98 protein-coding genes (1 of these 98 cut by a window edge) are annotated in these 112459 nt (G+C 74.3%); 38 read left to right on the forward strand and 60 right to left on the reverse strand.

The features are described from left to right. The first annotated feature begins 387 nt into the window (after positions 1 to 387). A complete protein-coding gene (locus ACFV3E_RS30115) occupies positions 388 to 837 on the forward strand; it encodes a PTS sugar transporter subunit IIA (protein ID WP_500370771.1) in 450 nt (149 codons plus the stop codon). 80 nt (positions 838 to 917) lie between these two features. Continuing rightward, on the forward strand, positions 918 to 2588 hold the full coding sequence (ptsP, locus tag ACFV3E_RS30120; protein ID WP_500537534.1) for a phosphoenolpyruvate--protein phosphotransferase: 1671 nt from the start codon (positions 918 to 920) through the stop codon (positions 2586 to 2588). 73 nt (positions 2589 to 2661) lie between these two features. Here the strand turns inward: ptsP and ACFV3E_RS30125 are convergent, their stop codons facing one another. Together ACFV3E_RS30125 and ACFV3E_RS30130 are read right to left on the reverse strand one after the other, a co-directional pair. Beyond that, on the reverse strand, positions 2662 to 3594 hold the full coding sequence (locus ACFV3E_RS30125; RefSeq protein ID WP_500537535.1) for a DUF8829 domain-containing protein: 933 nt from the start codon (positions 3592 to 3594) through the stop codon (positions 2662 to 2664). Positions 3595 to 3625: 31 nt separating this feature from the next. Further along, entirely contained in the window at positions 3626 to 4975 is a 1350-nt protein-coding gene (locus ACFV3E_RS30130; protein WP_500537536.1) for an MFS transporter, read from the reverse strand. A 47-nt stretch (positions 4976 to 5022) separates the two neighbouring features. Between ACFV3E_RS30130 and ACFV3E_RS30135 the strand changes: the two genes are divergently transcribed. Next, positions 5023 to 6342: an aminotransferase class I/II-fold pyridoxal phosphate-dependent enzyme gene (locus ACFV3E_RS30135; protein WP_500537537.1), complete on the forward strand. Its 1320-nt coding sequence runs from the start codon at positions 5023 to 5025 to the stop codon at positions 6340 to 6342. 33 nt (positions 6343 to 6375) lie between these two features. Here the strand turns inward: ACFV3E_RS30135 and ACFV3E_RS30140 are convergent, their stop codons facing one another. Beyond that, positions 6376 to 8391 (reverse strand): acetoacetate--CoA ligase, encoded by a 2016-nt coding sequence (locus ACFV3E_RS30140; protein ID WP_500537538.1) that lies wholly within the window; start codon positions 8389 to 8391, stop codon positions 6376 to 6378. Positions 8392 to 8611: 220 nt separating this feature from the next. Between ACFV3E_RS30140 and ACFV3E_RS30145 the strand changes: the two genes are divergently transcribed. Beyond that, positions 8612 to 10966 carry a glycoside hydrolase family 31 protein gene (locus ACFV3E_RS30145; RefSeq protein WP_500537539.1) on the forward strand — a complete coding sequence of 785 codons (2355 nt, stop codon included), beginning with the start codon at positions 8612 to 8614 and terminating at the stop codon, positions 10964 to 10966. On the opposite strand, the gene ACFV3E_RS30150 is transcribed toward ACFV3E_RS30145, so the two are convergent. Then, on the reverse strand, positions 10960 to 11469 hold the full coding sequence (locus ACFV3E_RS30150; RefSeq protein ID WP_500537540.1) for an NUDIX domain-containing protein: 510 nt from the start codon (positions 11467 to 11469) through the stop codon (positions 10960 to 10962). The two genes, ACFV3E_RS30145 and ACFV3E_RS30150, sit on opposite strands and share 7 nt — an antisense overlap. Before the next feature lie 116 nt (positions 11470 to 11585). Between ACFV3E_RS30150 and ACFV3E_RS30155 the strand changes: the two genes are divergently transcribed. Then, entirely contained in the window at positions 11586 to 13031 is a 1446-nt protein-coding gene (locus tag ACFV3E_RS30155) for a VWA domain-containing protein (RefSeq protein WP_500537541.1), read from the forward strand. Here the strand turns inward: ACFV3E_RS30155 and ACFV3E_RS30160 are convergent. From ACFV3E_RS30160 to ACFV3E_RS30175, 4 genes are read right to left on the reverse strand one after another with little or no spacing between them, the layout of a single operon-like run. Further along, positions 12962 to 14269, reverse strand: coding sequence for an adenylosuccinate synthetase (locus ACFV3E_RS30160; RefSeq protein ID WP_500537542.1), 1308 nt, complete (start codon positions 14267 to 14269; stop codon positions 12962 to 12964). The two genes, ACFV3E_RS30155 and ACFV3E_RS30160, sit on opposite strands and share 70 nt — an antisense overlap. 29 nt (positions 14270 to 14298) lie before the next feature. Further along, positions 14299 to 15303 (reverse strand): hypothetical protein, encoded by a 1005-nt coding sequence (locus tag ACFV3E_RS30165; RefSeq protein ID WP_500537543.1) that lies wholly within the window; start codon positions 15301 to 15303, stop codon positions 14299 to 14301. A 28-nt stretch (positions 15304 to 15331) separates the two neighbouring features. Next, positions 15332 to 16357 (reverse strand): molecular chaperone DnaJ, encoded by a 1026-nt coding sequence (locus ACFV3E_RS30170; protein ID WP_500537544.1) that lies wholly within the window; start codon positions 16355 to 16357, stop codon positions 15332 to 15334. Then, entirely contained in the window at positions 16354 to 17232 is an 879-nt protein-coding gene (locus ACFV3E_RS30175) for an NUDIX hydrolase (RefSeq protein ID WP_500537545.1), read from the reverse strand. Before ACFV3E_RS30175 ends, ACFV3E_RS30170 begins: the two co-directional genes overlap by 4 nt. A 179-nt stretch (positions 17233 to 17411) precedes the next feature. On the opposite strand from ACFV3E_RS30175, the gene ACFV3E_RS30180 reads away from it, so the two are divergent. The 4 genes from ACFV3E_RS30180 (at position 17412) to glpK (ending at position 21494) form a co-directional block, all read left to right on the forward strand. Then, positions 17412 to 17852, forward strand: coding sequence for a Zn-ribbon domain-containing OB-fold protein (locus ACFV3E_RS30180; RefSeq protein WP_500537616.1), 441 nt, complete (start codon positions 17412 to 17414; stop codon positions 17850 to 17852). Then, on the forward strand, positions 17849 to 19045 hold the full coding sequence (locus tag ACFV3E_RS30185) for a lipid-transfer protein (protein ID WP_500537546.1): 1197 nt from the start codon (positions 17849 to 17851) through the stop codon (positions 19043 to 19045). Before ACFV3E_RS30180 ends, ACFV3E_RS30185 begins: the two co-directional genes overlap by 4 nt. Before the next feature lie 153 nt (positions 19046 to 19198). After that, positions 19199 to 19930, forward strand: a complete 732-nt coding sequence (locus ACFV3E_RS30190; protein WP_500537547.1) for an MIP/aquaporin family protein — start codon at positions 19199 to 19201, stop codon at positions 19928 to 19930. Positions 19931 to 19937: 7 nt separating this feature from the next. Next, a complete protein-coding gene (gene glpK / locus ACFV3E_RS30195; RefSeq protein WP_500537548.1) occupies positions 19938 to 21494 on the forward strand; it encodes a glycerol kinase GlpK in 1557 nt (518 codons plus the stop codon). A 33-nt stretch (positions 21495 to 21527) separates the two neighbouring features. Here glpK and ACFV3E_RS30200 read toward each other — a convergent pair whose 3' ends face one another. The 4 genes from ACFV3E_RS30200 to ACFV3E_RS30215 form a co-directional block, all read right to left on the reverse strand. Then, the gene (locus ACFV3E_RS30200) at positions 21528 to 22133 is read right to left on the reverse strand and encodes a GTP-binding protein (RefSeq protein ID WP_500370754.1); all 606 of its coding nucleotides are present in this window, start codon (positions 22131 to 22133) and stop codon (positions 21528 to 21530) included. A 254-nt stretch (positions 22134 to 22387) separates the two neighbouring features. Then, entirely contained in the window at positions 22388 to 22780 is a 393-nt protein-coding gene (locus tag ACFV3E_RS30205; RefSeq protein WP_500537549.1) for a DUF742 domain-containing protein, read from the reverse strand. Positions 22781 to 22790: 10 nt separating this feature from the next. Further along, positions 22791 to 23219 carry a roadblock/LC7 domain-containing protein gene (locus ACFV3E_RS30210; protein WP_499510589.1) on the reverse strand — a complete coding sequence of 143 codons (429 nt, stop codon included), beginning with the start codon at positions 23217 to 23219 and terminating at the stop codon, positions 22791 to 22793. Next, positions 23216 to 25783 (reverse strand): sensor histidine kinase, encoded by a 2568-nt coding sequence (locus tag ACFV3E_RS30215; protein ID WP_500537550.1) that lies wholly within the window; start codon positions 25781 to 25783, stop codon positions 23216 to 23218. Before ACFV3E_RS30215 ends, ACFV3E_RS30210 begins: the two co-directional genes overlap by 4 nt. Before the next feature lie 323 nt (positions 25784 to 26106). Between ACFV3E_RS30215 and ACFV3E_RS30220 the strand changes: the two genes are divergently transcribed. Next, positions 26107 to 26547, forward strand: coding sequence for a hypothetical protein (locus ACFV3E_RS30220; RefSeq protein ID WP_500370752.1), 441 nt, complete (start codon positions 26107 to 26109; stop codon positions 26545 to 26547). Positions 26548 to 26602: 55 nt separating this feature from the next. On the opposite strand, the gene ACFV3E_RS30225 is transcribed toward ACFV3E_RS30220, so the two are convergent. From ACFV3E_RS30225 to ACFV3E_RS30260, 8 genes are all read right to left on the reverse strand, one after another. After that, positions 26603 to 31321, reverse strand: a complete 4719-nt coding sequence (locus ACFV3E_RS30225; RefSeq protein ID WP_500537551.1) for a hypothetical protein — start codon at positions 31319 to 31321, stop codon at positions 26603 to 26605. An 88-nt stretch (positions 31322 to 31409) separates the two neighbouring features. After that, positions 31410 to 32291 (reverse strand): hypothetical protein, encoded by an 882-nt coding sequence (locus tag ACFV3E_RS30230; RefSeq protein ID WP_500537552.1) that lies wholly within the window; start codon positions 32289 to 32291, stop codon positions 31410 to 31412. 40 nt (positions 32292 to 32331) lie between these two features. Continuing rightward, the gene (locus ACFV3E_RS30235; RefSeq protein ID WP_500537617.1) at positions 32332 to 33882 is read right to left on the reverse strand and encodes a hypothetical protein; all 1551 of its coding nucleotides are present in this window, start codon (positions 33880 to 33882) and stop codon (positions 32332 to 32334) included. Continuing rightward, positions 33863 to 37528: a hydantoinase B/oxoprolinase family protein gene (locus ACFV3E_RS30240; RefSeq protein ID WP_500537553.1), complete on the reverse strand. Its 3666-nt coding sequence runs from the start codon at positions 37526 to 37528 to the stop codon at positions 33863 to 33865. Before ACFV3E_RS30240 ends, ACFV3E_RS30235 begins: the two co-directional genes overlap by 20 nt. A gap of 4 nt (positions 37529 to 37532) precedes the next feature. Next, positions 37533 to 38555 (reverse strand): SGNH/GDSL hydrolase family protein, encoded by a 1023-nt coding sequence (locus ACFV3E_RS30245; RefSeq protein ID WP_500537554.1) that lies wholly within the window; start codon positions 38553 to 38555, stop codon positions 37533 to 37535. Continuing rightward, positions 38552 to 39706, reverse strand: coding sequence for a glycosyltransferase (locus ACFV3E_RS30250; RefSeq protein WP_500537555.1), 1155 nt, complete (start codon positions 39704 to 39706; stop codon positions 38552 to 38554). The genes ACFV3E_RS30245 and ACFV3E_RS30250 overlap by 4 nt, the downstream gene beginning before the upstream one ends. Next, entirely contained in the window at positions 39703 to 40824 is a 1122-nt protein-coding gene (locus ACFV3E_RS30255) for a glycosyltransferase family 4 protein (RefSeq protein WP_500372810.1), read from the reverse strand. Before ACFV3E_RS30255 ends, ACFV3E_RS30250 begins: the two co-directional genes overlap by 4 nt. Positions 40825 to 41429: 605 nt before the next feature. After that, a complete protein-coding gene (locus ACFV3E_RS30260; protein ID WP_500537556.1) occupies positions 41430 to 42854 on the reverse strand; it encodes a HEAT repeat domain-containing protein in 1425 nt (474 codons plus the stop codon). 347 nt (positions 42855 to 43201) lie between these two features. On the opposite strand from ACFV3E_RS30260, the gene ACFV3E_RS30265 reads away from it, so the two are divergent. Further along, positions 43202 to 44689, forward strand: a complete 1488-nt coding sequence (locus ACFV3E_RS30265; protein WP_500537557.1) for a PP2C family protein-serine/threonine phosphatase — start codon at positions 43202 to 43204, stop codon at positions 44687 to 44689. Between the two features lie 177 nt (positions 44690 to 44866). Here the strand turns inward: ACFV3E_RS30265 and ACFV3E_RS30270 are convergent, their stop codons facing one another. Beyond that, the gene (locus tag ACFV3E_RS30270) at positions 44867 to 46342 is read right to left on the reverse strand and encodes a DNA-binding protein NsdB (protein ID WP_500537558.1); all 1476 of its coding nucleotides are present in this window, start codon (positions 46340 to 46342) and stop codon (positions 44867 to 44869) included. 395 nt (positions 46343 to 46737) lie between these two features. Here ACFV3E_RS30270 and ACFV3E_RS30275 point away from each other — a divergent pair, with 395 nt between their 5' ends. Together ACFV3E_RS30275 and ACFV3E_RS30280 are read left to right on the forward strand one after the other, a co-directional pair. Beyond that, positions 46738 to 47832: an aminoglycoside phosphotransferase family protein gene (locus ACFV3E_RS30275; protein WP_500537559.1), complete on the forward strand. Its 1095-nt coding sequence runs from the start codon at positions 46738 to 46740 to the stop codon at positions 47830 to 47832. Between the two features lie 319 nt (positions 47833 to 48151). After that, positions 48152 to 50161 (forward strand): N-acetylmuramoyl-L-alanine amidase, encoded by a 2010-nt coding sequence (locus tag ACFV3E_RS30280; RefSeq protein ID WP_500537560.1) that lies wholly within the window; start codon positions 48152 to 48154, stop codon positions 50159 to 50161. On the opposite strand, the gene ACFV3E_RS30285 is transcribed toward ACFV3E_RS30280, so the two are convergent. From ACFV3E_RS30285 to ACFV3E_RS30315, 7 genes are all read right to left on the reverse strand, one after another. Then, positions 50124 to 50624, reverse strand: a complete 501-nt coding sequence (locus tag ACFV3E_RS30285) for a hypothetical protein (RefSeq protein WP_500370741.1) — start codon at positions 50622 to 50624, stop codon at positions 50124 to 50126. The genes ACFV3E_RS30280 and ACFV3E_RS30285 overlap by 38 nt on opposite strands. Positions 50625 to 50673: 49 nt before the next feature. Further along, positions 50674 to 53556, reverse strand: a complete 2883-nt coding sequence (locus ACFV3E_RS30290; protein ID WP_500537561.1) for an ATP-binding protein — start codon at positions 53554 to 53556, stop codon at positions 50674 to 50676. A gap of 382 nt (positions 53557 to 53938) precedes the next feature. Continuing rightward, on the reverse strand, positions 53939 to 54178 hold the full coding sequence (locus tag ACFV3E_RS30295; protein WP_018561140.1) for a DUF397 domain-containing protein: 240 nt from the start codon (positions 54176 to 54178) through the stop codon (positions 53939 to 53941). A gap of 108 nt (positions 54179 to 54286) precedes the next feature. Beyond that, entirely contained in the window at positions 54287 to 55465 is a 1179-nt protein-coding gene (locus ACFV3E_RS30300; RefSeq protein WP_500370739.1) for a thiolase family protein, read from the reverse strand. Then, a complete protein-coding gene (locus tag ACFV3E_RS30305; protein WP_500537562.1) occupies positions 55462 to 56535 on the reverse strand; it encodes a thiolase family protein in 1074 nt (357 codons plus the stop codon). Before ACFV3E_RS30305 ends, ACFV3E_RS30300 begins: the two co-directional genes overlap by 4 nt. Continuing rightward, positions 56532 to 57485 carry an OB-fold nucleic acid binding domain-containing protein gene (locus ACFV3E_RS30310; protein WP_500537563.1) on the reverse strand — a complete coding sequence of 318 codons (954 nt, stop codon included), beginning with the start codon at positions 57483 to 57485 and terminating at the stop codon, positions 56532 to 56534. The genes ACFV3E_RS30305 and ACFV3E_RS30310 overlap by 4 nt, the downstream gene beginning before the upstream one ends. A 20-nt stretch (positions 57486 to 57505) precedes the next feature. Further along, complete coding sequence (locus tag ACFV3E_RS30315) at positions 57506 to 58309, reverse strand: crotonase/enoyl-CoA hydratase family protein (protein ID WP_500537564.1); 804 nt, start codon at positions 58307 to 58309, stop codon at positions 57506 to 57508. A 189-nt stretch (positions 58310 to 58498) separates the two neighbouring features. On the opposite strand from ACFV3E_RS30315, the gene ACFV3E_RS30320 reads away from it, so the two are divergent. The 6 genes from ACFV3E_RS30320 (at position 58499) to ACFV3E_RS30345 (ending at position 63396) form a co-directional block, all read left to right on the forward strand. Further along, positions 58499 to 60130 carry an acyl-CoA synthetase gene (locus tag ACFV3E_RS30320; RefSeq protein WP_500537565.1) on the forward strand — a complete coding sequence of 544 codons (1632 nt, stop codon included), beginning with the start codon at positions 58499 to 58501 and terminating at the stop codon, positions 60128 to 60130. Between the two features lie 81 nt (positions 60131 to 60211). Further along, the gene (locus ACFV3E_RS30325) at positions 60212 to 60733 is read left to right on the forward strand and encodes an isochorismatase family protein (RefSeq protein ID WP_500537566.1); all 522 of its coding nucleotides are present in this window, start codon (positions 60212 to 60214) and stop codon (positions 60731 to 60733) included. Further along, positions 60724 to 61389, forward strand: a complete 666-nt coding sequence (locus tag ACFV3E_RS30330) for a phosphotransferase (protein WP_500537567.1) — start codon at positions 60724 to 60726, stop codon at positions 61387 to 61389. The genes ACFV3E_RS30325 and ACFV3E_RS30330 overlap by 10 nt, the downstream gene beginning before the upstream one ends. A gap of 237 nt (positions 61390 to 61626) precedes the next feature. Further along, the gene (gene cpt / locus ACFV3E_RS30335; RefSeq protein WP_500537568.1) at positions 61627 to 62175 is read left to right on the forward strand and encodes a chloramphenicol phosphotransferase CPT; all 549 of its coding nucleotides are present in this window, start codon (positions 61627 to 61629) and stop codon (positions 62173 to 62175) included. Positions 62176 to 62389: 214 nt separating this feature from the next. Beyond that, complete coding sequence (locus tag ACFV3E_RS30340) at positions 62390 to 62977, forward strand: cysteine dioxygenase (RefSeq protein WP_500537569.1); 588 nt, start codon at positions 62390 to 62392, stop codon at positions 62975 to 62977. Further along, positions 62974 to 63396, forward strand: coding sequence for a rhodanese-like domain-containing protein (locus tag ACFV3E_RS30345; protein ID WP_500537570.1), 423 nt, complete (start codon positions 62974 to 62976; stop codon positions 63394 to 63396). The genes ACFV3E_RS30340 and ACFV3E_RS30345 overlap by 4 nt, the downstream gene beginning before the upstream one ends. Here ACFV3E_RS30345 and ACFV3E_RS30350 read toward each other — a convergent pair. The 6 genes from ACFV3E_RS30350 to ACFV3E_RS30375 form a co-directional block, all read right to left on the reverse strand. After that, positions 63365 to 64063, reverse strand: a complete 699-nt coding sequence (locus tag ACFV3E_RS30350) for an alpha/beta fold hydrolase (RefSeq protein ID WP_500537571.1) — start codon at positions 64061 to 64063, stop codon at positions 63365 to 63367. The genes ACFV3E_RS30345 and ACFV3E_RS30350 overlap by 32 nt on opposite strands. 92 nt (positions 64064 to 64155) lie before the next feature. Beyond that, on the reverse strand, positions 64156 to 64977 hold the full coding sequence (locus ACFV3E_RS30355; protein WP_500370729.1) for a universal stress protein: 822 nt from the start codon (positions 64975 to 64977) through the stop codon (positions 64156 to 64158). A 100-nt stretch (positions 64978 to 65077) separates the two neighbouring features. Beyond that, positions 65078 to 66646, reverse strand: a complete 1569-nt coding sequence (locus ACFV3E_RS30360; RefSeq protein WP_500537572.1) for an acyl-CoA synthetase — start codon at positions 66644 to 66646, stop codon at positions 65078 to 65080. A 12-nt stretch (positions 66647 to 66658) separates the two neighbouring features. After that, positions 66659 to 67762 carry an NAD(P)H-dependent flavin oxidoreductase gene (locus tag ACFV3E_RS30365; RefSeq protein WP_500537573.1) on the reverse strand — a complete coding sequence of 368 codons (1104 nt, stop codon included), beginning with the start codon at positions 67760 to 67762 and terminating at the stop codon, positions 66659 to 66661. Continuing rightward, the gene (locus ACFV3E_RS30370; protein WP_500537574.1) at positions 67747 to 68445 is read right to left on the reverse strand and encodes a hypothetical protein; all 699 of its coding nucleotides are present in this window, start codon (positions 68443 to 68445) and stop codon (positions 67747 to 67749) included. The genes ACFV3E_RS30365 and ACFV3E_RS30370 overlap by 16 nt, the downstream gene beginning before the upstream one ends. Positions 68446 to 68478: 33 nt before the next feature. Beyond that, the gene (locus ACFV3E_RS30375) at positions 68479 to 69387 is read right to left on the reverse strand and encodes an SDR family oxidoreductase (RefSeq protein WP_500537575.1); all 909 of its coding nucleotides are present in this window, start codon (positions 69385 to 69387) and stop codon (positions 68479 to 68481) included. A 182-nt stretch (positions 69388 to 69569) separates the two neighbouring features. Between ACFV3E_RS30375 and ACFV3E_RS30380 the strand changes: the two genes are divergently transcribed. Further along, on the forward strand, positions 69570 to 70466 hold the full coding sequence (locus ACFV3E_RS30380; RefSeq protein ID WP_500537576.1) for a LysR family transcriptional regulator: 897 nt from the start codon (positions 69570 to 69572) through the stop codon (positions 70464 to 70466). Positions 70467 to 70842: 376 nt separating this feature from the next. On the opposite strand, the gene ACFV3E_RS30385 is transcribed toward ACFV3E_RS30380, so the two are convergent. From ACFV3E_RS30385 to ACFV3E_RS30410, 6 genes are all read right to left on the reverse strand, one after another. Further along, positions 70843 to 72891: a serine/threonine-protein kinase gene (locus ACFV3E_RS30385; protein WP_500537577.1), complete on the reverse strand. Its 2049-nt coding sequence runs from the start codon at positions 72889 to 72891 to the stop codon at positions 70843 to 70845. A gap of 76 nt (positions 72892 to 72967) precedes the next feature. Then, the gene (locus ACFV3E_RS30390; protein ID WP_500370722.1) at positions 72968 to 73834 is read right to left on the reverse strand and encodes an oxygenase MpaB family protein; all 867 of its coding nucleotides are present in this window, start codon (positions 73832 to 73834) and stop codon (positions 72968 to 72970) included. A 140-nt stretch (positions 73835 to 73974) separates the two neighbouring features. Further along, a complete protein-coding gene (locus ACFV3E_RS30395; RefSeq protein ID WP_500537578.1) occupies positions 73975 to 74427 on the reverse strand; it encodes an SPW repeat domain-containing protein in 453 nt (150 codons plus the stop codon). Positions 74428 to 74604: 177 nt separating this feature from the next. Then, positions 74605 to 74979 carry a fluoride efflux transporter CrcB gene (gene crcB, locus ACFV3E_RS30400; RefSeq protein ID WP_500324281.1) on the reverse strand — a complete coding sequence of 125 codons (375 nt, stop codon included), beginning with the start codon at positions 74977 to 74979 and terminating at the stop codon, positions 74605 to 74607. After that, positions 74976 to 75323, reverse strand: coding sequence for a DUF190 domain-containing protein (locus ACFV3E_RS30405; protein ID WP_499510625.1), 348 nt, complete (start codon positions 75321 to 75323; stop codon positions 74976 to 74978). Before ACFV3E_RS30405 ends, crcB begins: the two co-directional genes overlap by 4 nt. Beyond that, positions 75320 to 75808, reverse strand: a complete 489-nt coding sequence (locus ACFV3E_RS30410; RefSeq protein ID WP_500537579.1) for a fluoride efflux transporter FluC — start codon at positions 75806 to 75808, stop codon at positions 75320 to 75322. Before ACFV3E_RS30410 ends, ACFV3E_RS30405 begins: the two co-directional genes overlap by 4 nt. A 219-nt stretch (positions 75809 to 76027) precedes the next feature. Here ACFV3E_RS30410 and ACFV3E_RS30415 point away from each other — a divergent pair, with 219 nt between their 5' ends. Then, positions 76028 to 76522, forward strand: a complete 495-nt coding sequence (locus tag ACFV3E_RS30415; protein WP_500537580.1) for a nucleotidyltransferase domain-containing protein — start codon at positions 76028 to 76030, stop codon at positions 76520 to 76522. A 2-nt stretch (positions 76523 to 76524) separates the two neighbouring features. Here the strand turns inward: ACFV3E_RS30415 and ACFV3E_RS30420 are convergent, their stop codons facing one another. The 5 genes from ACFV3E_RS30420 to ACFV3E_RS30440 form a co-directional block, all read right to left on the reverse strand. Then, positions 76525 to 76926, reverse strand: a complete 402-nt coding sequence (locus ACFV3E_RS30420) for a VOC family protein (RefSeq protein WP_500537581.1) — start codon at positions 76924 to 76926, stop codon at positions 76525 to 76527. Between the two features lie 109 nt (positions 76927 to 77035). Then, positions 77036 to 78214: an acyl-CoA dehydrogenase family protein gene (locus tag ACFV3E_RS30425; RefSeq protein ID WP_500537582.1), complete on the reverse strand. Its 1179-nt coding sequence runs from the start codon at positions 78212 to 78214 to the stop codon at positions 77036 to 77038. 89 nt (positions 78215 to 78303) lie between these two features. After that, positions 78304 to 79167, reverse strand: coding sequence for a 5-oxoprolinase subunit C family protein (locus ACFV3E_RS30430; RefSeq protein WP_500537583.1), 864 nt, complete (start codon positions 79165 to 79167; stop codon positions 78304 to 78306). Next, positions 79164 to 79793: a 5-oxoprolinase subunit B family protein gene (locus ACFV3E_RS30435; RefSeq protein ID WP_500537584.1), complete on the reverse strand. Its 630-nt coding sequence runs from the start codon at positions 79791 to 79793 to the stop codon at positions 79164 to 79166. The genes ACFV3E_RS30430 and ACFV3E_RS30435 overlap by 4 nt, the downstream gene beginning before the upstream one ends. Further along, positions 79790 to 80554: a LamB/YcsF family protein gene (locus ACFV3E_RS30440; RefSeq protein WP_500537585.1), complete on the reverse strand. Its 765-nt coding sequence runs from the start codon at positions 80552 to 80554 to the stop codon at positions 79790 to 79792. Before ACFV3E_RS30440 ends, ACFV3E_RS30435 begins: the two co-directional genes overlap by 4 nt. Before the next feature lie 212 nt (positions 80555 to 80766). On the opposite strand from ACFV3E_RS30440, the gene ACFV3E_RS30445 reads away from it, so the two are divergent. The 4 genes from ACFV3E_RS30445 (at position 80767) to ACFV3E_RS30460 (ending at position 83682) form a co-directional block, all read left to right on the forward strand. Next, positions 80767 to 81477, forward strand: a complete 711-nt coding sequence (locus ACFV3E_RS30445; RefSeq protein ID WP_500537586.1) for a GntR family transcriptional regulator — start codon at positions 80767 to 80769, stop codon at positions 81475 to 81477. A 121-nt stretch (positions 81478 to 81598) separates the two neighbouring features. Further along, positions 81599 to 82591 carry a dihydroxyacetone kinase subunit DhaK gene (dhaK, locus tag ACFV3E_RS30450; RefSeq protein WP_500370712.1) on the forward strand — a complete coding sequence of 331 codons (993 nt, stop codon included), beginning with the start codon at positions 81599 to 81601 and terminating at the stop codon, positions 82589 to 82591. Positions 82592 to 82615: 24 nt separating this feature from the next. Continuing rightward, complete coding sequence (gene dhaL / locus ACFV3E_RS30455; RefSeq protein WP_500537587.1) at positions 82616 to 83287, forward strand: dihydroxyacetone kinase subunit DhaL; 672 nt, start codon at positions 82616 to 82618, stop codon at positions 83285 to 83287. After that, positions 83284 to 83682 (forward strand): PTS sugar transporter subunit IIA domain-containing protein, encoded by a 399-nt coding sequence (locus ACFV3E_RS30460; RefSeq protein ID WP_500324292.1) that lies wholly within the window; start codon positions 83284 to 83286, stop codon positions 83680 to 83682. Before dhaL ends, ACFV3E_RS30460 begins: the two co-directional genes overlap by 4 nt. 24 nt (positions 83683 to 83706) lie before the next feature. Here the strand turns inward: ACFV3E_RS30460 and ACFV3E_RS30465 are convergent, their stop codons facing one another. Further along, entirely contained in the window at positions 83707 to 83964 is a 258-nt protein-coding gene (locus tag ACFV3E_RS30465) for a type B 50S ribosomal protein L31 (protein ID WP_500537588.1), read from the reverse strand. Between the two features lie 52 nt (positions 83965 to 84016). Further along, a complete protein-coding gene (rpmG, locus tag ACFV3E_RS30470) occupies positions 84017 to 84181 on the reverse strand; it encodes a 50S ribosomal protein L33 (protein ID WP_499510637.1) in 165 nt (54 codons plus the stop codon). A 149-nt stretch (positions 84182 to 84330) separates the two neighbouring features. Here rpmG and ACFV3E_RS30475 point away from each other — a divergent pair, with 149 nt between their 5' ends. After that, on the forward strand, positions 84331 to 85422 hold the full coding sequence (locus tag ACFV3E_RS30475; RefSeq protein WP_500537589.1) for a PP2C family protein-serine/threonine phosphatase: 1092 nt from the start codon (positions 84331 to 84333) through the stop codon (positions 85420 to 85422). A gap of 93 nt (positions 85423 to 85515) precedes the next feature. After that, positions 85516 to 87312 carry a 3-oxosteroid 1-dehydrogenase gene (gene kstD / locus ACFV3E_RS30480; protein WP_500537590.1) on the forward strand — a complete coding sequence of 599 codons (1797 nt, stop codon included), beginning with the start codon at positions 85516 to 85518 and terminating at the stop codon, positions 87310 to 87312. Between the two features lie 13 nt (positions 87313 to 87325). Here kstD and ACFV3E_RS30485 read toward each other — a convergent pair whose 3' ends face one another. The 3 genes from ACFV3E_RS30485 to ACFV3E_RS30495 all read right to left on the reverse strand — a co-directional run bounded on the left by ACFV3E_RS30485 (position 87326) and on the right by ACFV3E_RS30495 (position 90616). After that, positions 87326 to 87868 carry a PadR family transcriptional regulator gene (locus ACFV3E_RS30485; RefSeq protein WP_500537591.1) on the reverse strand — a complete coding sequence of 181 codons (543 nt, stop codon included), beginning with the start codon at positions 87866 to 87868 and terminating at the stop codon, positions 87326 to 87328. A gap of 26 nt (positions 87869 to 87894) precedes the next feature. Then, positions 87895 to 89916: an FAD-dependent oxidoreductase gene (locus ACFV3E_RS30490; RefSeq protein WP_500537592.1), complete on the reverse strand. Its 2022-nt coding sequence runs from the start codon at positions 89914 to 89916 to the stop codon at positions 87895 to 87897. Between the two features lie 115 nt (positions 89917 to 90031). Beyond that, positions 90032 to 90616 carry a TIGR03086 family metal-binding protein gene (locus ACFV3E_RS30495; protein ID WP_500537593.1) on the reverse strand — a complete coding sequence of 195 codons (585 nt, stop codon included), beginning with the start codon at positions 90614 to 90616 and terminating at the stop codon, positions 90032 to 90034. A 74-nt stretch (positions 90617 to 90690) separates the two neighbouring features. Here ACFV3E_RS30495 and ACFV3E_RS30500 point away from each other — a divergent pair, with 74 nt between their 5' ends. Then, positions 90691 to 91500, forward strand: coding sequence for a DUF6597 domain-containing transcriptional factor (locus tag ACFV3E_RS30500; protein WP_500537594.1), 810 nt, complete (start codon positions 90691 to 90693; stop codon positions 91498 to 91500). A 375-nt stretch (positions 91501 to 91875) separates the two neighbouring features. Here ACFV3E_RS30500 and ACFV3E_RS30505 read toward each other — a convergent pair whose 3' ends face one another. Beyond that, entirely contained in the window at positions 91876 to 92331 is a 456-nt protein-coding gene (locus ACFV3E_RS30505; RefSeq protein WP_500537595.1) for a PH domain-containing protein, read from the reverse strand. Between the two features lie 177 nt (positions 92332 to 92508). On the opposite strand from ACFV3E_RS30505, the gene ACFV3E_RS30510 reads away from it, so the two are divergent. After that, entirely contained in the window at positions 92509 to 92796 is a 288-nt protein-coding gene (locus ACFV3E_RS30510) for a hypothetical protein (protein WP_500370699.1), read from the forward strand. A gap of 18 nt (positions 92797 to 92814) precedes the next feature. On the opposite strand, the gene meaB is transcribed toward ACFV3E_RS30510, so the two are convergent. The 4 genes from meaB to ACFV3E_RS30530 form a co-directional block, all read right to left on the reverse strand. Then, positions 92815 to 93798: a methylmalonyl Co-A mutase-associated GTPase MeaB gene (gene meaB / locus ACFV3E_RS30515; protein ID WP_499510646.1), complete on the reverse strand. Its 984-nt coding sequence runs from the start codon at positions 93796 to 93798 to the stop codon at positions 92815 to 92817. 4 nt (positions 93799 to 93802) lie between these two features. Continuing rightward, complete coding sequence (gene scpA, locus ACFV3E_RS30520) at positions 93803 to 96004, reverse strand: methylmalonyl-CoA mutase (RefSeq protein ID WP_500537596.1); 2202 nt, start codon at positions 96002 to 96004, stop codon at positions 93803 to 93805. Continuing rightward, positions 96004 to 97899: a methylmalonyl-CoA mutase small subunit gene (gene mutA / locus ACFV3E_RS30525; RefSeq protein WP_500537597.1), complete on the reverse strand. Its 1896-nt coding sequence runs from the start codon at positions 97897 to 97899 to the stop codon at positions 96004 to 96006. Before mutA ends, scpA begins: the two co-directional genes overlap by 1 nt. Before the next feature lie 97 nt (positions 97900 to 97996). Then, positions 97997 to 98779, reverse strand: a complete 783-nt coding sequence (locus ACFV3E_RS30530; RefSeq protein ID WP_500537598.1) for a potassium channel family protein — start codon at positions 98777 to 98779, stop codon at positions 97997 to 97999. Between the two features lie 198 nt (positions 98780 to 98977). Here ACFV3E_RS30530 and ACFV3E_RS30535 point away from each other — a divergent pair, with 198 nt between their 5' ends. Continuing rightward, entirely contained in the window at positions 98978 to 101035 is a 2058-nt protein-coding gene (locus tag ACFV3E_RS30535) for a phosphocholine-specific phospholipase C (protein ID WP_500537599.1), read from the forward strand. Between the two features lie 31 nt (positions 101036 to 101066). Here ACFV3E_RS30535 and ACFV3E_RS30540 read toward each other — a convergent pair whose 3' ends face one another. Together ACFV3E_RS30540 and ACFV3E_RS30545 are read right to left on the reverse strand one after the other, a co-directional pair. Then, entirely contained in the window at positions 101067 to 101444 is a 378-nt protein-coding gene (locus ACFV3E_RS30540) for a nuclear transport factor 2 family protein (protein WP_500537600.1), read from the reverse strand. Between the two features lie 2 nt (positions 101445 to 101446). Next, complete coding sequence (locus ACFV3E_RS30545) at positions 101447 to 101908, reverse strand: Lrp/AsnC family transcriptional regulator (protein ID WP_500537601.1); 462 nt, start codon at positions 101906 to 101908, stop codon at positions 101447 to 101449. Positions 101909 to 102001: 93 nt separating this feature from the next. On the opposite strand from ACFV3E_RS30545, the gene ACFV3E_RS30550 reads away from it, so the two are divergent. Further along, positions 102002 to 102847, forward strand: coding sequence for a TIGR03619 family F420-dependent LLM class oxidoreductase (locus tag ACFV3E_RS30550; protein WP_500537602.1), 846 nt, complete (start codon positions 102002 to 102004; stop codon positions 102845 to 102847). Between the two features lie 2 nt (positions 102848 to 102849). Beyond that, positions 102850 to 103284, forward strand: a complete 435-nt coding sequence (locus ACFV3E_RS30555; RefSeq protein ID WP_499510654.1) for a nucleoside deaminase — start codon at positions 102850 to 102852, stop codon at positions 103282 to 103284. A gap of 25 nt (positions 103285 to 103309) precedes the next feature. On the opposite strand, the gene ACFV3E_RS30560 is transcribed toward ACFV3E_RS30555, so the two are convergent. The 3 genes from ACFV3E_RS30560 to ACFV3E_RS30570 are packed head-to-tail and all read right to left on the reverse strand — an operon-like array spanning position 103310 to position 107017. After that, the gene (locus ACFV3E_RS30560) at positions 103310 to 104356 is read right to left on the reverse strand and encodes an ABC transporter permease (protein ID WP_500537603.1); all 1047 of its coding nucleotides are present in this window, start codon (positions 104354 to 104356) and stop codon (positions 103310 to 103312) included. A gap of 2 nt (positions 104357 to 104358) precedes the next feature. Continuing rightward, a complete protein-coding gene (locus ACFV3E_RS30565) occupies positions 104359 to 105930 on the reverse strand; it encodes a sugar ABC transporter ATP-binding protein (protein WP_500537604.1) in 1572 nt (523 codons plus the stop codon). Positions 105931 to 105964: 34 nt separating this feature from the next. Beyond that, positions 105965 to 107017 (reverse strand): sugar ABC transporter substrate-binding protein, encoded by a 1053-nt coding sequence (locus tag ACFV3E_RS30570; protein ID WP_500537605.1) that lies wholly within the window; start codon positions 107015 to 107017, stop codon positions 105965 to 105967. A 232-nt stretch (positions 107018 to 107249) separates the two neighbouring features. On the opposite strand from ACFV3E_RS30570, the gene ACFV3E_RS30575 reads away from it, so the two are divergent. The 6 genes from ACFV3E_RS30575 to ACFV3E_RS30600 all read left to right on the forward strand — a co-directional run. Continuing rightward, positions 107250 to 108590: an enolase C-terminal domain-like protein gene (locus tag ACFV3E_RS30575; RefSeq protein ID WP_500537606.1), complete on the forward strand. Its 1341-nt coding sequence runs from the start codon at positions 107250 to 107252 to the stop codon at positions 108588 to 108590. Further along, the gene (locus ACFV3E_RS30580; protein ID WP_500537607.1) at positions 108587 to 109354 is read left to right on the forward strand and encodes an SDR family NAD(P)-dependent oxidoreductase; all 768 of its coding nucleotides are present in this window, start codon (positions 108587 to 108589) and stop codon (positions 109352 to 109354) included. Before ACFV3E_RS30575 ends, ACFV3E_RS30580 begins: the two co-directional genes overlap by 4 nt. Positions 109355 to 109368: 14 nt before the next feature. Beyond that, complete coding sequence (locus ACFV3E_RS30585; protein ID WP_500537608.1) at positions 109369 to 110361, forward strand: aldo/keto reductase; 993 nt, start codon at positions 109369 to 109371, stop codon at positions 110359 to 110361. Continuing rightward, positions 110358 to 110669: an L-rhamnose mutarotase gene (locus ACFV3E_RS30590; protein WP_500537609.1), complete on the forward strand. Its 312-nt coding sequence runs from the start codon at positions 110358 to 110360 to the stop codon at positions 110667 to 110669. The genes ACFV3E_RS30585 and ACFV3E_RS30590 overlap by 4 nt, the downstream gene beginning before the upstream one ends. Next, positions 110666 to 111520 (forward strand): amidohydrolase family protein, encoded by an 855-nt coding sequence (locus ACFV3E_RS30595; RefSeq protein ID WP_500537610.1) that lies wholly within the window; start codon positions 110666 to 110668, stop codon positions 111518 to 111520. Before ACFV3E_RS30590 ends, ACFV3E_RS30595 begins: the two co-directional genes overlap by 4 nt. An 80-nt stretch (positions 111521 to 111600) precedes the next feature. After that, positions 111601 to 112459, forward strand: partial view of a PucR family transcriptional regulator gene (locus ACFV3E_RS30600; protein ID WP_500537611.1) — the 5' portion only. The gene runs 869 nt beyond the window's last position; 859 of the gene's 1728 nt are visible here — the first part of the coding sequence; its start codon is at positions 111601 to 111603; its stop codon lies off the right edge, out of view.

Raw genomic sequence — 112459 nt, forward strand, 5'->3', positions numbered from 1 at the left:
TGGCGTTGACTTTTGGCACGCTGTTGAGTTCTCAAGGAACGGAAGCTTCCTTCGAGACCGTTTCACCGACCCCTCCGGGCTTTCCCTTCGTTGTCACCAGCTTATCAGACTCTTTCGGGCCCGATTCCCGCCGGCGGGGAATTCCTGCTTTTGCGTTTCTGCCTTTCGGCTTTCGCGCTCCCCGACTTTAGCAGATGCTTTCCGTCGGATTTACCGCACCGATCTGAGCACGCACGTCTCCGTGGCGTTCTCGTCGCGGGGGTTGACCCAACGTACTGGAGGCGCCCGGTCGGAGCAAATCGAGGTGGCGCGCGGTGGCGTGGTGTGCCGGGCCTCGAGGGGGTGGCAGACTTGAGTGGTCTGGACCACTTGCTTGGAGGCTTCATCATGACGACTGTCTCGTCGCCCCTGACCGGGCGCGTCATCGGTCTGGCCGCGGTGCCCGACCCCGTGTTCTCCGGTGCCATGGTGGGGCCCGGCACGGCGATCGATCCCGTGCGCGAGCCGTCGGTGGCCGTGTCGCCGGTGGACGGTGTGGTCGTGTCCCTGCACGCGCACGCGTTCGTCGTGGTGGACGCGGACGGGCACGGGGTGCTGACCCATCTCGGCATCGACACGGTGCAGCTGAACGGCGAGGGCTTCGAGGTGCTCGTCAACAAGGGCGACACCGTGGTGCGCGGCCAGGAGATGGTGCGCTGGGACCCCGCGGCGGTCGAGGCCGCCGGCAAGTCCCCGGTGTGCCCGGTGGTGGCGCTGGAGGCGGCGGCCGAGGCGCTGACCGGTCTGGTCGGGGACGGAGAGGTGACCGCCGGGGCCACGCTCTTCTCTTGGACGTAGCCTTTTCGGCAAGGCCACTCCCGACGCATACACACAGGCAACGCGGTCGCGAGCGTCCGCGACAACCGGAGACGGGTGAGATGGAGACAACGCTGCGAGGCGTCGGTGTCAGCCACGGCGTGGCGATCGGCGAGGTACGGCACATGGGGACCGCGGTTCTCGAGCCTCCGGCCAAGCAGATTCCGGCCGACGAGGCGCCGCGGGAGCAGGCCCGGGCGCGTCAGGCGGTCGAGGCGGTGGCCAACGACCTGATCGCGCGCGGCAATCTGGCCGGCGGCGAGGCGCAGGCGGTGCTGGAGGCACAGGCGCTGATGGCGCAGGACCCCGAGCTGATGGCCGACGTGGAGCGCCGTATCGCGGTGGGCAGCTCGGCGGAGCGCGCGGTGTACGACGCGTTCGCCTCCTACCGTGCGCTGCTCGCCAACGCGGGCGAGTACCTGGCGGGACGCGTCGCGGACCTGGACGACGTCCGCAACCGGATCGTGGCGCGGCTGCTCGGGGTGCCGATGCCCGGCGTCCCGGACAGCGACGAGCCGTACGTGCTGATCGCGCGGGACCTGGCGCCGGCCGACACCGCGCTGCTGGACCCGTCGCTGGTGCTCGGCTTCGTGACCGAGGAGGGCGGGCCGACCAGCCACAGCGCGATCCTCGCGCGTGCGCTGGGGGTGCCCGCCGTGGTGGCGCTGCCGGGTGCCACGGAGCTGGCGGAGGGCACGGTCATCGCCGTGGACGGCAGCACCGGCGACATCTACGTCGACCCGGACAAGGACCGGCGGGCCGAGCTGGCGAAGGCCGCGGAGGAGCGCAGGGCGGCGCTGGCCGCGACCTCGGGGCCGGGTGCCACGTCGGACGGGCACAAGGTGCCGCTGCTGGCGAACGTCGGCGGTCCCGCGGACGTCGAGGCGGCCGTGAAGGCGGGCGCGGAGGGCGTGGGTCTGTTCCGCACGGAGTTCCTCTTCCTGGACGACTCCCGGAAGGCGCCGTCGGAGGAGAAGCAGGTCGAGGCGTACCGGCAGGTGCTGGAGGCCTTCCCCGAGGGCCGGGTCGTGGTCCGGGTGCTGGACGCGGGTGCCGACAAGCCGCTGGAGTTCCTGACGCCCGCGGACGAGCCGAACCCGGCGCTGGGCGTGCGGGGCCTGCGGACGCTGCTCGCCCACCCCGATGTGCTGCACACGCAGCTGCGGGCGCTCGCCAAGGCCGCCGAGGGCCTGCCGGTGTACCTCGAGGTGATGGCACCGATGGTGGCGGACCGCATCGACGCCAAGGCGTTCGCGGACGCGTGCCGGGAGGCCGGACTGCACGCGAAGTTCGGCGCGATGGTGGAGATCCCGTCGGCGGCCCTGCGGGCACGGTCGATCCTGCAGGAGGTCGAGTTCCTCTCGCTGGGGACGAACGACCTGGCGCAGTACACCTTCGCGGCGGACCGGCAGGTCGGTTCGGTCTCGCGGCTGCAGGATCCGTGGCAGCCGGCGCTGCTGGACCTGGTGTCCGCGGCGGCCGAGGCCGCGCGGGCCGAGGGCAAGAGCTGCGGTGTGTGCGGTGAGGCGGCCTCCGATCCGCTGCTGGCGTGCGTGCTGACGGGTCTGGGTGTGACGAGCCTGTCGATGGGCGCGGCGTCGATCCCCTACGTGCGGGCGACGCTGGCGAAGTACACCCTGGCGCAGTGCGAGCGGGCGGCGGCGGCCGCCCGGGCGACCGACACGGCCGACGAGGCGCGGCGCGCGGCGCAGGCGGTGCTGTCCGGGGAGTGATGGCTTCCCGTCCTCCCGAGGGGCGTCCCACCGGTGGTGGGGCGCCCCTCGGCGTTCCCGGGCTCCGCCGTGCTCAGCCGTCCTCCGGCGGCGGGAGGACGAATCCCGGGCGGTGGACGACGCCGGGCTCCGGGGGTACGGGGTCGCCGGACTCGGCGTCGGTGCAGTAGGCGTTGAAGACCTGTGCCTCCGTGAGGGGTTGGAGCCAGCCGTCGCGCAGCGTCCAGCCGCGGACTTCGTCCGGGCGGTCGGGCGGGGGCTGGCCGGTGCCCGTGCCGCTGCGCAGGACGAGGCCGCCGGGGCTGTCCTCGGCGAGCCCGGCGGCGATGACGGTGCAGCAGACCAGGGCCTCGGCCTCGACGAGGTGGACCATGCCCTGCTCGTCGCAGCGGGCGTGCATGGCGGCGAGCAGTGTGGTGCCCTCGGCGGGCACGCTGCACACGAGGTGGTGGTGGCCGGGCCCCGCGGCTTCGAGGAGGCGCATCAGGGCCTGGGAGGCGCGGTCGAAGGAGGTGCGGGCGAGGTCGTCGCCGCAGCCGGCGCAGTCCCCCGCGCGGGCCAGGATGCCGGAGGCCCGTTCCCAGGTGGCCTGGCGGCCCGCCTCGTACTCGAGCTCGGTGACGAGGTGTTCCAGGGGCTGTCCCGTGTAGGGGACGGTGGGGCCGGCCGTGGTGACGTCGGCGGCGTATCGCGTGCGGGAGCGTGAGGTGTCGGGGTCGTGGCCGGTGTCGGCGCAGTACTCGGCGTACTCGGCCGGGTCGAAGGGCCCGACGCGGACGTGGATGCCTCGGGAGGCGAGCGACCGCAGCAGGCCCTCGATCTGCCGCAGGTAGCTCGTGTGGTCGTCGAAGGTGAAACTGCGGTAGCCGCGCATGGCGTCGAAGTCGGCGCGGTCGGTGAGGACGGCGACGGTGGTCGGTGACTCGCGGCGCAGGGTGCGCCGGCCGGTCCTCGCGTTGCGGCGGGCGGGGCGGCTGCTCTGCTTGCGGTGCTTGGTGTGTGCCATGACGGCTCCCCCTCGGTACGGCGGTCAACTGTCACTCACCGTAATCGCCGCCACTGACAGTGAGCGTCCCGCTGGGGACGGCGAGGGTCTTCGGGGCCGCGGCCCCGGGGCGTTCGGCGGCGTCCAGCCGGTCCAGGCGGCGGCGTACGAGGGTGCGCTGGCCGACGGAGACGGCGGCGAGTCCGGCGCCGAGGCCGAGCCAGCCGAGCGGGCCGGCGGCCATGACGGCGGAGGTGAGCAGCACCGGGCCGGCCGAGCGCTGGGCCGACTGCGCGAGTCCGTGGACGCCGAGGTAGGCGCCCTGGGACCGGCCGGGGGCGAGGGCGAGGGACAACTCCCAGGAGATCGCGGCGTGGACGATCTCCGCGGCGGTGAAGGCCGTGGCGGCGACGACGAGGGCGACGACGGCGGTCCCCGTCGAGTCCACGGCCGAGACGGCCATGGCGCCGCCCGCGACGAGGAAGGCGACGCCGAGCAGCGGCAGGGAGGCGGCGGCCCTGCGCGGCTCGTCCCCGAGGCGGCTGAGGCGGACCTGGAAGATCACGACGAGGACGTTGTTGAGCACGAAGAGCAGGGCGACGAGGCTGTGCGGGGCGACGGTCGCGGTGGCGATCCACAGGGGCAGGCCGATGTTGAGCGCCGTGTCGTCGAGGAACAGCAGGGTCTCGGTGGCGGTGTAGGCGAGGTAGCCACGGTCGCGCCAGGGGCTGGCGGCCGCTGTCTTCGTCCGGGGCGGTTCCCCGCCGGTGGCGGCGGGCGCGCCGGCCACCACGCGTGCGGGGGACGGCGGTTCGGCGCAGCGCAGGACGAGCAGGGCGGCGCCGGCGAAGGAGAGTGCGTCCCCGATGAGCATGGTGCGGTAGGCGGTGTCGGTGCCGATGGCCAGGGCGACGGCGGCGGCGAGGCCGCCGATGCCGAACCCGATGTTGACCACGGTGCGCTGGAGGGCCTGGTAGCGGACGCGGTCCGGGCCGGCGACGCGTGCGGCGTACAGCTTGGTGAGGACCGAGGCGGCGCGGTCGCCGAGGCTGCCGAGCGCGGCGATGGGCAGCAGGAGCCAGAGGGTGCCGGTGAGCAGGATGCCGACGGCGGCCGCGGCGCGCAGGGCGTGGACGGCCGGGAGCAGCCGGGTGAGCGGCACGCGGTCCGCGACCCGGCCCGCGACGGGGGTGCCCGCGATGCCCACGGCACCGGCGACGCCGAGCAGGAGGCCGATCTCGTGCGGGGCGAGTCCGGCGACGTAGGTGTAGTAGAGCGCCGAAGTGCCGTACCAGAGGCCGGATCCGGCCTTGTCGGTGAGGCTCACCCAGAGCATGCGGCGGCCGTCGCGGCCGCCCGGTACGAGGTCCTCGATGTCGCTGCGGCTGCGAGGGAATCGCATGCACTGCCCCCTTGACCCAAAGTTTGTATTGATACATACTTACGAATGTGGCAGCACAATATGCGATCAGCGGTACCAGCGCCAAGGGCATTGCCGCGTCCGTCGAACGGGGCGTGGCCGACGGGGCGTTGTCGCCCGGGGCCGCGCTCCCGCCGGTACGGACGCTGGCCGATCGCCTGGGAGTCAGTCCCGGCACGGTGGCGACCGCCTACAAGGAGCTCCGGCAGCGCGGGATCGTCGTCACGCGCGGACGCGGCGGCACCGTCGTCGCACAGGCGCCGGCCGTGGCGTCCAGGAGGCCGCCGAAGGTGCCCGCCGGACTGCGGGACCTGGCGGGCGGCCACCCGGACCCGGCGTTCCTGCCGGAGCTGCCGCCGTCGGTGCAGGTGACGCCCGGGGTGCGCTCGCACCGGTCGGCTCCGCGCCTTCGCGAGCTGGAGGAGCTGACCCGCGCGTGGTTCGACCGCGACGGGGTGCCGGCGGACGACGTGACGTTCGCGCACAGCGCGCTCGACTGCGTCGGGCGGCTGCTCTCCGTCGAACTGCGGCCCGGCGACGCGGTGGCGATGGAGGATCCGGGCTACCACCATCTGCTCGACCTGGTGCCCGCGCTGGGACTGCGCATGGTGCCGGTCGCGGTCGACGACGAGGGCATGCGGCCCGAGGCGGTGCGCGACGCGCTGCGGGCCGGGGCGCGGGCGGTGGTGTGCAGTCCGCGCTCCCAGAACCCGTACGGCGGGTGCTTCTCGCCGGAGCGGCGGGACGCGCTGCTCGGCGTGCTGCGGGAGGCGCCCGACGTCCTCGTGGTCGAGAACGACCACGCCGCGGAGATCGCGGGCGTGCCGCTGCACAGCCTGACCTCAGGGGGGCTGCCGCGCTGGGCGCAGGTGCGCACGGTCACCAAGTACCTGGGCACGGACCTGCGGTGGGCGGCCCTCGCCTGCGACCCGACGACGCTGGCGCGGCACGACGGGCGGCTGCTGCTGACCTCGGGGTGGATCAGTCATGTGCTGCAGGGGATGGCCGCGCGGCTGATGACGGACGCGGCGGCGCGGCTGCTGGTGGAGGCCGCACGGGACGCGTACGCGGAGCGGCGGGAGGCGCTGGTCGCGGAGCTGGGGGAGCGCGGGATCGCGGCGCACGGGGCGAGCGGGCTGAACGTGTGGGTGCCGGTGCGGGACGAGGCGGCGGTGGTGAACGGCCTGCGGTCGCGCGGGTGGTGGGTGGCGGCGGGGGCGAGGTTCCGGCTCGCGGCGGGGCCCGGGGTGCGCATCACGACCGCGGGGCTGCGGCCCGCGGAGGCGGCTGCCCTGGCCGCCGACTTCGCCGGCGTCCTGGGCGAGTTCGGCACGACGTACGGGGGGTGAGGGCGGGCCGGGCCCGCCTCACCCCCGCGGCGCTCAGCTGCGGGTGCGGGCCAGGTCCGCGTAGAACCTGAGCAGCCCCAGGTCGTCGACGGAGCCCGGGTTGACGGCCTTGTCCAGCGGCGTGCCCTGCAGCAGCTTCTTCACCGGGACCTCGATGCGCTTGCCGGTGAGGGTGTGCGGGATGCCGGGGACCGGGATGATCTCGTCGGGGACGTGGCGGGGGGAGAGCTGTTCGCGGATGGTGCGCTTGACCTTGTCGCGGAGGGCGTCGTCGAGCACCGCGCCCTCGGCGAGCTGGACGAACAGCGGCATCCAGTAACCGCCGTCGGGCTGCTCGACGCCGATGACGAGCGACTCGCGGATCTCCGGGAGCCGTTCGACGGCCTCGTAGATGTCGGCGGAGCCCATGCGGACGCCCTGGCGGTTGAGGGTGGAGTCGGAACGGCCGTGGATGACCACCGTGCCGCGCGAGGTCAGGGTGATCCAGTCGCCGTGCCGCCAGACGCCCGGGAACATCTCGAAGTAACTGTCGTGGTAGCGGCTGCCGTCGGGGTCGTTCCAGAAGTGGATGGGCATCGACGGCATCGGGTTGGTGACGACCAGCTCGCCGACCTCGTCGGTGACCGGCTTGCCGTACGGGTCCCAGGCCTGCAGGTCGGTGCCGAGGCAGGGGGCCTGGAGCTCACCGATGTACACCGGCAGGGTGGGGACGCCGCCCGCGAAGCAGCTGCACACGTCGGTGCCGCCGCTGACGGAGGCGATCCACAGGTCCTCCTTGACCTCGTCGTGGATCCAGCGGAAGCCGTCCGGCGGGAGCGGGGAGCCGGTGGTGGCCACGCACGTGACGGCCGACAGGTCGTGGTCGCGGCCTGGGTGGACGCCGGCCTTGCGGCAGGCGATGACGTACGCGGCGGAGGTGCCGAAGACGGTGGTTCCGGTGCGCTCGGCCACGCCCCACTGGGCGCCGGTGTCGGGGAAGCCGGGGCTGCCGTCGTACAGGACGATCGTGGAGCCCGCGAGCAGGCCGCCGACGAGGAAGTTCCACATCATCCAGCCGGTGGAGGTGTACCAGAAGAACCGGTCCCGCGGCCCGAGGTCGAGGTGGAGGCCGGTCTGCTTGAGGTGCTCCAGCAGGATGCCGCCCTGGGACTGGACGATGGCCTTGGGCAGGCCGGTGGTGCCGGAGGAGTAGAGCACCCACAGCGGGTGGTCGAAGGGGACCTGTTCGTACGCCGGCTCGGGGTCGCCGGAGACCAGGGACTCCCACTCCAGTGCGCCCTCGGGGACGGGCGTGCCCAGCAGCGGGATGTGCACGACGGCGCGCAGCGAGGGCAGTTCGGCACGCAGCTCGGCGACGACGCCGGTGCGGTCGTGCTCCTTTCCGCCGTAGCGGTAGCCGTCGACGGTGAACAGGACGACGGGCTCGACCTGCTGGAAGCGGTCCAGCACGCTGCGGGCGCCGAAGTCCGGCGCGCAGGAGGTCCACACGCCGCCGACGGCGGCGGTGGCCAGCAGGGCGACGACGGCCTGGGGGACGTTGGGCAGGTAGCCGCTGACCCGGTCGCCGGGGCGGACGCCGAGGGCGCGCAGCTCGTGGGCGAGGGAGGCGACCTGGCGGCGCAGCTCGGCCCAGCTGGTGGCGCCGATCTCGTGCCGCTCGTCGAGGTGGAGCAGGGCGGGCTCACCGGCCCGGGCGGCGTCGCCGGCGGGACGCAGGGCGTGCTCGGCGTAGTTGAGCGTGGCCCCGGGGAACCACTTCGCTCCGGGCATGGCGGCGTCGGCGAGGACGGTCTCGTACGGGGAGGAGAAGCGCACGTCGAACCACTCGACGACCGACCGCCAGAAGGTCCCGGGCTCGCGCACCGACCAGGCGTGCAGCGCGTGGTAGCCGGCGACGGGGTCGGCGGTGTCGGGGGCGGGCGCGCCATGGTGCTCGGCGGCCCAGGCCTGGAAGCGCGTCACCTGGGCACCGGAGACTCGGTCCGGGCCGGGCTGCCACAGGGGCTGCTCGGGCGCCGGGTCGGCGGTGGGCTCAGGTGTGGTGCTCATGGGGCGGCTCCCGGACGGTACGCGACGCTGCGTGATGTGCGGCTGGACCCCGGCCGGGCGGAATGTCCCCGGTCGCGGCTGGGCAGGACGATGCCACGTGATCGTCTCCGGCGCCAGGGCACACCCCACACATTCGGAGGTGGAAGCATGTGCCGGGCCGCCAGGTGGAAGGTGGCCGGCCGGCGGCGGGGCGGGCGGGAACGGTGAAAGGGTGGGCCTTATGGATGCTCGGGACCTGGTGCGACAGGTACTGCAGGTCGGATCGGCGAACGGGCTGAGGGCGGTGCGCGCGGCGTGGCGCCGGCAACGCGCCGACGCGCGGGACCTCCCGCGGCGGGGGCCGGAGCGGGCGCGGGTGCCGGGGTCCGCCGAGGGCGCGGATCCGCTGCCGGGCGGCGGGGTGGTCCGCTTCGCCCGGTCGACCCTGCGGGTGCGGGTCGCGGCGGGCGGCGCGGTGTTCTGCGGCTGGGACGGTGCCGAGCCGGAGCCGTCGTACGCGCTGGACGGCGGCTGCCCCGACGCCGACACCCGGGCGGTCATCGAGCCCGACAAGGACGGCTGGCGGGTGGTGTCGGAGCGGATCACGGTGCTGGTCTCCCGGCACGGGGCGGTGGAGTTCCGCACGCCGGGAGGTCTGCTGCTCCGTCGTGACCTGCCGCCGCGCTGGTGGGACCCGGTGAACGCGGCGGAGGGCACGGAACCGCGCTGGGTGCAGCGCTCGGAGACGCCGGCGGACGCGGACGTGTTCGGGCTCGGCGGGCGGGCCTCGGGGCCGCGGCTGGGCGAGGGCGCGTACCGGCTGTGGAACACCGACCCCGGCGGCGCCTTCGAGCCGGAGACCGATCCGCTGTACATCACCATGCCGCTGCAGCTGGTCGTCGCCGACGCGGGCAGCCATCTGGTCTTCCACGACAACACCTGGGACGGCCGGGTGACCCTGCGCGACGGCGAGGAGGGCGCGGGATCGGGCCACGACCGCCCCGGCGGCTGCGAGACGCGGATGGACGGCGGCCCGCTGCGCTACTGGGTGATCCCCGGCACGCCCGCGCGGATCCTGGCCTCCTGGACCGCGCTGACCGGCCGGCCCGCGCTGCCGCCGCGCTGGGCGCTGGGGTACCAGCACTCGCGGTGGGGCTTCGGCACGGCGGCGGAGGTGCGGCGGGTCGCGGCGGGTTACCGAGAGCGCGGACTGCCGCTGTCGGCGCTGCACCTGGACATCGACCACTACGACGGCCACCGGGTCTTCACCGTCGACCGCGAGCACTTCCCCGACCTGCCCGCGCTCGCCGAGGAGTTGCGCGGGCACGGGGTGCGCCTGGTGTCGATCGTGGACCCGGCGGTCAAGCTGGAGCCGGGCAACCCGGTCCACGACAGCGGGGCCGCGGCCGACGCCTTCGTGCGCGACGCGCAGGGGCGGCCGGTGCGCGGCGTGGTGTGGCCGGGCGACGCGGTCTTCCCCGACTTCACCGACCCCCGGGTGCGCAAGTGGTGGGGCGGGCTCTACGCGGAACGGCTCACGCAGGGCTTCGCCGGGGTGTGGCACGACATGAACGAACCGGTGTCCTTCGCCGCGTTCGGCGACACCACCCTCCCCCGCTCCGCCCGGCACGCCCTGGAGGGCCGCGGCGGCGACCACCGCGAGGCGCACAACGTGTACGGGCTGACCATGGCCCGGGCCGGACACGAGGGGCTGCGCGAACTGCGCCCCGGATCCCGGCCGTTCCTGTTCTCGCGTTCCGGCTGGGCGGGCATGCAGCGGTACGGCGGCACCTGGTCGGGCGACGTGTCGACGGGGTGGCCGGGGCTGCGTTCCTCGTTGTCGCTGGTACTGGGGCTCGGCCTGTGCGGGGTGCCGTACTCGGGGCCGGACGTGGGCGGGTTCACCGGGAACCCGTCGCCGGAGCTGTACCTGCGCTGGTTCCAGATGGCCGCGTACTTCCCGTTCTTCCGCACGCACTCGGCGATCCACGCCGGTCACCGCGAGCCGTGGGGGTTCGGGCCGCGGGTGCTGGAGGCGGCCGGGACGGCGATGCGCGGGCGGGAGCGGCTGATGCCGTACCTGTACACGCTGGCGCACACCGCGCGGCGTTCGGGCGCACCCTATGTGCGGCCGCTGTGGTGGGGCGATCCGGAGGACCGCAAGCTGCGTGCCTGCGGGGACGCCTTCCTGCTGGGGGACGCGCTGCTGGTGGCGCCGGTGCTGGAGCAGGGGGCGACGGAACGGGCGGTGCGGCTGCCGCGGGGCCTGTGGTACGACACCGCGACCGGGGAGGCGTACCAGGGGCCCGGGCAGGTGCTGTTGCCCGCGCCGCCGGAGCGCATCCCGGTGCTGGCCAGGGCCGGTGCCGTGGTGCCGGTGGCGGAGGAGGACGGCACCGTGACGCTGGAGGTGTGGACGCCCGCGCCCGGGCGCACCGGGGGCGGCATGCTGATCACCGACGCCGGGGACGGCTGGGCCGACCCGCGGGTGGAGCGCTTCGGCTCGCGGGTGGCGGACGGCGAGGTCGTCGTCGAGCGTGAGGAGCACGACGAAGTGGGGTACCGGGTGCGGGTGCGCGGCACGGCGGTTCAGTAGCGGCCGTCGAACCAGTTGCGCACCGCCTCTGTGTGCAGCGGGAAGGCCAGTTCCGCGGGGGCGAGGAGGAGTTCCCGGCCGTCGGTCTCGTCGGTGACGACGGCGGGCGGGAGGTCTTCGGCGGCACGCTCGGGCAGGAGGCCGAAGACCAGCAGGTGCCCCGTGTCGCCGCTGAGGGCGTCGGCGAGCCGTACCTCGCCCGCGGCCGCCTTGATGCCGGTCTCCTCGTCGAGTTCGCGGACCACGGCCTCCTGCCACGTCTCGCCGAGGTCCACGAAGCCGCCGGGAAGGGCGAGCAGTCCGCGCCGCGGCTCGATGGCCCGGCGCACGAGGAGCAGACCGGTGCCCTCCGGGGTGCGCACGGGCAGCAGGGCGACGGCGACCGGGAGCGGATTGCGGTACGTGATGCCGCCGCAGGCCGCGCAGGTGCGCGGCCAGCCCGCGCCGGGGGCGAACTCCGCACCGCAGCAGGAGCAGTGGCTGTCCTTCTGACGAGTGGTCACGCGCGGACTGTAGCGGACCGCGTCCCGGGGACCGGCCGGTTCCCTACGCGCTGTCGGGCACGGGTGTCGTGCGGAGCCCTGTCCGTCGCGGCGGGTGAGAGGGCACACTGGCGTCCGTGACACCCGAATCCCTCGGAAAAGGCGCCAATCTGCCGGTTCCCGTGCCCGCCGTGCGGGCCGTGCTCGACTGGACCGCGGGTCCCGGCGTGCCCGACGTCGACGCCTCGGCGCTGCTGCTGAGCGGCGACGGGCGCGTGCGCTCGGACGCCGACCTCGTGTTCTACAACCAGCCCGCGCACGCCTCCGGCGCCGTGCGGCACGCCGGTAAGCAGGCGGGGCCCGGACAGGCCTCGGACGCCCTCGACGTGGACCTGGCCCGTGTGGAGCCGGCGGTCGAACGGATCGTGCTGTGCGCCTCCGCGGACGGCGGCACCTTCGGTCAGGTGCCGGGGTTGCGGCTGCGGCTGCTGGACGCGCGCAACGGGGCCGAGATCGCGCGGTTCGACATGGGGGCGACGACCGAGACGGCGTTCCTCGGCGGTGAGCTGTACCGGCGCGAGGGGGTCTGGAAGTTCCGCGCCGTCGGGCAGGGCTGGAACTCCGGACTGGCCGGGCTCGCCACGGACTTCGGGATCACCGTGGACGCGCCTCAGCCGCCCGCGGCGCCGGCCGCACCGGCGCCCGCTCCGCCTCCCCCTGCGCCGCCGCTCCACCCGCGGCCCGCGCTGCCCGTGACGGTGCCCCCGCCGCCGCCCTTCCCGGCCGCGGCCGCTCCCCCGCCGCCGGCCGTCCGGCTCACCAAGGGCGAGGAGCACCTTCCTCCCGACATGCGCAAACGGCTCAGCCTGCGCAAGGAGCAGGTGGCCGTCAGCCTGCGCAAGCACGGCGCGGCGGGTGTCGTGGCGCGGGTGATCCTCGTGCTGGACGCGTCGGGCTCGATGAGCGGCCTGTACGCGCGCGGGGTCGTCGCCGACGTGGTCGAGCGCATGGCGGCGGTCGCGGCGCAACTGGACGACGACGGCGAGATGCAGGCGTGGACCTTCGCCTCGCACCCGGCACGGCTGCCGGACCTGCGGATCGCGGAACTGCCGCTGTGGCTGCGGCTGCACGTCCGGGTGGGCGAGCTGAGCCTGTTCGGCCGGCCCAAGAAACCCCGGCACGGACTGCAGCCGGGCCAGGTCGACATGCGGTTCGTCGGCATCCAGAACGAGGAGCAGAAGGTCATCGCCGAGGTCCGGGCGTTCGTGCGGGCGTACCCGACGGCGGCGCCGACGCTCGTGCTGTTCTTCTCCGACGGCGGTGTCTACCGCAACGCCCAGATCGAGCAGCAGTTGCGGGAGGCGGTGGAGGAGCCGGTGTTCTGGCAGTTCGTCGGCCTGGGCCGGGCCAACTACGGGGTGCTGGAGCGTTTCGACACCCTGCCGGGCCGGCGTGTGGACAACGTCGGGTTCTTCGCCGTGGACGACATCGCCACCGTGCCGGACGCGGAGCTCTACGACCGGCTCCTCTCGGAATTCCCCTCCTGGATGACGGCCGCGCGGCAGGCGGGGATCCTGCGCTGAACCTCCCGTTTGTCGGCGGCCGTCGGGCCGTGGGACTCCAGGACGACCGGCGCGCCGAGTGCCTCCCCCACCGCCTCCGACCAGGCGGCCGGATCGGGGCCGGGCACGTCCCAGCGTGCCGGACGCGCCGTCAGCAGCCGTTCGGTGAGGGCGGCCCGACGGCCGAGGTCCCCGGGCGGGGCGGTGGGCAGCCGCGTCTGCCCGGTGTCGTACGCGCGCACCAGCCGCAGCTGCGGGCAGCGGCGGGGCGCGTCGAGGTGGGTGACGGCGAGGGCGTCCACGCCGCCGCAGGCCTCGACGGCGTAGCGGTGGGCGACGGCGTCGAAGTGGCCGGTGCGGAAGGCTCCCTGCCAGGGGCCGTGGCCGTTGTGCGGTTCGGGCAGCAGCGGGGCGAGTTCGGGGTCCTCGGTGACGTGCGGTCCGGGGCCGTGGCGGGTGGTGTACGTCCGTACGACGCCGAGCCGGCGGGCCTCCTGACCGGCTTCCGCCAGCAGGGCCTCGGCGCCCGCGAACGTGGTCGTGGACCAGGTGGTGTAGGGGTGGAAACCGTGCCACTCGTCCAGGAGCACCCCCTGGGCGCCCTCGAGGACGACCCTGCCCTCGCGCAGGACGCGGGCGAGGTGGCCGTCGCCGGTGAGGGTGACGGCGCGGGCGAAGGCGGTGAAGGCGTCGGCGCAGTCCTCGGGCGGCGGGGCGGGCAGCCGGCGGCCGAACTCGTCGGCCAGGCGGTCGCGCAGCAGGCGCAGCTTGCGCAGCAGACGGGGGCGTGAGGCGCAGTCCCCCGCGGTGGGGGCGTCCTGCGGGTGGGCGAGGGCGTAGGCGGCGGTCTCGCCGATGCCCATGCCGCACGAACCGTGGCGGGCCGCGCCGCGGGCCTGCTCCCGCAGCCGGTTGGCGGCGGCGTGGTACGGGGTGGTGAGGCGGGCCGCGCGGTCGACGCTGAGCAGGGCGTACGGCGCGCGGACCCCGAGGGCGGCGAGGTGGTCGGCCTCGGCGGCCAGCGCGAGCGGGTCCACCATCATGAAGCGGGACAGGTGGGTGGCAACGCCCTGGAGGGTGCCGGAGCCGAACTGGGCGAAGGTGTGGTGGCGTCCGTCGGTGGTGACGACGTTGTGCGCCGCTTGGGCTCCGCCGTTGAAGCGGACCACCGCGCGGACCGGCCCGCTCGCGCAGAGCCGGTCCACGACGGTGCCCTTGCCGGCGTCGCCGTAGCCGAGGTCGACGACGATGGTGTGCACGGGGTCCTCCAGGGTCCTCCGGGAAGGGCCTACAGGCGGGTGGTGCCGGTGGCAGTGCCGTCGCCGTCGCCGGTGACGTCGATCAGGGGCGTGTCCGTCACCGCGACGGCCGCGCGGTCGCGGTCGAGGGCGGCGAGGGCCTTGCCGACGGAGCCGGTGGCGGCGGAGCCCAGGTCGGCGAGGTCTTCGAGGCCCTCGGCGAGGTCGATGGCCTCCTCGCCGAGCCCGATGGTGAGGGCGATGGTCTCGCAGACGGCGTCGAGGTCGTCGAGCTCGATGACGTTCTGGCCGAGGAGCCCCCGCCAGGTGCCGAGGACTTCGGTGTTGCCGACGTAGGAGGAGCCCGCCGGGAGGATGTAGTAGACGTCGAACTTCCGCTGCAGCTCGGCGACGATCCGCGTGACCGGGATGTCCTCGGCGAGGTCCTCGCCGAGGACGTCGCGCACCTCGCGCGCCTTGACCTTGCCGTAGGGCAGCTCGTCGCCGATCAGGAAGAGGTAGCCGCGGCGGCCGCGCTTGTCGTGGCAGTCGAGCGAGGTGTGCCGGGCCATCGCGTACATGGCGAGCTCGTAGGACTCGGTCATCTGGCCGCCGCCCCCGCCCTCCAGCAGGATGTTGCCGAGGTCGTCGTCCATGCGGTTGTCCGACTCGAACTGCCCCAGCTGGAGCGGGACCCGGTCGCAGGTGGCGTCGCCGACCGCGCCGAAGAGGATCTGCGGGTGCTCGGTGTAGCCCTTGCGCAGGAGCAGGCCGAAGAGCTCGGGGAGCTTGGTCTGCAGGACCTGCGGGACGGTGCGCATGGATCCGGTGACGTCGAACAGGACGGCGATGGCGAGCGAGGTGGGGTGCTCGTCGGAGTCGCGGCTCTCGCGGACGCCGATGTCCTTCGGGTCGAGCGAGGGGTACGCGGTCCAGGAACCGCGCGGCGCGGACGAGGTGACGCGGTCGCTGTAGGCGAAGGCGCCGGTGCCGCTGGCGGCGCGGTAGCGCGCGGCGGCGTCGTAGACGTTGGTGGACCAGCTTCCGCTGCCCATGGTGTTCCCCCTTGGTGTGTCGGGTGTGTCAGGTGTGTCGGGTGTCGCCGCCCGGCATGGTGAACGGGCGGAAGGTGCGCGGGCCGTAGAGACCTTCCAGGACGTCGTCGAGCTCCGCGAGCAGCCGCCACGCGTCGTGCGGGCGGCGGGCCTCGGCAGGGAGCGTGCAGCCGCGGAGGAAGGCGCGCAGCGGTCGCGGCGCGCGGTCCCCCATCAGCTGCTCGACGCAGCGCGAGGCGAGGTGGATGTCGGTGGCCTCGGTGGCGGGACGCCGGCCGGTGACCTCGGGTGGGTAGAGGGCGCGGTGCCGCTCGACGAGGGCGGGGACGGTAGCGCCGCGTTCGGTGGAGTAGCACCAGTCGACCAGCACGAGGCCGTGCTGTGCGGGGTGGATGAGGACGTGCTCGGGCAGGACGGCGCCGTGGACGAGGCCGGCCCGGTGCGCCCAGCCGAGGGCGACCAGCAGCCGGCGCCACATCCAGGCGGCGTCGCGAGGGTCGAGGCCGCCGGGGTGGACGGCGCGGACCTCGGCGAGGGTGTGGAAGCCGTGCAGCCGCTGGAGCGCGTTGACGCGGCGTTCGGTGCCGTCGGGGCCGCGGTGGCGGAAGGACTCGGCCAGGCGGGGTGCGTAGGCACGGTGGCGGGCGTCGGCGACGCGGTGCAGCCGGGTGAGGGCGTCGGCCTCCCGCTCCATCAGGTCGTTGTCGGCGGGCCGCCGGGGGATCTTCAAGGCGGTGCCGGGCCCGGCGGCCCGCAGCACCGCGAGGTCGCCCTCGGCGAGGACGGGCCCCAGCGGGTACACGCCGCGGGCGGTGGTGAGGGCCGGGCCGTCGCCAGTGTGCCGCCGCCACAGGGCGGTGAGGCGGACGAAGGCGGCCTCGGCCTCGTCAGCGCGCCCGGGCGGGGCCGTGTCGGGGTGGAGCAGCCGGGCGAGCCGGCGGTAGTGCCGGGCGGCCTCGCCGGCGTCCATCGGGAAGGGCCGGCCGAGGGCGGCCAGGGCGTCGTCGAAGGTGCGGACGCGATGTGCGGACGCGGAGCGCGTCGTGGCGGTCATCGGACACTGTCCTCACGGTCGGGGCGGAGCAGTGCGGGGTGCAGGAGGCGGGCGTCACCGGCACGGTAGAGGCGGGCCCGGGGGCCGCCCTTGGAGCCGCCGCGGCCGGCGGTGGTGCCGGTGGACTCGACGAAGCCCGGCACCGACAGGACCTTGCGGTGGAAGTTCCCTGCGTGCAGGGTGCGGCCCCAGACCGCCTCGTAGACCGAGCGGAGCTCGGTGACGGTGAACTCCTCGCCGAGGAAGGCGGTGGCCAGCGGGGTGTACTCGATCTTGGCGCGGGCCCGGTCGAGGCCTTCGGCGAGGATCGTGCCGTGGTCGAAGGCGAGGTCGGCGGCGAGGCCTTGTGCCTGGCCGGACCGGCGGCCGGAACCACCCCCGTGGATCCCGGCCGGCCGGTCCTGCTCCTTGGGACGCGCGGTGGCGGCGTCCGGTTTCGCCTGCGCTGCGAGTGCCTCGACCGGCACCCACTCGGCCGCCGCGGCGTCGCTGCCGGCCCGCGCCTCGGGGAGGTCCGGGGCGAAGGCGAGGTAGGCGACGGAGACGACGTGCATGCGCGGGTCGCGGTCGGGGCGGCCGTAGGAGCCGAGCTGTTCGAGGTGGACGCGGCCGAGGCCGCGTGCCGCGTCGAGCCCGGTCTCCTCGGCCAGTTCACGGGCCGCGGCCTCGTCCAGGGACTCGCGTCCGGCCTGGACGAATCCGCCGGGCAGTGCCCAGGCACCTTCGTACAGCGGGCCGCCGCGGCGCACCAGCAGGACGTGCAGGGCACCTTGACGCAGCGTCAGGGCGACGACGTCGACGGTCACGGCGATGGGCTCGAAGGCTCGCGGGTCATAGGCGGCGAGGAACGCGTCCTCACCCTGCCGGTCCGCCATCGTGCGCCACCCCTCGCCTGTTGTTCTCACTTCGAGTATTTCTCGCTTCGAGAAGAACTTAGCACCGGGCACCGACACGGTCCACCCCGTTCCGCCGTACGGCCCGTCCGTGGGACACTTCTGACGATCCGTCAGTTCGAATGGGGAGGGGGCCGGACGTGGCACGGTCGCGGAAACCCGTGGTGACGGGCTGGTTCACACACGACACGGCGGACCAGGACGGCTTCCGGCTGCTCGGCACCCGTTGCCGCGGCTGCGGCGCGGTGTTCTTCCCCCGCGAGGACCACACCTGCCGCAACCCGGCCTGCGACGGCGCCGAAGGGGACCTGGAGGAGGTCCCGCTGTCGCGGCGGGGCCGCGTCTGGTCGTACACCGACGCCCGCTACCGGCCGCCCGCCCCGTACCTCTCCGACCCCTCACGCGCCTGGGAACCCCGCGCCCTGGTGGCGGTGGAACTGACGGCGGAACGGATGATCGTGCTCGGGCAGGCCGCGCCCGGGACGGGCGTGGCCGATCTGGCCGTCGGCATGGAGGTCGAGCTGGTGCCCGGCGTGCTCTACGAGGACGCGGAGCACACCTGGACCACCTGGCACTGGCGTCCCGTGGGAGGCGGACGATGAGCCATGACGTGGCCGTGCTCGGCGTCGGCATGCACCCCTGGGGCAAGTGGGGCCGCCCCTTCACCCGGTACGGGGTCGCGGCGGCGCGCGCCGCGCTCGCCGACGCCGGGCTGGACTGGCGGGACGTCGGACTGGTCGTCGGTGCGGACACGGTGCGCGGCGGCTACCCCGGCTACGTGGCCGGGGCGGCCTTCGCCCAGGCGCTGGGCTGGCAGGGCGCCCGCGTGGCCAGCGTCTACGCCGCCTGCGCCTCCGGGGCCCAGGCGCTCGACGCCGCCCGGGCCCGTATCCTCGCCGGCCTGGTGGACACCGCCCTGGTCGTCGGCGCGGACGCGGCCCCCAAGGGCTTCTTCGCACCCGCCGGGGGAGACCGGCCCGACGACCCGGACTGGCTGCGCTTCCGCGTGCTCGGGGCCACCAACCCCACCTACTTCGGGCTGTACGCGCGCCGCCGCATGGCCCTGCACGGCGACACTCCCGAGGACTTCGCGCAGGTCAAGGTGAAGAACGCGGCCGCCGGCGCGGCCAACCCGCTCGCCCGCTACCGGACGCCGGTCACGGCCGCGGAAGTGGCGGCCTCCCCCGTCGTCGCCGACCCGCTGCGGCTGCTCGACATCTGCGCCACCTCCGACGGGGGCGCCGCCGTCGTCCTGTCCAGCCTGGACTTCGCCCGGCGCCGCGCGACGGCGGATCCGGTGCGGATCCGCGCGGTCTCCACCGTCACCCCGGTCTATCCGCGCACCGTGCCCGACCTCCCCGACATCGCCACCGACTCCGCCCTCGCCGCCGCGCCCCGGGACCCGGCCGGCGGTTTCCGGGCGGCCGTCGCCCGCGCAGCGTACGAGGAGGCCGGCATCGGTCCCGAGGACCTGGACATGGCGGAGGTGTACGACCTGTCGACGGCGCTGGAGCTGGACTGGTACGAGGACCTCGGCCTGTGCCCGCCGGGCGGGGCGGTGAAGCTGCTGCGCGACGGGGCCACGTCGCTCGGGGGGCGGATTCCGGTCAATCCCAGCGGCGGTCTGGCCTCCTTCGGGGAGGCCGTGCCCGCCCAGGCGCTCGCCCAGGTGTGCGAGCTGACCTGGCAGTTGCGCGGCCGGTCGGGGCCCCGGCAGGTCACCGGGGCCCGCGTGGGGGTGACGGCGAACCAAGGCCTGTTCGGGCACGGCTCGTCGGTGGTCGTAATCAGGTGATCTGTCCGATACCTTGACGCTCCATCACCCCGCGACAACACTTCCGGGTGGCGCGGAGGCCGGGCGGGAGGCGGGACCCTCCGTACCCGGGTCTCCGTGCGCCATTCTCTGGCGGCGCATGCCCGACACGTGCGCCTGCACGAAGGAGCCGTCATGTATTCCAACGGAGACGTCTTTGTCGGCGAGATCATCGGAACGGCGATCCTGATCCTGTTCGGCGCCGGCGTGGTGGCCGGGGTGCTCCTCCACCACTCGAAGGCCCGGGCATCCGGGTGGATCGTCATCTCGTTCGGCTGGGGCCTCGGGGTCCTGGCCGGCGCGTACACCGCCGGCCCGCTGTCCGGCGGGCAGCTGAACCCCGCCGTGACCTTCGGCGTCGCCATCAGCTCGGGCAAGTGGAGCCAGGTGCCGGTCTACCTCGCCGGGCAGATCATCGGCGCGATGCTGGGCGCCGTCCTGTGCTGGCTGGTGTACTACGGCCAGTTCGCGGCGAACCGCGCAGAGGAGACCCGTCAGCCCACGCTCGCCGTCTTCTCCACCGTCCCCGAGATCCGCGTCTGGTGGCAGAATTTGATCACGGAGGCGATCGCCACCATGAGTCTCGTCCTGCCGATCCTGGCCTTCGGCCTCAGCAAGGGCCTCGGCGAGACCGGCACCGGCACCCTGATCGTGGCGCTGCTCGTGACCGGCATCGGGCTCTCCCTGGGCGGTCCCACCGGCTACGCCATCAACCCGGCCCGCGACCTCGGGCCGCGCATCGTCCACTCCGTCCTGCCGATCCCGTTCAAGGGCACCTCCGACTGGGCGTACGCCTGGATCCCGGTGGCCGGCCCGCTGATCGGCGGTGCACTGTCCGGTCTCATCTACAACGTCGCGTTCAAGTGAGGCGGTCATGACCGAAACCTCCGACCAGGCGACCCGATACGTGGCCGCCATCGACCAGGGAACGACCTCCAGCCGCTGCATCATCTTCGACTCCGGCGGGTCGATCGTGGCGCTCGACCAGCGCGAGCACCGCCAGATCTTCCCCAAGCCGGGCTGGGTGGAGCACGACGCCACCGAGATCTGGTCCAAGGTGCAGGCCGTGGTGGCGGGTGCGCTGGCCAAGGCCCGGCTGCGCGCGGACCAGCTCAGCGCGCTCGGCATCACCAACCAGCGCGAGACGACCGTGCTGTGGGACCGCACCACCGGCCGCCCGGTGCACAACGCGATCGTGTGGCAGGACACCCGCACCGCCGCGCTGTGCGACCGGCTCGGCGGCCAGGACGGCCAGGACCGCTTCCGCGAGTCCACCGGACTGCCGCTGGCCAGCTACTTCTCCGGTCCCAAGGCGGCCTGGCTGCTGGACAACGTGCCGGGGCTGCGCCGCCGCGCGGAGAACGGCGAGATCGCCTTCGGCACCATCGACTCCTGGCTGATCTGGAACCTGACGGGCGGCACGGAGGGCGGCGTCCACGTCACGGACGTCACCAACGCGAGCCGCACGATGCTGATGAACCTGGAGTCGCTGGAGTGGGACCCGGCGATCCTCGCCGCGATGAACGTCCCCGAGGCCCTCCTCCCGGAGATCCGCTCCTCCTCCGAGGTGTACGGCACGGCGGTCGGCCAGCTGGGCGGAGTGCCCGTGGCCTCGGCCCTCGGCGACCAGCAGGCCGCGATCTTCGGCCAGGCCTGCTACGGGACGGGCGACGCCAAGAACACCTACGGGACGGGCAGCTTCCTGCTGCTCAACACCGGGAACCGGCCCGTGCCGTCGAAGAACGGACTGCTCACCACGATGGGCTACCGGCTGGGCGGACAGGCGCCGGTCTACTGCCTGGAGGGGTCGATCGCCATCACCGGCGCCCTGGTGCAGTGGTTCCGCGACAGCCTCGGCATCATCACCGCGGCGGACGAGATCGAGGCGCTCGCGGCGAGCGTGCCGGACAACGGGGGCGCGTACATCGTCCCCGCCTTCTCCGGGCTCTTCGCCCCGTACTGGCGCTCCGACGCCCGCGGCGTGATCACCGGCCTGACCCGGTACGTCACCAAGGCGCACCTGGCGCGGGCGGTACTGGAGGCGACCAGCTGGCAGACCCGCGAGGTCGTCGACGCGATGTACCAGGACTCCGGTGTGCACATCACCGGGCTCAAGGTCGACGGCGGCATGACGTCCAACAACCTGCTGATGCAGCACCAGGCGGACGTGCTGGGCGTCCCGGTGGTACGGCCGCGGATCTCGGAGACCACGGCGCTGGGCGCGGCCTACGCCGCGGGGCTCGCCACCGGCGTGTGGGACGGGCTGGACACGCTCAAGGCGCACTGGCAGAAGGACGCCGAGTGGCAGCCGCGGATGGACGAGAAGACCCGCGAGAAGGAGTACCGCCGCTGGAAGAAGGCGGTCGAGCGGAGCTTCGGCTGGCAGGACGAGGACGAGGACGACGGCCCCGCGCCGGTGGCGGGGGGCTGACCGGCCCGCCCGCCCGCAGCCGCAGCGCCCGGCTCAGTTGGCGGCGGCCGCCCGGCGGTCGCCGGCCACCTGGGCCGCGTGCTCGACCACGGTGATGAGCACCTTCTTCGCCGAGGCGCGGTCCCGCGCGTCGCACGTCACCAGCGGCACCTCGGGGTCGAGGTCGAGTGCGTCGCGCACCGTCTCGGCAGGGTGCCGCTCGGCCCCGTCGAAGGCGTTGACGGCCACGGCGAAGGGGATGCCGCGGCGCTCGAAGTAGTCGATCGCGGAGAAGCAGTCCTCCAGGCGCCGGGTGTCCGCGAGGACGACCGCCCCCAGGGCGCCCTGCGCCAGCTCGTCCCACAGGAACCAGAAGCGGTCCTGGCCCGGCGTGCCGAAGAGGTAGAGCACGAGGTCGTCGCGGAGGGTGATCCGGCCGAAGTCCATGGCCACGGTCGTGGTGCGCTTGGCCTCGACGCCCGCGGTGTCGTCGACGGGCCGGCCGACCTCGCTCAGCGTCTCCTCGGTGCGCAGCGGGCGGATCTCGCTGACCGCGCCCACGAGCGTGGTCTTGCCCACGCCGAAGCCGCCCGCCACCAGGATCTTCAGCGTGACGGGCTCGACGGGGGAGGGACGGCGTTCAGAGCGTCCGAAGGCCATGGCTCACTCCTCCGGTCGTGCCGTTTACACAGGTCAGAGGCATCCTGGGTCCTAGGGACTGCGTCGGGCGATCAGCTGTGGCAGTGGAACAGTACTACGATCCGACCGGACAACTACCAGCGGTCCCGGGGCCGTTACCCGCCCGCGGGCCCACCCGGCGGCCGCGGGACCCCTCGTGGCGGACCCTCAGGCCGTGCACCGGGGGCGCCGCGAGCGCCGGGTGACGGTCCCCGCCGCGGCGCCCCCGGACGGGTTCAGAGCGCGCGCAGGCGGTCGATCACGTCGCGGAGCAGCCCCGCGTCGGGCAGCTCTGCCGGTGGGACGGGCCGGCTGACGTGGACCAGCCCGGACTCCAGGACGTCGCCGATGAGCACCCTGACGACGCCCACGGGCAGGTCGAGGTCGGCCGCCAGCTCGGCGACCGACATCGGCTGCTCCCGGCAGAGTTCGACGATGTCGAGGTGCTCGGGCGACAGGGTGCGGTCGACGTCGGCGTCGTCGTCCGCGCTACGCGACTCGGCGACCACCAGGGCGATCAGGTCGAGCCGGGCTTCCGCGGTGTGGCTGGTACGGCCGCGTGTCATGGCGTACGGCCGCACCACGGGCCCGGCGTCGTCGTCGTACCAGCGGTCCGCTTCGGAAGTCATGACGTCCTCGTCACACCGCCCGCGCCGCGTCATCGTCGTCGTCGGTCCGCGGGGCGGTCGCGAGGTGCACGCCGACCCGCTTCACCAGCAGCGCCATCTCGTAGGCGACCTGACCGACGTCGGAGTCGGCGTCGGCGAGCACGGCCAGGCAGCTGCCGTCACCCGCGGCGGTGACGAACAGGAAGGCCTCGTCCAGCTCCACGAGGGTCTGCCGGACCTTGCCGGCCTCGAAGTGCCGACCGACGCCCTTGGCGAGGCTGTGGAAGCCGGAGGCGACGGCGGCGAGGTGCTCGGCGTCCTCACGGGTCAGGCCCTCGGACGCGCCGGTGGCCAGCCCGTCGCTGGAGAGCACCAGCGCCTTGCGGATGCTGGCCACGCGGCCGACGAGTTCGTCGAGAAGCCAGCTGAGCTCGCGGGTCGGGCTCGATGGTGCGGTCATGGACCGTTCCCCTCCGTGGTGGATCTGGTTGCGCTGTCGCCCCCTGGCTCCGCCGGGGTGGTTCCCGGGCGGTCGGTGGGGCGGACGTCGTCGGTGCCGTCGGTGCCGAGGTCGTCGGCGGTGTCCGCGCGGCCACGCAGCCATCCTCGCTGCAGTGAGGCCATGCGGTCGCGCACCTCCTCGGGCGAGCGCTCGTCCCCGCCGTCGTCGTCCGCGCCGCGGGTGGCGGCGCTACGGGTCCGGGTGGTGGAGTCGCTGCGCAGCTGCGGGGCGAGGCTGGCCTGGCGGACCCGGCGGGGCAGTCCCGCGCCGACGGGCTCCTCCTGCGGTGCGGGGTCGGCGGGCCGCGGCGCCTCACCGACCGGCCGGCCGTTCTCGGCGACCAGGACCGGGGTGCGGCGGCGCCGCGGCAGGACCGTGGGCGCGTCGCCCGGTACCGCGTCGGGTGCGGCCGTCGGCGCCGGCGTCCCCACGGCCTCCGGCACGTGCGGCCGGTGCTCGCGCGGCTCGTCGTCCGGCTCCGGGACCAGGCCCCACTGACGGAAGCTGTGCTCGGTGGCGGCCGACATCGGCGCGACCCGCGGCTCGCCCGGCGCCCGGGCCTCCACGACGGCCGCCACGGCGGCCTCTTCGAGGGGCTCGTCCAGGGGCTCGTCCGGCTGGTCCTCGCCGGGCTCGGTGAGGAGCGACGCCGGGACGAACACCACGGCCGTGGTGCCGCCGTACGGGGACTGGCGCAGCGAGACGCGGACGCCCTGGCGCTGGGCCAGCCGGCTGACGACGAACAGCCCGAGCCGGTCGGTGTCGGAGAGCTCGAACTCGGGGGTCTCGGCGAGGCGGAGGTTCGCCTCCAGCATGGCGTCGGGGGTGAGCCCGAGGCCGCGGTCGTCGATCTCCAGGACGAAGCCGTTGGCGACGGACTCGCCGTGCACCTGGACGCTGGTGTGCGGCGGCGAGAACACGGTGGCGTTCTCGATGAGCTCGGCGATGAGGTGGGTGAGGTCGGCGACGCCGTGGCCGGTGACGGCGAGCCGCGGCAGCCGGCGCACGTCGACCCGCTCGTAGTCCTCGACCTCGGCGACGGCCGCCCGGACCACGTCCATCAGCTGCACCGGCTTGCGCCACTGCCGGGACGGCACGGCGCCGGAGAGGATCACCAGGCCCTCGGCGTGGCGGCGCATGCGGGTGGTCATGTGGTCGAGGCGGAAGAGGTCGGCGAGTTCCTGCGGGTCCTCGGTGCGCCGCTCCATGGCGTCCAGCAGGGTGAGCTGGCGGTGCAGCAGCACCTGGCTGCGACGGGCGAGGTTGACGAAGACCTCGGAGACGCCGTGGCGCATCTCGGACTGGCGCACGGCGGCCTCGACGGCCGCCCGTTGAAGGGTGTTGACGGCCTTGCCGACCTGGCCGACCTCGTCGTCGGAGTAGTCCAGCCGCGGCGCCTCGGTCTCCACGTCGACCTCCTCGCCCGCGGCGAGACGGCGCATGACGCGCGGCAGCCGGGTGCCGGAGACCTCCTGGGCCTCCTTGCGGAGCCGGGACAGGTCGCGGATCAGGCTGCGGCCGACGCGTATGGAGACGATGACGGAGGCGATGACGGCGATCAGGCCGAGGCCGCCGGCGACCGCGGCGGTGGCGACCAGCCGCATGCCGATCGGTTCGGCGCGCTTCTTGTGCAGGTCGCCCGCCTCGACGCCCATGCGGTCCAGGTCGGTCAGCGCGGTGGTGGCCGTGGTCTGCCAGGACGCGCGGTCGGCGGCCTGGGGCGCGCCGGACGCGCCCGCGGAGATGACCGCGTCCTCGGCGGCGCGCAGGGCGCGGCCGGAAGGCCCCGCCCAGTACGCGTCGTAGAGGGCGCGCTCGTCGGCGGTCAGCAGGTGGAGGTTGTCGGCGTAGTAGGCACGCTGCTCGGCGACGGCGAAGGTGAAGGAGCGCATCTCGGCGGCGCTCATGCGGCCCGCCGCGATGGCCGCCACCATGAGGGCGTCCTCCTGGCTGATCGCCTCGCGGGCCCGGGTGACCTGGATGAGGGCGCGGCCCTGCTTGTCGATGGCGACGTTGTTGAGCGGGTTCAGCGAGTCCAGGAACGCGTAGGCCGGGCCGAAGAGGCCGCTGTACGCGGCGAAGGCGTCGTTGCGGCCGATGGTGCCCTTGCCGACCTTGTCGCGCAGCGTCTCCAGCCCGCCGAACTCGCGGACGACCAGGTCGAGCCGGCGCAGTGCGTCGGGGGCCAGCCGGTCCCGGTTGGCGCCGGAGGCCGCGTTGCCGCGCAGCCGGGCGATCACCTTGTCCGTCTCGCGCTCGCGGGCGAGCAGGGTCCCACGGGCGTCGGAACGGCGAGGATCGGCCAAGTAGAGCATGGCCGAACGACGTTCCTGCTGGAGCGCCTGGATGCTGTCCTCGACGGGGTAGCCGAGTGCGTTGACGGTCTGCTCGACGCCGAAGAGGCCCCAGACCTGACGTCCCGTCAGGGTTGCGGCGAAGGCCCAGATGGCCGTGAGGGACACCAGCGGAATGAGCAGCAGTGCCACGATCTTCCGCCGGATCGTCGTACCGCGAAAGCGCATGGCCTCCCCAACGTCAAACCCGGTCAAGGGCTGTCGTGTTCCGACTGCAAACGGCGCGAGCCTACTACTGCCGGATGACCAATCCGAAAGCCGTGCTTCCGCTCTTGCCCCGGGACGACCCGATTCGTACGGATGAACAGGGGGCGCGGCTGGCCGAAATGCACCGCACAGGGAACCCGAGGCGCCTTTCCGTCGTATGACAGGAGGGGAGGGGCGCTCCGGAATGCGGGGGCATTCATCGGCGGAAACCGGGCAGCCACTCTGGAGTCGGACATCGGGGATCCGGCACCGCAACACCGGTATCCCGCAGGGGAGCAGATTTCATGGACGACCTCGTCGAGGACGCACTGGATCGCGACATTCCGCCGCGGAAGACCCGGCGGCCGTTGTGGGTCGATGAGCCCGTCGGGCGGCCACGCATGCCCGACCCGGTACGCCGGGCGGCCGTGCGGGCCGTGCTCGTCGTCGCACTGACCCTGATCGCCGCGGTGATCGCCATGCTGGGGGCGGCCGGCGAGTCCTGGCTCGCGGCGCCGGCGATGCTCACCGCCATAGCCTTCACCGTCGTCGCCACCTGGGCGGTGCTGGACGTGTGGATCACCCGCCAGGTCTGGAACCAGCGCAACGGCGTGGTGTCCAGCCCGAGCAGCGCGGCCCGCAGGCTGCGCCGCGAGCGCCGGCGGGAACGGCGTCGGGCCCGGGCCGGGGCCCGCGGCGCCGCACGGCGCCGGCACCATCCCGGTACCGGCGCGCGTACCGCCTGAGGAAGGCGCACCGTCCCGAAGGGCCCGGACGGCCTTCGGGACGGGCCGCCCGGGGTCAGCCGGCCTGCGGGGCCGGCTGGTCCGCCGGGCGGCGGAACATCCGCGTCGCCGTGATCTCGCCGTGCACCGGCTCGGACTCCGGGTCCGCGACCGGCAGTCCGGGCCGCAGGTGCTCCTCGACGCTGATGTACTTCAGTCCCGCGCGCAGGTCCGCGTCATTGCGCAGCCGTACGACCAGCGGGAACTCGGCCAGTGCCGTGGTGTCGAACAGACCCGTGGTGTAGATCAGCTGGACGCCCAGCGCGTCGGCGACCGCGCGCTGCAGCTCCAGCAGATAGGTGGCGTTGGCGCGGCCGATCGGATTGTCGAGGAACAGCGTGCCCGCGTGCCGGTGCCGGTCCCTGCCGCGGTCGTTGCTGCGCAGCGCGGCCATCGTGCAGTACAGCGCGATGGCCGCGGTGAGCAGCTGGCCGCCGGAGAAGACGTCTCCCATCTGCCCGACGGGGACGCGCTCGGCGCGCAGCACGGCGTCCGGCTTGAGGATCTCGACGGCCACCCCACGGGGTTCGAGGGCGGCCGCGACCCCGCGCAGCAGCAGCGACATGCCGTCCCGGCGCAGGTCGGAGTTCTTGCGGACGGCCGCCCGGGTCGCCTCGTCGATCACGGCGCCGAGCCGCTCGTCGAGCGCCGCGTGGTCCGGGTCGTCGAAGCGGATCCGCAGGAACTCCTGCCCCGACCACTCCCCCAGCCCCTCCGGCAGGCGGGACAGCCGTTGCGCCGACCGCAAGGTGGTCAGCGAGGACTCCGCCATGCCGCGCAGCCGGTCCACGATGCTGTCGCGGTTGCGCTCCAGCTGTTCCAACTCGTCGGTCAGAACGCGCAGCCGCGGCTCGAAGGCGGCGTGCCAGGCCGCCGCGTGCTCGGGCAGCGCGGACGCGGGCAGTTCGCGGATCTGCTGGCGGGCCGGGGTGCGCACCTGCTCGTAGCGGGCGGCGTTGGCGTGCCGCACGAGGACGTCGCAGGCCTCGCGCAGCTGCGACTCGGCCGCCGACAGGTCGGCGGCACAGCCGCGCAGGCCGCGGCGGGTCTCCGCGACGGCGGTCCTGGCCTCCTCCAGGGAGCCGGAGTGCGGCTCGGGCTCCTCCTCGCCGTCCTCGGGCTGCCGGTCGCCGTCGCGGAGCAGGTCCCGCAGCGCTGCGGCGAGTTCGTCGAAGCCGCTCGCGGCGTCCTCGGCGGCGCGGTGCGCGCGCACCAGGTCGCCGTGGCCGTCGCGGGCGTGGGCCAGCGCATCGGTGCGGGTGGCCAGTTCGCCGTTGGCGCCGCGCAGCAGCTCCTGGGCGTGCTCGGCGTCGCGGGGCAGCAGTCCCCCGGGGAGCTCGGTGTGCGTCTCGCCGTCCGCCGGGGCGTGCCGCTCGGCCTCGCCGCGCAGCCGGCCGAGCTGCTCGCTCGCGGCCGCGGAGCGGGAGTCCAGGGTGGCCACCAGTTGTTCCGCGCGGGCGGCCGCGGCCTGCCGCGACGGGCCGTCGGCGCCGTCCGGGCCTTCCAGCAGCTGCGCGGCGCGGGTGCGCACCTTGTTGGTGAGGCGCTCCAGTTCGGCGAGCGCGGACTGCTCGGTGCTCTCGGCGCGGGCCTGCTCGGCCCGCAGGTCGGCGCCGACGCCCACCTTCTCGTAGACCTGGGAGGCCGCGCGGTAGGCCTCGCGCAGGGCGGGCAGCGAGCCGGCCGGCTGCCCGGCGCCGTCCTCGTCCTCCAGGGCCTCGTCGGGGGCGCCGGTGATCTCCGAGCGCTCGGCGCGGAGCACGCGCGCGGTACGGCGCGCGTCGTCCGCGGCGCGCTGGGCCGCACGGCGGTCCTCGTCGGCGGCGCGCGCCAGGGTCAGGCAGGCCTCGGCGCGGGTCTCGGCCTCGACGGCGTCCTCGGCCAGCTCCCGCGTCCTGCGCTGCCAGTTGGCCCGCTCCCGCAGCCGGAAGGCGAGGCCGGCGAGCGCGTCGGCGGCCCGCCGGGCCTGCTGCGCCACCTCCTGGCGCTCGTCGCGCAGGGCGGTCGCCTCGGCGGCGGCCTCGTCGGCCTCGACCCGTACGGAGCGTGCCTCGGCGAGCTCCTCGCGGGCCGCCCCCGCGGTCTCCCGGGCGGTCTCCACGGCTGCGGCGAGTTCGGCGAGCCGGCCGCTCGGGCAGCCGGAACGCCACGAGGAGAGGCGGGCGGCCAGCGTGCGGTCCTCGGCCAGGCGGCCGGCGAGCCCGCGGATGTCCTCCTCGCGGGCGGTCGCGCGGGCGCGCAGCGCCTGGCGCTCGCCGTCGGCGGCCAGTTCGTCGTGCATGGCCGGGTTGGGCGGGACGAGGAAGAGTTCGGGCCCGGTGCCCGCCGGGGGCGGCGGGGCGAGCAGCGCCGCCGCCGTGCCGACCGTGACGGTCGACCGCGGCAGCAGGGCCGCCTGCGCCAGCACCTCGCGGGCCCGCAGGTAGCTCTGGGGGTCGGTGACGACCACGCCGTCCACCAGCTCCGGGCGCGCGGCCAGCACGGCGGCGTGGTCGGCCGGGTCGACGGCCTGGGCCAGGTACCGCCAGCCGGGGAGCGCGGGGATGCCGTGCTCGCCGAGGTACTCGACGGTGGCGAGGACGTCGGGGCCCGGCGGCAGCAGCCCGCCGTCGCCGAGCGCGGCCAGGATGCGGGCGTCGTCGGCGGCGGCGGTGCGCAGGTCGAACAACTGCCGCTCGGCGGAGGCCACCGCGCCGTCCAGCATCTCCTGCAGCGGCTCCGCGAAGGTGTCGAGTTCGGCCGCGGTCAGCGGGCCCTGCTCGGCGGGACGCCGCCCGGCCCCCTGCGCGGCGCGCCGGGCCGCGGAGGTCTGCGCGGGGATGGCGGGGCCGCGGTCCGCGGCGGTGTCGGCCGCGGTGTCGGCCGCCGGGACGGTGCCGGGGGCCTCCGCGGGCGGCAGGCTGAGCAGTTCGGCCAGGCGGGGCTCGGCCGCGAGGGCGTCCGCGACGCGTGACTCGGCGGAGTGGGCGGCCTCGGCCGCGGCGAGGGCGTCGGCCGCGCGGGCGGCGGACAGCTCGGCGCGCGCGTCGGCGGCGGCGGCCTCCCGGGCCCGGTCACCGGCCCGGCGGGCGGCGTCACGGGCGGCCTCCGCGGCGGTCGCGGCGGCCTTCTCCGCGTCCGAGGCCTCCAGGGCGGCGCGGGCCGGGTCGGCGTCGGGGGCGGAGTCGTCCAGCCAGCCCGCCCGGACCGCCTCGGCGGTCTCCTGCTCGACCTCCGCCAGCCGCTGCACCAGGTGCCCGGACTCGCTGCGCGCGCGCTGCGCCTCCGTCGCGGCGGCGGTGGCGTCGCGGTGCGCCGCCTCGGACCGTGCCTGGAGTCCTGCGGACCGCTCCTCCTCCGCGTCCGCCTGCTCGTCGGCGGTGTCCGCGGCGGCCCGCAGCACGCGGACGAGATCGCCCGCGGCCTTCGTACGGGCAGCGAGTGCGGGCGCGGCGTCCCGTTCCGCCTCGCGGATGGCGGCGGTGACCCGGGCCATGCGGTCGGCTGCGGCCCGGTGCCGCAGCACGATCTCCGCGGCGTGCCAGGCGGACTGCAGCGTCCGGGCGTCGTTGAGTTCGCGGCGCAGCGCGGTGGCGCTCTTCTCGCCGGCTGCCAGGGCCAGCGAGGCGTGCCGGTAGGCGAGTTCGGCGGCGACGAGGGCGCTACGGCCGCGGGCGGCCTCGGCGTCGGTGACGGTGTGCGCGGCACGGGCCGTCTCCTGCGCCAGTTCGGCGGCGCGGCCCCGCTCCTCGCGGGCGCGCGCGGACAGCCTGCGGGCCAGGGCGCGGCTGCGGCGCTCGGACTGGGCGTGGACGCCGCGTGCCCGGTCGCGGGCGGCGGTGGTGTCGACGATGCGGCCGAGCAGTTCGAGGGAGCCCGCCGTGAAGTCGCGTTCCGCGGTGAGTTCGGCCCGGCGGCCCAGCTTGCCCGCGAAGCCGTGCACGAGGTCGGCGAGGCCGTCGGTGTCCCGGGTGTCGGTGACCGCGCGCAGCAGGAGGTCGGTGAAGTCGGAGTCCTTCTTCACCGCGAAGAGACCGGCCGCCTCGCCCTCGTCGGCGTTCATCTCCCGCTGGTAGCGGAAGAGTTCGGGGTCGAGGCCGAGCTCGCCGAGGTGCTCGTTCCACCGGTCGTGGATCTCCTCCCACACCACTTCCAGGTGCGGGTAGTAGCGTGCGGCGTCGGTCACGGCGTCGCGGAAGCCCTTCATGGTGCGGCGGCGCCCGCGGGCACCCGAGGTGCCCTCGGCGGGTGTCCGTACCGCGGTGGACTCGGCGACCGGCAGCGAGTCCAGGCTGAGCCCCGGACCGGGCCGGAAGGAGTACCAGGCCTCGGCGAACTTGCGCGGGTCGGAGGAGACCTGGCGTCCGCGCCACTCGCTGACCTTGCCGACGACGACCAGCTCGCCGGTGACCGTGTGCTGCCACTCCAGGGCGACGTGGCCGCAGTCGTCGGCCAGCAGGAACTTGCGGAGCACTCCGGAGCTCGCGCCGCCCAGGGTGTTGCGGTGACCGGGCAGCATGACCGAGAAGATCAGCTTGAGCAGGACGGACTTGCCGCCGCCGTTCTCCAGGAACAGCACCCCGGCCGGCGCCGGACGGCGCGGCGGGCCGGTCGGCTCGTCCTCGAAGAACTCCGCCTGTGCGGGGGCGGGTTGCGGCACGGGCTCGCCGACTCCGCGCAGGTCCAGCACGGTGTCGGCGTAGCGCGCACCGGCGGGCCCGATGGAGTAGAGGCGGACCCGGGACAGCTCGTACATGGGGGGCTCTCGTCGTGGTGGTCTGTGGTCGGCGGGTTCGGGTGGATCGGCAGGATCCGGGAGGCGGGTGCGGCGGCGGTGCGCCGCTTCAGGAGTGGAAGGGCAGGCCGGCTCCGGTCACGAGGTCGAGGTCGTCGCCGTCCGCCGCCGGCATCAGGGCCGCCGAGTCACCGGCCCGGGGCACGATCCCGAGGTCGAGGAGTTCGGCCATGGCGGCGCTGCCCGCCATGTCGCGCACCTGGAGCTGGTAGCGGGCGGTGGTGCGGTAGGTGCCGCCCGACTCGTCACCCGTGCGCTGCAGGAACCCCGAGTCGACGAGGAAGGAGACGGCCTTGCCGACGATGCCGGTGGTGGAGCCCGCCAGGCGCCGGGCGTCCTTGGTGGCGCCGGTGGAGCTGCGGCGCACGTAGACCCGCCAGGCGGCCTCCAGGCCGGGGGCGTCGCTGGCCGGGTCGGTGTTCTCGCCCTGCTCCTCGGCCCGTTCCTCCAGCCTGCGGCAGGCCTGGCGCAGGAAGCCGTCGATGCCGTTGACGGTGACCCGGCCGATGTACGCGTCGTCGGCGAGGTCCTCCGGGCGGGGGAAGGCCATGGCGGCGGTGGCGAGGTGGGCGAGGCCGTGCAGGAAGCGGTCGCCCGCGTCGGACGCGGCACGGCGTGAGTAGTCGCCCATGCGGACGGCGAAGACCGAGTCCTCGCCGGCGGCCAGCGCCATGCCGGCCCGGGGCGAGACCTCCAGCACGACCAGGCCGAGCCCGGCGGCCACGGCGTCGGCCAGCCGCGAGAACAGCGGGTCCTCGCGGTAGCGGCGGATCAGCTCGGCGTACTCGACGTCGCGCGCGGGCAGCAGCTTCGGCTGGAGACCGAAGGAGACGAGACGGGCGGCGTCCGCGGCGTCGCCCGGCGTGACGGCAGCCGGGCCGGGGGCCGCTGCGGGCGGCTGCGTGCTCTCGCCGTCGCGGTGGTCGCTCACGGGGTCGTCTCCTCGGTACGGATGGTCGGTTCGCTCATCGTCACGCCACCTCGGACCGCTCGGCGGCCATCCCGGCGGCGTCCAGCCGGGCCGTGCCCACGATCAGGTCGGCGCCGCCGAACTCGGGGTCGTCCAGCCCGGTGCCGTCGTCCACGGCGAACAGCAGCCGCTCCTCGCCCTGGCGGTAGGCGGTGCCGACCGGCGGGCTGGCGGCGTGCACCGCCAGCAGGGCGACCAGGTAGGGCAGTTCGGGATCGAGGCGGCGGGCCTCGGCGAGCAGCCCGGACAGCCGGCGGGGGGCGTCGTGCGGCAGGTCGAGGAGTTCCAGGGCGGTCTCCAGCTGCTCCTCGCTGAACCGGCTGTCGTCCGGGGTGGCGACGAGGTCGGGCTCGGGCATCTCGGCACCGAGGTGCTCGCGCTCCAGCGGCGGGGTGAGCAGGGCGTCCACGAGGTCCGTGACGCGTACCGAGGCGGGGGTGCGCAGGCCCGTGCCGCGGGCGAACCAGGCGTCGGTGACCCGGGTGGCCTGCTCCACCGGGAGCGGCAGGACCGGCGCGACCAGCTGCCCGTACAGGTCGAGCATGCCGACGAGGGCGCCGCCGCGCGGTGCGGCGAAGGCCTGCCGGTCCTGCTCGGCGCGGAAGATGGGCCCGGCCTCCAGCAGCCGGGACTGCAGCTGGGTGTGGCGGCGGATGCAGTCCTTGACGATGTCGACGAGCTCGGCGGCGCGGCGCTTGTGCTCCGGGTCCTCCGACTCGTCCCTGGCCTTGCGGATGTTGGTCAGGATGGCGTTCTCGTGCCGGTAGCGGTCGGCGACGTGGTCGAGCGCCTCGTCGATCATGTCGGGGACGGTGCGGATCCAGTCGACCGCCCGGACGTTGCGGCGGGTGGCGTCCAGGGCGCGGCGCAGCGTCTCGGCGTACTGCACCGTGCGGTAGCGGGCCTGTTCCGCGGCGAGCTGGGCGTCGGCGAGGCGGCCCCGGTTGATCAGCACCTCGAGCTTGACCTCGGCGGCGATCTGGGCGCTGGTCACGTCGGTGTCGAGGGCACCGACGAGCACGTTGACGGCCTCGTCGGTGGTGCGCAGGTAGACGGTGCCGTCGCGGCCCGGGACCTCCTCGATCAGCTTGAAGTCGTAGTCGCGGCGGACGTACGCCCCGTCGGGGCCGAAGGTGCCGTAGACGGCGCGGAAGCCGCGGTCGACGCTGCCGACGTTGATCAGGTTCTCCAGGACCCAGCGGCCCACCCGCTCGTGCTCGGCGGCGGGACGGCCGGGGGCCTGGGCGGCGATGCGCGGCAGCAGGCGGGAGATTATCTGGTCGTGGTCGGCACCGGTGTCGAAGTCCATGTTGAGCGTGACCAGGTCGATGGCGGCCAGGGCCACCTCCGCCATCGCGTACACCGAGTACTCGCCCGCGAGGTTGGCCTTGCGCACGTCGAGGTCGTGCAGCGGCGCGGTGCAGGCCAGGGCCTTGAGCCGGCGGGCCAGGCCCTCGTCCGCCGCCGGCCCCGGCGCGGGCCGGACACCGCCGCTGAGCTGGTGCGGAACGGTCGTGGTCACGACGCACAGACTAGGCGCTCGGACCGACATCATCCCAAACGGCGCGGTCCGGGCAGCCCCGCGCCCGGGACCCTCGGCCGCCGGCGGCCCCGTAGCCGCCCCCGCCGGGCGTCGCGACGACCAGGACGTCACCGGGCCCGACGTCGGCGGAGTCGACGCCGCCGAGCGGGGTGACGGAGCCGTCGGCGCGCTCGATCCGGTTCTCGCCCAGGGCGCCGGGCCCGCCGCCGGCCAGGCCGTACGGGGCGACCCGCCGGTGGCCGGACAGCACGGCGACCGTCATGGGTTCCAGGAAGCGGATGCGGCGGACGGCCCCCCGGCCCCCGTGCCACCGGCCGTCGCCGCCGCTGTCCTCGCGCAGGGCGAAGCCCTCGACGCGGACGGGGTAGCGCCACTCGAGGATCTCGGGGTCGGTGAGCCGGGAGTTCGTCATGTGGGTCTGGACGGCGTCGGCGCCGTCGAAGCCCTCACCCGCCCCGGAACCACTGGCGACGGTCTCGTAGTACTGCACCCGGTCGTTGCCGAAGGTGACGTTGTTCATCGTGCCGGAGCCCTCGGCCTGCACGCCGAGCGCGGCGTACAGGGCCCCCGTGACGGCCTGGGAGGTCTCCACGTTGCCGGCGACGGTGGCCGCAGGGTATTCCGGGGCCAGCATCGAGCCCTCCGGGACGCGGACGTCCAGCGGCTTCAGGCAGCCGCTGTTGAGCGGGATGTCGTCGGCGACGAGGGTGCGGAAGACGTAGAGCACGGCGGCCATGACCACGGACCGCGGCGCGTTGAAGTTGCCCTCCTGCTGCGGCGAGGTGCCGTTGAAGTCCAGGACGGCGGAGCGCGCCGCGCGGTCGACGCGGACGGCGACGCGGACCACCGCGCCGTTGTCGGTCTCGTACGCGCAGTCGCCGTCGTCCAGGCCCGCGACGATGCGCCGCACGGACTCCTCGGCGTTGTCCTGCACGTGCCGCATGTAGGCGTGCACGACGTCGAGGCCGAACTGCGCGGTCATGCGCCGCAGCTCGGCGATGCCCTTCTCGTTCGCGGCGACCTGGGCGCGCAGGTCGGCGATGTTGGTGTCCGGGTCGCGCGAGGGGTGGGTGGCGCCGGTGAGCAGGGCGCGGGTCTCCTCCTCGCGCAGGCGGCCGTCGCGCACCAGGAGCCAGTTGTCGAAGAGGACGCCCTCCTCGTGCACGGTGCGGCTGAAGGCGGGCATGGAGCCGGGGGTGAGGCCGCCGATCTCGGCGTGGTGGCCGCGCGAGGCGACGAGGAAGAGCGGCGACCGCCCCTCCTCGTCGAAGACGGGGGTGACGACGGTGACGTCGGGCAGGTGGGTGCCCCCGTGGTACGGGTCGTTGACGGCGTAGGCGTCGCCCGGACGCATGGTGCCCTCGTTCCGCCGCAGCACCTCCTTGATGGACTCGCCCATGGAGCCGAGGTGGACGGGGATGTGGGGGGCGTTGGCGATCAGGTTGCCCTCGGGGTCGAACAGGGCGCAGGAGAAGTCCAGGCGTTCCTTGATGTTGACGGAGTGGGCGGTGTTCTCCAGGCGCACCCCCATCTGCTCGGCGATCGACATGAAGAGGTTGTTGAAGATCTCCAGCATCACCGGGTCGACCTCGGTGCCGACCGCCACCCGGCCGGGCCGCGGCCGCACCCGGGTGAGCAGGAGGTGGCCGTGCTCGCCCACCGCGGCCCGCCAGCCGGGGTCGACCACGGTCGTCGCGTCGGCCTCGGCGATCACGGCGGGCCCGTCCACGGTGTCGCCCGGGCGCATCCCGTCCCGGCGGAACAGCGGGCCGGCCTGCCGCCGGCCCTCCGTGTACAGCGACACCTCGGCGGCCGGTCGCAGGGGGCCCTCGCGGGCCGGCGGCTCCACGTGGTGACGTCCGGGCGCGCCCGCGGAGCCGACGGCCTCGACCGAGACCGCCTCGACGACCAGGGGCTTGTCCATGGTGAAGGCGTACCGGGCGCGGTGGTCGGCGGTGAACGCCTCGCGCATGGCGTCGACCGTGCCCATCGGCACCGGGAGCGCCGCGTCGGTGCCCGCGTAGCGGACGTGGACGCGGGTGACGGTCTCGACGGTGTCGTCGGGGACCCCGTCCTCGCGCAGTTGCGCGCGGGCCAGGCCGTCGAGCTCGTCGCGGGCGTTGCGCAGGGCGGGCAGCCCGTCCTCGCCGAGTCCGGTCTCCACGGAGCGCTCGCGCATGGCGGTGGCGTCGGCCAGGCCGATCCCGTACGCGGACAGCACACCGGCCAGCGGGGGCACGATGACCGTGTCGACGGACAGGGCGTCGGCGACCGCGCAGGCGTGCTGGCCGCCGGCTCCGCCGAAGCTGGTGAGGGCGTAGCGCGTGATGTCGTGGCCGCGCTGCACGGAGATCTTCTTGACGGCGTTGGCCATGTTCAGGACGGCGATCTCCAGGAAGCCCGCGGCGACCTCCTCCGGGGTGCGGCGGTCGCCGGTCGCGGCCGCGGACTCCTCGGCGAGGCGCGCGAAGCCGGCGCGGACGGCCTCGGTGTCCAGCGGCTGGTCGCCGTCGGGGCCGAACACGGCCGGGAAGTGCTCCGCCTGGACACGGCCGAGCATCACATTGGCGTCGGTCACGGTCAGCGGACCGCCGCGGCGGTAGCAGGCGGGGCCCGGGTCGGCACCCGCGGAGTCGGGGCCGACCCGGTAGCGCTGCCCGTCGAAGTGGAGGACGGAGCCGCCGCCCGCCGCCACCGTGTGGATGTTCATCATGGGCGCGCGCATCCGTACGCCCGCCACCTGGGTGCCGAGGACGCGTTCCAGCTCGCCCGCCCAGTGGGAGACGTCGGTGGAGGTTCCGCCCATGTCGAAGCCGACGACCCGGTCGAACCCGGCCTGCCGGGACGTACGGGCCATGCCGACCACTCCCCCGGCCGGGCCGGACAGCACGGCGTCCTTGCCCCGGAAGTGACCGGCCTCGCGGAGCCCGCCGTTGGACTGCATGAACATCAGCCGGACGCCCCGCAGTTCGGCGGCCACCTCGTCAACGTAACGGCGCAGGATCGGCGACAGGTAGGCGTCCACCACGGTGGTGTCGCCGCGCGGGACCAGCTTGATCAGCGGGCTCACCTCGTGCGAGCAGCTGATCTGGTCGAACCCGGCCTCGCGGGCCGCCCGCGCGACGGCCTGCTCGTGGGCGGGATGGCGGTAGCCGTGCAGCAGGACGACGGCGACGCTCGTCAGGCCGTCCCGGCGCGCCTGACGCAGGGCCGCTTTGGTGGCGGCCGGGTCGAGGGGGCGGATGACCTCGCCGTGCGCGCCGATGCGTTCGGGGACCTCGATGACGCGCTCGTAGAGCGCCTCGGGGAGGACGATCTGGCGGTCGAAGAGCCGCGGCCGGTTCTGGTACGCGATGCGCAGCGCGTCACGGAAGCCCTCGGTGACGACGAGGACGGTCGGCTCTCCCTTGCGTTCCAGGAGGGCGTTGGTGGCGACCGTGGTGCCCATCTTGACGGCGGAGATCCGGTCGGCGGGCACGGGTTCGCCGGGGTCCAGGCCCAGCATGCGCCGGATGCCCTCGACGGGGGCGTCCCGGTAGTGCCCGGGGTCGTGGGAGAGCAGCTTGCACGTCTCCAGGCCGCCGTCCGGCCGTCTGGCGACGACGTCGGTGAAGGTGCCGCCCCGGTCGATCCAGAACTCCCAGCGTCCGGTCACGCCCTCATTGTCCCAGGGACGTCCCTTCCAGGCGGGCCAGCGCACCGGCGGTGGCGTCGCGGGAGCGCAGGTCCAGCAGCCCGTCGGTGCCGGCCAGCCGGTGCCGGGTCTCCCGGCCGGCGAGCCGCAGGAGATCGGGCAGCAGATCGGTGCAGCGGTCGGCGACCCAGCGCGTGCCCTTGGTCGCCATCCACCAGACGCTCGCCGCGGCGCCCGGTCCCGGGCCGCCGGGGGTCGTGGACGGCGGTTCACCCTCCGACAGGCCGCGCGAGACCAGGAGGTCGTGGAACTCCCGGGCCAGCAGCCGGTGACCGAGTTCGCTGGGGTGCAGCCGGTCCGCGCTCCAGGAGGCGCGGTCGGCCGCCCACGGATGGCGGCCGGCGTGCAGGTGCACGGCCTCGTACCGCTCGGAGAGCACGTGCACGACCTGGTTCAGCGCGGCCATCCGGCGGCCCAGCGGGCGGGCGAGCGGCCACGGCAGACCCAGCATGCGGCCGGGGTCGGGCAGGCAGGCGGTGAGCACCTCAGCGCCTTGGGCGCGCAGTTGGGCCAGGACGGTGTCCAGGCGGCGGGCGACGGTATCGATGTCGAAGCTGCCGCGGAGCGTGTCGTTGGCGCCGATCACCACCGAGGCCAGGTGCGGCCGGTGGTCCAGGGCGCGCGGCAGCTGCTCCTCGACGACGTCCTTGGTGAGGGCGCCGCTGCGGGCGCAGTTGAGCAGGCGCACGGCCGAGGGCTCGGCGGCCAGCCCGTGCGCCAGGAGCGGCGCCCAGCCGCGCCATCCGCCGGCGACGGGGTCGCCGAGGCCCTCGGTGAGCGAGTCGCCGAGGGCGGCGAAACGTATCTCCCTCGTGCCGGCGGACCCGGCGGCGGCCTGGACCGACGCCGGGGACGGAACAGGGGCGGGCACAGGGGCGGGCATCCGGGCGGTCACCTGGGCCTGGACGGGTCCCGCGACCCCGGTGGGTACGTGGGCCGCGGGTCTGGCACGTCCGGGCACGGTGGGCGTCTGCGTGCCCGTCGTCATGGCGTGACCTCCGGCGCGGTGAGCCGGGGCGCGGCGTCGTGGGCGGCGAGGAAGGCGCTCACGGCGGTCGGCCAGCCGTAGCGCTCGGCCTGGGCGCGGGCGATGGCGCGGCGCATGGGCTCCGGGCGGGTCAGCAGGTGGCCGACGGCGTCGGCGAAGGCCGGGCCGTCGTCGGTGGCGGCGGCACCGGCCGGGCCGAGGATGTCGGGCAGCGCGGACAGCGCGCTGGCGACGACCGGCGTGCCGCAGGCGAGGGCCTCCAGGGCGGACAGGCCGAACGTCTCCACCGGGCCCGGGGCCAGGACCACGTCGGCGGTGGCCTGGAGGGCGGACAGGGCGCGACGGACGGGGACGTGCCCGACGAAGGTGACCGGCAGGCGGGCCTCCCGGGCCCGGGCCTCCAGGCGGGCGCGCATCGGCCCCTCCCCCGCGACGACGAGGACGGCGTCCACGCCCTGGCGACGCATGTGGGCGAGGGCCTCCAGGGCGCGTCCCGGCCGCTTCTCGGGCGACAGGCGGGAACACATCACCAGCAGCACCTCGGCGTTGCCGGCGTACCGGGCGCGCAACTCCGGGTCGTGGTGCGCCGGGTGGCATGCCTCCAGGTCGACGCCGAGCGGCGCCCGTACGACGTTGCGGGCCCCGATCCGCTCGAACTCCGCGGCCGCCCAGGCCGTCGTGCAGACGATGCGCGAGTACACGTGCGCGCTGCGGCGGTTGAGCCGGTCGGCGGCGCCCTGGGCGAGGCCGCTGGGCACACCCCAGGTGCGCAGCACCCCGTCGACGCTCTCGTGGGACACCATGACGGACGGCACCCGGCGGCGGCGCGCCCACTCCCCGGTCCAGCGCAGCGTCGTGCGGTCGGAGACCTCCAGCCGGTCCGGGCGGAGGCCGTCCAGCACCGCCTCCAGCCGGGCCCGGCCGGTCAGGACGCGGTAGCCGCCGGTACCGGCGACCAGGGGGCCGGGGAGGGTGATGACGCGGCCCTGGGGGGTGGTCTCGTCCTTGGCGGCGGGGCCGGGGACGACCAGGACCGGGTCGTGGCCGGCCGCGAGGTAGCCCTCGCCGAGGTGGCGCAGCGCGGTGCGCAGGCCTCCGGAGGTGGGCGTGACGAAGTTCGCCAGCCTGACGATGCGCAGCGGGCCGGTCATGCCGCCACCGCCGTGCGGGCGTCGAGCACCTGCGCGTAGTGCTCCAGGAGCAGGTCGCCGACGGCCTCCCAGGTGCGCGCGGCCACGTCGGCGCGCCCCTCGGCGCCGAATTGGTCACGCATGGCCGGGGCACTGGCCAGCAGCCGTACGGCGCCGGTGACGGCGTCCACGTCGCCGGGCGGCACGAGCAGCCCGGTGCGGCCGTGGTCGACGAGGTCGAGCGGACCGCCGGCGGCGGGGGCGACCACGGGCAGCCCGCTGGCCATCGCCTCCTGGACGGTCTGGCAGAACGTCTCGAACGGCCCGGTGTGGACGAAGACGTCGAGGGAGGCGTAGATCCGCGCCAGGTCGTGGCCGGTGCGGCGGCCGAGGAACACCGCGTCCGGCAGCGCCTCGCGCAGCCCGGGGGCGCTCGGGCCGTCCCCGACGACGACCACCTTCACCCCGGACAGCCGGCCCGCGCCGGCCAGCAGCTCCACGTGCTTCTCCGGGGCGAGGCGGCCGATGTAACCCACCAGGACCTCACCGTTCGGGGCGAGTTCACGGCGCAGCGCCTCGTCGCGGTGGGCCGCGTCGAAGCGTACGGAGTCCACGCCGCGCGGCCACAGGTGCACGCGCGGGACGCCGTGCGCCTCCAAGTCGCGCTGGGAGGCGCTGGACGGGGCGAGCGTGCGGTCGGCGGCCGTGTGCACGGCGCGGATGCGGCGCCACGCGGTGCTCTCGCCGCGGCTCAGGTAGGTGCGGGCGTACCCCGCGAGGTCGGTCTGGTACACGGCGACCGCGGGGATGTGCTGCCGGGTGGCCGCCGCCATGCCGCGCACCCCGAGGATGAACGGGCTGGCCAGGTGGACGAGTTCGGCGCGGTGCGCGGCGATCGCCGCCGCGGTCCTGCGACCGGGGAGCGCCACCCTGACCTGCGGGTAGCCGGGCAGTGGCAGCGACGGCACACGCACGACGGGGCACGGTTCGTCCCCCGGCGCGGACTCCTGCGGGCCGGCCGGCGCGATCACCAGCGGCTCGTGGCCCCTGCGGACCAGATGTTCGGCCGTGCGCAGCGCGCAGTGGGCCACTCCGTTGACGTCGGGTGGGAAGGACTCTGTGACGATGGCTACTCGCATACGGACGTTGTCGGCTCCCCGGGCGTTGTCCGGGTCACGTGGATCTTTCACCTTGGGGAACGTGCCGTGAGCGTTGGCTCCGGATCGGGCCTTCCGGCCGCGGCGGCGGCCCCCGGTCTCCCCCGGACGCCGGGCAGGGAGGCGTCGGGCGCCGCTCGCGGGTCCGGGCACGAGTCCGGCGACGGGCACGGGGCCGGCGGTCGGGTCGGCGTGCGGGAGGCCGACGCCGCGTCCTTCGGCGAGGCGGTGGAACGGGCCGCGCGGCCACGGGGGGCCCGTGGTCCTCGTCCTCGGGTACGGCTCCCAGGGCACGCGGGGCGGGGGTGAACCGCCGGGGACCGCGGCCGGTGTGGTGGTCCGGGTGGTGGCCCAGCAGGGTGTTGGTGCCGTCGGCGTGCAGCGCCCGCGTCCCCGCCGATACGTCGAGGACCGGCCGCTCGTCCTCGGCGCACCGCCGACCGCCGTGCTCCCAGGCCCAGGCCCACTCCGGAACCGGCCGGCGTCGACGCCCGCGGCGGGATGCCGCGGGCGAAGGCCGGACTCAGCAGCGGCAGGTCACACCCGTACATCAGGTCCGACCCCGCCCGCGGCCGGGGGGCCGGGGCCTACCGCGCGGGGTCGCCGGAGCTGAGGCGGCCGCGGACCGCGGTCTGGACCTCGGCCTCCTCCGCGGGATCGGCGGCGAGGCTGCGCAGGCGGGCCAGGACCCGGACGTCCGAGGTCGTGGCCGTGCGGGCGGCGAGTTCGCGGGTGGTCTCCTCGCAGTCCCACAGGCACTCGACGGCGAGGCCGGCGCCGAAGCTCGGGTCGGTGCGGGCGAGGGCGTGGGCGGCGACGCCGCGCAGCTGTGAGGAGCTCGTCTCGCGGTAGACGTGGCGCAGGACGGGGGCGGCGCACTCGATGGAGAGGCGGCCGGCCCCTTCCACGAGCACGGCGAGGCCCTCGGCGTCGGCGCCCTCGCGCTGGACGAGGCGGCGCAGGGCGCAAAGGACGCGGTCGGCGTCCTGCTCGCCGCCGCGGCAGGCGAGCATGCGGGCGGCGGTCGCGCCGAGCACGTCCTCACGGCGTGACCAGGCGCGGGCCCGGGTGAGGGCGGCGATGCTGCGCATCCGCTCGAAGGACTCGACGGCGGCGCGGGCGACGAGCTCGGACTCGCTGAGGGCGGCGGCCTCGATGAGGTCGAGGGCCTCGCGGTCCTGGCGGTCGGAGAGGTGGCGGAGTGCGGCCGCGCGCGCCGCCTCGGGACCGCCGCGGGCCGCCCGGACGAGCTCCTCGCGGTCCTCGGGGCCGGCGACGGCGGCGAGGCAGCGGGCGGCGGAGGCGTCGCGTTGCTGCGGTGGGTGGGCGGCCAGGCCTTCCTGGGCCCATTCGAGGACGGCGCCCACGCTCCAGCCCGGTGTCGGCCCGGCGGGCCGCATCTGGCGCTGCCAGCGGTCGAAGGCGGTCTGTTCCGATGCCTTGCGCACCCGTTCGGAGACGGCGGGGTCCGGATCCTCGGCCCACAACCGCCAGGGCCGTGGCTCGTACGCCTCGCGGAGCGCGGCGGCGAGCTGGGCGTCACCCTCCGTGGTGAGCGGGAAGCGGGCGAGCACGGCCGGGCCGAGCGCACGCAGCGCGTCGTCCTCGTCACGTACGGCGAGCTCGTCCAGGGCCCACTCCCAGTTGCCGCCGGTGGCGGCGTAGCGGCGCAGCAGCAGGGCCGCGTCCCGGCGGCCGTAACCGGCGAGGTGACCGAGGACGGACAGGGCGAGGCCGCAGCGGTGCTCGTCGGGGCTGATGATGTCGTCGGGGTGGAAGAGGTGCTGTTCGATCCCGTCGAGCGAGCCCTCGAGCTCCGAGTAGAGGCGCGCGTAATAGAGGGAGCGGGACTCCACGCGCCAGTCGTGACGGGGGTCGCGCAGGACGCACTGCTCCAGCGCGGCGAGCGCGTCGGCTCGCTGCGCCGCGAGGGCGTGCAGGGTCCCGTCCCCGCGTCCTCTCTGGAGGAGGCCGAGAAGGGTACCGCTGGGCGCTATGTCGGGGTCGAACATGAGGTCAGCATCCGGTGCGGGGAGTTGGTTGGCAACGGGATTTCCCGTTACCGGCTGCGAGGTATCTTCGCAGATCGTCCCGGGTTCAAACCCTTTGCGCGGCACCCGGGCGGCTCGCGGGCACGCTCGGGGCCGGAGTCCCGCAGCTTACCCGGACCGAGGCATTCCGCCGAGTTCTCCGAGCGTGGCGGCACTCCAGGCTCCTGGCATATGCCGGTAGCACCACCGGATCGGGTATTGCAGAAACCCTTACGGGCCATCACTCCTTGTGCAAGAGTCGTGACTGGCCCATCCGTACGGCCCCGTTGAGGCCGGCGCCCGGTTCGGAGACATGTTCGGAGAGCGTCATGCCGCCCCATTTGCATGAGGACCGCGCCACCGCGAAGCCTGAGCCCGGCACCGTGGACGCGCTCATCTCCCAGACCCGCCAGCTGCGCGGCAAGGTCGACGCCGTTCGCCGTGACGCCGCCGCCGAGGACGAGGAGGACCCGCAGCTGCGCTGGCAGCGCGCGCTGTGCGACCTCGCCGTCCACCAGCTCGACGACCTGGGTGCGCACCTCGGGCAGCTGCGGGACGGCATCCCCGTCCTCGGCGACCGGGAGACGGGCAGCGAGCCCGGCGGCGCCGCCTACGCGGGCCGGTCCGCCCGGGAGGTCCCCGTCCCCGCGCCGGTCGCCGGTACCGTGCAGGCCCTGGGGCGGGCCGGCAGCGCAGAGTGGGACCTGGTCACGGACGGTGTCCAGTGGTCGGAGGAGCTCTACCGCATCTTCGGGCGCACCCGCGAGGACGGGCCGCTGACCCTGGACGAGCTGCCCTCCTGGCTGTTCGCCGAGGACCAGCAGACCCTCACCGCGGCCGTGACCGGCTGCCTGGTGGACGCCCGGCCGATCGACTGCGAGTTCCGCATCGTCCGCCCGGACGGTGCCGTGCGTACGGTGCACATGGTGGGCGAGCCGGTGCTCGACGCCATCGGCGCCACCGCCTCCATGTGGGCGGTGCTCCGCGACGTCAGCGAACTGCGCCGCAGCCAGCGGACGCTGCGCGAGACCCGTGACTCGCTGCAGCGCGAGCGGCAGATCGCGCAGACCGAGCGCCGGCTGGCGGTCGAGCTGCAGGAGGCCGTACTGCCGCCGTGGCGCGGCTCCCTGCGGTTCCCGCAGGACGGCGGCCCCACCACGGTCGACCTCGCCGCCCACTACCTCCCGTCCTCCACCGGCGCGCTCGTCGGCGGCGACTGGTACGACGCGCTGCACCTGCCCGACGGCTCCGCGCTGCTCACCGTGGGCGACCTCACCGGGCACGGGGTCTCCGCCACCTCCGGCATGGCCATGCTGCTCGGCGCGCTGCGCGGCATGGCGATGACGGGGCTGGACCCGGCCCCGCTGCTGGGCGGGCTCAACCAGTTGCTGGACAGCTCCGCGCAGCCCGCCCTGGGCAGCGCCCTGTGCTGCCGCTACCGCCCTGAAGACCGCTCTTTGGTGTGGGCTCAGGCCGGACACCCCGCCCCGCTGCTGTTCCGCGACGGGACGGGGCGACCGCTCGACGCGCCCGAGGGCGTGCTGCTGGGCGCCACCTCGGGTGCCCAGTACGGCCAGGCCGCCGAGCGCTTGCTCCCCGGCGACCTGCTGGTGCTGCACACCGACGGCCTGCTGCCGCGCCGCGCCGGTGCCAGGGCGGCCGCGGACTCGGCCACCGCGGTGCGACGCCTGCTGGAGCTCGGGCCGAGGTTCGCCCAGGCCCGCACCCCGCAGGAGTGCGTGCGCATCGTGGTGGAGGAACTCGGCGCCCCCGAGCGCGAGGACGACGCCTGCGTGCTCATCGCCAAGTTCCACTGAGGTCCATGGGCCCACTGGCCCACTGGTCCGCTGATCCACGGGCCCGCCGGTCCACTGTCGACGTGTTCCCATGTCGATGTGTCGACATGGGAACGACATCCGGGAGAGCCGGCTCATTCGGCGTCGAGTCGGCTGGTCCCGCTCATCGATGTCCACGTCCTCCGCATGGGTCTCCGCTCAGATCGCGGGGCCCCTGCGCTTGGGGCCGCTCGGCAGCGCGATCTCGATCTCCTCACGCAGGTCCTGGATCCTGGTGAAGTCGGAGTAGCGGGCCGTCAACCGGTACATCTCCCGCAGCCGGTCCCAGGTCCGCAGCGACGAGTTCTGCCTTATGGTCAGCAGCGCCAGTCGCGCGTAGCGGTCCGCCTGCTCCGGGTCGTCGGCGATGAAGCAGGCCGAGGCCAGCGAGATGTAGTCGAAGATGTTGGACCGGTCGCGGCCCTTGCCCCGCAGCTCCAGCGCGTGCTTGGCGTGCTGCTGCGCCGTCCGCGCCGCCAGCGGCTCGTACTCGGCGAGGGTGCGGTACGCCAGCGCCTGCATGCCGTGCAGATCGGCCTCGTCGAACATCTGCATCCAGCTCGGCGGCGGAACGTCGCCGCGGTCGGTGGCGAAGAGGTCCTCGGCCTTGCCCAGGGTGCGGCGCATCGCCTGGCCGTGGCCCATGGAGGCCTGTGCCCAGGCCTCGATGGTGCAGAGCATGGCGCGGGTGCGCGGCAGGGCCTCCTGCCCGGAGCCGGACTGCGCCAGCTTCATCAGGTCCAGTGCGTCGTCCGGCCGTCCCAGGTGGACCATCTGCCGGGCGGCGCGGGAGAGCGCCTCGCCGGCCCTGGGCCGGTCCCCGCCCTCCCGCGCGGCGTGCGCCGCGATGACGAAGTACTTCTGGGCGGTGGGCTCCAGGCCCACGTCGTGGGACATCCAGCCCGCCAGGACGGCGAGGTTGGCGGCCACGCCCCAGAGCCTGCGCTTGAGGTGCTCGGGGTGGTGGTAGGCGAGCATGCCGCCCACCTCGTTGAGCTGTCCGACGACCGCCTTGCGCTGCAGTCCGCCGCCGCGGGAGGCGTCCCAGGCGCGGAACACCTCGACCGAGCGCTCCAGCGCCTCGATCTCATGGGAGCCGACCGGAGCGGCCTCGTAGCGGTCGTAGGAGACGGCGTCGGCGTCGAAGGGGTCGTTGGTGGTGGGGGCGTCGGCCGCGAGCGCCGGATCGGTGTGCAGCCAGTCGTACATGGCGCTGCTGAGTGCGGAACCCGCGGCAAGCGCGGCTCCCGCGCCCACCAGACCGCGTCGGTTGAGCATGAGGTCCATTCCCGTGAATTCGGTGAGGACCGCGGCTGTTCGCTCCGGTGGCCAGGGCAGTCCGTCGGCGCTGACGGCCTGCTTCCTTCCCGTACGCCGATGCCGGCCGAACCCGAGATCCTCGATGGTTACGACACGGCCGAGACGCTCGGTGAACAGGGCGGCCAGCACGGTGGGGACGGGTTCGCGGGGGGATTCCCCGGTCTCGATCCAGCGGCGCACGCGCGAGGTGTCCGTCGCCAGCTGCGGGTGGCCCATGGCCGCCGCCTGCCGGTTGACGAGTCTCGCGAGCTCTCCCTTGGACCATCCGGTGAGTGCGAACAGGTCCGCTAGCCGTGTGTTGGCTTCCTTGTCCATCCAAGCCCCCAGGTTCCTCGGCACTGTTGACACTAACGGCCGGTCAGCGCCCCCGCGAGCATTCGCCATGGTTCGCCAGGGTGCGCCAGATGGTCTGCCACCCGCATGCGGTGGTCAGGTAGGAACGCGCCACCCGGCCCGGCAACCGCCGGCTCGCGAACGGTCGCATATGAACAACTTTCGAAAAACGCCGATCAGCGTTGAACAACTCGAGAGGCATGTGCGTACTGGTACGCGAGGGGCGTACGGCGCGTGGACAGTTCGGACCGCCGGCCCGGACCCGCATTCCCCAGGGTGCGGGACCGGACGCCGACTCCGGCTCCGGATCCGTCCACGCGCCGGCCCCGCCACCTCGTCAAGAGCTCGTTGGCACACGAAGGGATCTGTCTCCCCATATGTATTCAGCATCGTCCTCCGTGTCCGCACCGCCCCGGCCGACCCAGCTCCCGGGGTTCACCGGGACAGGGACCGCCATACGTCCTCGTCCGGTGCTGCCCGCTCCGCGCAGGGGCGCGCCGGGAACCTCCCACCCGCTCAGCGGGAGGCTCGACTTGACCGGTCCCCAAGGCGCGCAGCTGCGCTCGGCCATCGCCTCGGTGCAGCGCATCTGTCCCGAGTTCACGCCCGTCCAGATGCTGCGGCGCAGCGGCCGCTCGGTGCTGCTGGTCGGCACCTCCGGCCGTGCCCCCGCGGTCGCCAAGTGCCTGCTGGACCACTCCCCCGCCTGGGTGGAGCGGTACCGGCACGAGATCGGCGCGTACCGGGCGTTCGTACGGCACCGGCCGCCGGTCAGGGCGCCGCGGCTGATCGCCGCCGACCCCGAGAGCTGCACGCTCGTGCTGGAGCGCATGCCCGGACGGGTCGCGGCCCTGCAGCGGCACCCCTCGGAGGCTCCGCCGCGGGCCGACGTGCGGATGGCGCTCAGCGCGATCTCCCGGGTCAACATGTGGCGTCCGCCGGCCGGGATCTTCGACGCCCCCGTCGACTACGCGGCGCGGCTGTCCCGTTACCACGAGCTGGGACTGCTCACCGACCGGGACATGGGCGACCTGCAGAAGCTGCTGCACGGACTGGCGCACGCGCAGGGCCAGTTCAACCACGGCGACGCCCTGCTCTCCAACATCCTGCTCTCCCCGGCCGGCCCGGTGCTGGTCGACTGGGAGCACGCCGGCTGGTACCTGCCCGGCTACGACCTGGCGGTGCTCTGGATGATCCTGGGCGACGACCCGGTCACCCGGCGGCAGATCAGCCAGATGGCGCAGGCCGCCGGACCGATCGCGCGTGACGCCTTCCTGGTGAACCTGATGCTGGTGGTCACCCGCGAGATCCGCACCTACGAGACGGCCGTGCAGCGCACGATGCGCAGCACCATCCCGGCAGGTCCGGGCGCGGCCGAGGCCGGCGAGGAGCAGCGCCTGCTGCTGCGCCGGCTGCACGACGACGCGGGCCTCGCCCGGCGGGCCGTCAGGGCCGCCGTCGGTACGAGGTGACCTTCCGGCCGGTTCCCGGGCGGAAGAGGAGGAACCGGTGCGTGGTGGACGGCGGAGCACCGCGGTCGCGGACCCGGGGACCAGGGGAGGGTCCTCCGGTGCCGTCGCGGTGCCGCCCGGGCGGCCTCACGGCCGGGACGGCACCGCCGGTGGTCCAGTCCACTGACGCACCGCAGGCCATGGCGCCCGTGCGGGGAAAGCTCCCGGCACGGGCGCTGACATGCGTAAACAGCCTTCACAGCGCCTAGTTGACGGATCGTCGACCAACGGATACCTCTGTGGTGCCGAACGGCCCCGTGCGTCACCACAGGAGGCTGCAGTGCGAGGAACCCCCCACAACGCGAGACGCCCGCGCAAGGTCGTCACCGCCGCAACGGTCACCGTGGCCGTCGGCGCCCTGCTCTCCGCGCTGTCGCCGCTGCCCGCGGCCGGCGCGGCCCCGCAGGAGCGGGACGCGCCGCTCCGGCAGGCCTTCCAGGACGCCGCGGAACGTCATCACGTCCCGGAGAGCGTGCTGATGGGCGTGGCCTACCTGGAGTCGCGCTGGGACACCCACCGCGGACTGCCCAGCGTCACCGCCGGATACGGCCCCATGCACCTCACGGACGCCCGGACGGCGCTCACCGATGTGCCCCGGCGGGGTGATGGCGGTGACGACCCGCGCGGCGACGTGGGACGTCCCCTCGCCGACGTGGGGCTGCCCGCCGCGGACACCCGTGCGCTGCCCTCGACGCTCACCACGCTGGACCGCGCCGCCGGGCTGACCGGGCTGAGCGCCGAGGAGCTGCGCGAGGACCCGGCGGCCAACGTCGAGGGGGGCGCGGCGCTGCTGGCCCAGGCCCAGAAGTCGCTGGGCGCACCCCTGAGTTCGGACCCGGCCCGCTGGTACGGCGCGGTGGCGCGCTACTCGGGCGCCGACGACACCGCCACGGCGTCGGTCTTCGCCGACGACGTCTTCCAGGTCATCCGTGAGGGTGTCAAGCGCACAACGGACGACGGGGAGGGCCTCGCCCTCGCCGCGCACCCCGGGCTCGCGCCGGAGACCGCCCAGCTCCGCTCCCTGGGTCTGCGCACCGTCGCCGCGGACGGGACGGAGTGCCCGCGCACGATCGCGTGCGAATGGCTCCCGGCCCCGTACGAGGAGTACGGCACGGGCGACTACGGCAACCACGACCTCGCCGACCGCCCGCACGACCAGAAGATCGACTACATCGTCGTCCACGACACCGAGGCCACCTGGGACACCACGCTCCAGCTGGTGCAGAAGCCGGACTACCTGGCGTGGCACTACTCGATCCGCTCCGCGGACGGCCACGTCGACCAGCACGTGAGGACCAAGGACGTCGGCTGGCACGCGGGCAACTGGTACGTCAACGCCAAGTCCGTCGGCATCGAGCACGAGGGCTTCCTCACCGATCCCGGCGCCTGGTACACCGAGGCCATGTACCGGGCGTCGGCCCGGCTGGTCCGCTACCTGGCCGGGCGTTACGGCATCCCGCTGGACCGGCAGCACATCCTGGGCCACGACAACGTCCCGGGACCGACCCCCGCGAACATCCCGGGGATGCACACCGACCCCGGCCCGTACTGGGACTGGGCGCACTACTTCCAGCTCCTGGGAGCGCCCTTCCGGCAGACCGCCAGGCCGGGCAGCGCCCTGGTGACGATCGACCCGGACTACGTCTCCAACCGGCCCGTCTACACGGGGTGCGCGAGCGCCGGTGACACCTGCCCGTCCCACGGTTCCACGGCCGTCCGGCTCCACACCGAGCCCCGCGAGGACGCCCCGCTCGTCAAGGACGTCGGTCTGCACGGGGAGGCCCCCTCCACGACCGGGGTGAACGACACCGGCGCCCGTGCCTCGACCGGCCAGCAGTTCGCGGTGGCCGGGCGGCGCGGGGACTGGACGGCGATCTGGTACCTGGGCCAGAAGGCCTGGTTCCACGACCCCAGGGCGCACCGGACCGCCCTGCCGGCCACGGGCCGGCTGGTCACGCCGAAGGAGGGCCGAGCCGAGGTCCCGGTGTACGGGCGCGCCTACCCGGAGGCGTCCGCCTACCCCGCGGGCGTCCCGGTGCAGCCGGACTCCCCGCTGCCGTACAAGCTGCTCGCGGGCCAGAGCTACGCGGTGGGCCTGGCGACGCACGGCGAGTACTACCGGGCGGTCACCTTCGACGCCTCCCAGCACGTGGTGGTGCGCGGGGAGCAGCTCTACTACGAGATCCAGTTCGGCCACCGGGTGGCCTGGGTCAAGGCCGAGGACGTGACCCTGCGGCCCTCCTGGGCCCCGCTCAGCCCTGCTGGAACATCTCCGCGGGGAGGGGCTTGAGCAACTGGTAGAGGTCGTCGGTGATCGGGCGGTCCCAGGTCGCGATGGTGACCTGGACGCCGTCGCTGCGGTCGAACTGCGTGCAGGCGATGCGCCCCTCGGAGAGCTTCACCTTGCGCACGATCAGCAGGTTGTCACCGTGCATGACCGGGGTGTCCTCGGTGCCGACGACCTCGACCGGCTCGTCGTTGCCGAGGGCCAGCAGCAGCTGGGCGACCTCGAAGGGGATCTGGCCCTCTTCGAGGTCGCGGGCGGGCGAGCCCTCGGGGAGGTTGCCGATCAGCATGGCGGGCCCGCGCCCGCCGAAGAGGTCGTAGCGCAGGAAGATGCCCTGGCAACTACCGTCCTCCCCGGGCAGCAGCCCGGCGCCGAGTTCGCCCGGCCAGTCGCCCGGGTCCATGGCCAGGACGTCGAATTCCGGCCCTGTGGGCGTTGCGGCGCTGCGGCGGCGGAGGAACGACATGCGCCCATCGTACGGTCCCCGGGCCGCCCGTGTGCCCGGGGTCGCGTCGCTACGGGGTCAGCGCCCGGGACAGGCCCGCCCGGTCGGTGCCGATCTTGCGGTAGACGGCGGAGAGCAGACGGGTGACGCCCTCCACGTCGGTGTCCAGACCTGCGGCGATCTGCTCGTCGTCCTCACCGCGGGCGGCCCGCGAGGCGGCCACCCGTTCCTGGGCGGTGAGGGCGTCGGTCTCCGTCGTACGGAGCCTGCGTGGGCGCAGTCCGGCGGCGGCGAGTTCGTCGCGGGCGCGCTCGGCCAGTTGGTCGGCTCCGCAGTGGACGGCGGTCTCCAGGCCCCGGTAGAGCTGCTCGGCCGCCTCGTGGAGCCGGGCCTCGCGGCGCAGGGCGGCACCGTGGTCGACCAGGGCCCGGGCCAGCTCGTAGCCGGCCGGTGAGCGCTCCAGGTGCGTGACCGCCTCCTGCAGCAGCTTGAGCCGGTCGGATTCCGCGGCCACCTCGGCGGAGACCCGCAGCGCCTGGCCGATCGACGAAGCGGTGCCGTACTGGCGGGCGCGTTCGACGGCGTCGGCGGCGGTGGCACGGGCCCGCTCCGGGGTGTCCCGGGCCTCGGCGAGCGCGAGGTGGAGCTTCCACGGGGACCAGGCGGGATTGCGGATGCCCCGCGGGTCGAGCCGGCGGCCGCACGACTCGAGCTGGGCGATGGCCTCGTTGACCATGCCCCGGGCGAGCAGCAGTTCGCCGTAGACGGTCTGGGCGTCGGGGAAGGTGACGGCCGCCGGGAAGGGCTCGCAGAAGTCGTACTCCTCGGCGAGGGCCGCGGCCTCGCGGAGCCGGCCCCGGGCGAGCAGGATCTCGACGAGGATCGCCACGGTGTACCAGACGACCGGGGTGCCGCGGCCGACGCGGTCGGCGAGCCGCAGGCCGTCGCGGGCGAAGTCCTCGGCCTCGGCGAGGCGTCCGCGGCGGTAACGCACGTACCCGAGCAGGGAGTAGCCGAAGGCGAGGTGGGCGCCGCGCCATCCCTGGCGCTCGTAGTCGCCGATGCCGGCGGCGAAGAGCTCCTCGGCGCGGCCGGGCCGGTCGGCGTACATGTACGTCATCGCGACGAGGACCGGGACCTCGAAGCCGAAGTCCTCGCTGGCCCAGGGCAGTCCGCCGTCCAGGGCGCGGTCGGAGTGCCGCAGCGCGGTATCGGCGGGCTCGCCGCGAAGGGTGGCGTCCCAGGCGCGCAGGCCGATGATGTAGCGCTCGGTCAGGTCGCGTCCGGTCAGCCGGTCGGCCAGGCGGGCCAGCCGGCGGGAGCGGGCCGGGGAGTCGGGTTCGTCGGAGCGGAAGGCGTCCCACATGAACTGCTCTTCCTGCATCCGCAACCGGGCCCGCGCGTTGGTGGCGGTCCGGGCGGCCTGTCCGACGGTGTCCGCGGCCTCGCCGAGCCGGTCGGAGTGGGCCAGCGCCTGGGAGAGCCGGTAGGTGATCGCGTCGCGCAGCGCCGGGTCGACGACGGGCTCCTCGAGCGCGGCGCGCAGATGGTTGACGGTGGTCGCCGGCTCGGTGAGCAGGGAGGAGCAGCCGAGCTCGAACAGCACGGCGGCCCGGTCCTCGAACGGGGGCGGCTCGCGCAGGGCCCGCGCGAGGTAGCGGCGGGCCGCGTCGGGGGCGCCGGCCCGGGCGGTGTCCCGGGCGGCCTGGCGCAGCTGGCCGACGACCCAGGGGTCGCCCTCGGGGTGGGTCTCCAGCAGGTGGCGGGCGGCGGCGGAGGGTCCGAGCCCGGCGTCCACGACGGACCAGGCGGCCTGTCCGTGCAGGGCGACCCGGACGGCGTCGGGGATCGCCCGGTACACGGCGGTGGCGATGAGGGGGTGGACGAACTCCAGGACGTCGCTGCCGGTGAGGATGCGGGCCTTGCGGAGCCGGTCCGCGGCGTCGGCGGCCTCCTCGCCGCCCAGGCCCGCCACGCTCGCGGCGATCGCCGGCGAGATGGACGTGCCGAGGACGGCCGCGGCCCACGCCATGCGGACGGTGGAGGTGCCCAGGCGTTCCAGGCGGGCGATGAGTCCGCTGCCCTTGGCGGCGGCGGCGAGGTCGCGCAGGAGGTGCGCGCTGGACTCGTCGGGGCGCAGCGCCCGGTCGAGGACCTTGGCGGTGAGTTCCACGGCCTCGAAGGGGTTGCCGGCGGTGACGGCCCAGGCCTCGCGGCAGAACGCGTCGTCGGCGTGGTCGCCCACGGCGTCGCGGATGAGCCGGCCGATGGCGGCGGCGCTGAGCGGTTCCAGGCCGAGCGGGCGGGTGCCGGAGCGGTCGGGCAGGCCGCGGAACGCCTCGGCGTGGGCGGGGAGTTCGTCGGGGCGGTAGGCCACGACGACGAGCATGGGGAGTTCCTCGGCGCGCGGTGCGAAGGCGGCCAGCCAGCCCAGGGACTCGGGGTCGGCCCAGTGGGCGTCGTCGAGCACGAGGACCACGGGGGCACGCCGGACGGCGATGTGGGTGAGGACCCAGTCGAGTCCGTCCGCGAGGCCCTGCGGGTCCGGGGGCGCGCCCTCGCCGTCGGTGCACAGCCCCAGGGCGGGGCCGACGATGCCGTACCAGCTGCCGAGGGTGGTGCGGAGCACCCCGTCACCGGCTCCGGCGAGCTGCGGCTGCAGCAGCTGGCGGGCGACGTGGAAGGCGACGCCCTGTTCCTGGTCGCCGCCGCGGGCGTACAGGACGGTGCAGCCGAGGGCGGAGGCCCGGCGCCGGGTCTCCGCGAGCAGGGTCGTCTTGCCGAGGCCCGCGGGGGCCGCGAAGGCGAGCACGCCGCCGCGCCGTGTGCCGGCGCGGGGGTGGTCCCCCTCGGCCCGTATGCCCGTGAGTTCGGCCAGCGCCTCGTCGACGGCCACGAGCTCGACCTCGCGTTCGAGGAGCGGTCGCCGGGACTTCGGTGTGCGCCGCGCCATAGTGCACCCCCTGCCCCTGATCCGGCGCGCGCCGGGGCGCGCCGGTGATGCTCGGACACCTGTCCGATGGCACCTCAGCGTACGCCACCAGGGACCCTGCGTGAGTACATAAATGCGAAGTGGTGACGGCTGTTCACAATCGTCCGCGGAATGATCGACCCTGCTCGATCAGGTGCGCCCACGTGCGGGAACGCGTCACCGTGATGCCCCCGGTACATGCCGGACCGGTAGCCATACGACGACCTGTCAGGTGCATTCCCCGGGGACCTACCGCGGGCGCGGAACCGGGGACACCAAGGCCTCCGGGGCGCGCCGGGCCGGGTGCGCCGGCAGCCCGTCGTCGTGGACGGGACGGGCTGCCGGACACGCCCGTGAGCTTCCGTCAGGTGAGGTCGAACTCGCCGTCGCGGGCACCGAGGACGAAGGCCCGCCATTCCGCCGGGGTGAAGATCAGCGAGGGCCCCTCGGGGCTCCGGCCGTCCCTCATGGCGATGTAGCCCTCGACGAAGGCGATCTGGACGTCTCCTGTGCCCTGGCTGCTCGACTGCCATGTTGCGTTGGCCAGATCAAGCTGCGGCTTCTTCCCGTTGGCCAACGGCGATCCGATCGTGCTCTCGGCCACGTCCGCTCTCCTCCCGACTCCGTCGTCCGGGCCAGCCTAGCGACCGTGCCGGGGCCCGGACAGGTCATGGAAGAACCTGCCCGGACCCGGTACCGGTTCATGCCCGCTTCACTCTCCGGGGTGTCCCGATCCGACCACCCACATGGAGAAGAACTGCGAACCCCCGCCGTAGGCGTGGCCCAGCGCCAGCCGTGCCCCGTCCACCTGGTGCCCGCCCGCCGTGCCGCGCACCTGGAGGGCCGCCTCGGCGAAGCGGATCATCCCCGAGGCGCCGATCGGATTGGTGGACAGCACACCACCCGAAGGGTTGACGGGCAGGTCGCCGTCGAGCTCCGTCACCCCCGACTCGGTGAGCTTCCAGCCCTCGCCCTCCTGGGCGAAGCCGAGGTTCTCCAGCCACATCGGCTCGTACCAGGAGAAGGGCACGTACATCTCCACGGCGTCGATCTGCCGCCGCGGATCGGTGATGCCCGCCTGCCGGTAGACGTCGGCCGCGCAGTCGCGTCCGGCCCGGGGGCTGACGAAGTCCTTGCCCGCGAACATCGTGGGCTCGCTGCGCATCGCCCCGCCGTGCACCCAGGCCACCGGTCCGGGGGCGCGGCGCCCGCCCGCCCCGTCGGTGAGCACCATCGCGCAGGCGCCGTCGGAGGACGGGCACGTCTCGGAGTAGCGGATCGGGTCCCAGAGCATGGGCGAGGAACGCACCTTCTCCAGGGTGATGTCCTTCTCGTGCAGATGGGCGTACGGGTTCCTCAGCGCGTTGCGCCGGTCCTTGTACGCGACGAGGACGCCCACGGTGTCGGGCGCGCCGGTGCGCCGCATGTAGGCGCGCACGTGCGGCGCGAAGAACCCGCCCGCCCCGGCCAGCAGGGGCTGCTGGAAGGGGACGGGCAGCGACAGCCCCCACATCGCGTTGGACTCGGACTGCTTCTCGAAGGCGAGCGTCAGGACGGTGCGGTGCACCCGCGCGGCCACCAGGCTGGTCGCGACGAGCGCGGTGGAGCCGCCCACGGAACCCGCGGTGTGCACCCGCATCATGGGCTTGCCGACCGCGCCGAGGGCGTCGGCGAGGTACAGCTCGGGCATCATCACGCCCTCGAAGAAGTCCGGGGCCTTGCCGATGACGACCGCGTCGACGTCCGCCCAGGTCATCGAGGCGTCCACCAGGGCACGCTGCGCCGCCTCGCGGACGAGTCCCGCGATGGAGACGTCGTGCCGCGCCGAGGTGTGGTGGGTCTGGCCGACGCCGACGACCGCGACGGGTTCCTTGCCGGTCACCGCGCTCATCGGTCCTCCCCTTCCAGGACGGCGACCAGGTTCTGCTGCAGGCAGGGCCCGGACGTGGCGTGGGCGAGCGCGCGGCGGGACTCGCCGCGGTGGATGCGGGCGGCGGCCTCGCCGAGCCGGATCAGGCCGGCGGCCATCACGGGGTTCGCGGTGAGCGGGCCGCCCGAGGGGTTGACCGTGACGTCGTCCCCCAGGCCGAGTGCCTTGCGGAGCACGACCTCCTGGGAGGTGAAGGGGGCGTGCAGCTCCGCGGTGTCGACGGGTGCGTCGAAGGCCCCGGCGCGTTCCGCGGCCAGCCGGGCGGAGGGTGAGTCGGTGAGGTCGCGGACGCCGAGCGCGTGGGCCTCGATGCGGTGGTCCATGCCGCGGATCCAGGCGGGGCGCTCACACAGCCGCCGGGCGGTGTCCCCGGCGGCCAGCACCACCGCGGCCGCGCCGTCGCCGACCGGCGGGCAGTCGCCCCGGCGCAGCGGCCGCACCACGTACGCGCCCTGCGGCCGGTCGCCGGACTCCTGGGCGTACGGATTGCTCCCGGCGGCGGTCCGGCTGCGGCCGGCGACGGCGGCGAGCGCGGTTTCGTCCGTGTCGCCCGCGTCGATCAGCGCCTGGGCCTGGAGCGCGGCCAGGGCGACGGAGTCGGGCCACAGCGGCGCCAGGTAGTAGGGGTCGAGCTGGCGGGTCAGCACGTCCCGCAGCCGCCCCGGCGAGGACTTGCCGTAGGAGTAGACCAGGGCGGTGTCGGCCTCGCCGGTGAGGAGCTTGACCCAGGCCTCGTACAGCGCCCAGGCTCCGTCGGTCTCCACGTGCGACTCGGAGATCGGCGGCCAGGCCCCGACCCCGTCGAGCGCCATGGTGAAGGAGAAGGCCCGGCCCGCCAGGTAGTCGCAGGAGCCCGAGCAGGTGAAGCCGATCTCCCCCGCGGTGAGGCCGACCTGGTCCAGCACCTCGTGCAGCACCGGCATCAGCATCTCGACCTCGGAGAGGGTTGCGCTGTCGCGCACGTGGCGGGTCTGGGCGAAGGCCACGATGGCCACCTCCCGGCGCGCCTGCGGACTGGTCGCCGTGGTCACAGCAGCTCCTTGTAGGCGTCGTAGTCGGCGTCGGGCTCGCCGGTGGGCCGGTAGTGGTCGGGGTAGCGTCCGTCGCCGGTCCAGACGGGCTCCACGCGCAGGCCCATGCGCACCTGGTCGTACGGGATGCCGCCGATGCGTCCGTGCAGGGCGAGGCCGGCGCCGTCGAGGGCGATGTGGGCGTAGACGTAGGGCACCTCGATGTCGGCGCCCTTGGCCTTGATGTTGACGATGCAGAAGGTGGTGACCGTGCCGCGCGGGCCGACCTCGACCTGTTCGTTCGTGGCGACGCCGCAGGTGGGGCATGCCCCCCGGGGCGGGACGTAGACCTTGCGGCAGGAGGGGCACCGCTCGCCGACGGTGCGGTGCCCGGCGAGGGCGGCGAGGTAGCGGCTCTGGGCCCGGCCCGGGGCGTAGGTGTACTCCAGCCGGGCGGGCACGATGATGCCGGTGACGGGTTCGGCGAAGGCGCCGGTGTGCGCGGTCGCCACGGTCTCCCCGGCGGCGGCGTCGTCCGCGGCGGGTTCGAAGCACGCGATGTCGGTGACGGCGCCGGTGCGCCGTCCGGCCCAGCGGACGCGGACGCGCATGCCGGTGCGCACCGCCTCCGGGCCGGGTGCGTCCAGGACGTGCAGCAGCGCGGTGTCGGCGCCGTCGAGGCGGACCAGCACCCAGGCGAAGGGGGTGGCCAGCGGCTGCTGCGGCCGCGGCGACGGGTTCCAGGCCCAGGTCGTGACGGTGCCGGTGGTGCCGACCTCGACGAGGTCGCGCAGTTCCTCGGCGGTGACCGGGTCGTACTCGACGGGCGGCACGAGCACCCGCCCGTCCCCGGTGCGCACACCGAGGACGGTCCGCTCGCGCAACCCGGTGAGGAAGGCGCTCTGCACCGGGCCGAGGGAGCGGGTGAAGGGGAACTCGACGACGAGGGGCGCGGTGAGCGGTTCGGGCATGGCGGTGATGACCTCCCGTGTCAGGCGCGGCGGTAGACGGGCGGGCGCTTCTCGCCGAAGGCCCTGGCGCCCTCCTTGGCGTCGGCGGTGGCGAAGACGGGCCCGCCGCGCTCCAGTTCGGACCTCAGTCCCTCGGCCTCGGTCATCTCCGCGGTCTCGTAGACCGAGGCCTTGACGGCCTCGACGGCCAGCGGGCCGTTGGCGTTGACCAGTGCGGCGATCTCCAGCGCCTTGTCCAGGGCGGTGCCGTCGGGGACCACGTGGCCGATCAGCCCGATCCGCTCGGCCTCGGCGGCGGTGTAGGGACGGCCGGTGAGCAGCATCTCCAGGGCGTGCGTGCGCGGTATCTGGCGGGCGAGGCGGACGGTGGAGCCGCCGATGGGGAAGAGGCCGCGGCGCACCTCGAACAGGCCGAAGACCGCGCTCTCGCCCGCGACGCGGATGTCGGTGCCCTGGAGGATCTCGGTGCCGCCGGCCACGCAGGGCCCCTCGACGGCGGCGATCACCGGCTTGCGGGGGCGGTGGTGGCGCAGCATCGCCTTCCAGTGCAGGTCGGGGTCGGCGGTGAGCCGCTCCCGGTACTGCTGCCCCGCCATGCCGCCGTTCGCGGCGAGTGCCTTGAGGTCCATGCCGGAGCAGAAGGCTCCGCCGGCGCCGGTGAGGACCACGGAGCGGATCGCGTCGTCCTGGTCGGCCTCCAGCCAGCCGTCGTGGAGGCCCACGAGCATCGGCAGGGAGAGCGCGTTGCGCGCCTCCGGCCGGTTGAGGGTCAGTACGAGTGTCGCGCCGACGCGCTCCACCGTGAGGTGTTCGGTGCCGCCCATCGTCGTCCTCCCGCGTCGCGTACCGGACCTAGAACAGGTTGCAGTAGGCGCAGGTCGAGTTCAATACTTTTCTGACTGTCAGTCAGATTCTTGCCGCGGGACCCCTTCACAGCCCCCCTGCGGGGTGCTCTGATGACCGGCTGGGAGCCGGTAGCGCACCCGGTCCCCCGGCCCCGGTGAGGAGGAGCCGTGGAGTACAACCTTGCCGACCTCTTCGAGTCGGTCGCCGACACCGTGCCCGGCCGCGAGGCGCTGGTGCATCTCGACCACCCCGGCACGGGGGCCGAGCGCCGGCTCACGTACGCGCAGCTCGACGCGGCGGCCAACCGCCTGGCGCACCACCTGGCGGCGCACGGCGTCGCCCCCGGCGAACACGTGGGCCTGCACCTCCTCAACGGCGTCGAGTACCTGCAGACGGCGCTGGCCTGCATGAAGATCCGCGCCGTCCCGGTCAACGTCAACTACCGCTACGTGGCGGACGAGCTCGTCTACCTCTACCGCGACGCCGACCTCACGGCGCTCGTCTTCGACGCCGTGTTCACCGGCCGCGTCGCGGCGGCCCTGCCCCGTACCGATCGGCTGCGCCACCTGATACGGGTCGGCGACGCGCCACCCGACGCGCCCGAACCCGCCGTCGCACCGGTCGGCTTCGCCGACGCCGAGGCCTCCGGATCGCCCGCCCGCGACTTCCCCGCCCGCTCCGCCGACGACCGCTTCGTCATCTACACCGGCGGCACGACCGGCATGCCCAAGGGCGTCATGTGGCGCCACGAGGACCTCTTCTTCTCCGGCATGGGCGGCGGCGCCCCCACCGGCGTCCCCGTCTCCCGCCCCGAGGAACTCGCCGAACGGGTCGCGGCCGGCGGCGAGGGCCTGGTCTTCTTCCCCACCGCGCCGCTGATGCACGGCACCTCCACGCTGACCGCCTTCATCGGCTTCCACTACGGCCAGAAGGTCGTCGTCCACAGCAAGTACGCCCCCGTGGAGGTGCTGCGCACGATCGAGCGCGAGAAGGTCACCAGCGTCTCGCTGGTCGGCGACGCCATGCTGCGCCCCCTCGCCGACGTCCTGGCCGGACCGCTCAAGGACACCGACGTCTCCTCGCTGTTCAGCCTTTCCAGCTCCGGCGCGATCCTCTCCGAGACCGTGCGCGCGCAGTTCCAGGCGCTCGCCCCGAACTGCATGATCCTCAACAACTTCGGCTCGTCCGAGTCCGGCTTCAACGGCACCGCCACGGACGACTCCGGTCCGCGCAGGGGCTTCCGGCTGCGCGTCAGCGCGCACATCGCCGTCGTCGACCCCGCCTCCCTGGGGCCCGTGGCCCCCGGGGAACCCGGGCGCATCGCGCTGCGCGGGCACGTGCCCCTCGGCTACTACAACGACCCCGGCAAGACCGCCCAGACCTTCTTCGAGCGCGACGGCGAGCGCTGGGTGCTGCTCGGCGACATGGCCACCGTCGACGACGAGGGCATCGTCACCGTGCTCGGACGCGGCTCGCAGTGCATCAACACCGGCGGCGAGAAGGTCTACCCGGAGGAGGTCGAGGAGGCGCTGAAGGCCCACCCCGACGTGTACGACGCCCTGGTCGCAGGCGTCCCCGACCCGAAGTGGGGCCACCACGTATCGGCCGTCGTCCAGCTGCGCGAAGGCGCTCCGGCGCCCTCCCTGGAGGAGATCCAGACCCACTGCCGGGCCCGTCTCGCCGGCTACAAGGTGCCGCGCAGCCTCGTCATCACCCCCCTCATCCAGCGCTCCCCCAGCGGCAAGGCCGACTACCGCTGGGCCCGCGAGACGGCCGCGCAGGGAGCGGCCGGCGGCTGAACACCGAGGTGGGCCGAGCGTAGGTGCACCCGATGGCCGCGAGACCCTGCGCACGCGCGGCAGGGTACTTAAGGTGTGCCCATGACGCGTCTCGAGCCCCAGCGCACCGCACTTGTCGTGATCGACCTGATGGAACGCATCGTGGAGCTGCCGTTGGCTCCGCGGTCCGGAAAGGAGGTCGTGCTGGCGACGCTCGGACTCGCGACGGCCTTCCGGGAGGCGGGGGCGCCGGTCGTGCTGGTGCGCGTGGAGCGCCCCGGGGTCGACGAGCAGCCGCCGGGGAGCGAGCTCGTCGAAGGGCTGGAGCGGGAGGGCGACCTGGTGATCGTCAAGCGGACCGTGGGCGCCTTCCACGGCACCGGCCTGGACGGGCAGTTGCGGGAGCGCGGCATCGGCACCCTCGTGATCGCCGGCATCGCGACGAACATGGGCGTCGAGTCCACGGCCCGCGCGGCGGCCGACCACGGGTACGCACTCCACTTCGCCGAGGACGCGATGACCGCGCTGAGCGCGGCGGAGCACGAGGCCGCCGTGACGCTCGCCCTGCCGCGCTTCGGGACCGTGGCCCCGGCCGCCGAGCTGGCGAAGGCCCTGTGGAGCTGATCGGCGCGGGCCGCGACGCCGACGTCTACGCCCTCGACGGCACGCGGGTCCTGCGCCGCTACCGGCACGGCGGTTCGGCCCACGAGGAGGCCCGCCTGATGGCCCACCTCGCCGGCGTGGGGTTCGCGGTGCCCCGGGTGCACGACGCGGACGGCACCGACCTCGTCATGGACCGCCTGACGGGGCCCACCATGGCGCAGGACCTGGCCCGCAGGCCCTGGCGGGCGCACGCCCACGGACGCTTACTGGCCGGGCTGCAGGCGTCCCTGCACGCCGTCCCGGCGCCCGGCTGGCTCGGCGGCCGCTTCACCACCGGGGATCCCGCCCGGGACCGCGTCCTCCACCTGGACCTGCACCCGGAGAACGTCATCCTCACCCCGGACGGGCCGGTGCTGATCGACTGGAGCAACGCCGCCGCGGGCGACCCCGCCGCCGACACCGCGCTGACCGTCGCCATCCTGCGCGGCGTCGGCCTGGGCCCCGTGCGGAACGTCGGCCTGCGCGTCTTCGTCGCCGGGTTCCTCCACGCCGCCCCCGCCGACCCGGCGCCGAGGATGGCCGAGGCGATCGCCGCACGCCTCGCCAACCCCAATCTGCTGCCCGCCGAGGAACACAGACTCCGGCGCTTCGCCCGCCGCACGCCGCCCGGCAATTGACTCGCGGACCGCCCGGCACCGCCCCTTGGCCCTGTCGTCAAAGTCCCTCCCCCAGCCTTCGGCCGGGGATGCCCCCACGCTGCGTTGTCGAATCGTCCGAGTAGCCCACGACGAGGACGACTCTCCGCCTTGCGATGCACCGCACCTGGGGGCACCTCCCAGCGGAGCTGGGGGAACCGCGGGGCCCGCCCTCCGGGCGGCCACCGCTCCGTTGACGACAGGGCCTAGCCTGGCCCGATGGCCCACCACGTGATCGTGCTCAACGGCGGCTCCAGCTCCGGCAAGTCGGGCATCGCGCGCTGCCTGCAGGCGGTGCTCCTGCCGGACCCGTGGCTGACGTTCGGCACCGACACGCTCGTCGACGGCCTGCCCGCCGGGCTGCGGGGCTCCGGGGCCGGCGCGGGCATCGGCTTCGGTGCCGACGGGAGCGTGTCGGTCGGCGACACCTTCCGGGCCCTGGACGAGGCCTGGACGGCCGGCATCGCGGCCATGGCGCGGGCCGGTGCCCGGGTCGTCGTCGACGAGGTGTTCCTCGGCGGCCCCGCCTCGCAGGAGCGCTGGCGGCGCGCCCTGGACGGCCTGGAGGTGCTGTGGGTCGGTGTCCGCTGTGCCCCCGAAGTGGCTGCGGGCCGGGAGATCGCGCGGGGCGACCGGGTGGCGGGCATGGCGGCGGCGCAGGCGGAGGCGGTCCACCGGGGAGTCGTCTACGACATCGAAGTGGACACGACACGCATGGAGTCCATGGAGTGCGCGCGGGCCGTCGCGGCCCATGTGTCACCTGTGTGACGTACACGACGCCGGAGGGGACAGACCGGTGGTCCGTGTGCTTGCATGGGTCCATGCGCACGAACATCTGGAACCTGGGCCCCCTGTGGCCGGGACGCCGTGCGCACCACTTCGACCAGAGCTGTCGCCGGGGCTGACCTCCGTAGCCCCGACCACCCCATGACCTGCCCCCGCCCAGGCGGGGCACGTCGTGTTCCGCTCTGGAGCCCTTCCCATGGCCCTGCACCACCGGGCGAGCGGTCCCACCCCGCTCGTCCTCCCCCAACTGCGCGCGCTCGTCCGCGGCTACGCCGCCGCCGTCGAGGCCGGTGTCCACCTCCCGGTCCACCTGCCCGACCGCCGCTGGTACATCCGGCTGCACCAGGACCCCTACGTGGACGTCTGGCTGATCACCTGGCCGTGCGACACCTCCACCGAACTGCACGACCACGCGGGCTCCCTCGGCGCCCTGACCGTCGTCGGCGGCACGCTCACCGAGCACCGCTGGCTCCACGACGAGCGGGGCCACGGCCGCATCGCGACCCGCGAACTCGCCGCGGGCGGCGGCGCGGCCTTCCCGCTCGGGCACGTCCACGACGTCGTCAACGCCTCCGCCGCGCCCGCGGTGAGCGTGCACGCCTATTCGCCTCCCCTGACGGCGATGTCGTACTACGCGGTCGACGACGCGCGCTCGCTGCGGCGCACGCGTACCGTGCTGACGGACGAGCCGGAGCCCTCCGCGGTACCCCGCGCCGTCCCCCTGTCACGCGCCCTGGCCGTGACCGCGTCCGCGTCCACGACCGCTCCGGAGGCCGTCCGATGAACCCGCCCGCCACCGTCAGGTCCGGCATCGACCGGATGCTCGACCGCGCCCGGGCCCGGCTGGACCGGGTCGGACCCGACGACGCGGCGGCCGAGATCGCCGCGGGTGAGGCACTGCTGGTCGACATCCGCCCGGCGGCGCAGCGGGCCCGGGAGGGCGAGTTCCCGGACGCCCTGGTGATCGAGCGCAACGTCCTCGAATGGCGGCTGGACCCCCTGAGCGACGCCCGCGTCCCCGAGGCCACCGGCCCCGACGTGCGCTGGATCGTGGCGTGCTCCGAGGGCTACACCTCCAGCCTGGCGGCGGCCTCGCTGCTGGACGTCGGCCTGACCCGGGCCACCGACCTGGAGGGCGGTTTCCAGGCGTGGCTGCGGGCCGGGCTGCCGGTCAAGGGCGGGGCGCCGGAAGGAACCCCCTGACCTCGGCGAGGAAGTCCGCCGGGCGCTCCTGGTGGACCAGGTGCCCCGCCTCCACCGTCACCAGTCGCGCCCCCGGCACCCGGGCCGCGACGGCCGCGATGCCGTCCTGGGGGACGTGGCTGGCCGCTCCGCCGGCGAGGACCAGGGTGGGGCAGTCGATCGCCGCCAGCAGGTCCCACCAGCCCGGGTCGGGGGCGTTGCGCCAGCGGTTGACGGCCGCGATGACCCGCCAGTCGCAGGTCTCGTCCCCCTCGGGTCCGGACGGCACGGCCCGCGGCGGCACCTCCGGGTCCGGCGGCACGGGCTCCTCCAGGACGAGGGCGGTCAGCCGGGGCGACGACTCCGCCGCCACCAGGTAGGCGACGACCGCGCCCATCGAGTGCCCGGCCAGCACCACCGGCTCCGGGCCGAGGGCGTCCAGGAACGCCATGACGTCGTCGCGCATGGCCTCGAAGGCGTACTCGCCCGGCCAGTCGCTGGCGCCGTGGCCGCGCAGGTCGGGCGCGTACACCCGGTGGGCCGAGGCCAGCGCGGGCGCGACCGGCTGCCAGTCGGCGCCGTCCGAGCCGCGTCCGTGGAGCAGGACGAGGGGCGGTGCGTCCGCCTCGCCCCAGGTGCGGTAGGCCATCCGGATGCCGTTCACCTGCACGGTGTGGAGATCGCTCACCCGGGCGACGCTACCCGCCGGCGGGAGACGTCACTCGTCCGGGCGTCACCCGTTCGGATGCGCCCACCGCGAACGGCCCGCTCCCGCGGGCGTCAGTGCGGGACGACGGCCACCGGGCAGGCCGCGTGGTGCAGCACCGCGGCCGCCACGGGGCCCAGGTGCGGACCCGCGCCTCCGTGCCGGTTCCGGCACCGTCCGACGACCAGCAGCGAGGCACCGGCCGCCGCGTCCACCAGGGGCTGCGCGGCATTGCCCGCGGCGACCTCCTCCGTGATCTCCACACCGGGCGCCTTCTCCCGCCACGGCGCGAGGGCGGCCTGCACCGCGTGCCGCTCCGCCGCCGAGATCTCCGCGCCGCACGTGGGGTCCATGGCCGCGGGCACGTATCCGTACGTCGGCGGGTACGACCACGCGTGGACCACCCGCAGCTGCACCCCGCGCCGCCGCGCGTCCTCCACCGCGAAGGCCATCACCTCGTCGGCGCCCTGCCGCAGGCTGAAGCCCAGCACCACGGGCCGCCGGTCGTCCCCGGCTCCCTCGTCCTGGCCGGTGCGGACGACCACGACGGGACCTTCGGCGCGGGCCAGCGTCGCCTGCCCCACGGACCCGAGGAGGAAGCCGCTGAGCCCGCTCAGCCCCTGCGAGCCGAGCGCGAGCAACTCGCTGCGGCCCGCCTCCGCGACCAGCAGCTCCGCCGGCGGGCCGTCGGCCACGTCGGTCGTCACGGGCAGGTCCGGATACCGCTCGGCGAGGTCCTGTGCGGCGTCGCGCACCACCGCGTCGCCGTACGGGTGTCCCCCGGCGTGCACCAGGCGCAGCGGCACCGATCTCCGCAGCGCCTCCCCCGCCGCCCAGTGCATGGCGGCGTGGCTTTCCGGCGAGCCGTCCAGGCCCACGGTGACGGGTCGGGTCATCGGATGTGCCTCCCTCGCCTCCACAGTAGGCGCCGCCGCCCCGCCCGGCGCCCCGGCGGACGCGGTCGCCCGGCCGTACGGGGGCCGGGCGGTCCCGTCGTCACACCGGCCGTGCGCGGCCCTCCCAGTACGGGTCGCGGAGCCGGCGCTTGTAGAGCTTGCCGTTGGGGTCACGCGGCATCTCGGCGACGAAGTCCACCGACCGGGGGCGCTTGTAGCCCGCCAGCCGCTCCTCGCAGTGGGCCAGGACGGAGGCGGCGAGTTCCGGCCCGGGCGCGTGGCCGGGGGCGGGCTCGACGACGGCCTTGACCTGCTCGCCCCAGTCGTCGTGGGGGATGCCGAAGGCGGCCGCGTCGGCGACCGCGGGGTGGCTGAGGAGCGCGGCCTCGATCTCGGCGGGGTAGACGTTGACGCCGCCGGAGATGATCATGTCGATCTTGCGGTCGCGGAGGTAGAGGTAGCCGTCCTCGTCCAGGTAGCCCAGGTCCCCGACGGTGAAGAAGTCGCCGATGCGGCTCGCCCGGGTCTTGGCCTCGTCCTTGTGGTAACGGAAGCCGGGGGTGTTCATCTTGATGTAGACGGTGCCGAGTTCACCGGGCGGCAGCCGGTTGCCGTCGTCGTCGTGGACGGCGATCTCGCTGATCGGCCACGCCTTGCCGACCGTGCCGGGCTTCTTCAGCCACTCGGCGGCGGAGGCGAAGGTGCCGCCGCCCTCGCTGGCCGCGTAGTACTCCTCGACGCACGGCCCCCACCACTCCAGCATGGCCCGCTTGATGTGCTCGGGGCAGGGCGCGGCGCCGTGGACGGCGTGCCGCATCGAGGAGACGTCGTGGCGGCTCCTGACCTCCTCCGGGAGGGCCAGCAGCCGGTGGAACTGCGTCGGCACCATGTGGGTGTGCGTGCAGCGGTGGACGTCGATCAGCCGCAGCATCTCCTCGGGCGTCCACTTGTCCATCAGGACGACCGGGTGGCCGATGTGCAGCGCGGCGCCCGCGAACTGCAGCACCGCCGTGTGGTACAGCGGCGAACAGACGAGATGGACGTTCCCGTCGAAGGGGCGGATGCCGAAGATGCCGAGGAAGCCGCCGAGGTGGGTCTCCTCGGGGGGCCTGCCGGACAGGGCGCGCCGGATGCCGCGGGGGCGGCCGGTGGTGCCGGAGGTGTAGTTCATGACCCAGCCGGTGGTGCGCTCCCCGGGCGGGGTGCCGGGCATGCCGGCCTGCAGGTCCGCGTACGGACGGAAGCCCTCGATGCCGGTGGCGCCGACGGCGTAGCGGCGCATCGCGGGCAGTCCCGCCTCGTCGGCGGCGGCGCGTGCCTGGTCGCCGAAGCGCTCGTGGGCGATCAGCACCTTCGCTCCGGAGTCGGCGACGATCCAGGCGATCTCGGGCCCCACCAGGTGGTGGTTGACCGGGACGAGGTAGAACCCGGCCTGGAAGGCGGCGAGGTACGCCGTGAAGAACTCGGCGCCGTTCGGCAGCACGACCGCGAAGGCGTCGCCGGTCCGCAGCCCTGCGGCGCGCAGGCCGTGGACGAGGCGGTTGGACTCCTCGTGCAGCCGCCGGGCGCTCCACCGGTCGCCGTCGGGAGAGGTGAGCACGACCCGTTCCGGGTCGGCGGCGGCCTGGGCCCAGAACCCGTTGGGGGCGTTCGCCGTGGTCGATGTCATGGTGCCGCCTCCTCAGGTGCGTCCGGCGATGCGGTTCATGCGGTCGACGGCCCGCTCGAAGCCGCGGGTCAGATCGTCGAAGACCGCCTGGACGCTGCGCACTTCGCGCATCTGGCCCACGATCTGGCCGACCGGCGTGCCGAGCAGCGGCTCCACCTCGTACTTCTGGATCCGGGTGATCGCGTCGGCGACCAGCAGGCCCTGCAGGGGCATCGGCAGCGCTCCGGGCCCGGCCGGGCCGTCCCAGGCGTCGGTCCACTCGGTGCGCAGCTGGCGGGCCGGTTTGCCGGTCAGGGCGCGCGAGCGGACGGTGTCGCCGGAGCCTGCCGCGAGCAGCTTGACGACCAGGGCGGAGGAGGGGAGCTCCGCCTCCGTGGTGGTCAGCCACACCGAGCCCAGCCACACGCCCTGGGCGCCCAGCGCGAGCCCGGCGGCGGCCTGCTCGCCGGTGCCGATGCCCCCGGCGGCGAGCACGGGCAGCGGGTCCACGGCACGGACGACCTCGGGCACCAGCACCATGCCGGCGATCTCGCCGGTGTGGCCGCCGGCCTCGTAGCCCTGCGCGACGACGATGTCGATGCCCGCCTCCTGGTGGTGCCGGGCGTGCCGGGCGCTGCCGGCGAGGGCGGCGACGGGGACGCCCCGGTCGTGGGCGCGCCGTACGACGTCCGCGGGCGGGGAGCCCAGCGCGTTGGCGAGCAGGCCGATCGGGAAGTCGAAGGCGACGTCGAGCTGCGAGCGGGCCACCTGCTCCATCCAGCCCGTGATGCGCCATCCGATGGGATCGCCCGGTTCCAGCTCGGGCACGCCGTGCTTGGCCAGCACCTCCCGGACGTACTGGCGGTGCCCCTCCGGGATCATCGCCTCGACGTCCGCCTCGGTGACGCCCTCGACCTTCTTGGCCGGCATGACGACGTCCAGCCCGTACGGCCGGCCGTCGGTGTGCGCCTCCATCCACTCCAGGCCCCGGGCCAGCTCGTCGGGCGCGGTGTAGCGCACCGCCCCGAGGACGCCCATGCCCCCGGCCCTGCTGATCGCGGCCGCGACGGCGGGGAACGGCGTGAAGCCGAAGATGGCGTGCTCGATGCCCAGCCTCTTGCTCAGCTCCGTCTCCATGGGGGCAGGATGCCCGAGCGGACCGGCCGGGGGAAGAGATTTTCTGATGCAGCGTCAGATTTTAGGGAAACGCACCTCTCCCCACCCGCCGTCGCGCAGGTCCCGGACGACCACACGGCCGGGCCCCGCGGGCTCCGCGCAGGCGGGCTCGCACGGATCGAGCCGTCCGGGCTCCCGGTGAGGGCGGCCCCCGGCCCGAAGTACCCCTCGTCCAGGGCGAATTCCCACCGGCTCCCGCGCCCGGCGGGCGCCGCCCGCTCCAGCGGCGCCGAAGCGGGCCGGAGCCCCGTCGACTCCTGCCGGAAACCGCGGCCGCCGCACCACATCTCGACCACCGTGCGCGTGGTCAGCGCCGCGGCGGCGGCCGGCAGGAACCACGCGGGGCCGAGCAGCGAACCGAAGTACCCGGCGGCGGGCCCCTCCCGCCCGTCCCAGGAGTGCGGCTCGTCGAGGGTCACCGTGAAGGAGAGGTCACCGGTGATCTCGACGAGCCCGCTCAGGGAATGCGACGGGGCGACCGCGGTCGCCGGGTGCAGGACGTGCCCGGCGACGGCGGACAGCACGGCGGTCGGCAGCCGCGGATCGCCCTGCCCGAACCGGAAGTACCTCCCCGGCCGGGCGCGCACCCCCGCGTCGAACGCCGGGAGGGCGATGCGCGACGCGTCGTACGAGTGCCCGGTCATGGCCGCAGGCTACGCGCCGCCCGCCGCTGCGGGTCAGGCGTCGGACCGGCCGAAGTAGTGGCCCTCCGCCAGGTCCTGGAGCAGCGCGGGGTGCTCCGGGCGCCACCCCAGGAGCTCCCTGGTGCGCGCGTTCGACGTCGGGTTGTCGAGCGTCGCGAAACCGGACAGGAAGCCGAGGTGCTCCTCCGCCCCCTCGCGCGGCACGCTCTTCACCGGGACGTCCAGGCCGCGGCCGATCGCCTCGGCGATCTCCCGGAACGGGATGCCCTCGTCGCCCACCCCGTGCAGCCGCGAGCCCGCCGGCGCCGCTTCCAGGGCCAGACGGAACAGGCGCGCCGCGTCCAGGGTGTGGACGGCGGGCCAGCGGGTGGCACCGTCCTCCACGTACGCCGAGACGCCCTTGTCCCGCGCGATGCCGATCAGCCGCGGGACGAAGCCGTGCCGGTCGGACGGGCCGTGCACGGACGGGGCGAGCCGGACGACCGACGACCGGACCCCGCGCGCGGCAAGTGCGACCGCCGCGTTCTCCGCGGCGCCGCGGGGAGATGCCGGGGCCGCCGCCTCGTCCTCCGTCCCGGGGCGGACCGCGACGGCGGACGCGAGCATCAGCGTGCCGGAGGTGATCACGAAGGGGCGCCCGGAGCCCTCGAGCGCGTCCCCCATCGCCTCGACGGCCCGCAGGTCGGAGGCGACCGCGCCCGCGTAGTCGGAGAAGTCGTGGTCGAAGGCGAGGTGGATGACGCCGTCGGCCTCCGCTGCCCCGCGGCGCAGACCGCCCGGGTCCTCCAGGCTGCCGCGGTGCACCCCGGCGCCCGCGGCCGTCAGCGCGGCGGCGGAACGGTCCGAGCGGGCGAGGCCGACGACCTCGTGCCCGGCCCCGAGGAGTTCGGCGACGACGGCGGTCCCGATGTGTCCGGTGGCGCCGGTGACGAATACATGCATGCTGCGATCCTTCGATGAGGTGGTGTGGTGCCGCCCCCTCGCGCGGTGCCGGCGGCGCGGTCCGGGGCGGTCTCCATCGTGCGGGCCGGGAACACCCGCGGTCCAAGGCCCGTTCTGCACGGCGCAATGCGTTCCGGGCATCACCCCAGGTGGAAGGGGACGAGGCGGACTAGGCTGGCGTCATGTCCGAGTCCTCCTCCGCGCCGCCGGACCTCGACCTGCGGCTCGTGCGCTACTTCACGGCCGTCGCCGAGCACCTTCACTTCGGCCGGGCCGCCGAGGCGCTCCACGTCACCCAGCCGTCCCTGAGCCGGCAGGTCCGCCGCCTCGAGCAGCAACTCGGCGCACGCCTGCTGGACCGCACCCCGCGGGGCACCGTCCTCACCGAGGCCGGGGAGGTCTTCCTGCCCCGCGCCAGGGCGCTGCTGCGCTCCGCCGCGAGCGCCGCGGCCGAGACCCGCGCCGCCGCCCGGCCCAGCCGGATCACCGTGGGCTACACCGCGGGCCTCATCGTCACCCCCGCGGTGCGGGAGCTGCGCCACCGGCATCCCGACGCCGACGTGCGCACCCAGCACGTGCCCTGGAACGAGGCCCGCGCGGCACTGCTGGACCACCGGGTGGACGCGCTGGTCACACGGCTGCCGTTCCCCACCGACGGACTGCACGTGAGCGTGCTGTACGACGAACCCCGGGTGCTGGTGGTGCCGCTGGACCACCGCCTCGCCGGCAAGGAGTCCGTCACGCTCGACGACATCGCCGGCGAACCCCTGCCCCGGGTACGGCAGTCGGACCCGTCGTGGAGCGCGTTCTGGCGGATCGACCCCCGCCCCGACGGCAGCCCGGCGCCGGACGGTCCCCTCATCGACGCCGTCGAGGACAAGTTCGAGGTGGTCGCCGCCGGGCAGGCCGTGACCATCTCGGCGGGCGTCCGCGGCGGCCTGCGCCCCGACCTCACCGCGATCCCCCTCGAAGGCGTCGAGCCGAGCCACGTCGCCGTGGCGACCCGCGCCGGTGACGGCAACCGCCTCGTGGCGGCCTTCCGCAAGGCAGCGCAGTCCCGCCTGACCGGCCGCCCCTGAACCCGGAACCGAAGTGGTGCGGCAGCCACCGCCGAGGCCGCGGCGGCCGGGACGAACTCCACCGCAGGCGCTCACCGCCGCAGCCTCGTCGCGGGCGCGCCCGGAACACGGCCGGCGGGCCCCTCCCCCGGAAGCCCGCAGGTCGGCTCTCGCCCGGACGCCCCGGAATCCGCGGCCCGACGCCGCGACCGGACGCCGCGACCTGATGCTCGGCGCGCCTGCGACCCCGACCAGCGCGGGCGGAACGGCAGCCCGGCACTCGGGGAACCCCATTCCCGCGGCCGCTTCCGCGGAAGCAATGCGGCAGCCACCGCCGAGGCCGCCTCGACAGGCACGACTCCCACCACGGCGCCCACCGCGCCGGCAGGTCGTCCGGTCAGCCGGGCAGGCCCAGCTGTTCGCGGCAGCGGGCCCGGTCCTCGCGGCTGGCCACCGTGTCGGGGTGCTCCGGGCCGAGGGTCCGCTCGCGGGCGTCCGCCACGGCCTCGTGGAGGGCCAGGGCCTCGCGCCAGTCCCCCAGCCAGCCCAGGGCGACGGCGATCTCGCGGCGGCTGACGAGCGTGTCGGGGTGGTCCCCGCCGAGCACGCGGGTGCGGACCGCCGCGACGTCGCGGGCCTCGGCGAGGGCGTCGCGCCAGCGGCCGAGACGGCCGAGGTTGACCCCGAGGCCGTGCCGGGCGCGGAGGGTGTCGGGGTGGGCGGGGCCCGACACACGGGTGCGGAGGGCGACGAGGTCGTTGTAGAGCTCGTGGGCCTCGGCGCCGAGGCCCATCCGGCCCAGGCAGATGCCCAGTTCGTGGCGGGTGGCCAGGGTGTCGGGGTGGTCGGCCCCCAGCAGTCCCGCCCGGGTCGCGGCGACGTGGGCGTAGGTGGCGCGGGCCTCCGGCCAGCGGTCGAGCAGCCCGAGCAGATGGCCGACCTCGCTGCGGGTGGTGAGCGTGTCGGCGTGGGCCGGCCCCAGGACGCGGGTGCGGGAGTCCGCGACCTGCGCCGCCAACGCGTACGCCTCCTGCGTGCGGCCGAGCAGCCCGAGCGTGACGGCGAGGTTGTGCCGGCAGTGCAGGGTGTCGGGATGGTCGGTGCCCTGCCGCCGTTCGCGGGCGGCGAGCACCGCGGTGTACCCCTGACGGGCCTCCTCGTGGCGGCCGAGCCGCCCGAGGGCGTAGGCGGCCTCCTGTCGGGCGGCGAGCGCGGCGGGGTGATCCGCGCCCAGGGCCTGCGCCCGGGCCGCGGCCACCTCCTCGTACGCGCGCAGCGCCTCGGCGTGGCGGCCGCCGCGGCTGAGGCACAGGGCGAGTTCGTAGCGGCTGGTGAGCGTGTCGGGATGGGTGGCGCCGAGCAGCCGCTCGCGCTCCTCGGCGACGGCACGGTGCGACCGTTCGGCCTCGGACCAGCGGCCCAGCCGGGCGAGTCCGACGGCCGCGGTGTGCCGACTGGCCAGGGCCCCGGCGCCGTGCATGCCGGGCGCCCCCGACCGCAGTTCCAGCCGGCGCGCCCAGGAGGGCAGCCCGTGCTCGGGACGGGTGCCGCCGTGCCCGCCGTGCCCTCCGTGCCCTCCGTTCCGGAGCGTCTTGAGCCGGCCGGCCACGTCGGCGGCGCTCTGCGGGCGGTCCTCCGGGTTCTTGGCGAGCAGGTCGAGGACGAGCTGCTCCAATTCCCCGGGCAGGTCGGGCCGGTGCTCGCGCGGCGGCCGGGGCGGGGTGTCGCGGTGGCCGACGAGGACGGCCCAGGTGTCGTCGAGATCGAAGGGCGGGGCGCCGGTGGCGATCTCGTAGAGGACGCAGCCGAGCGAGTAGAGGTCGCTGCGGTGGTCGATCCCGTCCTCGCCGCCGATCTGCTCCGGCGACATGTAGTGCGGGGTGCCCATGGCGACCCCCGTGCCGGTCAGCCGCGAGGTGAAGCCGATGTCGTGGCCGAGGCGGGCGATGCCGAAGTCGCAGATCTTCACGTCGCCGTCGGCGAGCCGCATGACGTTCGCCGGCTTCAGGTCGCGGTGCACGATGCCCCGGGCGTGGGTGTAGGCCAGGGCCGCGGCGATCTGCACGGCGATGTCGGTGACGTCGGGGACGGGCAGCGGACGGCCCTCGTTGTCACCGAGCAACTGCCGCAGGTTGCGGCCCTCGAGCAGCTCCATGACGAGGAAGAGCACGCCCTCGCTCTCGCCGAAGTCGTGGACGACGGTGACGCCGCGGTGCTGGAGCGCCGCCGCGACCCGTGCCTCGCGGCGGAACCGCTCCCGCAGCACCCGGTGCACGGACGGGTCCAGTGAAGGGCTCGTCGGTTTCAGGCACTTGACCGCGACCTCCCGGCCCAGCGACTCGTCCAGCGCCTTCCAGACCTCGCCCATGCCGCCGCGCCCGATCCGCTCCCGCAGCCGGTAGCGGTCGCGCAGCAGTGTTCCCCCGTCGTACCGGCCTGCCGTCATGGTGTGCGCCGCCCCCGGTCGTCCGCCTCTCCCCGCACCCAGTATGGCCGCGGGGGGCACGCTTGGGGACCCGCCGTTATCCCCGGGAACGCGCCTGTTCGCGCAGCCGGTGGGTGGACGGGTGCGTGCCGGGGCCGAGGCGTCCGACCGCCTTGAGGATGTGCCCGGGGGGCAGTTGCCAGCGCACGTAGGAGGGGACCGTACGCAGCAGCAGGCCCGTGCCGCGCAGCCGCCGCCCGGTGACGGGGACGGCCGGGGCGGGCCGCCCGTACAGCTCGTGGGCGAAGGGCGGCAGCGCGGCGTAGGCCAGTGCGGTGGCCCGGCCCCACACGGCGAACCGCAGGGGCAGCAGCGCCCAGGGCACGGGCGGCCCCTGCAGGAAGGCGAAGACCTCCAGGGCCTCGGGGGTGACGGCGAGCTCGGGCCGCACCTTCTCGAAGTAGGCGGCGAGCGACCCGGTGTCGCCGGGGACCTCCGCCGGGTCCAGGCCCACCAGCCGGGCGGCCTCGCGCTGTTCGGCGACGTAGGCGTCGGCCTGGGCGTCGGACAGGGGGAAGCCGGAGCGCCGCGCGACCTCCAGGTAGGAGTCGATCTCCGCGCAGTGCACCCACAGCAGCAGTCCGGGATCGTCGACGGGGAAGCGCTCGCCGCTGTCCGGGTCCGTCGCGGACAGCCGGCGGTGGATGCCGCGCACCTTGGCCCCGGCCCGCTCGGCCTGCAGCGTGGTGCCGTAGGTGATCGTGCCGACGAAGTCCGCGGTGCGCAGCAGGCGGCCCCACGCGTCCCGGCGGAAGTCCGAGTTCTGCGTGACGCCGCGCACCGCGCGCGGGTGCAGTGCCTGCAGGTACAGCGCCCGTACGCCGGCGATCCACATCATGGGGTCGCCGTGCATCTGCCAGGTGACCGAGGCGGGCCCGAAGAGCCCGGGGTCGGCGTCGCGCATCGCAGCCTCCTGTCGCCGTGCGACCACGGCCGGCCCCACCCGCGACCGGGGCGGCGGCCTCCGGCCTGGTGCCCGCAGCGCCGAGCATAGGGCCGCGCGGGGCGCCGGGTCTGCCCGCGCGGCCCTCCCGCGATGGCGCGTCAGGCGGCCGCGGCGTCACCCGGCGGGTGGGAGCGCCGTCGCTCGATCAGGGCCAGGCTGACCGCGCCGAGGACGATCAGGCCCACGCCCGTCACGATCTGGTTGAGGGGCGCGAGACCGGCCCCCGGGTCGTCGAAGTAGCCGAAGACGAACGGCGAGGCGACCAGGCAGGCACCGCACACGATGGTGATGACGTCGCTGCCGGGGCCCCGGGTCCGGGCCGCGCGTGCGATCGCGTTGAGCAGGATGATGGTCGAGAAGACCAGGTCGACGATCCGCACGTTGTTGCCGATGGGCGTGTCGGGATACGCCAGCGCCCATCCGGCGGCGAACAGCCATCCGCCGATCAGCAGCAGGGGTGCCGTGAACAGCGAGTCGCGTATGTCGGCCGGTGGGGTCTGGGCGTGGCCCGCCGTTTGGATCCGGGTGCCGGAACGCTGAGCCAGGGACATGGTGCCCTCCCGCGGTGGGTGCCCCGTCGCCCGGCACGCGGCGCACGCCTCGCGGCGCCTGTCGGCGGGGAACACACCCGCGTCCGCTCCGGGCGACGGGCCGGAGTGTGGACTCCTCTCATTTTAGGTGGGTCGCCGGGAACGTCCTGTTCGGCGGGCTCCGGTGCCGGGCGCGGTTCAGGCCCAGATCGCCTGGGCCACGGCGGCCCCGGTGAAGGCCGCGCCGATCCCGGCGACCACGCTGGCGACGACGTTCGCGACGGCGAAGAACCGCGCCCCGGTCTCCGCCAGCCGCAGGGTCTCGTACGAGAAGGTCGAGTAGGTGGTCAGCGCCCCGCAGAAACCGGTGCCGACCAGGAGCTGGACCGAATGGGAGGCGGCCCCGTAGGTGACCCCGCCGGCCACCAGCCCCAGGACGAGGCAGCCGACGACGTTGACCGTGAACGTGCCCCACGGGAACACGGTGTCGTGCCGGGCCTGCACGGCGCGGTCCGTGAGGTACCGCAGCGGTGCCCCGACCACGGCCCCGGCGATGACGAGCACCCAGTTCACCCGTGGTTCCCCCGTCCCACGTAGCGGATGACCTCGACCTCGTCGAGGGTGACCAGCCCTTCGGTGACCAGCTCGTCGAGCTGCGGCAGGAACGCGCGGACGCGCTCCTCGTGGTCGACGATGACGACGGCCACCGGCAGGTTGTCGCTCAGCGAGAGCAGCCTGCTGGTGTGGATCAGCGAGGAGGCGCCGAAGCCCTCCACGCCGTGGAAGACGCTGGCGCCGGCCAGGCCGGCGTCGTGGGCGCGGCGGGTGATCTCGGAGCACAGCGGCTTGTGGTGCCAGGTGTCGTTGTCGCCGATCAGGATCGTCAACCGCATCGCGGTGCCGTGCAGCCGTGTCATGTCTGCCTCCGAACGATCAGGCGACGGGCCGTGTGCGCCGCGCCCCACACCGCGGCCAGGGCGATCAGCGGTGTGGCGGCGAGGTAGGCCAGCCCGGCTCCGGCGTGACCGCCCTGGACCAGGCCGTGGATGTCGACGGCGTAGGTGGAGAAGGTGGTGAAGCCCCCGAGCACGCCGGTGCCGAAGAACGGGCGCACGAGCCGGTGGACGGACCACATCTCGGTGATGACCACCATGAACACGCCGATCACGGCGCAGCCGAGCGCGTTGACACCGAAGGTGGTCCACGGGAAACCGCCCGGCGCACCGGGCCACAGCAGGCCCGCGCCGTAGCGCGCGCACGCTCCCAGCGCTCCGCCGACCGCGACCACGCCGACGAACGGCGCCTGTTCCCGTATCCGCGCGGATCGCGGCAGGGGCGCCTGCGGCTCGGCATCGGGGGACACGGGCTCGGTCATCGGGGAGAAGGGGGCTGGTGAGGTCATGCGTCTCCTACTCGTGAGGCGCTCTGCTGCGGGCGCGTTCCGTCACAAGTAGGGACCGTTGGCGGCATCCTCACCGCGGTTCGGGTACGGCGGGCCCCACCGCCGCGCGGCGGTCACCAGGGACCACCGCTGCTCCCAGCATACTCCGCGGTTCCCGGCCCCGTGATCCGTTCCGGGGTGGCACCCTGGGGCTTCGAACCGGGCGAGGGGGATGCGGGGATGATGACCGGGCCGGACGTGGTGGAGATCCTGCACCTGCTGCGGAGGGCCGGCGTGGAGGTCTGGGTGGGCGGCGGCTGGGGCGTCGACGCCCTGCTGCGCGGGCAGACCCGCGACCACCGGGACCTGGACCTCATGCACCGCCACGAGCAGGAGGACACCGCGGTCGCGGCGCTGGCCGCGGCCGGCTTCACCCAGACCCTCGACTGGCGGCCGGTGCGCTTCGTCGTCACCGACGGCAGGGGCCGTGAGATCGACCTGCACCCCCTGTCCTTCGCCGCCGACGGGAGCGCGCGGCAGGCGTCGCCGGAGCCGGGGCGGCCCTTCGTCTACCCGGCCGCGTGCTTCGTCACCGGCGAGGTCGAACGGACCGTCGTCCCGTGCCTGTCGGCCGAGCAGCAGGTGTACTTCCACCAGGGGTACGAGCCGACCGACCGGGACCGCCACGACATGCTCCGGCTCCGCGAGGCCTTCGGCATCGCCACCCACTTCTGAGGTCATCCGGACAGCGGCGTCAGGAAGATCCAGACGTGGCCGAAGGGGTCCCGGAGCATCGACTGGCGCGCGCCGTAGGGCATGTCGGCCGGGGCCGTGAGCAGTTCGGCTCCGGCGGCCACGGCCCGGTGGGTGAGGGCGTCCACGTCCGGCACGTAGACGTGCAGGACGACGGACGGCCCGGCCGAGGCGGTCGGGGGCGACGCCGGGGCCTCGGCGTCGCCGAGCATGAGGGTGGAGCTGTGGATCCTGATCTCGGCGTGCACGATCCGCCCGTCGTCGCCTTCGAGACGGAAGGACTCCGTCGCTCCGAACGCGGCGGCGTAGAACGCGATCGCCTCGGCGGCCCCTTCGACCAACGCGTGCGGGATGACGGCGTACTTGTACTGCTCGGGGATCTCCATGCACCGCACCGTAGGCAGACGCCGGGCGGCCGGGCATCGAGCGGAGGTCCGGCTGCGCCTGTGCCGATGGACGTAGGACCGGCGGCGGCCGGGCCGGCTCCCGGCCGCCTCACCTCCGTACGCGCGGCATGCCCAGCCCGATCCAGGAGATGATCTCGCGCTGGATCTCGTTGTTGCCGCCGCCGAAGGTGAAGATGACGGCGCTGCGGTAGCCGCGTTCCAGCTCGCCGTGGAGGAGGGCGCCCGCGGAGCCCTCCTTCATGGGGCCGAGGGCGGCGGTGACCTCCATCAGCCAGGCGTACGCGTCGCGACGGGCCTCGGAGCCGTAGACCTTGACGGCGGAGGCGTCGTGCGGGGTGAGGGTGCCGCGCTGGAGGGCGTCGACCATCTGCCAGTTGAGCAGCTTCATGGCGTCCAGGCGGGCGTGGGTGCGGGCGAGGCGGCCGCGGACCCAGGCGAGGTCGATGACGCGGCGGCCGTCGGCCAGCTTGGTGTCGGCGGCCCAGCGGCGTACGTCGTGGAAGGCGCGGATCGCCATCGTGCCGTGGGCGGCGAGGGTGACGCGCTCGTGGTTGAGCTGGGTGGTGATCAGCCGCCAGCCCTGGTTCTCCTCGCCGACGCGGCGGTCCACGGGGACGCGGACGTCCTCGTAGTAGCTCGCGGTGGTGTCGTGGGAGGCGAGGGTGTTGATGATCGTGCAGGAGTAGCCGGGATCCGTGGTCGGCACCAGGAGGATCGAGATGCCCTTGTGGGGCGGGGCGCCGGGGTCGGTGCGCACGGCGAGCCAGACCCAGTCGGCGGTGTCGCCGTTGGTGGTCCAGATCTTCTGGCCGTTGATGACGTACGCGTCGCCGTCCCGTACGGCGCGGGTGCGCAGCGCGGCCAGGTCGGTGCCGGCGTCCGGTTCGGAGTAGCCGATGGCGAAGTCGATCTCGCCGGCGAGGATGCGCGGCAGGAAGTGGGCCTTCTGCTCCTCGGTGCCGAACTGCATGATCGTGGGGCCGACGGTGTTGAGCGCCATCAGCGGCAGCGGGACGCCCGCCTGGGCGGCCTCGTCGAAGAAGATGAACTGCTCCATGGGGGTCATGCCGCGGCCGCCGTACTCCTCGGGCCAGCCGACGCCGAGCCAGCCGTCGCCGCCGAGCCGGCGGACGGTGTCGCGGTAGAAGCGCTTGGCCGCGGCCCGGTCGAAGTGGCGGGCGTAGGCGTTGTCGGGCACCAGTCCGGCGAAGTACGACCTGAGTTCGGCGCGCAGCCGCTGCTGCTCCGGGGTGTGGTCCAGGTGCACGGCCCCTCCAGAGGTCCGGTCGCGTCCCTGAGCGACGACGGCGCAAGAGTAGAACGCGTTACAGAAATCCGGAAGGGCCGTGACCGGCCTCAGCGTTGGGGCACGAAGCGCACCGGCAGCCCCGGGACGGCCTGCGCGGCCGCGGCCAGGCCGCGCTCGGGGACGACGCCGACGACCGGGTAGCCGCCGGTGGTGGGTGAATCGGCGAGGAAGACCACCGGCCTGCCGTCGGGCGGCACTTGGACGGCGCCCACGACCATGCCCTCGCTGGGCAGCTCCCGGTGGACGGCGCGCTCCAGCACCGGCCCCGTGGTGCGCAGCCCGATGCGGTTGCTGCGGTCCGACACCCGGAAGCGGCCGGCCGCGAGGGTCCGGACGGCCGCGGCCGTGAACCAGTCGTCGCGCGGCCCGAGCCGCAGCGGCAGCACGAGCTCCCGCGGCGGACCGGCGTGCGGGGCCAGGTCGGCGTGGACGGGCAGCCCCGGCCCCGGGCCCAGCGGCAGGACGTCACCGTCCCCGAGCGGGGCGGGCCCGAGCCCGGACAGCAGGTCGGTGGAGCGGCTGCCGAGCACCGCGGGCACGGCCAGACCGCCCCCGACCGCGAGGTAGCTGCGCACGCCCCGCGTGGCGGGCCCGACCTCGAGCACCGCCCCGGCCGGCAGCCGCACGGGGGTGCCCCAGGGGGCGGGACGGCCGTCGAGCAGGACCGGTGCCGGGGCTCCGGTGACCGCGACGACGGCAGGGCGGGTGACCCGCACGGTCACCCCGGTCAGCGTGGTCTCCAGGGTCGCGGCGCCGTCGGCGTTGCCCACCAGGCGGTTGGCCAGCCGGTGCGCCGGCCGGTCCAGGGCCCCGGAGCGGGCGACGCCGAGGGCGGCGTGGCCGTACCGCCCGAGGTCCTGGACGGTGGTCAGCGCGCCGGCCCTGACGACCCGCAGCTCGCCCCCGCTCATGCGCCGGCCCCGGCGGGCACGGGGACGAAGCGCACGCGGGTGCCGGGCGCGAGCAGCGCGGCGGGTTCGCGTTCCAGGTCCCACAGGCGCACGGAGGTGGTGCCGATCAGCTGCCAGCCGCCCGGTGAACTCCTCGGGTAGATCCCGGTGTAGGGGCCGGCGACGGCCACCGAGCCGGCGGGCACCGAGGTGCGCGGCTCACCCCGGCGCGGCACGCCGTACCGTGCGCCGAGACCGGTCATGTAGGCGAAGCCCGGGGCGAACCCGCAGAAGGCGACGCGGTGTTCGGCACCGCTGTGCAGCCCGGCCACGTCCTCCTCCGCGACGCCCCACCGCTCGGCCACCACCGCCAGGTCGGGCCCGTCGTAGCGCACGGGGATCTCCACGAGCGGTCCGCTCCCGGCGGCCCGGGCCGTGACGGACCAGCCGCGCAGCTCGGCGCGGAGCGCGGCGGCGTCCGGCACCCCGTACAGCAGCACGGTCCGCTCGCCGGGGACGATCTCGCGCACCGGCCCGAGGCTGCCCTCGCCACGGCGGCGCAGGAGCTCGGCGTGCCAGGAATGCGCCTCCTCGGCGGTGGCGAGCTCGATCAGGAGCGCGTCCTCCCCGACGTCAAGGACCCTCATGCGAACGCCTCCAGCCGCACGCCCGCGTCCTCGAGCGCGGCCCGCACCCGCAGGGCCGTGCCCACCGCGTCCGGGGAGTCGCCGTGCAGGCACAGCGACCGCGCCCGTACGGTCACCCGCTCGCCGGTCAGGGCGGTGGTGACGCCGTCGCGGGCGAGGGCGACCGCCTGCCGGGTGACCTCGTGGGGGTCGGCGAGGAGCGCGCCCGAGGTGCCGCGCGGGACGAGTGTGCCGGCGGCGGTGTAGGCGCGGTCGGCGAAGGCCTCCCCCACCACGTCCAGCCCGGCTTGCCGGGCCGCGCGCTCCATGGCCGAGCCGGGCAGGCAGAGCACCGGCAGGGCCGGGTCGGCCCGCCGGGTGCCCGCGGCGACGGCGGCGGCCTGCTCGTCGTCGACGACGACCTTGTTGTAGAGGGCCCCGTGCGGCTTCACGTACGCCACCTGGGCCCCGGCGGCGCGGGCGAAGACCTCCAGTGCGCCGATCTGGTACGTGATCTCGTCGGCCAGTTCGTCGGCGGGCACCTCCATCGCCCGCCGGCCGAACCCCGCCAGGTCGCGGTAGGAGACCTGGGCGCCGATGCGCACCCCGCGCCCGGCCGCGGTGTCGCACACCCGGCGCATGATGCCGGGGTCCCCGGCGTGGAAGCCGCAGGCGACGTTGGCGCTGGTCACGACGGAGAGCAGGGCGTCGTCGTCGGTGAGGACCCACCGCCCGTAGCCCTCCCCCAGGTCCGCGTTGAGGTCGATCACGAGGTCTGTCATCGGTACGGCGAGCTCCTCGGGAAGGGTCGCGTCCGGTCGGGCGACGCGAGCTGCGGTGTCCGGCGGGCCGGTGGCGAACGGGTACCCGGCGCTCGATCACCGTAGATTCTTGTTGAACGATCCCACAAGAGTCCTGTTGTCTTGTCCCCCGCTCTCGGATTGACTGGGCCCGCGCCGCGAGCCCGCGGCGGAGCGGAGAGGGGCGGGGGACGATGACAGCCGAGGTGGATCCGGCGGTCCTCGTGGGCGACCGCGCACTGCTGGCACGCTCCAGCACCGCCGACCGCGTCGCCGCCGTGCTGCGCACCCGGATCTCCGAGGGTCACCTGCCGCCGGGCGCCAAGCTCGCCGAGGACGTCGTCGCCGGGGCGCTGGGCGTCTCCCGCAACACCCTCCGCGAGGCCTTCCGGCTGCTGACGCACGAGAGACTGCTGGTGCACGAGCTCAACCGCGGGGTCTTCGTCCGGGTGCTGACCACGGGGGACGTCGTCGACATCTACCGGGTGCGGCGCCTGGTCGAGTGCTCCGTGATCCGCGGCCTCGTGGCCCCGCCGTACGACCTGACCGGGGCGGCGGACGCCGTGGCGGAGGGCGAGCGGGCCGCGTCCGGGGAGCGGTGGGGCCTGCTCGGCACGGCCGACATCCACTTCCACCAGGCGCTGGTCGACCTCGCGGGCAGCGCCCGGCTGACCGGGCTCATGACGGGCGTGCTCGCCGAACTGCGCCTGGCCTTCCACGCGATGGACGACCCACACGAGTTCCACGCGCCCTTCCTGGGCGGCAACCGGGAGATCCTCTCGGCCCTGGAGGCGGCCGACCCCGCGAAGGCGGAACTGCTGCTGGCGTCCTACCTCGACGACGCCGAGGCGCAGCTCGTCCGCCGGTACTCCGGACCCGCCGGGGGCGGGGACGGCCGTCGCTGAGGCCCGGTGCACGGTGCACACGAGACTCGTGCGTCATCAGGACTGCCCACGGCGCGGCTGATCCGTAGGCTGATGTCACAGCGCAGCACCGCCAGACCCAGCCTTTGGACGGAGCCGTTCGATGAAGATGCTGATCAATGTCCCGGAGACCGTCGTGGCCGACGCGCTGCGGGGGTTCGCGGCCGCGCATCCCGAGCTGACCGTGGACGTGGAGAACCGGCTGGTCGTGCGCCGGGACGCGCCGGTCGCGGGGAAGGTCGGGCTGGTCTCCGGCGGCGGGTCGGGGCACGAACCGCTGCACGGCGGGTTCGTGGGACACGGGATGCTCGACGCGGCCTGCCCGGGCGAGGTGTTCACCTCCCCCGTCCCGGACCAGATGGTGCGGGCCGCCGCGGCGGTGGACAGCGGGGCCGGGGTGCTGTTCATCGTGAAGAACTACACCGGTGACGTGCTGAACTTCGACATGGCCGCCGAGCTGGCCGAGGACGAGGGGATCGTGGTCGCCAAGGTCCTGGTCAACGACGACGTCGCGGTGACCGACAGCCTCTACACGGCGGGACGGCGCGGCACCGGCGCCACGCTCTTCGTGGAGAAGATCGCGGGCGCGCTGGCCGAGGAGGGGGCGCCGCTGGAGCGCGTCGAGGCGGTCGCGCGGCGCGTCAACGAGCTCTCGCGGAGCTTCGGCGTGGCGCTGACCGCGGTCAGCACGCCCGCCAAGGGCGCGCCCACCTTCGACCTCCCGGCGGGCGAACTGGAGCTGGGCATCGGCATCCACGGCGAGCCGGGCCGGGAGCGGCGGGCGATGATGACCTCGGGCGAGATCGCCGAGTTCGCCGTCGACGCCGTCCTGGACGACTTCCGCCCGACCGGTCCGGTGCTGCTGCTGGTGAACGGCATGGGCGGGACGCCGCTGCTGGAGCTGTACGGGTTCAACGCCGAGGTGCACCGTGTGCTCGGGGCGCGCGGCGTGACGGTGGCCCGCACACTGGTCGGCAACTACGTGACGTCGCTGGACATGGCGGGCGCGTCGGTGTCGCTGTGCCAGGTGGACGAGGAGCTGCTGCGCCTGTGGGACGCGCCGGTGAGCACGCCGGGCCTGCGCTGGGGCGCCTGAGCGAGCAGAAGGAGAGCGGGAGAGATGAGCGAGGCATCGTCCACCGGAGCGGGCCAGGTGATCGACACGGCTTTCCTCCGCCGTTGGCTCACCGCCGCGGCCTCGGTGATCGAGCGCGAGGCGGACCGGCTGACGGAGCTGGACTCCCCCATCGGCGACGCCGACCACGGCGCGAACATGCGGCGCGGTTTCATCGCGGCGCGCACCGCCGTGGAGAAGGAGCCGCCGGACACCCCGGGCGGCGTGCTGGTGCTGGTCGGCCGACAGCTGATCAGTACGGTCGGCGGGGCCTCGGGGCCGTTGTACGGGACGCTGCTGCGCAAGGCGGGCAAGGCCCTGGGCGACGGCCACCAGGTCGCGCCGGAGGAGTTCGCACAGGCGCTGCGGGAAGGGGTCGACGGCGTGGCGCAACTGGGCGGCGCGGCGCAGGGGGACAAGACGATGCTGGACGCGCTGGCGCCGGCCGTGGAGGCGCTGTCGTTCGCCCTCGACAAGGGCGCGGGGCTCGCCGAGGCGCTGTCGGCGGCCGCGATCGCCGCGGACGAGGGCGCGCTGGCGACCGTGCCGCTGCAGGCCCGCAAGGGGCGGGCGAGCTACCTCGGGGAGCGCAGCATCGGGCACCAGGATCCCGGGGCGACCTCCTCGGCCCTCTTGCTGGGCGCCCTGGCCGGCACCGCGCGGGGCGGTGCGTCATGACGGTCGCGGTGGTGCTGGTGTCGCACAGCGCCGAGGTCGCCGAGTCGGTCGCCCGTATGGCGACCGGCCTCAGCGGCGGCGGGGCCCGGGTGCCGGTGGCCGCCGCCGGCGGCGCGCCGGACGGCGGACTCGGCACGGACGCCGCGAAGATCGCCGCCGCCGCGCACGCGGTGGACCAGGGCGACGGCGTCGCCGTCCTCGCCGACCTGGGCAGCGCGGTCCTGACGGTGAAGACGCTGCTCGCCGACGAGGACGAGCTGCCGCCCGGCACCCGGCTGGTCGACGCGCCGTTCGCCGAGGGCGCGGTGGCCGCGGTGGTCACCGCGTCCGCGGGCGCCGACCTGGACGCCGTGGCCGCGGCGGCCCAGGACGCGTACACGTTCCGCAAGACCTGAGCGGCGCCGCGGCCGCCGGGGTCGTCAGCTCCGGCGGGCGCCGGTCCCGTACCGGCGCTCGAACCGCTCGACGCGTCCGGCGGTGTCCAGGACGCGGGCGTTGCCGGTGTAGAACGGGTGGCTCGCGGAGGAGATCTCCACGTCGACCACCGGGTAGGTGTTCCCGTCCTCCCAGACGACGGTCTTCTCGCTGGTCATCGTGGAGCGGGTGAGGAAGGCGTGGTCAGCGGCGCGGTCGCGGAAGACGACCGGACGGTAGACGGGGTGGATCGTGTGCTGCACGGTGTGCTCCAGTCTGGGGAAGGGACGGGGGACGGTCGGCCTCGCGCCGGTGTCAGCGCTCCTCGCGGAACGGCACGTGACGGCCGACGGCCGGGTCGTACTTGCTCAGGACCATGCGGTCCGGGTCGTTGCGCCGGTTCTTGCGGGTCACGTAGGTCGTGCCGGTACCGGCGGTCGACCGGAGCGTGACCACCGGGCGCTGCTCGCTGCGTGCCATGCGGTGCCCTCTTCTTCCATAATGGTTTTCATTTTCTTCGGACGTGCGGTTCAACACGGGGACCCTCGCGTCCATTCCCGCCGTTCCCCGCCCGCTGCGGCGAAGATGGAGACAGGGGGTCCCGCACGGCGACAGGAGGGCCGGCACCGATGGCCCGAGGCCCGCACCAGCGCACCGCGGCAGCCCCGCTCGCTCTGTCCCGCGGGGCGCTCTGCTTCCTGGCCATGGCCTACCTGCTGATCGCCGCGTGCGTGGTCCTGGACCTGACCAGCGGTCCGCAGACCACCCTGGCCCCCGTGCTGGCGGCCCTTCCGGTGCTCGCCGGTGCGCACTCCCGCCGCGCCCGCGGGCCGCTGGCGGCCGGGGCGCTCGCGATCGGCCTGGTCTTCGTGCTCGCGGCGGCGAACCACGGGGTCCCGGCGCTGGTCCACGTGGCCTCCGCGATCACCGTGCTCGCGGTGACCTTCACCAGCACCGGCGCCGTCGTCCTGATCACCGGGCGGGAACGGGAGCTGGCCCGGGTCCGCGGGGTCGCCGAGGCGGCGCAGAGCGCCCTGCTGCGTCCCGCGCCGCCCCGGATCGGCCGGCTGCGCGTCGCGGTGCGGTACGTGGCGGCGGAGGCGGAGGCCCGTATCGGCGGGGACCTGTACGAGGTGGTGCCGACCGACTACGGGGTGCGGGTGCTGCTCGGCGACGTGCGCGGCAAGGGACTGACCGCCGTGGAGACCGCCGCCGACGTCCTCGGCGTCTTCCGGGAGGCCGCCCGCTCCGAACCGGGCCTGGACGCGGTGGCCGCCCGGCTGGACGGCGCGCTCTCCCGCAGCGGCGGCAGCGAGGACTTCGTCACCGCCGTGCTGCTGACCGTCCCGGAGTCCGACGACGCCGCCGTGCTCGTCAACTGCGGCCACCCCGGGCCTCTGCTGCGGCGCGCCGCCACGGTGACCGAGCTGACGCCGCAGACCCCGGCGCCGCCGCTCGGGCTCCTCGCCCTGACCGGCGACCGCTACCGGCCGCAGACGGTCGCCTTCCACCGCGGCGACCTGCTGCTGTTCTTCACCGACGGCGTGGTCGAGGCCCGCGACCGCCAGGGCCGCTTCTATCCGCTCGCCGACCGCGTGCGGGAGATGCCGGAGCAGGACCCGGACGACCTGCTCGACCGGGTGCTGGCCGATCTGCGGTCCTGGAGCGGCGGCGGTCTCGGCGACGACGCGGCACTGCTGGCCGTGCGCCGCACACGGTGACGGAGGCGGTGACGGACGCGCGCGTCTTGACTTCCCCGGGCACCGGCCGCACATTTCTGACGCAATGTCAGATTCCAGTGCCGGAGGCCCGCCATGCCCGAGTCCGCCTTGGCCGACGACCGCACGGAGCGGCCCTCCCGCCGCCAGGTGCTGCGCGACGCTGCCGCGGGCACCGGCGCGGGGCTGCTGTTCGCCGCCGGGCTCACCGCGGCGGCACCCGCGCGGGGTGCCGACGTCCCGGTGGCCGGCGAGTACGACGTCGTGGTCGTGGGATCGGGCGCCGCCGGGATGACGGCGGCGCTGACGGCCGCGGCGCGCGGGCTGAGCTGCGTCGTGGTGGAGAAGGCCGCCACCTTCGGCGGTTCCGCGGCCCGCTCGGGGGCCGGGATCTGGATCCCGTGCAACCCGGTGCTCCTGGCCGCCGGGGTGCCGGACACCCCGGAGAAGGCCGCTTCCTACCTCGCGGCGGTCGTCGGCGGCGACGTAACCGTCGAGCGGCAGCGGGCGTTCCTGACCCACGGGCCGGCCATGATCGCCCTCGTCATGGCCCACAGCCCCCTGCGTTTCCGCTGGATGGAGGGGTACAGCGACTACTACCCGCACCTGCCGGGCGGGATGCCGAACGGCCGCTCCATCGAACCCGACCAGCTGGACGGGAACGTGCTCGGCCCGGAACTGGACCGTCTCAACCCCCCGTACATACCGGTCCCCGACGGACTGGTCGTCTTCAGTGCCGACTACAAGTGGCTCAACCTGGCCGCGGTCAGCGCCAAGGGCCTGGCCGTCTCCGTCGCGTGCCTCGCGCGCGGCACCGAGGCCGCCCTCAAGGGGCAGAAGCCGCTCACCATGGGCCAGGCGCTGGCCGGCGGGCTCCGCGCCGGACTGCTGCGGGCGGGAGTGCCCGTACGGCTGAACACCCCGCTGGTCGACCTGGACGTCGTGGGCGGGGCGGTCACCGGGGTGGTCGTGGCCCCCGACGGCGGCGCCCCCGCCCTGATCAGGGCGCGGCGCGGTGTGGTGGTCGGTTCCGGCGGCTTCGAGCACGACGCGGCCATGCGCGCGCGGTACCAGCGGCAGCCCATCGGCACCGAGTGGACGGTCGGCGCGAAGGAGAACACCGGCGACGGCATCCGCGCCGGGGAGCGCGCCGGGGCCGCCCTGGACCTGATGGAGGACGCGTGGTGGGGCCCGGCCATCCCGCTGCCCGGCCGGACGTGGTTCTGCCTCGCCGAACGCACGCTGCCCGGCGGGCTGATCGTCGACCAGGCGGGCGAGCGCTTCGTGAACGAGGCCGCGCCCTACAGCGACGTGGTCCACGTGATGTACGACCGGAACGCCGCCGCCCCCGACATACCGGCATGGCTGATCACCGACCAGAACTACCGCAACCGCTACCTGTTCAAGGACGTCGCCCCGGCGCTGCCCTTCCCCGAGGACTGGTACGCCTCCGGCGCCGTCCGCAAGGCCTGGACCCTGAGCGCGCTCGCCGGGGAGATCGGGGTGCCGCCGGCGGCCCTGCGCGCCACCGTCGGACGCTTCAACGGGCAGGCGCTCACCGGCCGCGACCCCGACTTCCATCGGGGGGACAGCGCCTACGACCACTACTACACCGACCCGGCGGTGCTGCCGAACTCCTGCCTGGCCCCGCTCTGGCTGCCGCCCTACCACGCCTTCAAGATCGTCCCCGGGGACCTCGGCACCAAGGGCGGCATGCGCACCGACGCCCGCGCCCGGGTGCTGCGCCCCGACGGGACGGTCATCAGGGGCCTGTACGCCGCGGGCAACGCGAGCGCGGCCGTGATGGGCCACAGCTACGCCGGGGCGGGCTCGACCATCGGCCCCGCGATGACCTTCGGCTACGTCGCCGCCAACGACATCGCCGACCACTGACCCCGGCGGCCGGTCAGGACCGCCCCATCTCCTCGACCTCGGCGACCGCCTCGCCGAGCCACTGCGCCCAGAAGGTCTCCAGCTCGATGCCCGCACGCAGCACCAGGTGCCGCAGCCGGTCCTCGTCGGCGCCGCGCCCCGGCGGGAAGTCGCGCCGCTCGATCTCGGCGTACTGTGCCAACTGCCGCTCGTGCAGCTCCAGATGGCGGCGCAACTCGGCCGCGAGCCCGTCGGTCCCGACGACCGCCGCCGCGCGCAGGCGCAGTAGCAGCGGGTCGCGGATGGGCTTGGGGTCCTCGGTGGCGGCCACCCAGGCGACGAGCTCGGCACGGCCCGCGGGCAGCACCTCGTACTCCTTGCGCTGGCCGCGGGCGGGCTGCGCCGCGGGCAGGGCGCGGATCAGCCCCGCCTCCTCCAGCCGGCCCAGTTCGCGGTAGATCTGCTGGTGCGTCGCGGACCAGAAGTAGCGGATCGAGCGGTCGAAGCGGCGTGCCAGCTCAAGGCCCGAGGACGGCTTCTCCAGCAGGGCGGTGAGGATGGCGTGCGGCAGCGACATGCCCGCATCCTACGGACGGGCCGGGGTCACAGCGCCGCGGCCACTTCGGTGCCCTGGCGGATGGCCCGCTTGGCGTCCAGCTCGGCCGCGACGTCGGCGCCGCCGATGAGGTGCACGGAGTGCCCGGCCGTGCGGAGCGCCTCGTACAGGTCGCGGCGCGGCTCCTGACCGGCGCACAGGACGACGGTGTCGACCGGCACGGTCCGCCGCTCGCCGTCCACGGTGATGTGCAGGCCCTCGTCGTCGATGCGCTCGTAGACGGCGCCCGCGACCATGGTGACGCCGCGGTGCTTGAGCTCGGTGCGGTGGATCCAGCCGGTGGTCTTGCCCAGCCCCGCGCCGACCTTGGTGGTCTTGCGCTGCAGCAGGTGCACGGTGCGCCGCGGCCGCGGCCGCTCGGGCGCCCGCAGCCCGCCGGGCGCGCGGTAGTCGGTGTCGACGCCCCACTGGCGGAAGTAGGTCTCCGGGTCCCGGCTCGCGCCCTCGCCGCCGTCGGTGAGGAACTCGGCGACGTCGAAGCCGATGCCGCCCGCGCCGACGACGGCGACCCGCTCGCCGACCGGGGCGCCGTCGCGCAGCACGTCGAGGTAGTTCAGCACGCTCGGGTGGTCGACGCCGGGGATCTCGGGGGTGCGCGGAGTGACGCCGGTGGCCAGGACGATCTCGTCGAAGCCCCGGTCCGCCAGGGACTCCGCCGTGACGTGGGTGCCCAGGCGCAGTTGCACGTCCTCCTCCGCGAGCCGGGTGCGGAAGTACCGCAGCGTCTCGTCGAACTCCTCCTTGCCCGGCACCTTGCGGGCGACGTTCAGCTGTCCGCCGATCCGGTCGGCGGCGTCGAAGAGGGTGACGGCGTGGCCGCGTTCGGCCGCGGAGACGGCGCAGGCGAGCCCGGCGGGCCCGGCTCCGACGACGGCGACGTTCTTGCGCAGGCGGGTGGGGAGGAGGACGAGCTCGGTCTCGTGGCAGGCCCGGGGGTTGACCAGGCAGGAGGTGAGCTTGCCGCTGAAGGTGTGGTCCAGGCAGGCCTGGTTGCAGCCGATGCACGTGTTGATGGCGTCCGCGCGATCCTCGCGGGCCTTGGCGACGAAGTCCGGGTCGGCGAGCATCGGGCGGGCCATCGACACCATGTCCGCGGCGCCCTCGGCGAGCAACCGCTCCGCCACCTCGGGGGTGTTGATGCGGTTGCTGGTGACCAGCGGCACGGAGACCGCGCCCATCAGCTTCTTCGTCACCCAGGTGTACGCGCCGCGCGGGACGGAGGTGGCGATGGTGGGGATGCGCGCCTCGTGCCAGCCGATGCCGGTGTTGATGATCGTCGCGCCGGCCGCCTCGATCTCCTTGGCGAGGGAGACGACCTCCTCCAGGGTGGACCCGCCGGGCACCAGGTCCAGCATGGACAGCCGGTAGACGATGATGAAATCGGGTCCGACCCGCTCGCGGGTGCGGCGGACGATCTCCAGCGGGAAGCGGGTCCGGTTCTCGTAGGAGCCGCCCCAGCGGTCGTCGCGGTGGTTGGTGGCGGAGGCGATGAACTCGTTGATCAGGTAGCCCTCGGAGCCCATGATCTCGACGCCGTCGTACCCCGCCCGCTGCGCGAGCGCGGCCGCCCGCACGAAGTCATCGACGGTCTCCTCGACCTCCTCGTCGGTGAGGGCGTGCGGGACGTAGGGGCTGATCGGTGCCTGCAGCGCGCTCGGGGCGACCAGGTCGGGGTGGTACGCGTACCGGCCGAAGTGCAGGATCTGCATCGCGATGCGGCCGCCGGCGCGGTGCACGGCGTCCGTGACGACGGCGTGCTGCGCGGCCTCGGCCTCGGTGGTCATCCGGGCCCCGCCCGGGTAGGGGCGGCCCCGGTCGTTGGGGGCGATGCCGCCGGTCACGATGAGGCCGACGCCACCGCGGGCCCGGGCGGCGTAGAACGCGGCCATCCGCTCGAAGCCGCGCTCGGCCTCCTCGAGACCGATGTGCATCGAGCCCATGAGCACCCGGTTCGGCAGGGTGGTGAAGCCGAGGTCGAGCGGGCTCAGCAGGTGCGGGTACGGGCTCATCGCGGGGTCTCCTCGGGCGGCGGCGCGCGGTGTCTTCGCGACTTTTGTAGACCACCCGGAGGCGATTATGCAACCAGTTGCAAAAGTGTTCCGCGCTACTCCGCACCGCGCGGCGCTACGCCGCCGGGCGGCTCCAGCGCGGATCGCGGCCCGTGCCCGCCAGCAGCGCCTCGAAGGCGGAGGCCCCGGCGGGCATGGGTGCCGGCTCGCCGAAGACCCCCATCTTCCGGGCGGTCGGCCCCATCGCGGCCACCAGTTCCTCCAGCGCCCGCAGCCCCTCGGCGTCCGGCGAGTAGGGCAGCCCGGTGGCACGGGCGAGGTCCCAGGGGTGCACCGTCAGGTCGAGCAGCGCCATGGCGCCGACGGTGCGCGCGGGCAGGTTCATCGCCCCGGCCACGCCCTCGTCGGCGCCCGGTACCGCCCAGGCGCTCACCAGCAGTTCCGTCTCCTCCTCGAAGCGCGCCCGCCAGCCGTCGCCGTACGCGGCGAGACGGTCGGGGGTGACGGAGAAGTCGGCCTCCTCACGCGCCGCGAGGGCCTGGAAGCCGACGACCACGTGGAAGAGGTGGTTGAGCAGGTTCCGCACGTCGTACTCGGCGCAGGGCGTCGGCGCGTCCAGGGCGTCGTCGGGCAGCGCACGCACCAGGGGCAGGGCCCGGTCGCGGGCCGCCGCGAGCAGTTCACCGGTTCTCGTCGTCATGGGTCCGAGGCTAGGACCGCCAGGGCATCGGCGGCTTGAAGAAATGCGACAGGGCGCCCCGTAGGATCGCCGGTATGGCAGGTCCGGACAGCCCGCGCCGCGACACCCGGGGCATCGTCGACGCCCCGGAGCTCTTCGCCCGCGTCCGCTTCCGGCGCCGGGCGCCCGCGCCCGCGCTGCGGCCGTACCTGGAGCACTACTGGCTGATCGACTGGGACCTCGCCGAGCCGTACGCCTCGCACGTCGTGCCGCACCCCTCGGTCAACATCGTCTTCCAGCGCCACGGCACCAGCCCGGACTTCGGCGAGGTCGCGGGCATCGGGCTCGAGCTGTTCACACAGAAGCTGGAGGCCGCCGGACGCGTCTGCGGCGTCCAGTTCCGGCCCGGCGGCTTCCGGCCGTTCGCGCCCGCGGTGCCGGTGTCGCACTGGACGGGCCGGCGCGTCCTCCTGGACGAGGCGCTGCCCGGTCACGAGGCCGTGCCGGGCACGGTGCTCGGCCCGCAGGACGAGGACGCCCGCGTGGCCGCCCTCGACGCCTTCCTGCTGTCGCTGTCCCCCGCGCCCGACCCGCAGGCGGCCCTCGCGGCGGCGCTGGCCGACCGCATCCGCCACGACCGGTCCATCCTGCGGGTCGAGGACTTCGCCCGCGCCGAGGGCATGTCGGCCCGCTCGCTGCAGCGGCTGTTCGCGGCGTACGTCGGCGTCAGCCCGAAGTGGGTCATCCTCCGCTACCGCATCCACGAGGCCCTGGAGCGCGCCGAGTCCGAGGCGTCCGTCGACTGGGCCGCCCTCGCCGCGGAGCTCGGCTACAGCGACCAGGCCCATCTGGTGCGGGACTTCACCGCGACCGTGGGCGTGCCGCCGACCGCCTACGCGAGCTGACCGGCGCCCCGCCGGGGGGCGCACGACCGGACCGGCCCGATTCCACCCGCGGGCCCAGCCGAGCCAGGCGTCTCCCCCCGCGAAGGGCCACCACCGCCGCGCCGGACACCGCCGTGCAGCGGCCCCGCAGGCGCAGCACCACCGGCTCAACCCGCCCCGGGGCCCGAGACCGGCCCGACGGCACAGCTCCCCCACGGGGCCACAGCGCAGCAGTCCGGCGCCGGCCGCCACCAGGGCCCGGCGCCCCGCGGGCACCGCACGACCGGCCCGGCCCCACCCCGGGGCTCCCGGCACGCCGGACGGCGCAGCGGCCACCGGACCGGGCCGGCGCTCCGGAGGGCACTCGCGCCGCGGCCTCCCGACGGGCCAGCCCGGTCAGTCCCCGGCCTCGGGGCCCGCTTCCAGAACGGCCTGCAGCTCGGCGAAACGCCGGACCTGCGACGTGCCCGCGGCCAACTCGCTGAGCGCGTACGGCGTGGTCTTGAAGCCGTCCCCGTGATGGAACTCCGCACCCCAGGCACCGAGCCGCACCGAAGCCACCTCGTCCAGCCCCAGGCGATGGGTGCCCCACGGATTGACCGCCACGATCCCGGCCGGGCCGGCCTCGAGCCGGACCCTGAGGACGAACCACCAGAAGAACAACGCGGCGCCGACGGCGAATCCCGACGACAGCCCGGCCGACCGGGCCGTCGCCGCTTCCGGCGAGGAGATCCAGCCGGCCCAGCCGACGAGCGCCTTCACGCCCAGGACCGCCGGGAGCAGGAAGCCGGCCGCGCGAGCCGCCCCGCCCACCCGCCACACCGCTACGGGAGCCGCACCCTGGTCGTCCATGCCCGCATTGTGGCCGCCTCCCCCGCCCCCGGGAGGCAGGGTTACCAACTCCTGACCCTCACACATGCGTCGGAGGCGGCCACGACGGGGCATACCGACATCGAGTGCGCACAAGCGGCTCATCCCCCCACACGCACACAGGTCACGTCGCGTCACGCGGCAGAGGAGGCCTGCCCCATGACCGGTCCCATCACGCCCCGGCTCACCCCGATCCCCGTCGACGGCATGACGCCGTGCGGCCGCGTCGCGACCGGCGCGGCGCAGCCGTGCGGGGAGCCCGCACGGTGGCACATCCAATGGCTGCCCGGGCACGGCTCGTTCGCGTGCCCTGGCCACATGGCGGAGGCGCGGAGGCTGTTCGCCTACGTCGACCGCCACCAGGTCGGCCCGGACTGCAACATGCCCGGGGCGCTGTGGTCGGCGGGGCGGTGCGCCGTGCCCCGGGACCAGGCACGGGCGGCCTGAGCCCAAGGGTCTGCGGGCTCAGCCCGAGAAGGCGTCGAGGATGCGCGCGGCGGCCAGGGTGGGCGTCAGCGTGCCCTCGCGGACCTGCCGTTCGATCTCCGGGGTCAGCCTGCGCACCTCGGGGTGACCGCGCAGGCGGCCCAGCAGTTCCTCGCGGACCATGCTCCAGGCCCACTCCATCTGCTGGTCGCGCCGTTTGGCGGCCAGCCGGCCCGTGGACTCCAGCAGCGTGCGGTGCTGCTCCAGCCGCTCCCAGAGGGTGTCGAGGCCGGTCCCCTCGCGGGCGCTGCAGGTCAGCACGGGTGGGGTCCACGCGGCGTCCACCGGGGTCATCATCCGCAGGGCGCCGGACAGTTCACGCGCGGCGGCGCGGGCGTCGCGCTCGTGCGGGCCGTCGGCCTTGTTGACGGTGATGACGTCGGCGAGTTCCAGCACGCCCTTCTTGATGCCCTGGAGCTGGTCGCCGGTACGGGCCAGCGTGAGCAGCAGGAAGGTGTCGACCATGCTCGCGACCGCGGTCTCGGACTGGCCGACGCCCACGGTCTCCACGAGCACCACGTCGTAGCCGGCCGCCTCCACCACGACCATGGACTCCCGGGTCGCCTTGGCCACGCCGCCGAGCGTCCCGGCCGAAGGCGAGGGCCGCACGAAGGCCGAGCGGTCCACCGACAGCCGCTCCATCCGGGTCTTGTCGCCCAGGATGGAGCCGCCGGTCAGCGTGGACGACGGGTCGACGGCGAGCACCGCGACCCGGTGGCCGAGGCCGGTGAGCAGGGTGCCGAAGGCGTCGATGAAGGTGGACTTGCCCACCCCCGGCACCCCGCTGACGCCGATCCTGCGGGCCTTGCCCGCATGCGGCAGCAGCTCGGTCAGGAGCCGCTGGGCGAGCTCCCGGTGATCGGGCCGCGACGACTCCACCAGGGTGATGGCGCGCGCGATCCAGGCCCGGGAGCCGTCCAGCACGCCTTTGACGTATGCGTCCAGGTCGATGGTGGGAGGCATGGGCTCACAGTTCGTGGCCGAGCGCGGCGGCCAGCCGCGTGACCAGGTCGTACGCCGAGTCGGGGATGACGGTGCCGGGCGGGAAGACCGCGGCCGCGCCCATGCCGAGCAGTTCGGGGACGTCCTGCGGCGGGATGACGCCGCCGACCACGATCATGATGTCCTCCCGGCCCTCGGCCGCCAGTTCCTCGCGCAGCGCGGGCACCAGCGTGAGGTGGCCGGCGGCGAGCGAGGAGACACCGACGATGTGCACGTCGGCCTCCACCGCCTGCCGGGCGACCTCGGCGGGGGTCTGGAAGAGCGGCCCGACGTCCACCGTGAAGCCCAGGTCGGCGAAGGCGGTGGCGATCACCTTCTGCCCGCGGTCGTGACCGTCCTGGCCCATCTTGGCGACGAGGATGCGCGGACGGCGGCCCTCCGCCTCCTCGAAGCGGTCGACCAGCGCGCGGGTGCGGTCCACGGACGGCGACTCCCCTGCCTCGTTCCGGTACACACCGGAGATCGTGCGGATCTGCCCGGCGTGCCGGCCGTACACCTTCTCCAGGGCGTCGGAGATCTCGCCCACGGTGGCCTTGGCGCGGGCCGCGTCCACCGCGAGCGCCAGCAGGTTGCCCTCCAGGCCCTGACCCGCGCCGCGCTCGGCGGCGGTGGTCAGCGCGGCGAGCGCGTCCTGGCAGACGGCCTCGTCGCGCTCCTCGCGCAGCCGGCGCAGCTTGGCGATCTGCCGGCCGCGCACGGAGGAGTTGTCGACCTTGAGGACCTCGATCTTCTCGTCGCTGTCCACCCGGTACTTGTTGACGCCGATGACCGGCTGCCGGCCGGAGTCGATGCGCGCCTGGGTGCGGGCCGCGGCCTCCTCGACGCGCATCTTGGGGATGCCCGCGTCGATCGCCTGCGCCATGCCCCCGGCGGCCTCGACCTCCTGGATGTGCTGCCATGCGCGCCGCGCCAGGTCGTACGTCAGCTTCTCCACGTACGCGGAGCCGCCCCAGGGGTCGATGACCCGGTTGGTGCCCGACTCCTGCTGCAGCAGCAGCTGGGTGTTGCGGGCGATGCGCGCGGAGAAGTCGGTGGGCAGCGCCAGCGCCTCGTCGAGGGCGTTGGTGTGCAGCGACTGGGTGTGGCCCTGGGTGGCGGCCATCGCCTCCACGCAGGTGCGCGTGACGTTGTTGAAGACGTCCTGCGCGGTCAGCGACCAGCCGGAGGTCTGCGAATGGGTGCGCAGCGAGAGGGACTTCACGTTCGCCGGCTCGAACTGCTTGACCAGCTTGGCCCACAGCAGACGGGCCGCGCGCAGCTTGGCGACCTCCATGAAGAAGTTCATGCCGATCGCCCAGAAGAACGACAGCCGCGGCGCGAAGGCGTCGACGTCCAGGCCCGCACCGAGCCCGGCGCGCAGGTACTCCACGCCGTCGGCGAGGGTGTAGGCGAGCTCCAGGTCGGCCGTGGCCCCGGCCTCCTGGATGTGGTAGCCGGAGATGGAGATCGAGTTGTAGCGCGGCATCTTCTGCGAGGTGTACGCGAAGATGTCGGAGATGATCCGCATCGAGGGCTTCGGCGGGTAGATGTAGGTGTTGCGGACCATGAACTCCTTGAGGATGTCGTTCTGGATGGTCCCCGCCAGCTTCTCGGGCGGTACGCCCTGCTCCTCCGCGGCCACGATGTAGAGCGCCAGCACCGGCAGCACGGCGCCGTTCATCGTCATCGACACGGTCATCCGGTCCAGCGGGATGCCGTCGAAGAGCTGCCGCATGTCGTAGATGGAGTCGATGGCGACGCCCGCCATGCCGACGTCGCCGGTGACGCGCGGGTGGTCGCTGTCGTAGCCGCGGTGGGTCGGCAGGTCGAAGGCGACCGACAGCCCCTTCTGGCCGGCGGCGAGGTTGCGCCGGTAGAAGGCGTTGGACTCCTCGGCGGTGGAGAAGCCCGCGTACTGCCGGATCGTCCAGGGCTGGTTGACGTACATCGTCGGGTACGGGCCGCGCAGGTACGGCGCGATGCCCGGGTAGGTGCCCAGGAAGTCCAGGCCCTCCAGGTCGCGGCCGGTGTAGAGCGGCTGGACGCCGATGCCCTCGGGCGTCTCCCACACCAGGTCCTCGGCGCCGCGGCCGGTGGTCTCCTTGACCGCGGCGCGCCACTGCTCCTCGGTGGCGCCGTTCCCGGCGCCCGGTCCCAGCTCGATCTCCGAGAAGTCCGGGATCCGCATCACGCCACTCCCATCCGGTCGAGAACGGAGGTCAGGACGGCGACCGCGTCGCCGCCCGCGAAGACGAAGCCGTCGACGCCGGCCGCCGTGTAGGCCTGTTCGTGCTCGCCCGGACGCCCGGCCAGGAACACCCGGCCCGCGCCCGCGGCCTTCAGCGCCGCGGCGACGTCCGCGGCCCGCTCCTCGTACAGCGCGTCGCTGGAGCACAGGCACGCGATCTGCGCACCACTGCGGGCGAAGGCCTCGGCCGCCGTCGCGGCGTCGACCGTCACCGGGTCGTGGACGGGCTCGACGCCGCCGGCCTGGAAGAGGTTGGCGGCGAAGGTGACGCGGCCGGTGTGCGCGGCGGCGGGACCGAGGGCGGCCAGGAAGACCTTCGGGCGGGACCCGGTCGCGGCCAGGTGGGCGTCCGAGCGGGCGCGCAGGTTCTCGTAGGCCTCGTCGCGGCGGACCTTCGGCAGGCCTCCGGAGGGCGCCGCCGGGGCCGGGTCGCGCACGACGGGTGCCTCGGACAGCAGCGGGAACTCGCTGACGCCGGTGATCGGCTCACGGCGCTTGGCCAGCGCCTGGGCGCGCTTGGCCCAGGTCGCGGCCAGGCGGTCGGCGACCAGGCCGGAGGCGAGGGCCGCGGCCTGTCCGCCGGAGCGCTCCAGCTCCTGGAACCAGGCCCAGGCGGCCCCGGCGAGCTCGTCGGTGAGGCGCTCCACGTACCAGGAGCCGCCGGCGGGGTCGACGACCCGGGCCAGGTGGGACTCCTCCAGGAGGATGGTGGAGGTGTTGCGGGCGATGCGGCGCGCGAAGGCGTCGGGCAGGCCCAGCGCGTGGTCGAAGGGCAGCACCGTGACCGAGTCCGCGCCGCCGACACCGGCGCCGAGCGTGGCGACGGTGGTGCGCAGCATGTTCACCCACGGGTCGCGGCGGGTCATCATCACCGGCGAGGTGACGACGTGCTGGCGCTGCCCCGCCGCGGTCGCGGTCGCGCCGCAAACCTGCGCGACGCGGGCCCACAGCCGGCGCGCGGCGCGCAGCTTGGCGATCGTCAGGAACTGGTCGGCGGTGGCGGCGTAGCGGAACTCCAGCTGACCGCAGGCCGCGTCGACCGGCAGGCCGGCCTCGGTGAGCGCCCGCAGGTAGGCCACACCGGTGGCCAGGGAGGCGCCGAGTTCCTCGGCGGCCGAGCCGCCCGCCTCGTGGTACGGCAGGGCGTCCACGGTCAGGGCGCGCAGCCCTGGGTACCGCTCGTGGGCCCGGCGGGCCAGCCCCGCGGCGGCGGCGGTCCGCGCGGCGAGCGCGTCCGCGTCACCGGTGCGGGCGACATGGCCGAGGGGGTCGGCGCCGAGGTTGCCGCGCGCCGCCTGACGGGACACGCCGCGTTCGTCGTACAGCGCGAACAGCGCCTGCCCGGCGGCCTCGAAGTCCGCGCCCGCGTCGAGCACGACCGGGGCGAGGTCGAGGTAGACGCCGTCCAGGGCCGCGCCGAGCGCGGACACCGGGAGCCCGGCGTCGCCCAGCACGAGCCAGAGGGAGGTGACGCCGTTCTCCAGGTCGGCGAGCACCGCCTCGTTCGCGCGGGCCGCGTCGGGCCGCGCGTGGCGCTGGCGCACGTCCCAGCCGCCGAGGACGCCGCCCGCCGGGGCGCCGCCCCGGGTGAAGGGCGCGAAGCCGGGGAGGCCGACGCGGTCGCCGAAGGCGTCGGGCGCGTCGGGCGCGGTGTACAGCGGGCGCGTGGTCAGCCCGTCTTCGAGGGTGGTGGACAGCGCGTCCTCCGCCGCCTGACCCGAGACGTCCTTGCCCGCCTTGCGCAGGACGCCCTCTACGAGGCGCCGCCACTGCTCGTGGGTCGCATCCGGGAATTCGGCGGCCAGAGAAAGCCCGTCATCAGGCAGGACCGTCATGCTCAGAGGTTAGTGCCCGTGAGCAGGTGAGCAGCAGGGGGCACACCTGTGACCTAGCCCATTCCCGTGCGCCCTTGATCCGTTCGGACGCGATGCTCTATTCGACGCTCTGTTCGACGGCGCTGTTCGACACGCCTCCGGACGCCCCGGCGCGGGCGGCGGCCGTGGCCTGTGTGAGGTCGGCCACCTGGCGGCGCAGCTCACGGACCTCCCGCAGCAGTTCCTCCGTGACCTCCTGCACGCGCCGGTTCTCCTCCTCGTCCTCCTGGAAGCGGGCCAGGAACCAGGCCGCGATGTTGGCGGTGACCACACCGAGCAGGGCGATGCCCGAGAGCATCAGCCCGACGGCGATCAGCCGGCCGACGCCGGTGGTGGGGGCGTGGTCCCCGTAGCCCACGGTCGTCATCGTGGTGAAGGACCACCACAGGGCGTCGCCGATGGTGCGGATGTTGCCGTGCGGGGAGTTGCGCTCGACCTCGAGGACGGCGACCGACCCGAACGCCAGCAGCCCGAGCACGGCACCGACGACGTACGTCGTCAGGCGCACCTGCGCCGCCATCCGCACCCGCTGGCCGACCAGGAAGAGCGCGGAGACCAGCCGCAGCAGGCGCAGCGGCTGGAGCAGCGGGAGGACGACCACCGCCAGGCTGAGCGGCTGGCGCCTGACGAACTCCCAGCGCCGCTCGCTCAGGCCCAGCCGGACCGCGTAGTCGGCGGCGAACAGGGCCCAGACCGTGCGCTCCGTCCAGTGCGCGGTGGTGATGAGCGCGGGGTCGGCGGCCGGCACCAGGATCGGCAGGGCGTAGGCGGCGCCGAACACCACGGCCAGGGCGAGCAGCGGCGCCCTGGTCTGCTGCTCCCAGCGTTCGAGACGGTTCATGGGCTCAGTGTGCACGCTCTCCCCGCACGCCCCCAGCGGCTCGGCAGGCCCTGGTCACGGCGCCGCCGACCGCGGCCCGGTTGGGGCAGGTTTCCCGAACGGTTCGTGTACTGGCCCCCACTTGTTCGGACAAGTTGAGGAAGCTGACGGCTCCGCACATCCGACGGCCCATCGCATCTTCCGGGAGACAGGCCCTTCATGAACGCCCTTGACCGCAGAAGGTTCATGCAACTGGCGGGCGGCACGGCCGCCCTGACCGCGCTGTCCACCAGCATCGCCCGCGCGGCGGAGATACCCGCGCACAGGAAGACCGGTTCCCTCAAGGACGTCGAGCACATCGTGGTCCTGATGCAGGAGAACCGCTCCTTCGACCACTACCTCGGCACCTTGCGCGGTGTCAGGGGGTTCGGGGACCCGCACCCCGTGACGCTGCCGAGCGGCAAGCCGGTCTGGCACCAGTCGGACGGCACGAAGGAGGTGCTGCCCTTCCACCCGGACGCCGACGACCTCGGTCTGGCCTTCCTGGAGGACCTGCCGCACGGGTGGAAGGACACCCAGGCCGCCTTCAACAAGGGCCGGTACGACCAGTGGATCCCGGCCAAGTCCGCCACGACGATGGCGCACCTGACCCGCGAGGACATCCCGTTCCACCACGCGCTCGCCGACGCCTTCACCATCTGCGACGCCTACCACTGCTCCTTCATGGGCTCCACCGACCCCAACCGCTACTACATGTGGACGGGCCACACCGGCAACGACGGCAAGGGCGGCGGCCCGGTCCTCGGCAACGACGAACTGGGCTACTCCTGGACGACGTATCCCGAGCGGCTGGAGAAGGCCGGGGTCTCCTGGAAGATCTACCAGGACGTCGGCGACGGCCTGGACGCCGCGGGCGGCTGGGGCTGGATCGAGGACGCCTACCGCGGCAACTACGGCGACAACTCGCTGCTGTACTTCGACCAGTACCGCAACGCCAAGCCCGGCGACCCCCTGTACGACAAGGCACGCACCGGCACCGACGCCCGCAAGGGCGAGGGCTTCTTCGACATCCTGCGCGCCGACGTCAAGGCCGGGAAGCTGCCGGAGGTCTCCTGGGTCGTGGCCCCCGAGGCCTTCACCGAGCACCCCAACTGGCCCGCCAACTACGGCGCCTGGTACATCTCGCAGGTCCTCGACGCGCTCACCTCCGACCCCGAGGTGTGGAGCAGGACCGCGCTGTTCATCACCTACGACGAGAACGACGGGTTCTTCGACCACGTCGTGCCGCCGTTCCCGGCCGGCTCGTCCGCGCAGGGCGGCTCCACCGTCGACGTCACCCGCGACGTGTACGCCGGCGACAGCGGGCGCCCGGCGGGTCCGTACGGGCTGGGCCAGCGCGTCCCGATGTTCGTCGTCTCCCCCTGGAGCAAGGGCGGCTACGTCTGCTCGCAGACCTTCGACCACACCTCCATCATCCGGTTCATGGAGCGCCGCTTCGGCGTGGCCGAGCCCAACATCTCCCCCTGGCGCCGCGCCGTCTGCGGCGATCTGACGACGGCCTTCGACTTCCGGCACAAGGACAGCCGCACCCCGCGGCTGCCCGACACCGACGGCTACCTCCCGCCGGACGGCGACCGTCACCCCGACTACTCGCCGGTCCCTCCCGCGAAGGGCTCGCTGCCCCGTCAGGAGCGCGGTCTGCGCCCCGCGCGGCCCGTCCCGTACGACCTCGCGGCGGACGGCGGGATCAGCGCCGCGGGCTCGCTGCGGATCGAGTTCGCCTCCCATGGCGAGGCCGGCGCCGGTTTCCTGGTCACCTCCACGACGGACGCCTCCGGTCCGTGGACGTACACCGTCGGGTCGGGGCACTCGCTCACCGGCGCCTGGAACGTCGCCGCGGGCGCCCACGGCGACTACGACCTCACCGTGCACGGCCCGGGCGGCTTCCTGCGCCGGTTCGCCGGCCGGGCCGCGGCGGCGGGTGCCGAGGTCAGCGCCCGCCACGACGGCGGGAGCGGCGCCGTGCGCCTGGTCCTGACCAACCACGGGCACTCGACGGTCACACTCACGGTCAGCGACGGCTACGGCGAGCACAAGCCGGCGTCCCACCGGCTGCGTCCGGGCGCCCGTGTCGTGCACGTGGCCGAGACGCACCGCAGCCACGGCTGGTACGACCTGTCGGTGACCTCCGACCACGACGGCACCTTCCGGCGCCGGCTGGCCGGCCACGTCGAGACGGGCCGGGAGAGCACCAGCGACCCGGCGATCGGCGGCTGACCGTCCAGCCCGGTACGAGGGCGCGCGCCCGCTACATCGGCTCGACGTAGCGGGCGCGCCACTCCGGGCGCGGGTCGGCGCCCGCGCTCGTCCAGTACTCACGTCCGGCGACGATCCGCCCGTCGCGGACGGTCCAGAACGACGCCGCGTGGAAGAGCCCGAGGTCCACGTGCGGCACCTCGACCTCCGAGACGGCCTGGTCGCCGTCGGCCACGACCCTCAGGACGCGGATCGACCAGCCTTCCGGGTACTCCCTGTTGACGGCGAGGAAGTTGGCCCTGCCGACGATGCGCTCGCCGCTCACGGGCCACTCCACCACGGCGTCCTCGGCGATCAGTTCACCGGCACCGGCCCAGTCGCGCGCCTGGATCCGCTGCCACAGCTCTTCGACGACCTTCGTAGACTCCACGCTCACAGCATGCCGGAAGGAGCGCCGCCGGGACCCCGGTACGGCAGGGTCTGCCGGTAGACCACACTGGTCGTCACGCTCCCGAACTGCGCGAGCTCGTCCATGACTTCCTCCAGGTGGCCCATGGACGCGGCGGCGACCTTCAGCACGTAGCACTCCTCCCCGGTGGTGCGCAGGCACTCCAGGATCTCCGCACGCTCCGCGAGCAGCCGGTGCAGGGGCTCGTGCCGGCTGCCGGGGTACTTCAGGCGGACGACCGCGAGGACCGGGTAGCCGGCCTTGCCGAGGTCGACCTCCGCGCGGTAGCCCGTGATGACGCCCAGGGTCTCCAGCCGGCGGACCCGCTCGGTGGTCGCGGAGGCGCTGAGGCTCACCCGGCGGGCCAGTTCGGTGAAGGGGACTCGCCCGTCGCGCTGCAGCTCGGTGAGGATCGTCCAGTCGGTCGCGTCGAGATTCTCGGCCATACGGCGAAGATACCGGCGGATCCACGGCCGGGGGCCGCCCACACCGCGAGGAATACCTTCCGGGCGGGACCTGCGGCTGGATAGCCTGACGGAGTGCGAATCGGCGTGAACGTCCCCAATTTCGGGTCCGGAACCGACCCCGGCGTGCTGCGCGACTGGGCGCGGACGGTGGAGGGTCTCGGCTTCGACCTGCTGATGGTCTCCGACCACGTCGTGGTGACGCCGGACGTGGCGGAGCAGTACCCGGCGCCCTTCTACGAGCCCTTCACCACCCTGTCCTGGCTCGCGGGCGTCACCGACAGGATCCGGCTGGGGACGACGGTGCTGATCCTGCCGTACCGGCATCCACTGCTGACGGCGCGGATGGCCGCGAACCTCAACGCGCTCAGCGGCGGGCGGCTGGTGCTCGGTGTGGGCGTCGGCTGGGCGCGGCAGGAGTTCGCGGCGCTCGGCGTCCCCTACGAACGGCGCGGCGCGCTGACGGACGAGTATCTGACGGCACTGCGCGAGGCCTGGAAGGACGAGGCGGACTACGCCGGCGGCCCCGTGCCGCTCTGGATCGGCGGCAACAGCGCGGCGGGACGCCGGCGGGCGGTCCGCGTCGGTGACGCGTGGCATCCGCTGCGGTTCACCCTGCCCTGGCTGCGCGAGGCCGTCGGCGACCTCGCCTCCCAGGCGCGCGAGCAGGGGCGGCCCCTCCCCGCCCTCACGCCGCGCATCGCGCTGCGGCTCACAGCGGAGCCGGTGACCGGGCCGGACCGGCTCGCCGGCGAGGGCACCCTCGACCAGATCACCGCCGACCTCGACGGACTGCGGGCGCTCGGCGCGGACACCGTCGTCCTGGACCCCTTCAACGGCGACCCCCGCGAGATCCTGCGCCCGCAGACGGCGTGGCAGGCGCTCGCGGCCGTCGCCGCCCACCGCTCACGAACGGAGTGACGATGACCGACGAGATGACGACCCGGCTGCTGCGCCGGGCGGTCGAACTGGCCGCGGAGGCCCGCGCGTCCGGCAACCCGCCCTTCGGCTCGCTGCTGGCCGGGCCGGACGGCGCGGTGCTCGCCGAGGACCGCAACAGCAGCCTGAGCGACGACGACATCACCGCCCACCCCGAGCTGAAGCTGGCGCGGTGGGCGGCCCGGGAGCTCGATCCGGCCACCGCGGCCGCCACCACCCTCTACACCAGCTGCCAGCCCTGCGGGATGTGCGCGGGCGCCATCGAGCGCTCGGGCCTGGGCCGGGTCGTCTACGCCCTGTCCACCGACCAGCTCACCGGGCTCAAGTCGCCCGCCGCCAAGGCCGGTTTCCCGCACGTGCCGCAGGACGGCCCGGCCCTGTACGACGAGGCCCGTGTCCCGGTCGAGGGCTACTACTGATCCCGCCGGCCCCCGTCCCGCGGCCTCACTCCTGCTTCTCGCCCGAGGCGAAGCGGGAGATGATCAGGGCGACGATGATGATGGCCCCGTTGAGGAACTGGTTCCACAGCGGGGGCACGCCCGCCAGGGTCATCACGTTGACGACGAGCTGCAGGGTGAGGACACCGGTCAGCGCCCCGAAGAGCGTGCCGCGGCCGCCGTTGAGGCTGACCCCGCCGATGACGGTCGCGGCGAAGACCTGGAAGATCCAGCCGCTGCCCTGGTCCGCGGAGATCGAGCCGTAGTGCCCGCTGTAGAGCACGCCCGCGAAGGCCGCGAGCACGCCGCCCACGATGAGCACCACCCAGGTGATCCGGTCGACCCGGATGCCCGCGGTGCGCGCGGCCTCGGGGTTGCCGCCGATCGCGTACAGCGCCCGGCCGTGCCGCAGCCAGGCGAGCGCGCAGCCGCCGACCGCGAAGAGCAGGGCGCAGACCCAGATCGCGGCGGGCACCCCGGCCCAGGACGCGTGGCCGAGGTAGGTGAAGGAGGCCGGAAGCTCGACGATGGAACGCCCCTCGGAGATGGCGATCTGCAGCCCGCGCAGCATGGTGAGCGCGCCGAGGGTGACGATGAAGCCGTTCAGCCGCAGCTTGAGGATGAAAAAGCCGTTGACGGCGCCGATGAGCGCGCCCACCAGCAGGCACAGCGGTATCGCCGTCCAGACCGGCAGCAGTTCCAGTCCGGTGAAGCGGCCGCCCGAGGAGGGCAGGACGAGCCAGACGGCGATGACGGGCGCGACGCCGATGGTGGACTCCAGCGACAGGTCCATCCGTCCCGCGATGAGGATCAGCGCCTGGGCCAGCACGAGCAGGCTGAGTTCGGTGGACTGCTGGGCGACGCCGATGAGGTTGTCGGAGGTGAGGAACGCCGGCGAGACGATGAAGCCGATGACGCCCAGCACCAGGATGGCGGGGACGAGGGACAGTTCGCGGAAACGGGCGATCCCGCCCGGTACGCGGCGCGGCGTCCCGGCCGCGGCCGCCTCGGCGGTGGGCACCGGCGGCTCGGTGACGTCAGTGGTGGTGGACATGGCTACCCTTCCTCTTCCTCTCCCTGCTCGGTGTCCCGCTCCTGCACGGGACGGGCGGCCACGCCCTCCATGGCGGCGACCAGGTCCTCGTCACGCCAGCCCCGGCCGAACTCCGCGACCACCCGGCCGTGGAACATCGTCACGATCCGGTCGCACGCCCTGAGGTCGTCCAGCTCGTCGGAGACGACCAGCGCCGCCCGGCCGTCGTCGGCGACCTTGCGGATCCTGCCCAGCAGGAACTCCTTGGACCGCACGTCCACCCCGTTGGTGGGCCGTACCGCGACCAGCACATGGGGGTCGGTGGCCAGGGCGCGGGCGACCACGACCTTCTGCTGGTTGCCGCCGGAGAGCGCGGAGACGGAGGTCGCCGCGCCCGGTGTCCTGATGTCCAGGTCCTTGATCATGCGCTCGGCGAACTCGCGGGTCCGCGAGGGCAGTACGGTGCCGAACGGCCCGAGCTGGTCGGTGACCGTGAGGGTGGCGTTCTCGGCCACGCTGCGCGTGCCGACCAGGCCCTGGTGGTGGCGGTCCTCGGGAACCAGGCCCACCCCTGCGGCCAGGGCGGCGGGGACGCCGGAGCCGCGCACCTCCCGGCCCGCGACGGTGATCCGCCCGGCGTCGGCGCGGTGCAGCCCGGCGAGGGTCTCCCCCAGCCGGACGTTGCCGCTGGCGGTGGCCCCGGCGAGGCCGACGACCTCGCCGGCGCGGACCTCCAGACAGACGTCCGCGTAGGCGCCGCGCAGGGTCAGGCCGGTCACGTCCAGCAGCGGCGCACCCCCGGTGGCCGCCGCCCGGCCGGCCACCGGGGCGCCCGCCGCGGGCGCGGCGGCGCTCTCCCCGGTCATCGCCTCGACCAGGGCGTCGTGGTCCAGTTCGGCCACCGGGGCGGTGATGATGTGGCGGGCGTCCCGGTAGACGGTGACGGTGGTGCAGAGGTCGTAGACCTCCTGCAGGTGGTGCGAGATGAAGAGGAACGCCACACCCTGCCGTTGCAGGTCGCGGAGCTTGTCGAAGAGCCGGGTGATGCCGCGGGCGTCGAGCCGGGCGGTGGGCTCGTCGAGGATGATGAAGCGGGCGCCGAAGGACAGGGCGCGTGCGATCTCGACGAACTGCCGCTGCTCGACGCTGAGGTCGCGGGCGCGTGCGGCGGGGTCGATGTCGACCCCGTACTCGCCGAGCAGTTCGGCCGCACGGCGGCGCAGTGCCGTCCACCGGATGGGGCGCAGCGCGCCGGGGCTCTGCCGGTTGAGGAAGAGGTTCTCGGCGACGGAGAGGTCGCCGATGACGGTGGAGCGCTGGTAGACGCAGGCGACCCGGGAGCGCCAGGCGTCGGTGTCGCCGAAGGAGGGCGCCGGTTCGCCCGAGAAGCGCAGGGTGCCGCCGTCGGGTTGCTGGAGGCCGGTGAGGATGCCGACGAGGGTGGACTTGCCGGCGCCGTTGCGGCCCACGAGGGCGTGCGACTCGCCCGGGGCGACCGAGATGCCCGCGTCGCGCAGCGCCACGGTGGCGCCGAACCGCTTGCTGATCCCGGTCGCCTCGGCCACGGCCGGCGGCGCGGTGGCGGGGTCCGCCATGGTGGTCTTCCGTTCTTCGGGTGCGGACGGACGGTCAGCCGATGTTGTTGCCCCACAGGGCCTTGTCGTCGACGTTCTCCTTGGTCACCAGCGGCGCGGGGAGCTGGTCCTCCAGGCCGTTGGGGATGCTGATGATCGTCGAGTCGTGGTCGGTGGGGCCCGCCTTGAAGGTCTTCCCCTCCGCGGCGGCCTTGGCGTAGTACAGCGCGTACTTGGCGTAGAGGTCGGCGGGCTGGGAGACGGTGGCGTCGATCTCGCCCTTGCGGATGGCGTCCAGCTCCTGCGGGATGCCGTCGTTGGAGACGATGCTGATGTGGCCCTTCTGCCCGGCCGGCTTGAGCAGGCCCTTCTGCTTGAGCAGGGCCAGCGTCGGCTGCAGGAAGACACCGCCCGCCTGCATGTAGATGCCGTTCAGGTCGGGGTGCTGGGCGAGCAGGCTCTGCAGCTTGGCGGAGGCGACGTCGCCCTTCCAGTCGGTGGGCAGCTCGAAGACCGTGATGCCGGGGAACTTCTCCTTCATGCACGCCGCGAACGCCTCGGAGCGGTCGCGGCCGTTGATGGAGTCCAGGGCGCCCTGGAACTCGGCGACCTTGCCCTTGCCGCCCAGTTGCCCGCCCAGGAACTCGCAGGCCTTGGTGCCGTACGCCTTGTTGTCGGCGCGGACGACCATGTAGACGTCGCCCTTGTCGGGGCGGGTGTCCACGCTGACCACGGGGATCTTCTTGCCGGCGAGGGTGTCGAGGGTGGAGGCGATGGCACCGGTGTCCTGCGGGGCCATGACGACGGCCTTGGCCCCGGTGTTCTGGAAGACCTGGACGTTGGCGACGAGCTTGGTGATGTCGTTCTGCGAGTTGCTCCGCGGCAGCGCGTTCAGGCCGTCGTCCTCGATGCCCTTCTCGACGTACTGCGCGTAGGAGTTCCAGAAGTCGGAGTCCGAGCGCGGCAGGTCGATGCCGATGGCGGGCTTGTCGTCGCCGGAGCCGGCGGCGGTGCCGGTGCTGCCGCGGTTGCAGGCGGTGGCGAGCGCGGCCGTGACGAGAACGGCCGCGGCGATCGCGGCGGTGGAGCGCGTGCGGGCGGGCTTCATGCCGTGTTCTCCCTGTCCGGGTAAGCCGGGGCGATTCATCCGAGGTATCCCGGACGACAGGAAGGTAAGTCCGTCCCGCGACCCTGACAACCCCTTATACGGACACGATCGAATGGAGTTCGAGGGACGAGACATCCGAGGAATGGATTGCCAGCCCCGTCCCGGAGGCCTAGAGTCACCGTGGCGCGAGACCTCCGATGTCTTGGCCAGGCCGAGCGTGAAAGGCAGCCACTTGTCCGCAACCTCCGCCCGCATCACCGCGATCGACACCCACGACATCCGCTTCCCCACCTCACGGGAGCTCGACGGTTCGGACGCGATGAATCCGGACCCCGACTACTCCGCCGCGTACGTGGTGCTGCGGACCGATGCCGACGACGGCCACGAGGGACACGGCTTCGTCTTCACCATCGGCCGGGGCAACGACGTCCAGGTCGCGGCGATCGAGGCACTCCGCCCCCATCTCGTCGGCCGGCCGGTCGAGGAGCTGTGCGCCGATCCCGGCTCCGTGGCCCGCGACCTGACCGGCGACAGCCAGCTGCGCTGGCTGGGGCCCGAGAAGGGCGTGATGCACATGGCGATCGGAGCCGTCGTCAACGCCGTGTGGGACCTGGCCGCCAAGCGCCGGGGCCTGCCGCTGTGGCGGCTGCTGGCCGAGGCCGAGCCCGAATGGCTCGTCTCCCAGGTCGACTTCCGCTACATCGCCGACGCCCTCACCCCCGAGCGCGCGCTGGAACTGCTGCGTGCGGGCCGGAAGGGCGCCGCCGCGCGCACCGCCGAGCTGCTGGAGCACGGCTACCCCGGTTACACCACCTCGCCCGGCTGGCTCGGCTACTCCGACGAGAAGCTGACCCGCCTCGCCGAGCAGGCCGTGGCCGACGGCTTCACCCAGATCAAGCTGAAGGTCGGCGCCGACCTGGGCGACGACGTACGGCGCATGCGCACGGCCCGCGCCGCCGTGGGCCCGGACGTGCGCATCGCGATCGACGCCAACCAGCGGTGGGGCGTGGCCGAGGCCGTGGCATGGGTCACCGCGCTGGGCGGGTTCGACCCGTACTGGATCGAGGAGCCCACCTCCCCCGACGACGTCCTCGGCCACGCCGCGATCCGCAAGGCGGTCGCGCCGGTCCGGGTCGCCACCGGCGAGCACGTGCAGAACCGGATCGTGTTCAAGCAGCTGCTGCAGGCCGGCGCGATCGACGTGCTGCAGATCGACGCGGCGCGGGTCGGCGGGGTCAACGAGAACCTGGCCATCCTGCTGCTGGCCGCCGCCTTCGGCGTCCCGGTGTGCCCGCACGCCGGCGGCGTCGGACTGTGCGAGCTGGTCCAGCACCTGTCGATGTTCGACTTCGTGGCCCTGGCCGGGACGACCGAGGACCGCTCCATCGAGTACGTGGACCACCTCCACGAGCACTTCACCACGCCGGTCGTCATGCGCCGCGGCCACTACACCGCTCCGGAGGCACCCGGCTTCTCCGCGCAGATGAGGCCGGAATCGATCGACGCGTACCGCTACCCCGACGGTACGTTCTGGGTGGCCGACCGGGCACGGCAGGAAGGTGGGACGGCATGAGCGAGGAGTTGCGCGACCTGGAGGGCCTCGGGGCCCTGGTGACGGGCGGCGCCTCCGGGATCGGGCTGGCGACCGCGCGGCTGCTGGCCGCGCGCGGCGCCCGCGTCGCCGTACTGGACCTGGCGCCGGACGGACTGCCGGCGCAGCTGACGGGTTTCAAGGCCGACGTCAGTGACGACGCCTCCACCCGCGCCGCCGTGGACGCCGCGGCGGAAGCCCTCGGCGGCCTCGACGTCCTGGTCAACAACGCGGGCATCGGGGCGGCGGGCACCGTCGAGGACAACCCCGACGAGCAGTGGCACCGCGTGCTCGACGTCAACGTGCTCGGGATGGTGCGCACCACCCGCGCCGCGCTCCCGCACCTGCGGCGCTCGGCCCGTCCCGCGATCGTCAACACCTGCTCCATCGCCGCCACCGCCGGGCTGCCGCAGCGCGCGCTGTACAGCGCCAGCAAGGGCGCCGTGCTCTCGCTGACCCTGGCGATGGCCGCCGACCACGTCCGCGAGGGCATCCGGGTCAACTGCGTCAACCCCGGCACCGCCGACACCCCGTGGGTGGCCCGGCTGCTGGACACCGCCGACGACCCCGAGGCGGAACGCGCCGCCCTCGACGCCCGGCAGCCGATGGGCCGTCTGGTGACCGCCGACGAGGTCGCCGCCGCCATCGTCTACCTGGCGAGCCCCGCCGCGGCCTCCGTCACCGGCACCGCGCTCGCCGTGGACGGCGGCATGGCCGGGCTCCGGCTGCGCCCGGCCGGTAAGTGAGGGCCCGGACCGCGATGCGCACCACCACCCTGGGCCGCAGCGAAGTCGCCGTCACCGAGGTGGGCTTCGGCGCCGCCCCGATCGGCAACCTCTTCACCCCGGTCGCCGACGACGCCGCCCGCGCGGCCGTGGACGCCGCCTGGGACGCCGGCGTCCGCTACTTCGACACCGCGCCCCACTACGGGCTCGGTCTGTCCGAACGCCGGCTCGGCGCCGCCCTGCGCGACCGGCCGCGGGCCGAGTACACCGTCTCGACCAAGGTCGGGCGGCTGCTGGAGCCCGGCGGACCGGGCGGGGACGACCTGGCGAACGGCTTCGCCGTGCCCGCCGGGCTGCGCCGGGTCTGGGACTTCAGCGCCGACGGCGTACGGCGCGGCATCGAGGCGAGTCTGGAACGCCTCGGCCTGGACCGCGTCGACGTGGTGTACCTCCACGACCCCGACGACCACGCCGAGGAGGCCTTCGGGCAGGCGTACCCGGCGCTGGAGGAACTGCGCGCGCAGGGCGTGGTCGGCGCGATCGGCGCCGGCATGAACCAGACCGCCATGCTCGCCCGCTTCCTGCGGGACACCGACGTCGACGTGGTGCTGATGGCCGGCCGCTACACGCTGCTGGAACAGGAGGGCCTGGCCGAGGTGCTGCCGCTGGCGGCGGCCCGCGGCGCGAGCGTGGTCGTCGGCGGCGCCTTCAACTCGGGCCTGCTGATCGAGCCGGGCGAGGACGCCACGTACGACTACGCCCCCGCCCCGGAGCCGGTGCTCGCCCGCGCCCGCCGCCTGCGGTCGGTGACCGGCCGGCACGGCGTGCCGCTGCGCGCGGCCGCCCTGCGCTTCCCCGCGGCCCATCCCGCCGTCGCGAGCACGCTGGTCGGGCTGCGCTCCGCCGAGGAGGCACGGGACACCGCGGCGATGCTGCGGCTGCCGCTCCCGGCCCCGATGTGGGCCGACCTGCGCGCCGAGGGCCTGCTCCGCGCGGACGTACCCGTACCGGACGAGGAGGTGTCATGAGGGTCGCCCTGCACACGAAGGTGCGAGCGGACCGGATCGCCGCGTACGAGGCGGCGCACCGCGAGGTGCCCGCTGAACTGACCGCCGCCATCCGCGGCGCGGGCGTGCGCGCGTGGACGATCTGGCGCAGCGGCGGCGACCTCTTCCACCTGCTGGACGTCGACGACTACCCGACGATGCTCGCCGCGCTGGAACGGCTGCCCGTCAACATCGCCTGGCAGGCGCGGATGGCGGAGCTGCTGGAGGTCGCCCACGACTACTCCGCCGAGGGCGCGGGGGCGCCGCTGCCGGTGGTGTGGGAGCTGTGACCGCGGTGGAGGGCATCGTCGACGCGCACCACCACCTGTGGGACCTGTCGGTGCGCGACCAGGACTGGATCACCGGGGAGCGGCTGGCCCCGCTGCGCCGCGACTTCACCCTCGCGGACCTGGAGCCGGAGGCGAAGGCCGCCGGGGTCACCGCGACCGTCCTCGTCCAGACCGTCACGGTGGCCGCGGAGACCCCGGAGTTCCTGGCGCTGGCCGCGGGCAGCGACCTGGTGGCCGGCGTGGTCGGCTGGACCGACCTGACGGACCCCGCGGTCGCGGACCGGCTCGCGGCCCTGCGCGAACTGCCGGGCGGTGAGCACCTGGTGGGCATCCGCCACCAGGTGCAGGGCGAACCCGACCCCGAGTGGCTGCTCCGTCCCGACGTGCTGCGCGGGCTGCGCGCGGTGGCCGACGCGGGACTCGTCTACGACCTGGTGGTGCTCGCCCGCCAGCTCCCGGCCGCGACCCGCGCCGCCGGCCTCGTGCCCGAGCTGGTGTTCGTCCTCGACCACCTGGGCAAGCCGCCCATCTCCGAGGGCGGGACACGGCCATGGAGCGACGACCTGCGGTCGCTCGCCGCGCGGCCCAACACCGTGTGCAAGCTGTCCGGCATGGTCACCGAGGCCGACTGGGACGGCTGGACCACCGAGGACCTCGCGCCCTACGCCGACACCGTGCTCGACGCCTTCGGGCCCGGCCGCCTGATGTTCGGCTCCGACTGGCCGGTGTGCCGGCTCGCCGCCTCCTACGCCGAGGTGGTCGACACCGCCCACGCCCTGACCGGCGGACTGGACGACGGCGAGCGGCGGGAGGTCTTCTCCGGCACGGCCCGGCGCGTCTACGGGCTCTGATCCCCGCGCGGACCGGCCCCGGGCGGGGTGCGGGTGACTAGACTCCCACCCCTGGCAGCACGAGGGACGGGCGTGGGCGCGTGAGCGACGGCAGACCGGACACACCCCCGGCGAGCGCGGCGGGGCGGCTCACCGTGCGCGACGTCCTCGACCTCGACCTCGTGACGCCCTGGGTACCGGAGGTCGTGGCCGGCTCCGCCCATCTGCACCGCGCGGTGCGCTGGCTGCACGTGGCCGAGGCGCTGGACGTCGGGGTCATGCTCAGCGGCGGGGAGATGGTGCTGACCACCGGACTGCTGCTGGCGGGCGACGAGCGGGCGCAGCGCGAGTACGTCGAGTCGATGCAGCGCGCCGACGTCGCGGCGGTCGTCCTGGGCCTCGGCCGGGCGTTCCGCACCACGCCCGAGCCGATGCGCCGGGCCGCCGAGCGCTGCGGGGTGCCGCTGATCGTGCTGCACCGGCCGGCACCGTTCGCGCGGCTCACCGAGGAGGTGCACGCGCGGCTGGTGCACGGCCGGTTCGCCGCGCTCGACCTCTCCGACCGGGTGCGCTCCTCGCTGACCGCCCTCAACCTCTCCGGCGCCAGCCTCCAGCAGGTCCTGGACGAGATAGCGGCGCACAGCGGCTGCCCGGCCGTCGTCGTCAACCTCGCGCAGCGCGTGCTGGCCTCGGCCGGGGACAAGGGCTCGCTCAACGACCTGCTGCGCGACTGGGAGCGGGTCTCGGGTCAGGTGGCCGAACTGGCCGGCAGCGGCGCGGTGACGGTCGGCCCGGACGGCTGGGTCGTCGCTCCGCTGGAGGCGCGGGGCCGGCAGTGGGGGCGCCTGGTGCTCTTCGGCTACCACGGTCCGGAGGAGTTCGGCCGGGTGCTCGGCGCCCGTGCCTCCGAGGCGCTCGCCATGCACCGCCTCCTCGGTGACCAGGACCGGGGCTGGGAGG

It is taken from the genome of Streptomyces sp. NPDC059718 (assembly GCF_042733315.1).
GTDB lineage: Bacteria > Actinomycetota > Actinomycetes > Streptomycetales > Streptomycetaceae > Actinacidiphila.

Bases quoted from the DNA above. Each gene is read 5' to 3' on its own strand.
- ACFV3E_RS30115 (WP_500370771.1), top strand. From the start codon at position 388: ATGACGACTGTCTCGTCGCCCCTGACCGGGCGCGTCATCGGTCTGGCC.
- ptsP (WP_500537534.1), top strand. From the start codon at position 918: ATGGAGACAACGCTGCGAGGCGTCGGTGTCAGCCACGGCGTGGCGATC.
- ACFV3E_RS30125 (WP_500537535.1), bottom strand. From the start codon at position 3,594: ATGGCACACACCAAGCACCGCAAGCAGAGCAGCCGCCCCGCCCGCCGC.
- ACFV3E_RS30130 (WP_500537536.1), bottom strand. From the start codon at position 4,975: ATGCGATTCCCTCGCAGCCGCAGCGACATCGAGGACCTCGTACCGGGC.
- ACFV3E_RS30140 (WP_500537538.1), bottom strand. From the start codon at position 8,391: ATGAGCACCACACCTGAGCCCACCGCCGACCCGGCGCCCGAGCAGCCC.
- ACFV3E_RS30145 (WP_500537539.1), top strand. From the start codon at position 8,612: ATGGATGCTCGGGACCTGGTGCGACAGGTACTGCAGGTCGGATCGGCG.
- ACFV3E_RS30165 (WP_500537543.1), bottom strand. From the start codon at position 15,303: ATGGGCAGCGGAAGCTGGTCCACCAACGTCTACGACGCCGCCGCGCGC.
- ACFV3E_RS30170 (WP_500537544.1), bottom strand. From the start codon at position 16,357: ATGACCGCCACGACGCGCTCCGCGTCCGCACATCGCGTCCGCACCTTC.
- ACFV3E_RS30175 (WP_500537545.1), bottom strand. From the start codon at position 17,232: ATGGCGGACCGGCAGGGTGAGGACGCGTTCCTCGCCGCCTATGACCCG.
- ACFV3E_RS30185 (WP_500537546.1), top strand. From the start codon at position 17,849: ATGAGCCATGACGTGGCCGTGCTCGGCGTCGGCATGCACCCCTGGGGC.
- ACFV3E_RS30190 (WP_500537547.1), top strand. From the start codon at position 19,199: ATGTATTCCAACGGAGACGTCTTTGTCGGCGAGATCATCGGAACGGCG.
- glpK (WP_500537548.1), top strand. From the start codon at position 19,938: ATGACCGAAACCTCCGACCAGGCGACCCGATACGTGGCCGCCATCGAC.
- ACFV3E_RS30200 (WP_500370754.1), bottom strand. From the start codon at position 22,133: ATGGCCTTCGGACGCTCTGAACGCCGTCCCTCCCCCGTCGAGCCCGTC.
- ACFV3E_RS30205 (WP_500537549.1), bottom strand. From the start codon at position 22,780: ATGACTTCCGAAGCGGACCGCTGGTACGACGACGACGCCGGGCCCGTG.
- ACFV3E_RS30210 (WP_499510589.1), bottom strand. From the start codon at position 23,219: ATGACCGCACCATCGAGCCCGACCCGCGAGCTCAGCTGGCTTCTCGAC.
- ACFV3E_RS30215 (WP_500537550.1), bottom strand. From the start codon at position 25,783: ATGCGCTTTCGCGGTACGACGATCCGGCGGAAGATCGTGGCACTGCTG.
- ACFV3E_RS30220 (WP_500370752.1), top strand. From the start codon at position 26,107: ATGGACGACCTCGTCGAGGACGCACTGGATCGCGACATTCCGCCGCGG.
- ACFV3E_RS30225 (WP_500537551.1), bottom strand. From the start codon at position 31,321: ATGTACGAGCTGTCCCGGGTCCGCCTCTACTCCATCGGGCCCGCCGGT.
- ACFV3E_RS30235 (WP_500537617.1), bottom strand. From the start codon at position 33,882: ATGTCGGTCCGAGCGCCTAGTCTGTGCGTCGTGACCACGACCGTTCCG.
- ACFV3E_RS30245 (WP_500537554.1), bottom strand. From the start codon at position 38,555: ATGACGACGGGCACGCAGACGCCCACCGTGCCCGGACGTGCCAGACCC.
- ACFV3E_RS30250 (WP_500537555.1), bottom strand. From the start codon at position 39,706: ATGACCGGCCCGCTGCGCATCGTCAGGCTGGCGAACTTCGTCACGCCC.
- ACFV3E_RS30255 (WP_500372810.1), bottom strand. From the start codon at position 40,824: ATGCGAGTAGCCATCGTCACAGAGTCCTTCCCACCCGACGTCAACGGA.
- ACFV3E_RS30260 (WP_500537556.1), bottom strand. From the start codon at position 42,854: ATGTTCGACCCCGACATAGCGCCCAGCGGTACCCTTCTCGGCCTCCTC.
- ACFV3E_RS30265 (WP_500537557.1), top strand. From the start codon at position 43,202: ATGCCGCCCCATTTGCATGAGGACCGCGCCACCGCGAAGCCTGAGCCC.
- ACFV3E_RS30270 (WP_500537558.1), bottom strand. From the start codon at position 46,342: ATGGACAAGGAAGCCAACACACGGCTAGCGGACCTGTTCGCACTCACC.
- ACFV3E_RS30275 (WP_500537559.1), top strand. From the start codon at position 46,738: ATGTATTCAGCATCGTCCTCCGTGTCCGCACCGCCCCGGCCGACCCAG.
- ACFV3E_RS30285 (WP_500370741.1), bottom strand. From the start codon at position 50,624: ATGTCGTTCCTCCGCCGCCGCAGCGCCGCAACGCCCACAGGGCCGGAA.
- ACFV3E_RS30290 (WP_500537561.1), bottom strand. From the start codon at position 53,556: ATGGCGCGGCGCACACCGAAGTCCCGGCGACCGCTCCTCGAACGCGAG.
- ACFV3E_RS30300 (WP_500370739.1), bottom strand. From the start codon at position 55,465: ATGAGCGCGGTGACCGGCAAGGAACCCGTCGCGGTCGTCGGCGTCGGC.
- ACFV3E_RS30310 (WP_500537563.1), bottom strand. From the start codon at position 57,485: ATGCCCGAACCGCTCACCGCGCCCCTCGTCGTCGAGTTCCCCTTCACC.
- ACFV3E_RS30315 (WP_500537564.1), bottom strand. From the start codon at position 58,309: ATGGGCGGCACCGAACACCTCACGGTGGAGCGCGTCGGCGCGACACTC.
- ACFV3E_RS30325 (WP_500537566.1), top strand. From the start codon at position 60,212: ATGACGCGTCTCGAGCCCCAGCGCACCGCACTTGTCGTGATCGACCTG.
- cpt (WP_500537568.1), top strand. From the start codon at position 61,627: ATGGCCCACCACGTGATCGTGCTCAACGGCGGCTCCAGCTCCGGCAAG.
- ACFV3E_RS30340 (WP_500537569.1), top strand. From the start codon at position 62,390: ATGGCCCTGCACCACCGGGCGAGCGGTCCCACCCCGCTCGTCCTCCCC.
- ACFV3E_RS30345 (WP_500537570.1), top strand. From the start codon at position 62,974: ATGAACCCGCCCGCCACCGTCAGGTCCGGCATCGACCGGATGCTCGAC.
- ACFV3E_RS30355 (WP_500370729.1), bottom strand. From the start codon at position 64,977: ATGACCCGACCCGTCACCGTGGGCCTGGACGGCTCGCCGGAAAGCCAC.
- ACFV3E_RS30360 (WP_500537572.1), bottom strand. From the start codon at position 66,646: ATGACATCGACCACGGCGAACGCCCCCAACGGGTTCTGGGCCCAGGCC.
- ACFV3E_RS30365 (WP_500537573.1), bottom strand. From the start codon at position 67,762: ATGGAGACGGAGCTGAGCAAGAGGCTGGGCATCGAGCACGCCATCTTC.
- ACFV3E_RS30370 (WP_500537574.1), bottom strand. From the start codon at position 68,445: ATGACCGGGCACTCGTACGACGCGTCGCGCATCGCCCTCCCGGCGTTC.
- ACFV3E_RS30375 (WP_500537575.1), bottom strand. From the start codon at position 69,387: ATGCATGTATTCGTCACCGGCGCCACCGGACACATCGGGACCGCCGTC.
- ACFV3E_RS30380 (WP_500537576.1), top strand. From the start codon at position 69,570: ATGTCCGAGTCCTCCTCCGCGCCGCCGGACCTCGACCTGCGGCTCGTG.
- ACFV3E_RS30385 (WP_500537577.1), bottom strand. From the start codon at position 72,891: ATGACGGCAGGCCGGTACGACGGGGGAACACTGCTGCGCGACCGCTAC.
- ACFV3E_RS30390 (WP_500370722.1), bottom strand. From the start codon at position 73,834: ATGCGCGACGCCGACCCCGGGCTCTTCGGGCCCGCCTCGGTCACCTGG.
- ACFV3E_RS30395 (WP_500537578.1), bottom strand. From the start codon at position 74,427: ATGTCCCTGGCTCAGCGTTCCGGCACCCGGATCCAAACGGCGGGCCAC.
- ACFV3E_RS30405 (WP_499510625.1), bottom strand. From the start codon at position 75,323: ATGACACGGCTGCACGGCACCGCGATGCGGTTGACGATCCTGATCGGC.
- ACFV3E_RS30410 (WP_500537579.1), bottom strand. From the start codon at position 75,808: ATGACCTCACCAGCCCCCTTCTCCCCGATGACCGAGCCCGTGTCCCCC.
- ACFV3E_RS30415 (WP_500537580.1), top strand. From the start codon at position 76,028: ATGATGACCGGGCCGGACGTGGTGGAGATCCTGCACCTGCTGCGGAGG.
- ACFV3E_RS30420 (WP_500537581.1), bottom strand. From the start codon at position 76,926: ATGGAGATCCCCGAGCAGTACAAGTACGCCGTCATCCCGCACGCGTTG.
- ACFV3E_RS30430 (WP_500537583.1), bottom strand. From the start codon at position 79,167: ATGAGCGGGGGCGAGCTGCGGGTCGTCAGGGCCGGCGCGCTGACCACC.
- ACFV3E_RS30435 (WP_500537584.1), bottom strand. From the start codon at position 79,793: ATGAGGGTCCTTGACGTCGGGGAGGACGCGCTCCTGATCGAGCTCGCC.
- ACFV3E_RS30440 (WP_500537585.1), bottom strand. From the start codon at position 80,554: ATGACAGACCTCGTGATCGACCTCAACGCGGACCTGGGGGAGGGCTAC.
- ACFV3E_RS30445 (WP_500537586.1), top strand. From the start codon at position 80,767: ATGACAGCCGAGGTGGATCCGGCGGTCCTCGTGGGCGACCGCGCACTG.
- dhaK (WP_500370712.1), top strand. From the start codon at position 81,599: ATGAAGATGCTGATCAATGTCCCGGAGACCGTCGTGGCCGACGCGCTG.
- dhaL (WP_500537587.1), top strand. From the start codon at position 82,616: ATGAGCGAGGCATCGTCCACCGGAGCGGGCCAGGTGATCGACACGGCT.
- ACFV3E_RS30460 (WP_500324292.1), top strand. From the start codon at position 83,284: ATGACGGTCGCGGTGGTGCTGGTGTCGCACAGCGCCGAGGTCGCCGAG.
- rpmG (WP_499510637.1), bottom strand. From the start codon at position 84,181: ATGGCACGCAGCGAGCAGCGCCCGGTGGTCACGCTCCGGTCGACCGCC.
- ACFV3E_RS30475 (WP_500537589.1), top strand. From the start codon at position 84,331: ATGGCCCGAGGCCCGCACCAGCGCACCGCGGCAGCCCCGCTCGCTCTG.
- kstD (WP_500537590.1), top strand. From the start codon at position 85,516: ATGCCCGAGTCCGCCTTGGCCGACGACCGCACGGAGCGGCCCTCCCGC.
- ACFV3E_RS30485 (WP_500537591.1), bottom strand. From the start codon at position 87,868: ATGTCGCTGCCGCACGCCATCCTCACCGCCCTGCTGGAGAAGCCGTCC.
- ACFV3E_RS30490 (WP_500537592.1), bottom strand. From the start codon at position 89,916: ATGAGCCCGTACCCGCACCTGCTGAGCCCGCTCGACCTCGGCTTCACC.
- ACFV3E_RS30495 (WP_500537593.1), bottom strand. From the start codon at position 90,616: ATGACGACGAGAACCGGTGAACTGCTCGCGGCGGCCCGCGACCGGGCC.
- ACFV3E_RS30500 (WP_500537594.1), top strand. From the start codon at position 90,691: ATGGCAGGTCCGGACAGCCCGCGCCGCGACACCCGGGGCATCGTCGAC.
- ACFV3E_RS30505 (WP_500537595.1), bottom strand. From the start codon at position 92,331: ATGGACGACCAGGGTGCGGCTCCCGTAGCGGTGTGGCGGGTGGGCGGG.
- ACFV3E_RS30510 (WP_500370699.1), top strand. From the start codon at position 92,509: ATGACCGGTCCCATCACGCCCCGGCTCACCCCGATCCCCGTCGACGGC.
- meaB (WP_499510646.1), bottom strand. From the start codon at position 93,798: ATGCCTCCCACCATCGACCTGGACGCATACGTCAAAGGCGTGCTGGAC.
- scpA (WP_500537596.1), bottom strand. From the start codon at position 96,004: ATGCGGATCCCGGACTTCTCGGAGATCGAGCTGGGACCGGGCGCCGGG.
- mutA (WP_500537597.1), bottom strand. From the start codon at position 97,899: ATGACGGTCCTGCCTGATGACGGGCTTTCTCTGGCCGCCGAATTCCCG.
- ACFV3E_RS30530 (WP_500537598.1), bottom strand. From the start codon at position 98,779: ATGAACCGTCTCGAACGCTGGGAGCAGCAGACCAGGGCGCCGCTGCTC.
- ACFV3E_RS30535 (WP_500537599.1), top strand. From the start codon at position 98,978: ATGAACGCCCTTGACCGCAGAAGGTTCATGCAACTGGCGGGCGGCACG.
- ACFV3E_RS30545 (WP_500537601.1), bottom strand. From the start codon at position 101,908: ATGGCCGAGAATCTCGACGCGACCGACTGGACGATCCTCACCGAGCTG.
- ACFV3E_RS30555 (WP_499510654.1), top strand. From the start codon at position 102,850: ATGACCGACGAGATGACGACCCGGCTGCTGCGCCGGGCGGTCGAACTG.
- ACFV3E_RS30560 (WP_500537603.1), bottom strand. From the start codon at position 104,356: ATGTCCACCACCACTGACGTCACCGAGCCGCCGGTGCCCACCGCCGAG.
- ACFV3E_RS30565 (WP_500537604.1), bottom strand. From the start codon at position 105,930: ATGGCGGACCCCGCCACCGCGCCGCCGGCCGTGGCCGAGGCGACCGGG.
- ACFV3E_RS30570 (WP_500537605.1), bottom strand. From the start codon at position 107,017: ATGAAGCCCGCCCGCACGCGCTCCACCGCCGCGATCGCCGCGGCCGTT.
- ACFV3E_RS30580 (WP_500537607.1), top strand. From the start codon at position 108,587: ATGAGCGAGGAGTTGCGCGACCTGGAGGGCCTCGGGGCCCTGGTGACG.
- ACFV3E_RS30585 (WP_500537608.1), top strand. From the start codon at position 109,369: ATGCGCACCACCACCCTGGGCCGCAGCGAAGTCGCCGTCACCGAGGTG.
- ACFV3E_RS30590 (WP_500537609.1), top strand. From the start codon at position 110,358: ATGAGGGTCGCCCTGCACACGAAGGTGCGAGCGGACCGGATCGCCGCG.